Annotated in this window: 95 protein-coding genes, 1 tRNA gene, 1 other RNA gene, 3 pseudogenes and 1 riboswitch (1 of these 101 only partly in view); of the genes and pseudogenes, 43 read left to right on the top strand and 57 right to left on the bottom strand. The window is 68.2% G+C overall.

Annotation, left to right across the window (positions count from 1 at the left end; all coding sequences use genetic code 11):
• Positions 1-205 precede the first annotated feature (205 nt).
• The 6 genes from AC3WRN_RS00860 to AC3WRN_RS00885 are packed head-to-tail and all read left to right on the top strand — an operon-like array spanning position 206 to position 7,137.
• Positions 206-2,587, top strand: a complete 2,382-nt coding sequence (locus tag AC3WRN_RS00860; RefSeq protein WP_492621501.1) for an LPS-assembly protein LptD — start codon at positions 206-208, stop codon at positions 2,585-2,587.
• A gap of 34 nt (positions 2,588-2,621) precedes the next feature.
• Complete coding sequence (locus AC3WRN_RS00865; RefSeq protein ID WP_068090241.1) at positions 2,622-3,965, top strand: peptidylprolyl isomerase; 1,344 nt, start codon at positions 2,622-2,624, stop codon at positions 3,963-3,965.
• Positions 3,966-3,978: 13 nt separating this feature from the next.
• Positions 3,979-4,974 carry a 4-hydroxythreonine-4-phosphate dehydrogenase PdxA gene (gene pdxA, locus AC3WRN_RS00870; RefSeq protein ID WP_492621502.1) on the top strand — a complete coding sequence of 332 codons (996 nt, stop codon included), beginning with the start codon at positions 3,979-3,981 and terminating at the stop codon, positions 4,972-4,974.
• 58 nt (positions 4,975-5,032) lie between these two features.
• Positions 5,033-5,827, top strand: coding sequence for a 16S rRNA (adenine(1518)-N(6)/adenine(1519)-N(6))-dimethyltransferase RsmA (rsmA, locus tag AC3WRN_RS00875; RefSeq protein ID WP_492621503.1), 795 nt, complete (start codon positions 5,033-5,035; stop codon positions 5,825-5,827).
• A 59-nt stretch (positions 5,828-5,886) separates the two neighbouring features.
• Positions 5,887-6,270: a Co2+/Mg2+ efflux protein ApaG gene (gene apaG, locus AC3WRN_RS00880; protein ID WP_068090235.1), complete on the top strand. Its 384-nt coding sequence runs from the start codon at positions 5,887-5,889 to the stop codon at positions 6,268-6,270.
• 15 nt (positions 6,271-6,285) lie between these two features.
• Entirely contained in the window at positions 6,286-7,137 is an 852-nt protein-coding gene (locus AC3WRN_RS00885) for a symmetrical bis(5'-nucleosyl)-tetraphosphatase (RefSeq protein WP_068090233.1), read from the top strand.
• A gap of 88 nt (positions 7,138-7,225) precedes the next feature.
• On the opposite strand, the gene secA is transcribed toward AC3WRN_RS00885, so the two are convergent.
• Both secA and AC3WRN_RS00895 read right to left on the bottom strand, forming a co-directional pair.
• Positions 7,226-9,964 (bottom strand): preprotein translocase subunit SecA, encoded by a 2,739-nt coding sequence (secA, locus tag AC3WRN_RS00890; protein WP_492621504.1) that lies wholly within the window; start codon positions 9,962-9,964, stop codon positions 7,226-7,228.
• A gap of 180 nt (positions 9,965-10,144) precedes the next feature.
• Entirely contained in the window at positions 10,145-11,074 is a 930-nt protein-coding gene (locus AC3WRN_RS00895) for a M23 family metallopeptidase (protein ID WP_492621505.1), read from the bottom strand.
• A 27-nt stretch (positions 11,075-11,101) separates the two neighbouring features.
• Between AC3WRN_RS00895 and AC3WRN_RS00900 the strand changes: the two genes are divergently transcribed.
• Complete coding sequence (locus tag AC3WRN_RS00900; RefSeq protein WP_068090227.1) at positions 11,102-11,584, top strand: DciA family protein; 483 nt, start codon at positions 11,102-11,104, stop codon at positions 11,582-11,584.
• Positions 11,585-11,766: 182 nt separating this feature from the next.
• Here the strand turns inward: AC3WRN_RS00900 and lpxC are convergent, their stop codons facing one another.
• From lpxC to rsmI, 17 genes are all read right to left on the bottom strand, one after another.
• On the bottom strand, positions 11,767-12,681 hold the full coding sequence (lpxC, locus tag AC3WRN_RS00905) for a UDP-3-O-acyl-N-acetylglucosamine deacetylase (RefSeq protein WP_068090225.1): 915 nt from the start codon (positions 12,679-12,681) through the stop codon (positions 11,767-11,769).
• 473 nt (positions 12,682-13,154) lie between these two features.
• On the bottom strand, positions 13,155-14,342 hold the full coding sequence (gene ftsZ / locus AC3WRN_RS00910) for a cell division protein FtsZ (RefSeq protein ID WP_068090223.1): 1,188 nt from the start codon (positions 14,340-14,342) through the stop codon (positions 13,155-13,157).
• 123 nt (positions 14,343-14,465) lie between these two features.
• On the bottom strand, positions 14,466-15,698 hold the full coding sequence (gene ftsA / locus AC3WRN_RS00915) for a cell division protein FtsA (RefSeq protein ID WP_068090221.1): 1,233 nt from the start codon (positions 15,696-15,698) through the stop codon (positions 14,466-14,468).
• Positions 15,695-16,429 (bottom strand): cell division protein FtsQ/DivIB, encoded by a 735-nt coding sequence (locus tag AC3WRN_RS00920; RefSeq protein ID WP_492621506.1) that lies wholly within the window; start codon positions 16,427-16,429, stop codon positions 15,695-15,697. The genes ftsA and AC3WRN_RS00920 overlap by 4 nt, the downstream gene beginning before the upstream one ends.
• Entirely contained in the window at positions 16,426-17,367 is a 942-nt protein-coding gene (locus AC3WRN_RS00925; RefSeq protein ID WP_492621507.1) for a D-alanine--D-alanine ligase, read from the bottom strand. The genes AC3WRN_RS00920 and AC3WRN_RS00925 overlap by 4 nt, the downstream gene beginning before the upstream one ends.
• Positions 17,364-18,803 (bottom strand): UDP-N-acetylmuramate--L-alanine ligase, encoded by a 1,440-nt coding sequence (murC, locus tag AC3WRN_RS00930; protein WP_492621508.1) that lies wholly within the window; start codon positions 18,801-18,803, stop codon positions 17,364-17,366. The genes AC3WRN_RS00925 and murC overlap by 4 nt, the downstream gene beginning before the upstream one ends.
• Complete coding sequence (gene murG, locus AC3WRN_RS00935) at positions 18,800-19,873, bottom strand: undecaprenyldiphospho-muramoylpentapeptide beta-N-acetylglucosaminyltransferase (RefSeq protein WP_492621509.1); 1,074 nt, start codon at positions 19,871-19,873, stop codon at positions 18,800-18,802. The genes murC and murG overlap by 4 nt, the downstream gene beginning before the upstream one ends.
• Positions 19,870-21,111, bottom strand: coding sequence for a putative lipid II flippase FtsW (ftsW, locus tag AC3WRN_RS00940; RefSeq protein ID WP_492621510.1), 1,242 nt, complete (start codon positions 21,109-21,111; stop codon positions 19,870-19,872). Before ftsW ends, murG begins: the two co-directional genes overlap by 4 nt.
• The gene (gene mraY / locus AC3WRN_RS00945; RefSeq protein ID WP_492621511.1) at positions 21,111-22,214 is read right to left on the bottom strand and encodes a phospho-N-acetylmuramoyl-pentapeptide-transferase; all 1,104 of its coding nucleotides are present in this window, start codon (positions 22,212-22,214) and stop codon (positions 21,111-21,113) included. Before mraY ends, ftsW begins: the two co-directional genes overlap by 1 nt.
• Complete coding sequence (locus AC3WRN_RS00950; RefSeq protein WP_492621512.1) at positions 22,204-23,577, bottom strand: UDP-N-acetylmuramoyl-tripeptide--D-alanyl-D-alanine ligase; 1,374 nt, start codon at positions 23,575-23,577, stop codon at positions 22,204-22,206. Before AC3WRN_RS00950 ends, mraY begins: the two co-directional genes overlap by 11 nt.
• Complete coding sequence (locus AC3WRN_RS00955; RefSeq protein WP_492621513.1) at positions 23,574-25,082, bottom strand: UDP-N-acetylmuramoyl-L-alanyl-D-glutamate--2,6-diaminopimelate ligase; 1,509 nt, start codon at positions 25,080-25,082, stop codon at positions 23,574-23,576. The genes AC3WRN_RS00950 and AC3WRN_RS00955 overlap by 4 nt, the downstream gene beginning before the upstream one ends.
• Entirely contained in the window at positions 25,079-26,893 is a 1,815-nt protein-coding gene (locus AC3WRN_RS00960; protein WP_492621514.1) for a peptidoglycan D,D-transpeptidase FtsI family protein, read from the bottom strand. Before AC3WRN_RS00960 ends, AC3WRN_RS00955 begins: the two co-directional genes overlap by 4 nt.
• Positions 26,893-27,153: a cell division protein FtsL gene (ftsL, locus tag AC3WRN_RS00965; RefSeq protein ID WP_201028701.1), complete on the bottom strand. Its 261-nt coding sequence runs from the start codon at positions 27,151-27,153 to the stop codon at positions 26,893-26,895. Before ftsL ends, AC3WRN_RS00960 begins: the two co-directional genes overlap by 1 nt.
• Positions 27,154-27,158: 5 nt before the next feature.
• Positions 27,159-28,100: a 16S rRNA (cytosine(1402)-N(4))-methyltransferase RsmH gene (rsmH, locus tag AC3WRN_RS00970; RefSeq protein WP_492621515.1), complete on the bottom strand. Its 942-nt coding sequence runs from the start codon at positions 28,098-28,100 to the stop codon at positions 27,159-27,161.
• A gap of 42 nt (positions 28,101-28,142) precedes the next feature.
• Positions 28,143-28,589 carry a division/cell wall cluster transcriptional repressor MraZ gene (gene mraZ / locus AC3WRN_RS00975; protein WP_068090196.1) on the bottom strand — a complete coding sequence of 149 codons (447 nt, stop codon included), beginning with the start codon at positions 28,587-28,589 and terminating at the stop codon, positions 28,143-28,145.
• Between the two features lie 324 nt (positions 28,590-28,913).
• Positions 28,914-29,280: RNase P RNA component class A (gene rnpB / locus AC3WRN_RS00980), an RNA gene on the bottom strand.
• A gap of 83 nt (positions 29,281-29,363) precedes the next feature.
• Positions 29,364-30,197, bottom strand: coding sequence for a 16S rRNA (cytidine(1402)-2'-O)-methyltransferase (gene rsmI / locus AC3WRN_RS00985; protein WP_492621516.1), 834 nt, complete (start codon positions 30,195-30,197; stop codon positions 29,364-29,366).
• A gap of 81 nt (positions 30,198-30,278) precedes the next feature.
• Between rsmI and AC3WRN_RS00990 the strand changes: the two genes are divergently transcribed.
• From AC3WRN_RS00990 to metK, 9 genes are all read left to right on the top strand, one after another.
• Positions 30,279-32,201 (top strand): penicillin-binding protein activator, encoded by a 1,923-nt coding sequence (locus AC3WRN_RS00990; protein WP_492621517.1) that lies wholly within the window; start codon positions 30,279-30,281, stop codon positions 32,199-32,201.
• The gene (locus tag AC3WRN_RS00995) at positions 32,201-32,557 is read left to right on the top strand and encodes a YraN family protein (protein WP_492621518.1); all 357 of its coding nucleotides are present in this window, start codon (positions 32,201-32,203) and stop codon (positions 32,555-32,557) included. The genes AC3WRN_RS00990 and AC3WRN_RS00995 overlap by 1 nt, the downstream gene beginning before the upstream one ends.
• A gap of 27 nt (positions 32,558-32,584) precedes the next feature.
• The gene (locus AC3WRN_RS01000; protein WP_492621519.1) at positions 32,585-33,958 is read left to right on the top strand and encodes an FAD-binding oxidoreductase; all 1,374 of its coding nucleotides are present in this window, start codon (positions 32,585-32,587) and stop codon (positions 33,956-33,958) included.
• 41 nt (positions 33,959-33,999) lie between these two features.
• Positions 34,000-34,608: a uracil-DNA glycosylase family protein gene (locus tag AC3WRN_RS01005; protein ID WP_492621520.1), complete on the top strand. Its 609-nt coding sequence runs from the start codon at positions 34,000-34,002 to the stop codon at positions 34,606-34,608.
• A 119-nt stretch (positions 34,609-34,727) separates the two neighbouring features.
• A complete protein-coding gene (locus AC3WRN_RS01010; protein ID WP_492621521.1) occupies positions 34,728-35,987 on the top strand; it encodes a nucleoside permease in 1,260 nt (419 codons plus the stop codon).
• Positions 35,988-36,393: 406 nt separating this feature from the next.
• On the top strand, positions 36,394-38,937 hold the full coding sequence (locus tag AC3WRN_RS01015; RefSeq protein ID WP_492621522.1) for a TonB-dependent receptor: 2,544 nt from the start codon (positions 36,394-36,396) through the stop codon (positions 38,935-38,937).
• Between the two features lie 56 nt (positions 38,938-38,993).
• Positions 38,994-39,980, top strand: a complete 987-nt coding sequence (gene dusB, locus AC3WRN_RS01020; protein ID WP_492621523.1) for a tRNA dihydrouridine synthase DusB — start codon at positions 38,994-38,996, stop codon at positions 39,978-39,980.
• 100 nt (positions 39,981-40,080) lie between these two features.
• Positions 40,081-40,911, top strand: coding sequence for a class I SAM-dependent methyltransferase (locus AC3WRN_RS01025; protein ID WP_492621524.1), 831 nt, complete (start codon positions 40,081-40,083; stop codon positions 40,909-40,911).
• Positions 40,912-41,109: 198 nt separating this feature from the next.
• Positions 41,110-42,309, top strand: a complete 1,200-nt coding sequence (gene metK, locus AC3WRN_RS01030; RefSeq protein ID WP_068090178.1) for a methionine adenosyltransferase — start codon at positions 41,110-41,112, stop codon at positions 42,307-42,309.
• A gap of 50 nt (positions 42,310-42,359) precedes the next feature.
• Here metK and AC3WRN_RS01035 read toward each other — a convergent pair whose 3' ends face one another.
• Positions 42,360-43,424 (bottom strand): GSU2403 family nucleotidyltransferase fold protein, encoded by a 1,065-nt coding sequence (locus tag AC3WRN_RS01035; protein ID WP_068090176.1) that lies wholly within the window; start codon positions 43,422-43,424, stop codon positions 42,360-42,362.
• A gap of 91 nt (positions 43,425-43,515) precedes the next feature.
• On the opposite strand from AC3WRN_RS01035, the gene AC3WRN_RS01040 reads away from it, so the two are divergent.
• From AC3WRN_RS01040 to AC3WRN_RS01065, 6 genes are all read left to right on the top strand, one after another.
• Positions 43,516-45,759, top strand: a complete 2,244-nt coding sequence (locus tag AC3WRN_RS01040; protein ID WP_492621525.1) for a type I restriction-modification system subunit M — start codon at positions 43,516-43,518, stop codon at positions 45,757-45,759.
• A complete protein-coding gene (locus AC3WRN_RS01045) occupies positions 45,756-47,213 on the top strand; it encodes a restriction endonuclease subunit S domain-containing protein (RefSeq protein ID WP_492621526.1) in 1,458 nt (485 codons plus the stop codon). Before AC3WRN_RS01040 ends, AC3WRN_RS01045 begins: the two co-directional genes overlap by 4 nt.
• A complete protein-coding gene (locus AC3WRN_RS01050) occupies positions 47,210-47,758 on the top strand; it encodes a DUF6933 domain-containing protein (protein ID WP_492621527.1) in 549 nt (182 codons plus the stop codon). The genes AC3WRN_RS01045 and AC3WRN_RS01050 overlap by 4 nt, the downstream gene beginning before the upstream one ends.
• An 80-nt stretch (positions 47,759-47,838) precedes the next feature.
• Positions 47,839-49,701 carry an ATP-binding cassette domain-containing protein gene (locus tag AC3WRN_RS01055; protein ID WP_492621528.1) on the top strand — a complete coding sequence of 621 codons (1,863 nt, stop codon included), beginning with the start codon at positions 47,839-47,841 and terminating at the stop codon, positions 49,699-49,701.
• A 188-nt stretch (positions 49,702-49,889) separates the two neighbouring features.
• Positions 49,890-50,519, top strand: coding sequence for a glutathione S-transferase family protein (locus AC3WRN_RS01060; RefSeq protein WP_492621529.1), 630 nt, complete (start codon positions 49,890-49,892; stop codon positions 50,517-50,519).
• Positions 50,520-50,523: 4 nt separating this feature from the next.
• Positions 50,524-50,793, top strand: a complete 270-nt coding sequence (locus AC3WRN_RS01065) for a GIY-YIG nuclease family protein (protein ID WP_492621530.1) — start codon at positions 50,524-50,526, stop codon at positions 50,791-50,793.
• Positions 50,794-50,943: 150 nt separating this feature from the next.
• Here the strand turns inward: AC3WRN_RS01065 and ppc are convergent, their stop codons facing one another.
• Positions 50,944-53,649 (bottom strand): phosphoenolpyruvate carboxylase, encoded by a 2,706-nt coding sequence (gene ppc, locus AC3WRN_RS01070; RefSeq protein WP_492621531.1) that lies wholly within the window; start codon positions 53,647-53,649, stop codon positions 50,944-50,946.
• A 95-nt stretch (positions 53,650-53,744) separates the two neighbouring features.
• A riboswitch (S-adenosyl-L-homocysteine riboswitch) is annotated at positions 53,745-53,838 on the top strand.
• Between the two features lie 80 nt (positions 53,839-53,918).
• Here ppc and ahcY point away from each other — a divergent pair.
• The 4 genes from ahcY to AC3WRN_RS01090 all read left to right on the top strand — a co-directional run bounded on the left by ahcY (position 53,919) and on the right by AC3WRN_RS01090 (position 58,012).
• The gene (ahcY, locus tag AC3WRN_RS01075) at positions 53,919-55,355 is read left to right on the top strand and encodes an adenosylhomocysteinase (protein WP_492621532.1); all 1,437 of its coding nucleotides are present in this window, start codon (positions 53,919-53,921) and stop codon (positions 55,353-55,355) included.
• Positions 55,356-55,612: 257 nt separating this feature from the next.
• Positions 55,613-56,437 carry a methylenetetrahydrofolate reductase [NAD(P)H] gene (gene metF, locus AC3WRN_RS01080; protein ID WP_068090162.1) on the top strand — a complete coding sequence of 275 codons (825 nt, stop codon included), beginning with the start codon at positions 55,613-55,615 and terminating at the stop codon, positions 56,435-56,437.
• 25 nt (positions 56,438-56,462) lie between these two features.
• On the top strand, positions 56,463-57,041 hold the full coding sequence (locus tag AC3WRN_RS01085; protein WP_492621533.1) for a DUF4124 domain-containing protein: 579 nt from the start codon (positions 56,463-56,465) through the stop codon (positions 57,039-57,041).
• A 53-nt stretch (positions 57,042-57,094) separates the two neighbouring features.
• Positions 57,095-58,012: a branched-chain amino acid transaminase gene (locus tag AC3WRN_RS01090; protein WP_068090157.1), complete on the top strand. Its 918-nt coding sequence runs from the start codon at positions 57,095-57,097 to the stop codon at positions 58,010-58,012.
• A gap of 275 nt (positions 58,013-58,287) precedes the next feature.
• On the opposite strand, the gene AC3WRN_RS01095 is transcribed toward AC3WRN_RS01090, so the two are convergent.
• The 8 genes from AC3WRN_RS01095 to AC3WRN_RS01130 all read right to left on the bottom strand — a co-directional run bounded on the left by AC3WRN_RS01095 (position 58,288) and on the right by AC3WRN_RS01130 (position 64,830).
• Complete coding sequence (locus tag AC3WRN_RS01095; protein WP_068090155.1) at positions 58,288-59,571, bottom strand: sensor histidine kinase; 1,284 nt, start codon at positions 59,569-59,571, stop codon at positions 58,288-58,290.
• Complete coding sequence (locus tag AC3WRN_RS01100) at positions 59,555-60,241, bottom strand: response regulator transcription factor (protein ID WP_492621534.1); 687 nt, start codon at positions 60,239-60,241, stop codon at positions 59,555-59,557. Before AC3WRN_RS01100 ends, AC3WRN_RS01095 begins: the two co-directional genes overlap by 17 nt.
• Before the next feature lie 381 nt (positions 60,242-60,622).
• On the bottom strand, positions 60,623-62,293 hold the full coding sequence (locus AC3WRN_RS01105; RefSeq protein ID WP_492621535.1) for a TonB family protein: 1,671 nt from the start codon (positions 62,291-62,293) through the stop codon (positions 60,623-60,625).
• On the bottom strand, positions 62,293-62,694 hold the full coding sequence (locus AC3WRN_RS01110; RefSeq protein WP_492621536.1) for a BlaI/MecI/CopY family transcriptional regulator: 402 nt from the start codon (positions 62,692-62,694) through the stop codon (positions 62,293-62,295). Before AC3WRN_RS01110 ends, AC3WRN_RS01105 begins: the two co-directional genes overlap by 1 nt.
• Before the next feature lie 62 nt (positions 62,695-62,756).
• Complete coding sequence (locus AC3WRN_RS01115; protein WP_492621537.1) at positions 62,757-63,242, bottom strand: hypothetical protein; 486 nt, start codon at positions 63,240-63,242, stop codon at positions 62,757-62,759.
• A 106-nt stretch (positions 63,243-63,348) separates the two neighbouring features.
• Positions 63,349-64,272 carry a 30S ribosomal protein S6--L-glutamate ligase gene (rimK, locus tag AC3WRN_RS01120; protein WP_492621538.1) on the bottom strand — a complete coding sequence of 308 codons (924 nt, stop codon included), beginning with the start codon at positions 64,270-64,272 and terminating at the stop codon, positions 63,349-63,351.
• A complete protein-coding gene (locus AC3WRN_RS01125; RefSeq protein ID WP_068090143.1) occupies positions 64,269-64,724 on the bottom strand; it encodes an ATP-dependent zinc protease family protein in 456 nt (151 codons plus the stop codon). The genes rimK and AC3WRN_RS01125 overlap by 4 nt, the downstream gene beginning before the upstream one ends.
• A gap of 32 nt (positions 64,725-64,756) precedes the next feature.
• A tRNA-Gly gene (locus AC3WRN_RS01130) sits at positions 64,757-64,830 on the bottom strand.
• Positions 64,831-65,037: 207 nt separating this feature from the next.
• Between AC3WRN_RS01130 and AC3WRN_RS01135 the strand changes: the two genes are divergently transcribed.
• From AC3WRN_RS01135 to trmB, 4 genes are all read left to right on the top strand, one after another.
• The gene (locus AC3WRN_RS01135) at positions 65,038-67,317 is read left to right on the top strand and encodes a DUF6600 domain-containing protein (RefSeq protein WP_492621539.1); all 2,280 of its coding nucleotides are present in this window, start codon (positions 65,038-65,040) and stop codon (positions 67,315-67,317) included.
• Positions 67,318-67,453: 136 nt separating this feature from the next.
• Entirely contained in the window at positions 67,454-67,654 is a 201-nt protein-coding gene (thiS, locus tag AC3WRN_RS01140) for a sulfur carrier protein ThiS (RefSeq protein ID WP_068090271.1), read from the top strand.
• Between the two features lie 33 nt (positions 67,655-67,687).
• Entirely contained in the window at positions 67,688-68,488 is an 801-nt protein-coding gene (locus tag AC3WRN_RS01145; RefSeq protein WP_068090139.1) for a thiazole synthase, read from the top strand.
• Between the two features lie 53 nt (positions 68,489-68,541).
• Positions 68,542-69,246: a tRNA (guanosine(46)-N7)-methyltransferase TrmB gene (gene trmB / locus AC3WRN_RS01150; protein ID WP_492621540.1), complete on the top strand. Its 705-nt coding sequence runs from the start codon at positions 68,542-68,544 to the stop codon at positions 69,244-69,246.
• 138 nt (positions 69,247-69,384) lie between these two features.
• Here the strand turns inward: trmB and AC3WRN_RS01155 are convergent, their stop codons facing one another.
• Positions 69,385-69,732, bottom strand: a complete 348-nt coding sequence (locus AC3WRN_RS01155; RefSeq protein WP_492621541.1) for an endonuclease domain-containing protein — start codon at positions 69,730-69,732, stop codon at positions 69,385-69,387.
• Positions 69,733-70,050: 318 nt separating this feature from the next.
• Between AC3WRN_RS01155 and AC3WRN_RS01160 the strand changes: the two genes are divergently transcribed.
• Positions 70,051-71,868, top strand: a complete 1,818-nt coding sequence (locus tag AC3WRN_RS01160; RefSeq protein WP_068098601.1) for an SLC13 family permease — start codon at positions 70,051-70,053, stop codon at positions 71,866-71,868.
• A 101-nt stretch (positions 71,869-71,969) separates the two neighbouring features.
• On the top strand, positions 71,970-73,238 hold the full coding sequence (locus AC3WRN_RS01165) for a nucleotide sugar dehydrogenase (protein ID WP_492621542.1): 1,269 nt from the start codon (positions 71,970-71,972) through the stop codon (positions 73,236-73,238).
• 40 nt (positions 73,239-73,278) lie between these two features.
• On the opposite strand, the gene AC3WRN_RS01170 is transcribed toward AC3WRN_RS01165, so the two are convergent.
• Positions 73,279-73,647 (bottom strand): Rieske (2Fe-2S) protein, encoded by a 369-nt coding sequence (locus AC3WRN_RS01170; RefSeq protein ID WP_068094980.1) that lies wholly within the window; start codon positions 73,645-73,647, stop codon positions 73,279-73,281.
• Between the two features lie 78 nt (positions 73,648-73,725).
• Between AC3WRN_RS01170 and AC3WRN_RS01175 the strand changes: the two genes are divergently transcribed.
• From AC3WRN_RS01175 to AC3WRN_RS01185, 3 genes are all read left to right on the top strand, one after another.
• The gene (locus AC3WRN_RS01175; RefSeq protein ID WP_492621543.1) at positions 73,726-74,001 is read left to right on the top strand and encodes a hypothetical protein; all 276 of its coding nucleotides are present in this window, start codon (positions 73,726-73,728) and stop codon (positions 73,999-74,001) included.
• A 78-nt stretch (positions 74,002-74,079) separates the two neighbouring features.
• Entirely contained in the window at positions 74,080-74,991 is a 912-nt protein-coding gene (yedA, locus tag AC3WRN_RS01180) for a drug/metabolite exporter YedA (protein WP_492621544.1), read from the top strand.
• A gap of 350 nt (positions 74,992-75,341) precedes the next feature.
• Positions 75,342-76,730: a short-chain fatty acid transporter gene (locus AC3WRN_RS01185; protein WP_492621744.1), complete on the top strand. Its 1,389-nt coding sequence runs from the start codon at positions 75,342-75,344 to the stop codon at positions 76,728-76,730.
• Positions 76,731-76,807: 77 nt separating this feature from the next.
• Here the strand turns inward: AC3WRN_RS01185 and AC3WRN_RS01190 are convergent, their stop codons facing one another.
• The 4 genes from AC3WRN_RS01190 to AC3WRN_RS01205 form a co-directional block, all read right to left on the bottom strand.
• Positions 76,808-78,133 (bottom strand): ABC transporter permease, encoded by a 1,326-nt coding sequence (locus AC3WRN_RS01190; protein WP_492621545.1) that lies wholly within the window; start codon positions 78,131-78,133, stop codon positions 76,808-76,810.
• Between the two features lie 12 nt (positions 78,134-78,145).
• Positions 78,146-79,312, bottom strand: a complete 1,167-nt coding sequence (locus AC3WRN_RS01195; protein WP_492621546.1) for an ABC transporter permease — start codon at positions 79,310-79,312, stop codon at positions 78,146-78,148.
• Positions 79,313-79,526: 214 nt separating this feature from the next.
• Positions 79,527-80,213 carry an ABC transporter ATP-binding protein gene (locus AC3WRN_RS01200; RefSeq protein WP_492621547.1) on the bottom strand — a complete coding sequence of 229 codons (687 nt, stop codon included), beginning with the start codon at positions 80,211-80,213 and terminating at the stop codon, positions 79,527-79,529.
• A gap of 139 nt (positions 80,214-80,352) precedes the next feature.
• On the bottom strand, positions 80,353-81,591 hold the full coding sequence (locus tag AC3WRN_RS01205; protein WP_492621548.1) for an efflux RND transporter periplasmic adaptor subunit: 1,239 nt from the start codon (positions 81,589-81,591) through the stop codon (positions 80,353-80,355).
• Between the two features lie 226 nt (positions 81,592-81,817).
• On the opposite strand from AC3WRN_RS01205, the gene AC3WRN_RS01210 reads away from it, so the two are divergent.
• The 3 genes from AC3WRN_RS01210 to AC3WRN_RS01220 all read left to right on the top strand — a co-directional run bounded on the left by AC3WRN_RS01210 (position 81,818) and on the right by AC3WRN_RS01220 (position 84,605).
• A complete protein-coding gene (locus AC3WRN_RS01210; RefSeq protein WP_492621549.1) occupies positions 81,818-82,504 on the top strand; it encodes a fumarylacetoacetate hydrolase family protein in 687 nt (228 codons plus the stop codon).
• A 90-nt stretch (positions 82,505-82,594) separates the two neighbouring features.
• Positions 82,595-83,005, top strand: a complete 411-nt coding sequence (gene mscL, locus AC3WRN_RS01215; RefSeq protein WP_492621550.1) for a large-conductance mechanosensitive channel protein MscL — start codon at positions 82,595-82,597, stop codon at positions 83,003-83,005.
• A gap of 166 nt (positions 83,006-83,171) precedes the next feature.
• The gene (locus AC3WRN_RS01220) at positions 83,172-84,605 is read left to right on the top strand and encodes a M20/M25/M40 family metallo-hydrolase (protein ID WP_492621551.1); all 1,434 of its coding nucleotides are present in this window, start codon (positions 83,172-83,174) and stop codon (positions 84,603-84,605) included.
• A 145-nt stretch (positions 84,606-84,750) separates the two neighbouring features.
• Here AC3WRN_RS01220 and AC3WRN_RS01225 read toward each other — a convergent pair whose 3' ends face one another.
• The 4 genes and pseudogenes from AC3WRN_RS01225 to AC3WRN_RS01240 all read right to left on the bottom strand — a co-directional run bounded on the left by AC3WRN_RS01225 (position 84,751) and on the right by AC3WRN_RS01240 (position 90,107).
• The gene (locus AC3WRN_RS01225) at positions 84,751-85,143 is read right to left on the bottom strand and encodes a hypothetical protein (RefSeq protein ID WP_492621552.1); all 393 of its coding nucleotides are present in this window, start codon (positions 85,141-85,143) and stop codon (positions 84,751-84,753) included.
• Between the two features lie 58 nt (positions 85,144-85,201).
• A pseudogene (locus AC3WRN_RS01230) lies at positions 85,202-88,309 on the bottom strand (efflux RND transporter permease subunit).
• Positions 88,306-89,427 carry an efflux RND transporter periplasmic adaptor subunit gene (locus AC3WRN_RS01235; protein WP_492621553.1) on the bottom strand — a complete coding sequence of 374 codons (1,122 nt, stop codon included), beginning with the start codon at positions 89,425-89,427 and terminating at the stop codon, positions 88,306-88,308. Before AC3WRN_RS01235 ends, AC3WRN_RS01230 begins: the two are co-directional and overlap by 4 nt.
• A gap of 224 nt (positions 89,428-89,651) precedes the next feature.
• The gene (locus tag AC3WRN_RS01240; RefSeq protein ID WP_492621554.1) at positions 89,652-90,107 is read right to left on the bottom strand and encodes a MarR family winged helix-turn-helix transcriptional regulator; all 456 of its coding nucleotides are present in this window, start codon (positions 90,105-90,107) and stop codon (positions 89,652-89,654) included.
• A gap of 72 nt (positions 90,108-90,179) precedes the next feature.
• Here AC3WRN_RS01240 and AC3WRN_RS01245 point away from each other — a divergent pair, with 72 nt between their 5' ends.
• Positions 90,180-90,698 (top strand): O-acetyl-ADP-ribose deacetylase, encoded by a 519-nt coding sequence (locus tag AC3WRN_RS01245; protein ID WP_492621555.1) that lies wholly within the window; start codon positions 90,180-90,182, stop codon positions 90,696-90,698.
• 76 nt (positions 90,699-90,774) lie between these two features.
• On the opposite strand, the gene AC3WRN_RS01250 is transcribed toward AC3WRN_RS01245, so the two are convergent.
• From AC3WRN_RS01250 to AC3WRN_RS01300, 11 genes are all read right to left on the bottom strand, one after another.
• Positions 90,775-92,478, bottom strand: a complete 1,704-nt coding sequence (locus AC3WRN_RS01250; protein WP_492621556.1) for a BatD family protein — start codon at positions 92,476-92,478, stop codon at positions 90,775-90,777.
• Positions 92,475-94,361, bottom strand: coding sequence for a VWA domain-containing protein (locus AC3WRN_RS01255; RefSeq protein WP_492621557.1), 1,887 nt, complete (start codon positions 94,359-94,361; stop codon positions 92,475-92,477). Before AC3WRN_RS01255 ends, AC3WRN_RS01250 begins: the two co-directional genes overlap by 4 nt.
• Complete coding sequence (locus tag AC3WRN_RS01260; RefSeq protein WP_492621558.1) at positions 94,358-95,344, bottom strand: VWA domain-containing protein; 987 nt, start codon at positions 95,342-95,344, stop codon at positions 94,358-94,360. The genes AC3WRN_RS01255 and AC3WRN_RS01260 overlap by 4 nt, the downstream gene beginning before the upstream one ends.
• A complete protein-coding gene (locus AC3WRN_RS01265) occupies positions 95,337-95,855 on the bottom strand; it encodes a DUF4381 family protein (RefSeq protein WP_492621559.1) in 519 nt (172 codons plus the stop codon). Before AC3WRN_RS01265 ends, AC3WRN_RS01260 begins: the two co-directional genes overlap by 8 nt.
• Entirely contained in the window at positions 95,852-96,787 is a 936-nt protein-coding gene (locus AC3WRN_RS01270; protein WP_068092644.1) for a DUF58 domain-containing protein, read from the bottom strand. The genes AC3WRN_RS01265 and AC3WRN_RS01270 overlap by 4 nt, the downstream gene beginning before the upstream one ends.
• Positions 96,784-97,779 (bottom strand): AAA family ATPase, encoded by a 996-nt coding sequence (locus tag AC3WRN_RS01275; RefSeq protein ID WP_492621560.1) that lies wholly within the window; start codon positions 97,777-97,779, stop codon positions 96,784-96,786. Before AC3WRN_RS01275 ends, AC3WRN_RS01270 begins: the two co-directional genes overlap by 4 nt.
• Positions 97,780-97,964: 185 nt before the next feature.
• A complete protein-coding gene (locus AC3WRN_RS01280; protein ID WP_492621561.1) occupies positions 97,965-100,112 on the bottom strand; it encodes a type IV pilus secretin PilQ in 2,148 nt (715 codons plus the stop codon).
• A 56-nt stretch (positions 100,113-100,168) separates the two neighbouring features.
• Positions 100,169-100,714 carry a pilus assembly protein PilP gene (locus AC3WRN_RS01285; protein WP_492621562.1) on the bottom strand — a complete coding sequence of 182 codons (546 nt, stop codon included), beginning with the start codon at positions 100,712-100,714 and terminating at the stop codon, positions 100,169-100,171.
• The gene (locus tag AC3WRN_RS01290) at positions 100,714-101,367 is read right to left on the bottom strand and encodes a type IV pilus inner membrane component PilO (protein WP_068092630.1); all 654 of its coding nucleotides are present in this window, start codon (positions 101,365-101,367) and stop codon (positions 100,714-100,716) included. The genes AC3WRN_RS01285 and AC3WRN_RS01290 overlap by 1 nt, the downstream gene beginning before the upstream one ends.
• Positions 101,364-102,104 carry a PilN domain-containing protein gene (locus AC3WRN_RS01295; RefSeq protein ID WP_492621563.1) on the bottom strand — a complete coding sequence of 247 codons (741 nt, stop codon included), beginning with the start codon at positions 102,102-102,104 and terminating at the stop codon, positions 101,364-101,366. Before AC3WRN_RS01295 ends, AC3WRN_RS01290 begins: the two co-directional genes overlap by 4 nt.
• The gene (locus tag AC3WRN_RS01300) at positions 102,104-103,129 is read right to left on the bottom strand and encodes a pilus assembly protein PilM (RefSeq protein WP_492621564.1); all 1,026 of its coding nucleotides are present in this window, start codon (positions 103,127-103,129) and stop codon (positions 102,104-102,106) included. Before AC3WRN_RS01300 ends, AC3WRN_RS01295 begins: the two co-directional genes overlap by 1 nt.
• Before the next feature lie 289 nt (positions 103,130-103,418).
• On the opposite strand from AC3WRN_RS01300, the gene AC3WRN_RS01305 reads away from it, so the two are divergent.
• Both AC3WRN_RS01305 and AC3WRN_RS01310 read left to right on the top strand, forming a co-directional pair.
• On the top strand, positions 103,419-105,947 hold the full coding sequence (locus AC3WRN_RS01305) for a penicillin-binding protein 1A (protein ID WP_492621565.1): 2,529 nt from the start codon (positions 103,419-103,421) through the stop codon (positions 105,945-105,947).
• A 59-nt stretch (positions 105,948-106,006) separates the two neighbouring features.
• Positions 106,007-106,678: a hypothetical protein gene (locus tag AC3WRN_RS01310; RefSeq protein ID WP_068092618.1), complete on the top strand. Its 672-nt coding sequence runs from the start codon at positions 106,007-106,009 to the stop codon at positions 106,676-106,678.
• Positions 106,679-106,756: 78 nt separating this feature from the next.
• Here the strand turns inward: AC3WRN_RS01310 and AC3WRN_RS01315 are convergent, their stop codons facing one another.
• The 7 genes and pseudogenes from AC3WRN_RS01315 to AC3WRN_RS01345 form a co-directional block, all read right to left on the bottom strand.
• Positions 106,757-108,052, bottom strand: coding sequence for a citrate synthase (locus AC3WRN_RS01315; RefSeq protein ID WP_492621566.1), 1,296 nt, complete (start codon positions 108,050-108,052; stop codon positions 106,757-106,759).
• A 273-nt stretch (positions 108,053-108,325) separates the two neighbouring features.
• A complete protein-coding gene (locus AC3WRN_RS01320; RefSeq protein WP_068092612.1) occupies positions 108,326-108,580 on the bottom strand; it encodes a type B 50S ribosomal protein L31 in 255 nt (84 codons plus the stop codon).
• Between the two features lie 80 nt (positions 108,581-108,660).
• Positions 108,661-109,596: a nucleoside hydrolase gene (locus tag AC3WRN_RS01325; RefSeq protein WP_492621567.1), complete on the bottom strand. Its 936-nt coding sequence runs from the start codon at positions 109,594-109,596 to the stop codon at positions 108,661-108,663.
• Positions 109,597-109,893: 297 nt separating this feature from the next.
• Positions 109,894-111,168: pseudogene (locus AC3WRN_RS01330) on the bottom strand (ATP-dependent DNA helicase RecG); the annotation flags it as partial.
• Positions 111,140-111,537: pseudogene (locus AC3WRN_RS01335) on the bottom strand (DDE-type integrase/transposase/recombinase); the annotation flags it as partial. The pseudogenes AC3WRN_RS01335 and AC3WRN_RS01330, both read right to left, overlap by 29 nt.
• 23 nt (positions 111,538-111,560) lie before the next feature.
• Positions 111,561-112,322, bottom strand: coding sequence for an SseB family protein (locus AC3WRN_RS01340; RefSeq protein ID WP_492621568.1), 762 nt, complete (start codon positions 112,320-112,322; stop codon positions 111,561-111,563).
• A gap of 178 nt (positions 112,323-112,500) precedes the next feature.
• Positions 112,501-113,364, bottom strand: coding sequence for a hypothetical protein (locus AC3WRN_RS01345; protein WP_492621569.1), 864 nt, complete (start codon positions 113,362-113,364; stop codon positions 112,501-112,503).
• 78 nt (positions 113,365-113,442) lie between these two features.
• On the opposite strand from AC3WRN_RS01345, the gene AC3WRN_RS01350 reads away from it, so the two are divergent.
• The gene (locus AC3WRN_RS01350) at positions 113,443-113,730 is read left to right on the top strand and encodes a helix-turn-helix domain-containing protein (protein ID WP_492621570.1); all 288 of its coding nucleotides are present in this window, start codon (positions 113,443-113,445) and stop codon (positions 113,728-113,730) included.
• 305 nt (positions 113,731-114,035) lie between these two features.
• A protein-coding gene (locus AC3WRN_RS01355; RefSeq protein WP_492621571.1) for an FTR1 family protein crosses the window boundary here: on the top strand, positions 114,036-115,343 show its 5' portion. The gene runs 636 nt beyond the window's last position; the window shows 1,308 of its 1,944 coding nt (coding positions 1-1,308); the start codon lies at positions 114,036-114,038; its stop codon lies beyond the right edge, outside the window.

Raw genomic sequence — 115,343 nt, forward strand, 5'->3', positions numbered from 1 at the left:
GTTCACTGCCTCGTGTCGCCCGCGTGAAGAACGGCGCCGGAACGTGATCTCCCACGCCCTCGACCCGCACGCCAACCGGCACCGAACCCGCCCGCGGCCCACCCTCCAGGCTGAATCCCGCCCCTGCCCGGACCAAGGTTTACCTGCCGCCGACGGGGTCTTTCTGCTAGCTTAACGAGCCTTCGAAGCCGGCAGATTTCCCGCGATGCCCAAGCTACCCCCACGCCGCCTGCTCGCGGTCGCCGCCGCGCTTGCCCTGATCGGCGGCCAGGCCGACGCCCACCCAGCCCGGACCCCGGCCGCCAACGGCACGGACCAGGCCGCCGACCAGGCTTGCCCACTGGGCTCGTTCCATTGCGCACGGCGCCCGCTCAATTACGCGATGTGCCGGCCCAATGCGCTGCTCGAGTTCTACGACCCCGCCCTGAGCACGGACAGCAGCCTGCGCGAGACCAGCCCGACCCAGGTGCAGGCGCAGCACGTGGACAGCTCGGACCAGTCGGTCTACCACCTCTCCGGCGAGGTACGGCTGCAGCGCGCCGACCAGCTGCTGCAGGCCGACCGCGTCGACTACAACGACACCAGCACCGACTACGACGCCCGCGGCAACGTGCGCTACCAGGAAGCCAGCCAGCTGCTGGCGGCCTCGCACCTGCGCGGCAACACGGACGCCAGCCGCGGCATCGCCGACGACGTGCGCTACCAGTTGCTCGAGGCGCGCGGCAACGGCTCGGCCAAGCAGGGCCACATGCTGGACGCGTTGCACACCCGCTACACGATGGCCACGTATTCCACCTGCGACGTGGGCCACCACCTGTGGGAATTCCGCGCCAAGTCCATCACCATCAACAAGGACACCGGCGTCGGCGTGGCGCGCAACGCCACCATGCGGCTCGGCAACGTGCCGTTCCTGTACCTGCCGTATTTCAGCTTCCCGGTCGATGACCGGCGCAAGAGCGGTTTCCTGTACCCGACCATCGGCCACAGCAGCCGCTCGGGCTACGAGATCAGCACCCCGTACTACCTGAACCTGGCGCCGAACTACGACGCCACCTTGGACCCACGCTACTACAGCGACCGCGGCGCGATGCTGGCCGGCGAGTTCCGCTACCTGCTGCCCGGCACCAACGGCCAGCTCAACGTGGAATACGTGCCCAGGGACCACGGCAAGAACGACGGCCTCGCCAACACCCAGGGCGACTCCCGCTACCTGGTCCGGTTCTCCGACCGCACGCAACTGTGGAGCGGATGGCAGTTCGTCGGCTCGTACAACCATGCTTCGGACAGCAGCTACCTGTACGACTTCGGCAACAACCTGTCGCACACGGCGGTCTACATGCTGGATTCCGGCGCCGCAATCATGGGCGGCGGCAAGTGGTGGAGTGCCTCCTTCGGCGGCACGATCTACCAGAACCTGAACCCGTTCGTGACCGACAGCGTGCTGCCCTACAAGCAGCTGCCCTACGCGCGATTCAGCATGGACGTGCCGTTGTCGCGCTGGCTGGAAATCGGCATGGACAGCTCGGCGGCAGCGTTCCGCAAGAACGGCTTCATCGGTGGCCAGCGCGAGGACCTCTATCCCTACCTCGCCGCCAGCTTCGGCACCTCGGCCTGGTTCGTGCGGCCGCGGCTGGCCTATCGCTATACCGCCTACCAGCTGGACGGCGACTATCGCGACTACGGCTTCGGCGGGCGGCTCGGCGGCGGCGCAACCTCGCCGTTCGACCAGAAGTCGCCCAGCCGCGCGCTACCGATCGTCAGCCTCGACAGCGGACTGGTGTTCGACCGCAGCACCACCCTGTTCGGCAGCAGCTACACGCAGACGCTGGAGCCGCGGCTGTACTACCTGTACGTGCCCTACCGCAACCAGAACAACCTGCCGCTGTTCGACACCAACGTGATGTCGTTCGACTACTGGCAGCTGTTCTCGACCAACCAGTTCTCCGGCGCCGACCGCCAGATGGACGCCAACAACCTCACGGCGGCGCTCAGCACCCGCCTGCTCGACGACGGCGGCGTCGAGCGGGTGTCGGCCAGCATCGGCCAGATCCACTACTTCAGCCCGCAGAAGGTACTGGGTACCGACTGGGTCCACTCGGCTTACGTGGCCCAGCTCGACGTGCAGCTCAACGACCGCTGGCGCCTGAACACCGCCTACCAGTGGAACCCGAACACCCGCCTCACCGACATGGCGGCGGTCGAACTGCAGCGGCGCGTGCGCACCGACGGCATCTTCAACTTCTCCTACCGCTACCGCCGCGGCCTGCTGGAACAATACAGCGCTTCGCTGGTCTATCCGGTATCCGAACGCTGGCGGCTGGTGGGCGCATGGACTTACTCGGTGAAGGATCACGAGAGCGTCGACGCGCTGGCGGGCGTGGAATACGACAGCTGCTGCGTGTCGCTGCGGCTGGTCGGTCGCAGCTACGTCAACCAGTACTACTACGGCTTCGGCCCGGCGCCCACCGGCAACAACCTCAACCATCGCGACAATGCCGTGATGTTCGAGGTGGTTTTCAAGGGGCTGGGCTCCACCGGCGGCCAGATCGATCCGCTACTGCGCCGTGATATTCTCGGCTATCAATAAACGCATTCGCCCCGGCGATCCAGGCTGTCCACCGATGAAGCAACCCATTGCATCCCTGCTGCTCGCGCTCGCGATCGTGCTCCCCGCCCATGCCCAGTTGCTGACGCCCGCCGCGCCGGCCGGCCAGTCGCTGGATCGCATCGTGGCCGTGGTCAACGACGACGTGATCCTGCAGAGCGAGCTGAACGACGCGGTGGCCTCGGTGCGGCAGCAGTACGCCGGCCACGCCGAACAGCTGCCCCCGGTGAACGTGCTGCAGCAGCAGGTGCTCAACCGGCTGGTGCTGATGCGGCTGCAGGTGCAGAAGGCGCGGGACCAGGGCATCCACGTCTCCAGCGCCGACATCGACCAGGCCGTCCAGGGCGTGGCGCAGCAGAACCGGCTCACCCCCGAGCAGTTGCGCGCGGAAGTGGAGCGCAGCGGCGCCAGCTACGCCGCATTCCGCGACCAGATCAGCGACCAGATCACCGTGCAGCGGCTGCACCAGAGCGTGGTGCAGGATTCGGTCTCGGTCACCGACAGCGAGATCGACAACCTGTTGCACAGCCCGACCTACAAGTCCGGCGAGGTGCACCTGGCGCACATCCAGATCAGCATTCCGGGCGGCGCCGATGCCGCCGCGATCCAGGCCAGCCAGGCCAAGGCCGAGCAGACGCTGGCCGCGATCAAGGGCGGCATGGATTTCAACGCCGCCGCGATCCGCTACTCCGACGCGCAGGACGCGCTGGAAGGCGGCGACCTCGGCTGGCGCCGGATGGACGAGATCCCGCCGGCCTTCGCCGACACCATCGCCACGATGAAGCCCGGTGACGTCAGCCCGGCACTGCGCGGCCCCACCGGCTTCCACATCCTCAAGCTGATCGACCAGCGCCAGAACAGCCGCAAGATGGTCACCGAACTGCACGCGCGACAGATCCTGATCAAGCCAAGCGAGCTGGTGTCGCCGGCGCAGGCCGAACAGAAGGCGCAGGATCTGTACCACCGCATCGTCGACAAGCACGAGGATTTCGCCGCCTTGGCGAAGGAAAACTCCAAGGACGACACCACCGCCAACCTCGGCGGCGACATGGGCTGGTTCCCGCCGCAGTCGTGGGGCGAGGCGATCGCCACCCAGCTGGCCCAGCTGAAGGACAACGAGGTGTCGAAGCCGTTCCAGAGCTCCGCCGGCTGGCACATCGTGCAGCGGCTCGGCGAACGCCAGAGCGACCAGACCGCGCAGATCGCACGCGACCAGGCACGCCAGGCGATCGGCACCCGCAAGTCCGACCAGGTCTACGACGACTTCCTGCGCGACCTGCGCTCCGGCGCCTACGTCAACATCCTGGTACCCGAGCTGCGCGCCGCGGACACCCGGGCTGGCGCCGCCGGCGCACCGTAAGCGGTTGGACGACATGCCTCTGCCGCGGCTCGCACTCACCGCGGGTGAACCGGCAGGGATCGGCCCGGAGCTGCTGGTCAGGCTGGCCGCCACGCCGCTGGCGGCCAGCCTCGTCGCCGTCACCGACCGCACCCTGCTGCAACGCGCCGCATCGCGCTGCGGCATGGCGATCGAACTGGTCGACGACGACGGCAGCGCGCAGTCCGTACGCCACCCCGGCACGTTGCGCCTGCGGCACATCCCGCTGGCCGTCGACGAGGTTCCCGGGCGGCCCGACCCGCGCAACGCCGGCCACGTGCTCGCCGCGCTGGCCGAGGCCGCCGACGGCTGCATGGCCGGCCGCTACGATGCGGTGGTCACCGCGCCGCTGCAGAAGGCCTCGATCAACGACGCCGGCATCCGCTTCAGCGGACACACCGAGTTCTTCGCCGACCGCGCGCGCGCCGACGTGGTGATGATGCTGGCCAGCCCGGAATTGCGGGTGGCGCTGGCCACCACCCACCTGCCGCTGGCGGCGGTACCGGCGGCGATCACGCGCGCATCGCTGACCCGCACGCTGCGCATCGTGCACGCCGAGCTGCGCGCGAAATTCGGCCTGGCCGAGCCGCGCATCGCGGTGCTCGGCCTGAACCCGCACGCCGGCGAAGGCGGCCACCTCGGCCACGAGGAGATCGACACGCTGATCCCGGCGCTCGACGCCTTGCGCCGCGAGGGGATGCACCTGCTCGGCCCGCTGCCCGCCGACACCGCCTTCGTGCCGGCCCAGCGCGCGCGCTACGACGCCGTGCTGGCGATGTACCACGACCAGGCGCTGCCGGTACTGAAGAGCGAGGCGTTCGACCGCACCGTGAACCTCACCCTCGGCCTGCCGTTCATCCGCACCTCGGTCGACCACGGCACCGCACTGGACCTGGCCGGCAGCGGCAGCGCCGATCCGGCCAGCCTGATTGCCGCGGCGAACCTGGCGCTGGCGCTGGTGCACCGGCGAGAAGGGAGTAACAGGGAGTGAGCAAAAGCCGCCCGACGCCACTCTCATGCCTCTCTCCTCCTCACTCACTCCTGCCCTCATGAACGCGCGCCCCAAGAAAAGCTTCGGCCAGCACTTCCTGCACGACCGGCGCTATATCGACCGCATCGTCGCCGCGATGGCGCCGCGGCCGGACGATTTCGTGGTCGAGATCGGCCCCGGCGAGGGCGCGCTGACCTTGCCGTTGCTGGCGGCGGCGGGCTCGCTCACCGCGATCGAACTGGACACCGACCTGATCCCCGGCCTGCAGGCGCGCGCCGCCGGCGCGGGCGAACTGCGCATCATCCACGCCGACGTGCTGAAGGTGGATCTCGGCGCGCTGGCGCACAGCCATGGCGTACCGCGGCTGCGGCTTGCCGGCAACCTGCCGTACTACATATCCAGCCCGATCCTGTTCCACTGCGTCGAGCACGCCGCGGCGATCCAGGACATGCACTTCATGCTGCAGAAGGAGGTGGTCGAACGCATGGCCGCCGAGCCGGGCAGCAAGGTATACGGCCGGCTGTCGGTAATGCTGCAGCTGGCGTGCCGGGTCGAGCCGCTGTTCGACGTGCCGCCGGAGGCGTTCCGGCCGCCGCCGAAGGTGGACTCCGCCGTGGTGCGGCTCGTGCCGCTGCCGGCGCACGAGCTGCACGACGCATCGCCCGAGCACGTCCACGCCGTGGTCAAGGCCGCGTTCGGGCAACGCCGCAAGACATTGGCCAACGCGCTCAGGCAACTGCTCGACGCCGACGCGATCCGCCGTGCCGACGTCGATCCGAAGGCGCGCGCCGAAACCCTCGCCCCGGCCGACTTCGTTCGGCTGGCCAAGGCTTGCCACGGCCTCCCGCCGTGAGAGCACATGCCGTTGGTCGCTACCGCCCCAATCGCGGCGGCAGGCCTTACAATCCGGGCATGACTGAAAAATCCTCCTACACGATCGACGTGCAGGTCGAAACCCGCTTCGTCCCCGACCAATCGAAGCCCGGCGACAATCGCTACGTTTTCGCCTACACCGTTACCCTGCGCAACGCCGGCAAGATGCCCGCGCGCCTGCTCGGCCGCCACTGGATGATCACCGACGCCAACGGCAAGGTGGAGGAAGTGACCGGCGACGGCGTGGTCGGCGAACAGCCGTGGATGCGCCCCGGCGACGACTTCGAATACACCTCCGGCGCGGTGCTGGAGACGCCGGTGGGCACCATGGGTGGCAGCTATCGCATGCTGGCCGACGACGGCACGGAGTTCGAGGCGCCCATCCCGACCTTCACCCTGTCCATTCCGCGTACGCTGCATTGACGGTCCTGCGCTGACATGGCTACGTACGCGATCGGCGACGTGCAGGGTTGCTACCCCGAACTGCAACGCCTGCTCGACAAGCTGCGCTTCGACCCGGCGCGGGACCGGCTGTGGTTCTGCGGCGACCTGGTCAACCGCGGCGGCCAGTCGCTGGACACGCTGCGGCTGATCCACGGCCTGCGCGAACACAGCGTGGTCACCCTGGGCAACCACGACCTCAGCCTGCTGGCGATCGCCCAGCGCCGGCCCGATGCGCAGGCACGGGTGAATCCCGAGCTGCGCGAGGTGCTGTTCGCCGACGACGCGCCGGTGCTGTTCGAATGGCTGCGTTCGCAGAAGCTGCTGCACCACGACGAACAGCTGAACTGGACCATGGTGCATGCCGGCCTGGCGCCGATGTGGACGCTGCGGCAAGCGCAGCGCGCCGCGCAGGACGTCGAGCGCGAGCTGGCCAGCCCGCGCCATCCGCGGCTGCTGCGCAACCTGTTCGGCAACCGGCCGGCGCTGTGGACGAGCCGCCTGCAGGGACTCGACCGCCAGCGCGCCACCATCAACACGATGACCCGGATGCGCTACTGCGACGTCAACGGCCGCATCGACTTCGAGGCCAAGGGCATGCCCGGCACGCAGAAGCCCGGGTTGTATCCGTGGTTCGAGGTGCCCGGCATGCGCCGCCGCGACACCCGCACCGTCTGCGGCCACTGGTCCACGCTGGGCCGTTTCGCCGGTTGCGGCGTGTACGCGATCGACACCGGCTGCGTATGGGGCGGGCAGCTCACCGCCCTGCAACTGGACGCGGAGGAACCGCGGTACTTCACCGTCGATGCCGAGCCGCACCGCAAGCGGCCGCCGGGCGGCGAGGACTGAACAGCGGGGGTGAGCCAAGAGGGGTGAGCAGTGAGGGAAAGCTGCACATCCTTCCCTCTTCCCTCACTCCTCTTCTCTCACTTCTCGCTCAGGCCAGTTGGCCGTGGCAGTGCTTGTACTTCTTGCCGGAACCGCACGGGCACGGATCGTTGCGGCCGATCTTGGGACCGTCGTGCTGTGCCGGCTGCTGCGCCAGGCGCATGCCGGCGCCGACTGCCGCCTCCGCCTCGCCGCCGAACGCGCCGGCCGGCGGGGCGCCGCCGCCGGTCGCCTGCATCTGCTTCTGCAGCCGGTCGGCCAGGCGCCGCTGCTCGGCCTCCATCGCGGCGACTTCCTCCTCGCTGCGGATGCGGATGCGCGCCAGCATCTGGGTCACTTCGGCCTTGATCCGGTCCAGCATCGCCGAGAACAGCTTGAACGACTCGCGCTTGAACGCCTGCTTCGGATCCTGCTGCGCATAGCCGACCAGGTAGATGCCCTGGCGCAGGTAGTCCATGCTGGCCAGGTGATCCTTCCAGGCGTTGTCGACCACGGTCAGCATGATGTGCTTTTCCAGCTGGCGCATGGTCTCGGCGCCGATCTGCGCCTCCTTCGCCTGGAACAGCTCGTTCACCGCGCCGCGCACGTGCTCGAGGATCATCCCGGCGTCGATCTCGTGCTGCTGCTCGATCCAGTGCTTGAGGTCGAGCGACAGGCCCAGCTCGCTTTCCAGCTCGCGGTCGAGGCCGGCCAGGTCCCACTGCTCGTCGATGCTGTCTTCCGGCACGTAGGCGCGCACCATCGACTGCACCACGTCGTCGCGGATGTCGGCCACGGTGGCCGAGACGTCGTCGCCGTCGAGCAGTTCGTCGCGCTGGCGGTAGATCACCTTGCGCTGGTCGTTGGCGACGTCGTCGAACTCCAGCAGGTGCTTGCGGATGTCGAAGTTGTGCTGCTCGACCTTGCGCTGCGCCTTCTCGATCTGGCGGCTGATCATGCGGTCTTCCAGCGCGTCGTCGTCCTTCATGCCGAAGCGCTTCATCCAGCGCACCAGGCCTTCGCCGCCGAAGATGCGCAGCAGGTTGTCCTCCAGCGACAGGTAGAAGCGCGAGGAGCCCGGATCGCCCTGGCGGCCGGAACGGCCGCGCAGCTGGTTGTCGATGCGCCGCGACTCGTGCCGCTCGGTGCCGATGATGTGCAGGCCGCCGGCGACGAGCACCTGTTCGTGCAGCTTGTTCCACTCCGACTTGACCCGGGCGCGGTCGATCTCGCTGGCGTCCGCCGGCAACGCCGCCAGCGCCGCCTCCAGGCTCCCGCCGAGCACGATGTCGGTGCCGCGGCCGGCCATGTTGGTGGCGATGGTGACCTGGCCGGGGGCGCCGGCCTGGGCCACGATGTGCGCCTCGCGCTCGTGCTGCTTGGCGTTCAGCACCTCGTGCACCACGCCGGCCTTCTTCAGCATCCCGGACAGCAGTTCGGACACCTCGATCGAGGTGGTGCCGACCAGCACCGGCTGGCCACGCTTGTGGCAGTCCTTGATGTCCTCGATCACGGAGCGGTACTTCGGCTCCTGCGAGAGGAAGATCATGTCCGAGTTGTCCTTGCGGATCATCGGCTTGTGGGTGGGGATCACCACCACCTCCAGGCCGTAGATGCTCTGGAACTCGAACGCCTCGGTGTCGGCCGTACCGGTCATGCCGGCCAGCTTCTTGTACATGCGGAACAGGTTCTGGAACGTCACCGTGGCCAGCGTCTGGTTCTCGCGCTGGATCGGCACGCCCTCCTTCGCCTCGACCGCCTGGTGCAGGCCATCGGACCAGCGCCGGCCCGGCAGGGTGCGGCCGGTGAATTCATCGACGATGATCACCTCGCCGTCGCGCACGATGTAGTCCACGTCGCGCTGGTAGATGCCGTTGGCGCGCAGCGCGGCGTTGAGGTGGTGCACCACCGCCAGGTTCTTGGAGTCGTACAGGCCACTGTCCTGCTCGATCACGCCGGCCGCGCGCAGCAGTTCGTCGGCGTGCTGCATGCCCTCCTCGGACAGGTGCACCTGCTTCTGCTTCTCGTCGACCCAGTAGTCGCCGGCGCCGTCTTCCTCGGTCTGGCGGATCATGTGGGGCACGATCCTGTTCACCGCGATGTACAGCTGCGGGGAATCCTCGGCCGGGCCGGAGATGATCAGCGGCGTGCGCGCCTCGTCGATCAGGATCGAGTCCACCTCGTCGACGATCGCGTAGTGCAGGCCGCGCTGGTAGCGCTGTTCCTTGCTCAGCGCCATGTTGTCGCGCAGGTAGTCGAAGCCGAATTCGTTGTTGGTGCCGTAGGTGATGTCGGCGGCGTAGGCGGCGTGCTTGTCGGCATGGTCCATGCCCGGGTACACCACGCCCACGCTCAGCCCGAGGAAGCCGTACAGCTTGCCCATCTGGGCCGAGTCGCGCCGCGCCAGGTAATCGTTCACGGTCACCACGTGCACGCCCTTGCCGGCCAGTGCATTGAGGTAGACCGGCAGCGTGCCGACCAGGGTCTTGCCCTCGCCGGTGCGCATCTCGGCGATCTTGCCCTGGTGCAGCACCATGCCGCCGATCATCTGCACGTCGTAGTGGCGCATGCCAAGGGTGCGCTTGGCCGCCTCGCGCACCACCGCGAATGCCTCGGGGAGCAGCTTGTCCAGCGACTCGCCGGCGGCGACGCGCTGCTTGAATTCGTCGGTCTTGCCGCGCAGCGCGGCATCGTCCAGCTTCTCGAACTCGGCCTCCAGCGCATTGATGCGGTTGACGCTTCTGGAAAGCTGGCGCAAAACGCGCTCGTTGCGGCTACCAAACAGGCTCGTCAGGGCACGATTGAACATCGATTTTCCGGATTGGGGAACAAGGCGCCCGCCATGAGCACGGGCCAATCGGGCATGTTACTACATGCCATCAGGACGCCGCCCGCGAAGGGACCTTGCGGGAACGGGGAACATGCCGACCCGCCCTGCATGGTGCCGGCCTGGGCCGGATTCAAGGGATATCGCGGCTGGGGAACGACCTCAGCGGCGGTTGCGCACGAACGCCAGCGGATTGACCACGCGGCCGTCGTACCAGACCTCGAAATGCACGTGCGAGCCGGTGGAGCGACCAGTGGACCCGGCCTTGGCGATCACGTCGCCCACCTGCACGTGCTGGCCCGGGCGCACATCCAGCGCGCTGTTGTGCGCATAGCGGGTCATGTAGCCGTTGCCGTGGTCGATCTCGACCACGTCGCCATAGCCGCTGCGCTGGCCCGCGAACGTCACCATGCCCTCGGCCACGGCGTGCACCGGCGTGCCGAACGGGGTGGCGATGTCGATGCCGGTATGTCGCGCCGACCGGCCATCGAACGGATCCGGACGCACCCCGAAATAGGAGGAGATGTAGCCCGGCACCGGCATCCCGGTCGGCTTCAGGTTCGATTCGATCCTGGCGTCCAGCAACAGGCTCTGCAGCGCCGACAGCTGCGCCTGCTGGGTGTCGAACTGGCCCGCCAGCTGGTTGATGCTGCTTTCCAGGGTCGGCGGCAGCGCGTAGGCGACACCGGCGGTGTCCTCCACGCCGCCGACCGCCGGTTGCTGGTCGAAGTTGAACTCGCCGTCGTCGAGCTTGCCGACCTCGGCCAGCCTCTCGCCCAGCGCATTCAGCCGGGTCGACTGGGCCTGCAGCTGCCCGAGCTTCATGGCTAGCGCGTCGAGGTCGCGATGGGCATCCTGGCGCACGCCGGCCAGCTGGGTGTTCTGCTGCCGGATCTGTCTTTGCATGTCGCGAATGTCCGCCAGTGCGCGGTCACGCGGACTGGCCACCAGCAATGCCAGCGCCACCCCGGTACCCATGCAGCCGAGCACGGCCGCCGCTACCGTCGCCAGCAGCTTCCAGCGCAGGCGCCGATCGGCCAGGTCGAGGGTTTTCGGCAGTTTTCCGGCGCGTGAGACGAGTATGATTTGCATGACTTTCCAAGATCGAATTCCGGCACCATGCAACGCGCCACCCCGGCCACTTCCCGCCGCGCCGGCAACGGGCCGAAGCCCCTCGCCGAATGCGGCTCCTTCGCGACGCTGGCCCGAAAGGCCGGCGCGCTGGAAGCGCTGGACCGCGCACTGCGCCAGACGTTGCCCTCGCCGTTGCGCGAGCAGGCCAGATTCGCCGACCTGCACAACGACCGCCTCGTCTTCCTGGTGTCTTCACCGGGCTGGGCATCACGCCTGCGCTTGATGCAGACGCAGATCCTTGCCGCCGCGCATGCCATCGGCATACGCGCCAGTTCAGTCACCGTGAAAGTGGCCCCCCAACCACCGGTCGCAACACCGCCGGATCGGTCGAAACCGCTTTCGCCCGCCGCGGCCACCCACCTCAAGGCAGCCGCCGCGTCATTCACAGACCCCGAATTGCGGGCCCTGTTCCTCGAACTGGCGTCCTTCGCCGAAACCGCTGATTCCCCCTCGCCCGGCACGGACTGACTCGCCCCGTCCGGGTGCCGGCGACGGGTTTTATAGCACGGGGTTTGTTAAGACATAACCCGCCTCGTCATGAAGGCGTGAAGCCGAACGCGGGGAAAATGTGATTTGCATCACGAAAACGGCCGTGTCATCCGACACGGCCGTCTTCATGGAGCCCTTGCCCAGCGAAGCGCTGGCCCGGCTCAGGTCGCCTGGGCGGGGTGCGCGTAGGAGATCGGCGAGGTGGCCGGATCGTCCTGGTAGCTGACCTCTTCCCACGCCGTGGCGTCGGCCATCAGCGTGCGCAGCAGCTTGTTGTTGAGCTCGTGGCCGGACTTGTGCGCGTGGTAGGCGCCGATCAGGCTGTGGCCGAGCAGGTACAGGTCGCCGATCGCATCGAGGATCTTGTGCTTGACGAACTCGTCCTCGTAGCGCAGGCCGTCCTCGTTCAACACGCGGTAGTCGTCCAGCACCACGGCGTTGTCCATCGAGCCGCCCAGCGCCAGGTTGTGTTCGCGCAGCATCTCGATGTCGCGCATGAAGCCGAAGGTGCGCGCGCGGCTCACTTCCTTGACGAAGGAGGTGGTGGAGAAGTCGATCTCGGCACGCGAGGTGCGCTGGCTGATGATCGGGTGGTTGAAATCGATCGAGAAGCCGACCTTGAAGCCCTCGAACGGCTCGAAGGCGGCCCATTTGTCGCCTTCCTGCACCTTCACCGGCTTCTTGATGCGGATGAAGCGCTTGGCCACGTTCTGCTCTTCGATGCCGGCGGACTGCAGCAGGAACACGAACGGACCGGCGCTGCCGTCCATGATCGGCACTTCCGGCGCGGACAGGTCCACATAGGCGTTGTCGATGCCCAGGCCGGCCATCGCCGAGAGCAGGTGCTCGACCGTGGAGACGCGCACGTCGCCGTTGACCAGCGTGGTCGACAGCCGGGTATCGCCGACATTGTCCTCGCGGGCGCGGAGGTCCACCGGCGGATCGAGGTCGGTGCGGCGGAACACGATGCCCGTATTCGGCGCCGCGGGACGCAAGGTCATGTACACCTTGTCGCCCGTATGCAGACCCACACCGGTCGCGCGGATGATGTTTTTGAGCGTACGCTGCTTGATCATTGTTGTTGGTACCTGTGTAGGCAGCAGCCAATCAGGGGCGGATGCTAACACAGTTTTAACCTGTGGTGAAAGCAAACCGTACCGTACAGTCTGATTAAGCCTTCATGTTTCTTTCATCCTTGAAAGCTTCGTGCGTCCACCGTCGTCTGGTCCGATGAAACCGCTGAATCGACACGACGCCCCGTGCCTGGGACGGGAATCCGGCACGGGACATCGGGCTGCCGGCGCGGACGGAGCCGCGGCAGGCGGCCGTGCGTCATCCCGACGCACAGTCTTGCTGCTGTACCACGATGAACCCCGGCCCGCCCGCGGCCACTCCCTGCATCTCAAGCCTGCCGAGATTTACCGACGATGCCGCCCCGGCTGCAGGCAGCCAACCCGACACGCTGGAAAGAGTGACCAGCCCAACGAGCATTTGTTCAATATTTTCGCATCTCCTTAACCGGTGCAAGTTGTTTGGAAGCCAGCCTCCGTCAGTCGGCCTGGCGACGCAGGAACGCCGGGATGTCCAGGTAGTCGAAGCCCGGCTCGGCGTGCTTCGCCGGCGCCGCGGGTTCCGCACGGCCCTGGCTGACTGCCATGTCGGGCTGGGCGTAGTCGACCACCTCGTTGCCGGTGCCGGTGCGCAGCACCACCGGGCGCGGCCGCATCTGCACCTGCTGGGTCTCGACCATGCGGATCGGCGGATGCTGGCGCGAGGCCATCGCCCGGTTGAGGCCGGTGGCGACCACGGTGACGCGCACGTCGTCCTTCATCTCCGGATCGAGCGAGGTGCCCATCACCACGGTGGCGTCCTCGCTGGCGAAGTCGTGGATGATCCGGCCGATCTCGTCGAACTCGCGCATGGTGAGGTTCGGGCCGGCGGTGACGTTGACCAGGATGCCGCAGGCGCCGTTGAGGTTCACGTCCTCCAGCAGCGGGTTCTTGATCGCCGCCTCCGCGGCGGCCTGGGCGCGGTCGTCGCCGCGGGCGGTGCCCGAGCCCATCATCGCCAGGCCCATCTCCGACATCACGGTACGCACGTCGGCGAAGTCGACGTTGATCAGGCCCGGGGCGGTGATCAGGTCGGCGATGCCCTGCACGGCGCCCTGCAGCACGTCGTTGGCGGCCTTGAACGCGTTGAGCAAGGTGACCTCGCGGCCGAGCACGCTGAGCAGCTTCTCGTTCGGCACGGTGATCAGCGAGTCGACGTGCTGCGACAGGTCCTCGATGCCCTTCAGGGCGACCTGCATGCGCCGACGGCCCTCGAACGGGAACGGCTTGGTCACCACCGCCACGGTGAGGATGCCCTTCTCCTTGGCCAGCTGCGCCACCACCGGCGCCGCGCCGGTACCGGTGCCGCCGCCCATGCCGGCGGTGATGAACACCATGTCGGCGCCCTCGAGCATCGCCTCGATCCGCTCGCGATCCTCCAGCGCGGCCTGCCGGCCGACCTCGGGGTTCGCGCCGGCGCCGAGACCCTTGGTCACGTTGCCGCCGAGTTGCAGGTGGGTGCGCGAGCCGCAGCTGTTCATCGCCTGCGCGTCGGTGTTGGCGACGACGAATTCCACGCCCTCGATGTTGGCATTGAGCATGTGCGCCACGGCATTGCCGCCGCCGCCGCCCACGCCGATCACCTTGATGACTGCATTGGGTGCGAGTTTATCGATCAGTTCAAACATTTCCCGTCCTCCGTAGAGTTGTTGTCGTTGTAACCATGGGGGCGACTCCTGTCGGTCCATGGTGGTGGGCGGATGTCCCTCCACCCGGGGCGGCGCCTCCTGCGCCGCCCTGAAACGCGTCACTCAGAAATTCCTGGTGAGCCAGTTGCGCAACTTGCCGACCACGCCGCCGACGCTGCCGCCGATCGGCCCGCCCGCCCGCGTGCCGCCGGCCCGCGCGCCGTGCAGCAGCAGGCCCACGCCGGTGGCGTGCAGCGGACTGGAAACCACTTCGCCGAGGCCGTCGATCTGCTGCGGCACGCCGATGCGCACCATCTTGTGGAAGATTTCCTCGGCCAGCTCCAGCGCGCCTTCCATCTTCGAGGCGCCACCGGTGAGCACCACGCCGGCGGCCACCAGGCTCTCGTAGCCGGAGCGGCGCAGCTGGTCCTGCACCATCTCGAAGATCTCCTCGTAGCGCGCCTGCACGCTCTGCGCCAGCGACTGCCGCGCCAGCCGGCGCGGCGGGCGGTCGCCCACGCTGGGCACCTGGATGGTTTCCTCGGCGTGCGCCAGCCCGGTCTGCGCGCAGGCGTACTTGATCTTGATTTCCTCCGCGTGCGCGGTCGGCGTGTGCACGCCGTAGGCGATGTCGCTGGTGACCTGGTCGCCGCCGACCGGCAGCGAGGCGGTGTAGCGGATCGAGCCCTGGGTATAGATCGCGATGTCGGTGGTGCCCGCGCCGATGTCGACCAGGCACACGCCCAGCTCGCGCTCGTCGTCGGTCAGCACCGCCTTCGCGCTGGCCACCGCCGACGGCACCAGCTCGTCCACGGTGAGGCCGCAACGCTGGATGCACTTGGTGACGTTCTGCACCGCCGCCGCCGCGCCGGTGACCAGGTGCACGTTCGCCTCCAGCCGCACGCCGCTCATGCCGATCGGCGCGCGGATCCCGTCCTGGCCGTCGATGCGGTATTCCTGCGACTCCTTGTAGAGCACCTTGCGGTCGGCCGGGATCGCCACCGCGCTGGCTGCTTCCAGCACCTGTTCCAGGTCGCTGGCGGTTACCTCGCGGTCGCGGATCGCCGCGTTGCCGTGCGAGTTGCGGGTTTCCAGGTGGCTGCCGGAGATCGAGGCGTAGACCGAGCGGATGTCGCAGCCGGCCATCAGCTCGGCTTCCTCCACCGCGCGCTGGATCGAGTGCACGGTCGATTCGATGTCGACCACCGAGCCGCGCTTCATGCCGCGCGAGACGTGGGTGCCGATGCCGATCACGGTGATCGGCTCGCCCGGCTCGTACTCGCCGACGATCGCCACCACCTTCGAGGTGCCGATGTCGAGCCCGACCACCAATTGCTTGTCATTGCGCGGCTTCATGAGCGGGGCGAACCTCCAGCGTTGACGGCGGCCGTCTGCGGCCAGCGCACGGCGAATCCATTGGTGTAGCGAAGATCGGCGTAGGCGAAACCGTCGGTATGGCCGGCGATCAGCTGCGGGTAGACGTCGAGGAAGCGGCGCAGCCGGCGCCCGGCCTGCTCGCGGTCGCCGATCACGATCTGCGCGCCATCCGCGGTGCCGACGCTCCAGCTGCCGCGTTCGGTCAGCGCCACGCCGGTGATCTGCAGGTGGGTGCCGGCGAACGCCTTGCGGGTTTCCGCATAGAAGCTGACCACCTCGGCCAGCCGCGCATCCGGGCCATGCAGGCTCGGCAGCGCGCCGACGCCATCCATGCCCGGCGCATCGAACACCAGCCCCTGCCGGCTGATCAGCTGCTTGTCGTTCCAGCGCGCGAACGGCTGGCGCTCGTAGATGCGCAACTGCAAGGTGTCCGGCCAGCGCTTGCGCGCCTCGACCGACTCCACCCACGGCAACGCGGCGACGGCCTTCTGCACCGCGTCCAGATCCAGCGCGAAAAAGCCCTTGCCCAGTCGCGGCCGCACGGCGGCGCGGATGTCGTCCGCACTGACGTGCCTGAATTCGGCCTGCACCGTCAGCTGGGTCACCGGCCAGCGCCCGGCCGCGAACCATCCGCGCAGCACGCCGACGATCGGCAGCGCGACCAGCGCGATGGCGAGGCACCAGGCGACGAGGCGGATGGCTCCTTTCACATGCCCTCCCGGAAACTGGTTTCCAGCACGCGCCAGCACAGCTCCTGGTAGTCGATACCGGCAGCCTTGGCCGCCTTCGGCACCAGCGAGTGCGAGGTCATGCCCGGCGCGGTGTTCACTTCCAGCAGCCAGTTGCGGCCGGCGCGGTCGCGCATCACGTCGACCCGGCCCCAACCGGTGCAGCCCAGCGCATCGAACGCCTGTAGCGACAGCGCGCGCAGCTCCGCTTCGGCGTCGCCTTCCAGGCCGGGGCACAGGTACAGCGTGTCCTCGGCGATGTACTTCGCGTTGTAGTCGTAGAACGCGCCCTTCGGCACGATATGGATGCTGGGCAGTACCTGACGGCCGAGGATGCCGACGGTCAGCTCGTCACCCTCGATCAGGCTTTCCATCAGCAGGTCGCCCGGATACTTCGCGGCCAGCTCGACCGCCTGGTCGAGCTGCGATTCCTCGAACACGCGGGTGACGCCCACGCTGGAACCTTCGCAGGCCGGCTTCACGATCAGCGGGAAACCGACCTCTTTCGCCGCCGCGTGCACATCGGCGCCGCGCGGCAAGGCCACGAACTTCGGCGTCGGCAGGCCCAGCGACTGCCACACGCGCTTGGCGCGGGTCTTGTCCATCGACAACGCCGAACCGAGCACGCCCGAACCGGTGTACGGCACGCCGAGCGCCTCCAGCGCGCCCTGCAGCACGCCGTCCTCGCCGCCGCCATGCTGGCCGTGCAGGATGTTGAACACGCGCGCGAAACGGCCGGTACGCAGCGTGTCGAGCAGCGCGGGAATGCCGTCGACCGCGTGGGCGTCGATGCCGCGCGCCTCGAGCGCCTCCAGCACGTTGCGGCCGGAATCCAGCGACACCTCGCGCTCGGCCGAGCTGCCGCCCATCGCCACGGCGACCCGGCCGAACTGCGCGGGATTTGTCACCTTCGTGCTCACTTGTTCGTCCTCAGGTTGCCGAGCTGGGCCAGCTCGACCGCCGCCGCGCCGATGTCGCCGGCGCCCAGCAGCAGCAGCAGGTCGCCGTCGCGCAACAGCGCCGGCAGGGTTTCCTTCAGTTCGCGCGGGTGCTCGACCAGCACCGGATCGACCTTGCCGCGCGCGCGCACCGCGCGCGCCAACGCGCGGCCGTCGGCACCGGCGATCGGTGCCTCGCCGGCCGGGTAGACGTCGGTGAGCACCAGCACGTCGACCTCGGCCAGCACGTTCGCGAAATCGTCCAGCAGGTCGCGCGTGCGGCTGTAGCGGTGCGGCTGGAAACCGACCACCAGGCGGCGCCCGGGCCAGCCGCCACGGGCGGCGGCGAACACGGCCGCCAACTCGCGCGGATGGTGGCCGTAGTCGTCGACCAGCAGCACGCTGCCCTGGTCCAGCGCGATCTCGCCGCGCCGGTGGAAGCGCCGGCCGACGCCCTGGAAGTTGGCCAGCGCACGCGCCAGCGCATCCGCCTCCACGCCCAGCTGCCAGCCGATCGCCGCGGCGGCCAGCGCGTTCAGCACGTTGTGCCGGCCCGGCAGGTTGAGCTTCACCGGCAGCGCTTCGGGCCGCCCCGGCAGCAGCAGCTCGAAGTGCATCTCGAAGCCGTGCTGGCTCACGTTGCGCGCGCGCACGTCGGCGTCGGCGGCGTCGATGCCGTAGGTCATCACGCGGCGCGTGGTGGACTTCGCCAGCGCGGCCACTTCGGGGTCGTCCACGCACAGCACGGCCAGGCCGTAGAACGGCAGCCGGTGCAGGAAATCGGCGAACGCCTTCTTCACCTCGGCGAAATCGCCGTGGTAGTTCTCCAGGTGGTCGGCGTCGATGTTGGTGACCGCGGCGATCACCGGCGACAGCAGCAGGAACGAGCCGTCGGATTCGTCGGCTTCCGCGACCAGATACTGGCCGGTGCCCAGCCGCGCGTTCGCGCCGGCCGCGTTGAGCTGGCCGCCGATCACGAAGGTAGGGTCGTAGCCGGCCTCGGCCAGCACGCTGGCGGTGAGGCTGGTGGTGGTGGTCTTGCCGTGGGTGCCGGCAATCGCCACGCCGCGACGGAAACGCATCAGCTCGCCCAGCATCTCCGCGCGCGGGATCACCGGGATGCGGGCCTCGCGGGCGGCGAGCAGTTCCGGGTTGTCCTGCCTGATCGCGCTGGAAGTCACCACCACGTCGGCGTCGCCGATGTTTTCCACGGCATGGCCGACGTGCACGTCGATGCCCAGCTGCCGCAGCCGCTGCGCGGTGGGCGAGTTCGCGCGGTCGGAACCGGACACCGCATAGCCGAGGTTGTGCAACACCTCGGCTATGCCGCTCATGCCGACACCGCCGATGCCGATGAAGTGCACCCGGCGGAACGTGCTCATCGGGTCTTCGTGTGCGTGCAGGCGACGCGGCGTCATGCGGCCACCTCCAGGCAAGCGCGCGCGATGACCTGCGCCGCGTCGGGCTTGGCCAGCGTGCGCGCGGCTTCGGCCATCGCCAGCAGGCGGTTGCGGTCACCCAGCAGCGACTCCAGCCGCTGCGCCAGTATCTGTACGTCCAGCTCGTTCTCCTGCATCAGTTCGGCGGCTCCGGCCGCCATCAGTACTTCGGCGTTGCGCGTCTGGTGGTCGTCCACCGCGTACGGGAACGGCACCAGTACGGCGCCCAACCCGGCCGCGGCCAGCTCGGCCAGGGTCAGCGCACCGGCGCGGCAGACCGCCAGGTCGGCCCAGCCGTAAGTGCCGGCCATGTCGTCGATGAACGCCGCCACCTGCGCCTCGACGCCGGCCTTCGCATACGCCTCGCGCGCTTCGTCGAGACCGCGGCTGCCGCACTGGTGCAGCACCTCGGGACGCTGCGCCGGGGTCAGTTGGGCCAGCGCCGGCGGCAGCGCCAAGTTCAGCGCGCGCGCGCCCAGGCTGCCGCCCAGCACCAGCAGGCGCGGCCTGCCGTCGCGCCCGGCCATGCGCTCGGCCGGCGGCGGCAGCGCGGCGATCGCCTCGCGCACCGGGTTGCCGACCCACTCGGCCCGTGGCAAGGCATCGGCGAAACCGGCCAGCACGCGCTTCGCCAGCCCGGCCAGCTTGCGGTTGGTGAAGCCGGCCACCCGATTCTGTTCGTGCACCAGCAACGGCCGCCGCAGCAGCCACGCGGCGAGTCCGCCGGGGCCGGCCACGTAGCCGCCCATCGACAGCACGCTGCGCGGCTGCACCTTGCGCAGCACGGCCAGCGAGGCGAACAGCGCACGCAGCAGCATCAGCGGCGCCAGCAGCCGGGTCTTGATGCCCTTGCCGCGCAAGCCGCCGACCGCCACCGTGTGCAGCTCGATCCGTTGCGCCGGCACCACCTTCGTTTCCATCCCGCCGACCGCGCCCAGCCACACCACCGGCACGCCCTGCGCGCGCAGGCACTCGGCCACGGCCAGGCCGGGGAAGATGTGCCCGCCGGTGCCGCCGGCCATGATCAGCACGGGCGCTTGCGTGCTCATGCAGCCACCGCCTCGCGCGGCTTCGCCGTGACGTTCGCATCGGCCACGGCCACCGCCGCCGGCATCCGCGTGGCCATCTGCCGCGCGTCCAGCGCGCGATTGATCTCGTAAGTGGCACGCAGCAGCACGCCGGCCATCGCGCAGGTCAGCACCATCGACGAGCCGCCGTAGCTGATCAGCGGCAGGGTCAGCCCCTTGGTCGGCAACGCGCCGAGGTTCACGCCGACCGACACGAACGCCTGCATCGCCAGCATCAGCGAGATGCCGAACGCGACGTAGCCGGCGAAACGCTGGCCCACCTCGACGCCCTTCAGGCCCAGGTACAGGCCGCGCCCGACCGCCAGACCGAACAGGCCGATCACCAGCACCACGCCGGCCAGGCCCAGCTCCTCGCCGATCACCGCGAAGATGAAATCGGTGTGCGCCTCCGGCAGGTAGGACAGTTTCAGCACGCTGGAACCCAGGCCCACCCCGGTCCACTCGCCGCGGCCGATCGCCATCAGCGACTGGGTCAGCTGGAAGCCGTCGTTGAACGGATCCTTCCACGGGTCCATGAACGAGGTCAGCCGCTTCATGCGGTAGCTCTCGCCGGTCGCCGCCACGTACAGCAGCGGCATCAGCGGCAGGCCCATCAGGAACAGGAAGATCGGTCGCGCGCCGCCCAGCCAGACCATCGCGATGGTCACCGCGATCACCAGCGTGGCCGAGCCGAAGTCCGGCTGCGCCAGCAGCAGCAGCACGATCACGCCGGCCACCAGCAGCGGCTTGAACAGGCCGAGGAACCGGGTCTCCACGCTTTCGCGATGGCGCACCAGGTAGCTGGCCACGTAGATCACCAGAATGAGTTTTACCGCCTCGACCGGCTGGAACGTGGTGACCAGCAGGTTCAGCCAGCGCCGCGCGCCGTTGATGCGCATGCCCAGGTGCGGCACGAACACCGCCAGCAGCATCAGGAACGCCAGCGCCAGCAGCGGGAACGCGAACTTCTCCAGCAGCTTCAGTTCGGTGCGCATGGCCAAACCGGCCGCGAACAGGCCCAGGCCGAGGAACAGCAGGTGCTTCTTCAGGAAGTAGAACGCGCCGATGTGCTGGCTGTCGGCCACCGCGATCGAGCTGGACGTCACCATCACCACGCCCACGCTGGCCAGCCCGACCAGCCCGACCAGCAGCCACAGGTCGAAGCTGCCGCGTGGTCCGCTACGGCGTTTGGCCTGGGTGGTGGCGTCGAAGATCGGCATCAGCGCACCTTCAACGTGGCAAGACCGATCAGCACCAGCACCACGCTGATGATCCAGAAGCGCACGATCACCCGCGGCTCCGGCCAGCCCTTCAGTTCGAAGTGGTGGTGGATCGGCGCCATGCGGAACACCCGCTTGCCGGTGAGCTTGAAGCTGGCCACCTGGATCATCACCGAGGCGGTTTCCATCACGAACACGCCGCCCATCACCAGCAGCACGACCTCCTGGCGCACGATCACCGCCACGCAGCCCAGCGCCGCGCCCATCGCCAGCGCGCCGACGTCGCCCATGAACACCTGCGCCGGATACGTGTTGAACCACAGGAAGCCCAGCCCCGCCCCGGCCAGCGCACCGGTGAAGATCGCCAGTTCGCCGGCGCCGGGAATCGAGGGGATGCCCAGGTACTCGGAGAACACCTTGTTGCCGGCCAGGTAGGCGAACACGCCCAGCGCGCCGGAGACCAGCACGGTGGGCATGATCGCCAGGCCATCCAGGCCGTCGGTGAGGTTCACCGCGTTGGAGAAGCCCACGATCATGAAATAGGTGACCACCACGAAGAACAGCCCCAGCGGCAGCACCACGTGCTTGAACAGCGGCACGTACAGCGCGGTCTCTGCCACCGGCAGGCCGGCGACGCCCGCGTGCGGCGCGCTGTAGTACAGGAACAGCGCCGCGCCGAGGCCGAACACCGACTGCCAGAAATACTTCCAGCGGCTGGCCAGGCCGCGGCTGTCCTTCAGCACCAGCTTGCGGTAGTCGTCGTAGAAGCCGATCGCTCCGAAGCTCAGCAGCACCGCCAGCACCACCCACACGTAGCGGTTGTGCAGGTCGGCCCACAGCAAGGTGGCGACGGTCACCGAGAGCAGGATCATCACGCCGCCCATGGTCGGCGTGCCGGCCTTGACCAGGTGCGTCTGCGGGCCGTCGCTGCGCACCACCTGGCCAGCCTTCAGCGCGGCCAGCCGGTTGATCAGCCACGGCCCGCACAGCAGCGACATCGCCAGCGCGGTGAGCGCGGCCATGATGGTGCGGAAGGTGATGTACTGGAAAAGATGCAGCGCAGTGAAATGCCGTGCCATCCAGTCAGCCAGTTCAAGCAGCATCGGATGCACCCCCCTCGTTCTTGCCGGTATGACCACCGAGCGCCTCCACCACCTGCTCCATGCCGGCCGAGCGCGAGCCCTTCACCAGGCAGGTGACGCCCGCGTGCAGTTGCGCCCGCAACGAGGCGATCAGCGCGGCCTTGTCGTCGAAATGCTCGCCGCCCGCGCCGAACGCCTCGACCGTGGCCGTGCCGAGCGGACCCACCGCGAACAGCCGGTCGACACCGCGCTCACGCGCACGGGCGCCGATGCCGGCATGCAACGCGCGCGCGTCCGCGCCCAGCTCGGCCATGTCGCCCAGCACCAGCCAGCGTTCGCCGCCGGCCAGCAGCAGGGTGTCGATCGCCGCCGCCATCGAGCTGGGATTCGCGTTGTAGCTGTCGTCGATCACGGTCCAACCGCCGGCCGTCGCCTCGCGGCGCAGCCGGCCGGCCACGCCGGGCACCTGCTCCAGCCCGGCCACGATGGTGTCCAGCGGCACCGCCAGCGCCAGCGCCACCGCCGTCGCGGCCAGCGCGTTGGCGATGTTGTGGCGGCCGGGCAGCGGCAGCACCACCTCGGCATCGCCTTGCGGCGTGCTCAGCACGAAGCGCGAGCCGTCCACGCGCTGCTCGACGATGTCGGCACCGACGTCGGCAGGCCGGTCGAGGCCGAAGCGCAGCACCTTGCGCGCGCCGGCCAGGCCGGTGAAGAAGCTGGCGAACGCGTCGTCGGCGTTGATGATCGCGATGCCGTCGGCCGGCAAGGCCTGGTACAGCGCGCCCTTGGTCTCGGCCACGCCCTCGATGCTGCCCATGCGCGCAAGATGCGCCGGCGCGATGAGCGTGACGAGGCCGATATCTGGCCGTGCGATGGCAGCCAGGTAGGCGATGTCGCCCGGCTTGCCGGCACCCATCTCGAACACCGCGTATTCGGTGTCCTGCGGCATCGCGAGCAGGCTCAGCGGCAGGCCCAGCTCGTTGTTGAAGTTGCCCGCGCTGACATGGGTGCGGCCGTGCCGCACCAGGATCGAGGCAACCAGCGTCTTCACCGTGGTCTTGCCGTTGGAACCGGTGATGCCGACCACGCGCACGTTGCGCTGCGCGCGCACCGCGCTGGCCAGGTCGCCCAGCGCCAGCTCGGTGTTGTCCACCAGCACCTGCGGCAGCACGCTGTCGACCTTGCGCGTGACCAGCGCAGCGACCGCGCCGCGCGCCGCCGCCTCGGCCAGGTAGTCGTGGCCGTCGACGCGCTCGCCCCTGATCGCCACGAACAGGTCGCCCGGCTGCAGCTTGCGCGTGTCGATGGCGACACCGGTCACCTCGACGTCGCTGCCGAGCAGGCGGCCGTGGGTCCACAGCGCGATGGCGGCGAGCTGCATCATGGGCGCGCCTCCCCGCCGATCCGTTCCAGCACGGCACGCGCCACCGCCAGATCGTCGAACGGATGCTTGCCGGTGGCACCCTCCTGGTAGGTTTCGTGGCCCTTGCCGGCGATCAGCACCACGTCGCCGGAACGCGCCAGCTGCAGCGCATCGGCGATCGCCGTCGCGCGGTCGCGCTCGACCGCCATCGCGCGCGCCGCGGCCATGCCGGCGACGATCTGCGCCACGATCGCGTCGCCGTCCTCGCCGCGCGGGTTGTCGTCGGTAACGATCGCCACGTCGGCTAGCCGCGCCGCAATCTCGCCCATCAGCGGACGCTTGCCCGCGTCGCGCTCGCCGCCGCAGCCGAACACGCAGATCAGCTTGCCGGCGCAATGCGCGCGCACCGCGGCCAGCGCCTGCTCCAGCGCATCCGGCGTGTGCGCGTAGTCGACCACCACCAGCGGCTGGCCATGCAGGCCGCCAAGCCGGCTCATGCGGCCGTTCACCGGCTGCAGTTGCCCAACCGCCTCGACGATGCGCGCGAACGGCTCGCCCAGCGCGCCGAGGCAGGCCGCCACGGCCAGCAGGTTGGCCACGTTGAAGCGGCCGATCAGGTGGCTGCGCACCGCCCGCGTGCCCCACGGCGTGCGCAGCGTGAACGACAGCCCTTCGGCCGAGGTGGCGATCGCGCCGGCGGCGACTTCCGCCTCGCCGTCGCCGGCCATGCTGAAGCGCAGCCGCTGCACGCCGGGCGGCAGTTGCCCGGCCAGTTCGCGGCCGAACGCATCGTCGATGTTGACCACTGCGCTGCGCAGACCAGGCCAGGCGAACAGCTTCGCCTTTGCCGCGCCGTAAGCCTCCATGCTGCCGTGGTAGTCCAGGTGGTCGCGGGTGAGGTTGGTGAACGCTGCCACCTCGAAATCCACCGCCGCCACGCGGCCCTGCTCCAGCGCGTGCGAGGACACCTCCATCGCCACGTGGCTGGCGCCGGCGTCGCGGAACTCCGCCAGCAGCGCCTGCACACTGATCGCGTCCGGCGTGGTGCGTTCGCCTTCGCGCAACTGGCCATGCACGCCGGCGCCGAGCGTGCCGATCGAGGCCGCACGATGGCCGAGCAGGGTCAGCGCCTGCGCCAGCAGCTGCACGCACGAAGTCTTGCCGTTGGTGCCGGTGACGCCGACCATCCGCATCGACTCGCTGGGACGCTCGTAAAAACGCGCGGCGATCTCGCCGACCTGGCCGTGCAGGCCATCGATCCACAGCACCGGCACTTCCAGCGCGGCGACGTCGCCGGCCACCGGCGCCTCGGCCAGCACCACCCGCGCGCCGCGCCGCACCGCGCCCGGGGCGAACGTGATGCCATGGTCCCGGGCGCCGCGCAGGGCGAAGAACGCATCGCCGCGCTGCACCCGGCGCGAATCCAGCGCCAACCCGGAAACCACGATGCGGCCGGCGCCCGGCACGGCGGCGACCTGCGCGTCGGCGATGCCGAGCAGCAGCTGGTCGAGGTGACCGGTGCTCATGGCGTACCCCCGTCGAGCGGCGCGTCGTCGAGCGGCGCATCCGCCGGCGGCTTGCTGCCGACCAGTCCGTCGACGTTCTGCAGCGGGCCGCCCACGTACCAGCGGCCGATATTGTCCGGCGGCACGTCGAGCAGGCGCAGCGCGCCCTCCATCACCTTGGAGAACACCGGCCCGGACACCGTGCCGCCGTAGTAGCTGCCCTTCTGCGGGTCGTCGATCACCACCACGCCGACCAGGCGCGGATTCGACGCCGGCACGATGCCGGCGAAGGCCGAGGTGTAATTGCTCTTGGCGTAGCCGCCGACGCTGGCCTTGTGCGCCGTGCCGGTCTTGCCGGCCACGCTGTAGTTGGCGATGCGCGCCAGCGTGCCCGTGCTGCCGGGGCCGGTCACCGTCTCCATCATGCGGATCAGCTGGTTCGCCACTTCCGCCGAGATGATCTGCCTGGCCTCGCTCTCGCCGCCCTTGATGAAGGTGGGGCTGTGCATCACGCCGCCGTCGGCGATGGTGGCGTAGGCGTTGGCCAGCTGCAGCACGGTCACGTTGAGGCCGTAGCCGTAGCCGAGGATGGCCTTCTCCAGCGGCCGCCAGTCGCGGCCGATCCGCAGGTGGCCGGACGCCTCGCCGGGAAAGCCGCTCTCGGTGCTGTTGCCCAGGCCGAACGCGCGATAGGTGTCGTACATCAGCGAGGTGTCGAGCTGCATGGCGATGCGCGCGGCGCCCACGTTGCTGGACTTGGTGATCACCCCGGTCGGCGTCAGCAGGCCGTAGTTGTGCGTGTCGTGGATGTCGTGGCCCTGGAAGTACCAGTGGCCGCCGGTGGTGTCGATGATCGGGCTGGTCGGCGTGAACCTGCCGCTGGACAGCGCCGCCGCCATCAGGATGGGCTTCACCGTGGAGCCCGGCTCGAGCACGTCGGTCATCGCCCGGTTGCGGCGCTGGTCCGGCCGGCTGCCGCCGATCGCGTTCGGGTTGTAGGTCGGCAGGTTGGCCATCGCCAGCACTTCGCCGGTCCTGACGTCGAGCACCACCATCGAGCCGGAGCTGGCCTGCGATTTTTCCAGCGCGTTCTTCAGCTCGCTGTAGGCCAGGAACTGGATGCGGCGGTCGATGCTGAGCGTGAGGTTCTGCCCCGGCTTCGGCGCGCGCACCTGCTCGATGTCCTCGACCACGTGGCCCATGCGGTCGCGGATCACCCGCTTCGCGCCCGGCTTGCCGGCCAGCCAGTCGTCGTAGGCCAATTCCAGGCCTTCCTGGCCGCGGTCGTCGATGTTGGTGAAGCCAAGCACGTGCGCGGTCACTTCGCCGGACGGGTAGTAGCGCTTGAACTCGCGCTGGCCGTTGATGCCGGGAATGCCCAGGTCCAGCACGGCCTGCGCCGCGGCCGGCGCCATCTGCCGGCGCAGGTAGACGAACTCGCGGTCGGAGCGCTGCGCCAGCTGCGCCTTCAGGCCGTCCGCGTCCACGCCCAGCGCCTGCGCCAGCGCCGGGATGTGCTCGTCGCTGTCCAGCACCTCGGCCGGGTTGGCCCAGATCGACATCATCGGGGTCGATACCGCCAGCGGCTCGCCGTTGCGGTCGAAGATGGTGCCACGCGACACCGGGATCGGCACCTCGCGCAGGAAGCGGGCGTCGCCCTGCTTCTGGTAGAACTGCTTGCGCACCACCTGCAGGTCGAACGCCCGCGCAATCAGCGCGACCGAGACCAGGCCGAGCAGGCCGACCACCACCACCATGCGCCGGCGCGCGCTGGGGCCGGCGCCGCGGCGGCGGCCGGGCTGGGCGGGTGCGATGCGGTTGCGCCAGCTCATCAGCGCAGCAACCGGATGTCTTGCGGACGCGGATCGATCATGCCCAGCTTCTGCCGGGCCTCGTCGTCGATGCGCCGCGGTTCGGCGTAGGTGGCCTGCTCCAGTTCGAGCTTGCCGTATTCGATGTTCAGCTCGTCGCGCTGGTTCTGCAGCGCGGTCAGGTTGACGAACAGCACGCGGCTCTCGTGGCGCGTCCACACCACGCCGAGCGCGCTGGCCAGCACCGCGACCAGCAGCAGCATCAGGCAGAGGGCGCCGATCGCCTTCATGCGCGCGCTCCCTCGGCAAGCTTCTCCGCCACGCGCAGCACGGCCGAACGCGAACGCGGGTTCGCCGCCTGCTCGGCCGCGGACGGGAACTGCGCCTTGCCGACCGCCGCCAGCCGCGCCGGCGCGGCCGGCACCGGCGGCCCGCGGCGGCTGTTCTGCACGCGGCCGGAGTGGTCGCGGATGAACAGCTTCACCGCGCGGTCTTCCAGCGAATGGAAGCTGATCACCGCCAGCCGGCCGCCGGGCTTGAGCCGTTCCAGCGCCGCGTCCAGCCCCTGCTGCAGGGCATCCAGCTCGCCGTTCACGCGAATGCGCAGCGCCTGGAAGCTGCGCGTGGCCGGGTGCTTGCCCGGCTCGCGCCGGCCCGCCACGCGCTCGATCAGCGCGGCCAGCTGGCCGGTGCGGGTGAATGGCGTGGCGTCGCGGTCGGCCACGATGGCGCGGGCGATGCGCCGGCTGTGGCGCTCCTCGCCGTAGTGCCACAGCACGTCGGCGATCTCGCGCTCGCCGGCCCGGGCGAGGAAATCCGCGGCGCTCTCGCCCTGGCTGGGGTCCATGCGCATGTCCAGCGGCGCATCGGCCATGAAGCTGAAGCCGCGCGCGGCCTCGTCCAGTTGCGGCGAGGACACGCCCAGGTCGAGCAGCACGCCGTCGAGGCCGGCCGCGGTCTCGTCCCACTCGGCCAGGCTGGAGAAATTCGCATGGCGGATCGCCACGCGCGGATCGCCGGCGAACTCGGCCCGCGCTGCGGCGATCGCCGCCGGATCGCGGTCCATCAGCAGCAGGCGGCCGCCGGGGCCGAGGCGCGACAGCACCGCGCGGGCGTGACCGCCGCGACCGAAGGTTCCATCGAGATAGCGCCCGCCAGCCTGCACGGCGAGTCCCTCCACTGCTTCACCCAGCATCACCGGGATGTGCCGCAAAACTTGCTCGGCCATGCCGCACTCCCGCTCCCGTCCCGCCCACATGCCGATCGCGCCTTACAGGCGCAATTCCGCCATTGCCTGTGTGATCTCGCTTTCGCCGATGGTCTGGCGGATCTTCTTGAGGTGCTCCTGTTCGCTCCACAGCTCGAACTTGTCGCCCATGCCCAGCAGCACCGCCCTCTTCTCGATGCCGGTGGTGGCGCGCTGGCTGGCCGGCAGCAGGATGCGTGCCGCGCTGTCGGGCTCGACCACGGCGGCCGCACCGACCAGCTTCATCTGCATGTCGCGATGCGCCTTGACCACCTTGGAAAGCGCGTTGACCTGATCGCGCACCAGCTCCCACGCCGCATGCGGGAACAGCCACAGGCAGCCCGGCTCGAACGGGTTGTAGGTGATCACCAGGCGATTGGCGCACTCGCCCGCCACCTGCTCCCGATAGGCGGTCGGGATGGTCAGGCGGCCCTTGTCGTCGATGGTGATGGCGGTTTCGCCCTGGAACACGGTCAGCAGACTCCACTAAAACCCACAATTTCACACTGGAGCCCACGATAATCTCGCCCCATGAGACTGTCAAGGGAAATCGCTTGTGAATCAAGGAGTAAAGGCGGAATGCTGGCCACACGTGCAGCATTTTCTGAGAAACGCCGGCAAGGTGTTTGAAAGCAGGGAATTTTTTATAAATACAAACACGCCGACTTGGCCCCGAACCGGGGGAAATCCCACCGGATCGGCGCCACGATGCCACGCCGGCATGAACCGCCGTTCACGCAGGCGCCTTCATCGCCACCGCGACGACGGATCGCGGTGGTGATGAAGGCGAAGAAGAGGTGGAGTCGGCCTGTAAGCCGGGTTCTGTACGCCTTGCGGCGCGACAGTCATTCCTCTCGGCCAGGCGTCGCCGCCTGGCTCCAGCAACCTACCCGGGAACAACGCGGGCCGCGTTATCGTTCCCCTATTTGGTCTTGCTCCGAGTGGGGTTTACCGTGCCGTACGGCGTTGGCCCCGTACGCGGTGCGCTCTTGCCGCACCCTTTCACCCTTGCCACGCGCATCCGAAGATGCCGTTCGGCGGTCTGCTCTCTGTTGCACTGGCCGTCAGCTCACGCTGCCCAGGAGTTACCTGGCACTCTGCCCTGCGGAGCCCGGACTTTCCTCGATGCGCTTGCGCGCGACGCGACTGTCCGGCCGACTCCACGTACAAGTGTAGTAGGAGCGCACCCTGTGCGCGACGCTTTTTACCGATGCCGCCGAAAGGCATCGCGCACAGGGTGCGCTCCTACCCCCCATACAGGAGTTTGCGCGGCGCGCCGCTGATCGCCGCCGCCAGTTTCGCCGCCTTCGCCGGCGGCAGTTCCTCGCGCAGGATCGCGAACACGCGCCGGCCCTCGGCCAGCTTGGCGTCGGCCTCCTCGCCGCGGCCGGCGACCAGGACCACGCATTCGCCGCGCTGCTGGTCGGGATCGGCGGCGACCCGTGCCGCCAGCAACCCCAGCGGTTCGCCCAGCACGGTCTCGAACAGCTTGGTCAACTCACGCGCCAGCACCGCCTCGCGGTCGGCGCCGAATACGTCGCGCATGTCGCCCAGGCTCTCGGCGACGCGGTGCGACGACTCATAGAAGATGACGGTGCGCGCGTCGCCCGCCAGCTCCTGCAGCCGGCTGCGCCGCGCCGCCGCCTTCGGCGGCAGGAAGCCCTCGAACACGAAACGGTCGCTGGGCAGGCCGGCCACCGACAGCGCTGCGATCGCCGCGCAGGCGCCCGGCACCGGAATGCAGCGGATGCCCGCCGCGCGCGCGGCGCGCACCAGCCGGAAACCCGGATCGCTGATCAGCGGCGTGCCCGCATCGGAGATCAGCGCCACCGCGTCGCCGCCCTGCATCCGGCGCACGATCGCCTCCACCGCATCGCGCTCGTTGTGCTCGTGCAACGCAACCAGCGGCGTGTCGATGTTGTGATGCACCAGCAGCGGCCGGCTGTGGCGGGTGTCCTCGGCGGCAATCACGGCCACCGCGCGCAGGGTCTCGATCGCGCGGGCGGACAGGTCGTCGCGATGGCCGATGGGCGTGGCCACCACCCACAAGGAACCGGGCTGAACGGACCCTGATGACATCTGAGAACTCCTGCGCCGTAAGCCGGCAAATCGATCCGCTATGATCGCGCATTGACGACCATGACGAACAAGGGATTTCCCATGCGCTTCATGCGCCACTCGCGCGCCGTCGCGACCGGACTGCTGTTTTCGCTGGTACTGGCCGCCTGCGTGCCGGCAAACGCGCCGCGCTCGCCGGCCGAGATGGCCGCCGCGCAGGGTGCCGAGGCGCTGGCCCGGCAGGGACAGTACGACCAGGCCGCACAGGCCTACCTCAACCTGGCCACGCAATCGGGCGGGCACGCCGACAGCTACCGCCTGCTGGCCGCCGAGGCATGGCGCGAGGAAGGCCAGCTTGCCCGCGCCGCCCCGATACTGGACGGCATCAAGCGCCAGCGCCTGAGCGGCGATGAACCGTTGCGGCTGGACCTGCTGCGCGCCGAGCTGGCGCTCGACCGGCACGACGCGGCCACCGCACTGCGCCTCACCACCCAGCCGAACGTGGCGGTGCCCGCCCCGCTGCAGCTGCGCCTGCTGGAGTGGCGCGCCCGCGCGATGGCGGCCAGCGGCGACCCCTGGGGCGCCGCCCGCACCCGCGTGCAGATGGATGACCAGCTGAGCGGCTTCGACCACGCGCAGAACCGCCAGCAGATTCTCGCACTGCTCGGCCAGGTCGGCGTCGACCCGCTCAAGCAGCGCGCCGCCGCCATGCATCGCGGCGACCGCATGCTGCCGTGGGTCAACGAGGCGCTGAGCCGGCTCGGCGTCGCCGTGGCCCAGCCGCCGCCGGAACTGCAGCAGCCGGTCGGCACCCTGCTGCCCGGCGCCGACGCGAACGTGCGCGAAGGCTATAAGGTGCCCGCCCAGATCGCCCTGCTGCTGCCCAACGACGGCAGCTATGCGGCCGCCAGCACGGCGATCCGCGAAGGTTTCTTCGCGGCCTACATCGACGCCGGGCGCAACCGTGCGCCGCGCCCGTCGGTGCGCGTCTACGACAGCCAGGGCACCGCCGACGGCGCGGTCAGGGCCTACCGCCAGGCGGCCAGCGACGGCGCCAGGCTGGTGGTCGGCCCGCTGACCCGCGGCGAGGTCGCGGCCATCTTCAGCCAGCCGACCCTGCCGGTGCCGCTGCTCGCGCTGAACCACCCCGACGACAAGCAGCTGCCCAGCGGCGAGGCCAGCGAGTTCGGCCTGCTGCCGGAAAGCGAGGGCGCCCAGGCCGCCGACCACATGGTCGAGCGCGGCCTGCGCCGGGTCTACGCGGTGATTTCCACCGACGATTTCGCGCAGCGTGCGGCCAGCGCCTTCAAGGCCGAGCTGGCCGCCCGCGGCGGTGAACTCGCCGGCACGATCACCCTGCCGCCGGGCGCCACCAACTACGCCAGCCTCATCGCCGACCTGCACCTTCCCGCCGGCGCACCCGCCACGGCCGCTCCCGCCGAGCCTGCGGCGGCCGGCGCCCCGGCCACGGGCGGCGCAACGGGCGACAGCGGCATCTTCATCAGCATGCGCCCGGCCCAGGCGCGCCTGCTGCTGCCGCAGTTGCGCATCGCGCGGGTCGAGCTGCCGGTGATCGCCACCTCGCACGTCTACGAAGGCAGCGACGACGCTTCGTCCAACCGCGACCTGGACGGCGTGGAATTCTGCGACGCGCCGTGGCTGTTCAACGCCCAGCCGGGCCTGCCGAACCGCGACGAGATCGCCGCCCGCCTGCCCGCCGCCCGCGGCGGCGCCGCGCGGCTGTTCGCGTTCGGCATGGACGCCTGGAACCTGGTGCCGTACCTGGAATGGCTGCGCGCCCACCCGGGCAGTTACGTGCCCGGCGCCAGCGGCCAGCTCACCGCCGACCAGTTCGGCCGGGTACGCCGCGTGCTGATCTGGGCCCAGTTCCAGAACGGCCTGGCCCGTCCGCTGGGCGGCAGCCTGCAACTGGACGACGTGCCGTCGAACGCGCCGCCCGCCGCCTCGCCCGCGCCGGCCAGCCCGTCATCCAGCGGCGGCAGCTTCCAGTCCGTCCCGGGCTGATGCGCGCCGCCGGCGACGATTTCGAGCAGCGCGCCTGCGCCGAACTGGAACGCGCCGGCCTGACGCCGCTGGCGCGCAACTACACCACCCGCCACGGCGAGCTGGATCTGGTGATGCGCGACGGCGATGCCGTGGTATTCGTCGAAGTGCGCTACCGCAAGAGTCCCAGCCACGGCGACGCCGCCAGCTCGGTCACCCCGGCCAAGCAGGCGAAACTGATCCTTGCCGCGCAACACTGGCTCGCCGCGCACCCGCAGCACGCGCGGCGAACCTGCCGCTTCGACGTGGTCAGCTACGACGGCCCGGCCGCCGAGGTACGCATGCAGTGGCTGCGTGGCGCATTCGAGGCGTGCTGAACACCCGCCGGTGCGATAATCCCCGGCATGACCCTGCCCGCCACCTTGCTCGACCGCCTGCGCGCGATCTTTCCCGGCGGCGAACTCTCCACCTCTGACGCCGTGCGTAACGAGTGCGCGCACGACAACTCGCGCTACCGCGCCCTGCCCGAGCTCGTAGTATTCCCCACCGGGCACGACCAGGTGGAAGCCCTGGTGCGCGCCTGCCGCGAACACCGCGTGCCGCTCACCGCGCGCGGCGGCGGCACCAGCTCCACCGGTGCCTCGGTGCCGATGGCGGGCGGCGTGGTGGCGAACTTCATGCGCATGAACCGCATCCTGCGCATCGACCCCGACAACCGCCTCGCGGTGGTCGAGCCGGGCGTGAGCAACGAGGCGCTGCAACAGGCGCTGGCGCCATACGGTTTCTTCTGGGCGCCCGACCCGGGTTCGGCGCCGTGGTGCACGGTGGGCGGCAACCTCGCCTGCAACGCCTCCGGGCCGCACGCGGTGAAATACGGCTCGACGCGCGACAACGTGCTGGGCCTCGCCGCCGTGGCCGGCAGCGGCAAGAGCTTCCGCTGCGGCACGCACACCACCAAGAGCGCGATCGGCTACGACCTCACCCGCCTCGTGGTCGGCTCGGAAGGCACGCTGGCCGTGATCACCGAAGCCACGTTGAAACTCACTCCCAGACCCGCCGCCGTGCGCACCTTGCGCGCCACCTACCGCGACGTGGCCAGCGCCGCGCGGGCGGTGACGCGCATCATGGCGCAGCCGGCCACGCCCTGCGCGCTGGAGTTCATGGATGCGCTGGCGCTGAAGCTGGCCCGCGACCACCAGCCCGAGGCCGGCGTGCCGGCGGCCGAGGCGCTGCTGATGATTGAGCTGGATGGCGCGCCGGATACCCTGGACGGTGCCACCGCCGCCATCGAGGCCGCCGCCCGCATGGACGGGCTGGTGCAGCTGGAAGTGGCGCGCGACGAGGCGCAGACCCGTGCGTTGTGGGCCGCGCGCAAGGCGCTGTCGCTGGCCCAGCGCAGCGTCACGCAGCACAAGATCAACGAGGACGTGGTGGTGCCGGTGAGCCGCCTGCCCGAACTGGTGGACGGCGTGCGTGCACTTTCCGAAAAGCACGCCGTGCCCATCGTGAGCTTCGGCCATGCCGGCAACGGCAACCTGCACGTGAACCTGCTGCCGCGCGACGTGGACGAGATCGAGCGTGCCTACGCGGCGCTGCCCGAACTGTTCGCGCTGGTGCTCGCGCTGGATGGCACCATCTCGGGCGAGCACGGCATCGGCGTGGTCAAGCGCGAGTTCATGCCGCTGGCGCTGGAACCGGCCACGCTGGAGCTGATGCGCAACATCAAGGCCGCGTTCGACCCGGATGGCATCCTCAATCCGGGGAAGCTGCTGCCTTGAATGGGAATCGGGATTCGGGAACGGGGAATCGGAAAAGCCCGGTGACCGCGCGACAAGTGCATACGCTGGACGCCCTGCTGGCGGACATCCGCTCCTGCCGGACCTGCGCGCTCCAGCAACCGCCGGGGTTGCGCCCGGTGCTGCAGGCGTCCACGCGCTCGCGATTGCTGATCGTCAGCCAGGCACCGGGGCGCAAGGTGGAGGAGACCGGCATCCCGTTCAACGACGTCAGCGGCGAGCGGCTGCGCGACTGGCTGCGCATCGACCGCGCCGCGTTCTACGACGCCGACAAGGTGGCGATCGTGCCGATGGACTTTTGCTATCCCGGCAAGGGCAAAAGCGGTGATCTGCCACCCCGGCCGGCGTGTGCCGCGATCTGGCATCCGCGGCTGCTCCCGCTGCTCACCCAGGTGCGGCTGACCCTCGCCATCGGCCAGTACGCGCAGGCTGGCCTGCTGGGCGATGTGCGTGGGGCCACGCTCACCGATACCGTGCGCGACTGGCGCACGCATCTCGAGCGCGGCGTGCTGCCGCTGCCGCACCCCAGCCCGCGCAACCGGCTGTGGCTCACGCGCAACCGGTGGTTCGAGGCGGAACTGCTGCCGGTGCTGCGCGAACGCGTGGCCGCGGCGCTGCGCGGCGACGACTGAATCACGCCGCGGCGTGCCTTGCCGCCCGCCCGCGGATTCATCTAACCTGCCCGGGCTTCATGGCCACGGGGCTTTCCCTCGGCCTCGTCTGGGGAAACCAATATGCTGGATAACGGCCGATGAGCATCAAGCTCCGCCTCGTGGTGATGAATTTTCTGCAGTTTTTCGTGTGGGGGGCGTGGCTGATCACCATCGGCGCGTACTGGTTCCAGTACCGGCACTGGTCCGGCGCGCAGTTCGGCGCGATCTTCTCGACCATGGGCATCGCCTCGCTGTTCATGCCCTCGCTGATGGGCGTGATCGCGGACAAGTGGCTCAACGCGGAGAAGCTCTACGGCCTGCTGCACATCGGCGGCGCGATCGTGCTGTTCATCGTGCCGATGATCGACAACCCGGCCACCCTGTTCTGGGTGATGCTGCTCAACATGATGTGCTACATGCCGACGATCTCGCTGGCGATCGCGGTGGCCTACAACGCGCTGAAGAGCGACGGCGCGGACGTGGTGCTGGTATTCCCGCCGATCCGCGTATGGGGCACGGTGGGCTTCATCGCGGCGATGTGGACGGTGAGCCTGCTGCACCTGGAAACCTCGGGCGGCCAGTTCTACGTGGCCGCCGCCGCGGCGCTGCTGCTGGGCCTGTACGCGTTCACCCTGCCGCCGTGCCCGCCGCGACTGCGCGGCCAGACGCACAAATCATGGCTGGATACGCTGGGGCTGACCTCCTTCGCGCTGTTCCGGCACGCCAAGATGGCGATCTTCTTCCTGTTCGCGATGATGCTGGGCGCGGCGCTGCAGCTCACCAACGCCTACGGCGACACCTTCCTGCACGACTTCGCCAAGGTCGACGCGTACCAGGGCCTGCTCGCGGTGCGCTACCCGGCGATCATCATGTCGATCTCGCAGGTTTCCGAAACGCTGTTCATCCTGGCTATCCCGTTCTTCTTCAAGCGCTTCGGCATCAAGACGGTGATGCTGATCAGCATGGTCGCCTGGGTGCTGCGCTTCGGCCTGTTCGCCTACGGCGACCCGGGCCCGGGCCTGTGGATGATCGTGCTGTCGTGCATCGTCTACGGCATGGCGTTCGACTTCTTCAACATCTCCGGCTCGCTCTTCGTCGAAGAGCAGAGCGACCCGGCGATCCGTGCCAGTGCGCAGGGCCTGTTCATGCTGATGACCAACGGCATCGGCGCGATCCTGGGCAGCTCGATCAGCGGCGTGATCATCGACCTCTGGTTCACCCACGCCGACGGCAGCAAGGACTGGCATGGCATCTGGACCACGTTCGCGCTGTACTCGCTGGTGGTGACGGTGCTGTTCGCGATCTTCTTCAAGCACAAGCACGTGTCGGGCTCGGTCGCCGTGCCGCTGCACGTCTGAGCCGGGCAGGGGCAGATCCGCCCGCCCGACAAGGGTGGCGCAGATGCGTTCGTTCCAGAGGGGCCTCCTTGATCGGAGGCCCCTCTCGTTTGAGCCGGCAGGAACGCAGCCGTCCACCCTCCCCCCGGGCATGCTCCGCACCGATTCCAGCGCGTTTCCCGAGCTTGCCGCAAAGCACAAAAAACCCGGAAATTCATGACGTTGCTTTAGCCAAAAGCACTGTATAGGATGGCTTTGTCGCAAGAATTTGCGATTTGACGCACATGACATCCACCGCGCCATCAAGCCGCCAGCGAGGCCGCTGTGCGCCCGGTCGATATCCAAGGTCAAGCAGCGCGAGCACGGCAAGGCGCCGCCGGGGGGCGGCACTACCGTGCACCAGGATCCATCACGGGGGGAGGAACCTATGCACAAATTCCATCAGCGTCGCCAATGTCTGGCTTTTTCGATCATCGCCGCACTCGCCGCCATGCAGCTGCCGCTGGCCCACGCACAGGACGCCACTGCGCCCGCCGGCGATGAGCAGGAAACCGCCAAGGCGGTCACGCTCAGCCAGATCACGGTACGCGCACAGAAACGCGAGGAGCTGTTGCAGGACGTACCGATCACCATGGCGACGTTGCCCGAGCAGTTGCTGCAGGACACCGGCGTGCACGACATCAAGGATCTGCAGACCCTGGTGCCCACCTTGTTCGTCACCAGCACCACCTCGGAGACGCAGACCACCGCACGCATCCGCGGCGTCGGCACGGTCGGCGACAACCCCGGCCTGGAATCCTCGGTCGGCATCGTGATCGACGGCGTGCCGCGCGCGCGCAACGGCGTGGCATTCGGCGACCTCGGCGAGCTCGAGCAGGTCGAGGTGCTGAAGGGTCCGCAGGGCACCGTGTTCGGCAAGAACACCTCGGCCGGCCTGATCAACGTGATCACCAAGCGGCCCAGCTTCAAGGAAGAAGGCAACCTCGAGCTCACCGTGGGCAACTACGGCGCCGCGGGCGTGGCCGGCTCGTACAACAACAAGCTGAGCGACTACGCCGCATTCCGCGTCTATGCCGTCGACCGCAAGCGCGACGGCTTCAATCACGTGAACACCGGCGTGGGGCCGCGCACGCTCACCCGCGACGGCGACCAGGACTTCCACTCCGTGCGCGCGCAGTTGCTGATCAGGCCGAGCGGCAATCTCGACATCAACATCATCGGCGACTACACCCAACGCAACGAGAACTGCTGCGTCGGCGTCACCGTGGTGCGCGGTCCCACCGCGGCGATCGTCAACGCACTGGCCGGCGGCAACGGTGTGATCCCGGCCGTGGATATCGACAAGCGGCTTGCCTACAACAACCGCGACACCACCCAGAAAATCACCGACAAGGGGCTGTCGGCCGAGGTCAACTGGATCACGTCGTGGTTCGGCAATGCCACGCTCACCTCGATCACCGCGCTGCGCAACTGGGACGCCATCGGCGGCGCCGACCTCGACTTCAGCGGCGCCGACATCTGGTACCGCCCGTACGGTGCGGACGACAACTCGGTGCGTTTCAAGACCTTCAGCCAGGAACTGCGCCTGGCCGGCAGCGCCGACCGCCTCGACTGGATGGCCGGCCTGTACTACGACAACGAGAAGCTGCAGCGTCACGATGCGGTAACCCTTGGGCCGGCGTATGAGCCCTACCTTTCCACGGCGTTGCTGAACGACATCGCCGCGTCGTTCCCTCCCGGTCTGGTCAATACCACCAATGCCGCGACCTTCCTCTCGCAGGCCACCGGCAGGCCGTACGGAACCTCGTTCACCGGCGGGGCATCGCACGACCGCTGGAAGCAGGATGCGAAGAGCACGGCGGCCTTCGGCAATGCCACGTTCCACGCCACCGACAAGCTGGCGTTGACCCTGGGCCTGCGTTACACCCACGAGAGCAAATCGGTCGATTCGTTCTACAGCAACCCGAACGGTGGCCTGGGCTGCGCGGCCGCGCTGACCAATCCGAACCGGGTCGGTGGGGCGCTCGCCGCCCGCGGCGTGCCGGCGCCGTACATCGCCGCGATCGTGCCGACGGTGATCGGCTACATGTGCCTGCCGTGGGCGAACACCCAGTTCAACGGCCGCAGCACCACGCAGGACTTCACCGCCAACGAATGGTCGGGCACATTCAAGGCCGCCTATCGCTGGACCGATAGCGTCATGACCTACGCCTCGGCTGCGCGTGGCTACAAGGCCGGCGGCTTCAACCTGGATCGCGTGCAGTCGGGCAACGGCCTCAGCAACGGGCCGGCCGGCATCACCCCGGTCACCGATACTTCGTTCCCTGGCGAATTTGTGAACAGCTACGAGCTGGGTACCAAGACCAGCTGGCAAGACGGCAACCTGTTGCTCAACGCGGCGCTGTTCCACTCGAAGTACACCGACTTCCAGCTCAACAGCTTCCTGGGCACCAGCTACGTCGTGCGCTCGGTTCCCGAGCTGATCACCAAGGGCATCGACGCGGACCTGCTGTGGCAGACCAGGGTCCCGGGGCTGTCGCTGCAGGCCGGCGCGACCTACACCGACGCGAAATACGGCAACGATCCGCTGCCCGACGCCGCGCTGGCGCTGATCCCGGGCAATACCGCCGGCTTCGCGCCGAAGTGGGCACTCACCGGCGGCGTGACCTATCAGTGGAACTTCACCGACTATCTGATGGGACGCTTCAATGTCGGCGCCAAGCACATGACCGAGTACAACACCGGCTCGGACCTGAACCCGTACAAGATGCAGCCCGCGTACACCCTGCTCAACGCGCGCCTCGTCGTCGGTGCGATCAGCAAGCGCTGGCAGGTGGAGTTGTGGGGCAACAACCTCACCAACCGCACCTACAAGCAGGTGGGCTACGACGCACCGATCCAGCCGGGCTCGATCAATGCCTTCCTGGGCGCTCCCCGCACGTTCGGCCTGACCGTGCGCGGCGCGCTGTAACCACGCTCCCGGGAACCGCCGGCACGGCGGTTCCCGGGATTCACTACAATGCCCCGATGCAAATCGGCCCCTACCGTATCGAACCGCCGGTGGTGCTCGCCCCCATGGCGGGCGTCACCGACAAGCCGTTCCGCCTGCTGTGCAAACGGCTCGGCGCAGGCCTGGCCGTGTCCGAGATGACCACCGCCGATCCCACCCTGTGGCAGACGCGCAAGTCGCTGCGCCGGATGGACCACGCCGGAGAGCCCGAGCCGGTCAGCGTGCAGATCGCCGGCTACGACCCGGCGATGCTGGCCGAGGCGGCGCGCTTCAACGTCGCCAACGGTGCGCAGATCATCGACATCAACATGGGTTGCCCGGCGAAGAAGGTGTGCAACGTGTGGTCGGGCTCCGCCCTGCTGCAGGACGAGCCGCTGGTGGCGCGCATCGTCAAGGCGGTGGTCGATGCGGTCGAGGTGCCGGTGACCTTGAAGATCCGCACCGGCTGGAACCGCGACAACCGCAACGCGCTGAACATCGCCCGCATCGCCGAGGATGCCGGCATCGCCGCGCTGGCCGTGCACGGACGCACCCGCGCCGACAAGTACGAAGGCGAGGCCGAATACGACACCATCACTGCGGTGAAGGCTGCCGTGCGCATCCCGGTGCTGGCCAACGGCGACGTCTGCACTCCGCAGCAGGCGAAGCACGTGCTTGCCGTCACCGGTGCCGACGCGGTGATGATCGGCCGCGGCGCACAGGGGCGGCCATGGATCTTCCGCGAGATCGCCCACTACCTCGCCACCGGCGAATTGCTGCCCGAGCCGGAACCGGCCGAGGTCGCCGCGATCCTGCTCGGCCATCTCGAGCACCTGCACGCGTTCTACGGTGAACCGGCCGGCGTGCGCATCGCGCGCAAGCACCTGGGTTGGTACGCGAAGGACCGCCCCGAGAATGCCGCCTTCCGCCAGGTGGTCAACCGCGCCGAGAGTGCCAGCGAGCAGTTGCGCCTGACCCGCGACTACTTCGCTGCGCTGCAGGACGAGGCGCGCCTGGCGGCCTGAGCGAACGCTCCGCAGAAAAGCACCGATCGCACTCCCCGGCACCATGACGGAGGAGTACCGTGGCAAGCAGGGCGGCTCCTTCGGCCCCCCGGTCACGACGATGAACAGCACGGCCACAGGCGAATTCCCCTATATCCACGGATTTTCCGCGGAGGAGCAGTCGCGGCTGGTGCGGCAGGCCCGCATGTTCGAAACCAGCCTGTTCAACCACATCGACTACAGCGACGCGACCCGCCTGCTGGAAGTCGGCTGCGGGGTCGGCGCACAGACCGAGATCCTGCTGCGACGGTTTCCGCAATTGCATGTCACCGGCATCGACCGCTCCGCTGCGCAACTGGCTGCCGCCGAACACAACCTGGCCGAAACCACCTGGTGCGCGACGCGCTATACCCTGCGCCAGGCCGACGCCACGGACCTTCCCTTCGCCGAACGCAGTTTCGATGCAGCCTACCTGTGCTGGGTGCTGGAACACATGCCCAGCCCGGCGCGCGTACTCAGCGAGGTACGCCGCGTGCTCAGCCCCGGCGCCGCCGTCTACGTCACCGAGGTGCTCAACTCCTCCTTCTTCCTCGACCCCTATTCGCCGAACCTGCTGCGCTACTGGATGGCGTTCAACGACTACCAGTACGACACCGGCGGCGACCCGTTCATTGGCGCCAAGCTGGGCAACCTGCTGCTGGCCGGCGGCTACCGCGACGTGCAGACGGAAGTGAAGAGCATCCACCTGGACAACCGTCAGCCGGCGCGACGCAAGCGCATGATCGAATTCTGGGAAGAACTGCTGGTGTCGGCGGCCGAGCAGCTGGTGCTGGCCGGAAAGGTCGATGCCGCCACGGTCGAAGGCATGCGCATGGAGCTGCAGGCGGTCCGCAACGACCCCGATGCGGTGTTCTTCTTTGCGTTCGTGCAGGCCCGCGCCACCCCCTACTGAGCCATGGGCGGATCGTCCCCGCCCCCAGGCCACGCCCGACCGAGCCCGCCGTCGCAGGCCGTAAAGCCGTCCAAACGGCTGAACATCCGCCTAACCCACCGGCCCCCAGAATCCCGGCGGGCTGCAAAACCGGGGGCGGCGATGTATCATGCCGGACTTCTTTTATCTTTCTATCCGCACGAAGGGATATAAACCGCGATGTCCAACTACCTGTTCACCTCCGAATCGGTCTCCGAAGGCCATCCGGACAAAGTCGCCGACCAGATCTCCGACGCCGTGCTCGACGCGATCATCGCGCAGGATCCGCGCGCCCGCGTGGCCTGCGAAACCATGGTCAAGACCGGCGTGGCGATCGTCGCCGGCGAAATCACCACCAGCGCGTGGATCGACCTCGAAGCGATCACCCGCAAGGTGATCGTCGACATCGGCTACGACTCCAGCAACGTCGGCTTCGACGGCGCCACCTGCGGCGTGATCAACCTGATCGGCAAGCAGTCGCCGGACATCAACCAGGGCGTGGACCGCAAGAACCCGGAAGACCAGGGCGCCGGCGACCAGGGCCTGATGTTCGGCTACGCGACGAACGAGACGAAGGACATGATGCCGGCGGCGATCTACTACTCGCACCGCCTGGTCGAGCAGCAGGCGAAGGTGCGCAAGAAGAAGAACTCGCCGCTGCCGTGGCTGCGCCCGGACGCCAAGAGCCAGGTCACCCTGCGCTACGAGCATGGCGTGGCCACCGCGATCGACGCCGTGGTGCTGTCGACCCAGCACGACCCGGGCGTGAAGCAGAAGGACCTGATCGAGGCCGTGCGCGAGCACATCCTGAAGCCGGTGCTGCCTGCCAAGCTGCTGCACAAGGGCACCAAGTTCCACATCAACCCGACCGGCAAGTTCGAGATCGGCGGCCCGGTGGGCGACTGCGGCCTGACCGGCCGCAAGATCATCGTGGACACCTACGGCGGCTGGGCCCGTCACGGCGGCGGCGCGTTCTCGGGCAAGGACCCGTCCAAGGTCGACCGCTCGGCCGCCTACGCCGCGCGCTACGTGGCCAAGAACATCGTGGCCGCCGGCATCGCCGACCGCTGCGAAGTGCAGGTGAGCTACGCGATCGGCGTGGCCCACCCCACCTCGATCTCGGTCACCACCTTCGGCACCGGCAAGATCAGCGACGAGAAGATCGAGAAGCTGATCCGCAAGCACTTCGACCTGCGCCCGTACGGCATCCTGCAGATGCTCGACCTGATCCACCCGATGTACCAGCAGACCGCCAGCTACGGCCACTTCGGCCGCACCCCGCACCAGATGAAGGGTCCGGACGGCAAGGCCTTCACCGCGTTCTCGTGGGAAAAGACCGACCGCGCCGAGGCGCTGCGCAAGGATGCCAAGCTGAAGTAAGGCCGGCGCTGCACATTGGAACGAACGGGCCGCCTTCGTGCGGCCCGTTTCTATTTCAGTTTCAGACCAACAGCCTTTCCGAAGCGCAACACCAGTTCATGTTGTACCGCAGGTGCGGCCTGCAACGACTGCCGTGCGCGCCTGACCCAGCCCGCACCCCGAGCGGCCAGGTCGTCCCACGCTTCCACCAGCACACTGGGCGCACGCTGCAGATGCCAGTCGATCAGGCTCAAAGCCTGGAAAATATCCTTGGCGTATTTCGCATGCCGCGGTCCACGCTCGGCGGCCACCAGCAGTTTGTGCAAGCCGTAGCGCGCTGGGTCGGGCAAATTCACCAGGCAAGCGTCGGCCCGGTCCAGCAGCACGGCCTGCCCAGGCCGCTCCAACAAATAATCCAGAAACTTCAGCGGCGTCAGCGCCACGCCGATATCCGGCATCGACACATCCTTGCCGCCACGGCGCATCACGGTCAGAAAGTCGATACGCAAATCGGGTTCCTTCTCGCTGACATAGTTGCTGGCGAAGCCGCGACTGCCGCCAAGTGCCGGCAGGAATCCCATCTCCAGCGACTTCAGCGCATCGTCCACATCCGCATGCATATTGGCCGGCAACGCCACCTCCACGTTGCCGCCTGCTCCCGCATGCGCAAAATCAAGATCGAGAGTGCGCGCGCCCTCGCTCCACACCACTCCCAGCTGGTTGCCCATGGCGAGGAACGCCTGCGTGCCCACCAGCAATCCGCCGGCACGAAAGAACTGGTAATCGGCGAATCGCTTGACGATGCGAAAGTGCTTTGCCGGCGTAAGCGCATTGCCCTGGGCGAATGCCGCACTGGCCTGTCGCGCCACCGCTTCGAATGCCGGTACCGGTTTGTCGCGTGCATTTTCGATCGCCTCGATCGGCGGTCCCTCCGGCCCCAGGTAATACTCGCGCTTGCGTCCGTCGATCTCCTTGAACTGCCAATACGCGTAGCGGCGTCCCTTGATTGTCTTCCAGCCCACCGTCCCGGTCAGCGACGCCGGCGAACGCATGGTCTCAGCCACTTGAACCAGCTCCTGCAGTTCGGCGTAGGCGGTCTGGGCGGCAACGGGAAGTTCGCGGTACAAGGCCATCATCAGGGCTCCGGCGGATACCGTGGTTATACCACTCACAAAGAATGAGTGGTATAACCACGGTATCTTTTTCATTCGCACGAACGGCCGCCCCATGCACCTTGACCAGTTGCTCAACGACATCGACCGAGATTCCCTGACCGAGCTCTTCGGCGGGGCCGCGCTCGCAGCGGTCGAAGCCAGCCTGACGGAAAAGAATGGCAAGGCCTACGTGCATTGTCTGGTGCGCGACAAACCTGTGCAGGCCAAGCGCGAGGAACTGGTGCGGCAACTGTGGCTGCAACGACTGACGCTGTACTACGGGTACCCGGCATCGCGACTTGGCGTGGAATATCCGGTCACCTTCGGCCGCGATACCTCCAAGCGCGCCGACATCGTGGTGATGGATGCCGACCGCCCCACCGTGCCCTACCTCATCGTCGAAGTGAAGCAAGGCAAGCTCAAGGACGGCAAGGAACAACTTCGCTCGTACACCCACGCCACCGGCGCGCCGCTGGCAATGTGGTGCAACGGCATGGAATCGGTCGCGTGGCACCGCAAGAATCCCAACTACTTCGTCGAGATTCCCGACGTTCCCAACGTCGGCCAGACCATCGATGACATCGCCGGCCAGCCGTGGACGATGCAGACGCTGATCGAGGTTGAGCAGCGCCGCGAAATCGAGGGCAAGCGCACGCGCAGCCTCAAGCAGTTGATCGAGGAAATGGAGAACGAAGTCCTTGCCAATGCCGGTGTGGACGTGTTCGAGGAAGTGTTCAAGCTGATCTTCAGCAAGCTCTACGACGAGATGTACTGCTATCGCGGCCGCCACAAGTATCTGCGCTTCCGCAACAGCAACACCGCCGCGCGGCTCAAGGTCAGCATCCAGTCCTTGTTCGACGACGCCAAGAAGGAATGGCCCGGGGTGTTCGCCGAGGATGACAAGATCAAGCTCGGTCCGGAGCACCTGCAAGTCTGTGTCGGTTCGCTGGAGGAATGGAAGCTGTTCAACTCCAACCTCGACGTGGTGGACGACGCCTTCGAATACCTGGTCGGCAAGTCGTCCAAGGGCGAGAAGGGCCAGTACTTCACGCCGCGCTGGGTGATCGACATGTGCGTGCGCATGATGAATCCGCACGAATCGGAAACCGTGATCGACACCGCCGCTGGTAGCGCCGGATTCACCGTGCATTCGATCTTCCATGTATGGAGGCAGATCCTGGCTGACGAAGGCCTGCCGGTATCGCACCTGTTCACCATGGAAGACAAGCCGCAGCGCTGCCGCGACTACGTGCGCAACAAGGTATTTGCCATCGACTTCGACGAGAAGTCCGTGCGCGTGGCACGCTGCCTCAACCTGATTGCCGGCGACGGTCAGACCAACGTGTTGCACATGAACACGCTGGACTGGACCAAATGGGACGAGCGCATCCGGCAGGACGAAGACTGGCAGGAAACCTACGGCCCCGGCTGGGCCAAGCTCAAGAAGCTCCGACATCCGAAGAACCAGAACCGCACGTTCGGCTTCGACGTATTGATGGCCAATCCACCGTTCGCCGGCGACATCAAGCAGAGCGATATGCTCTCTCCCTACGAGCTGGGCCACAAGGCCAACGGCAAACTGGAAGGCAAGGTCGGCCGCGACCTGTTGTTCATCGAGCGCAACCTGGACTTCCTGCGCCCCGGCGGGCGTATGGCCGTGGTGCTGTCGCAAGGCCGCTTCAACAACGCCAGCGACCAGCGCGTACGTGAGTTCATCGCCGAACGCTGCCGCATCCTCGCCGTGGTCGGCCTGCACCCCAACACCTTCAAGCCGCACACCGGCACCAAGACCAGCGTGCTGTTCGTGCAGAAGTGGAACGACGACGCCAGCGATCCGCGCTACCACTGCCCGCGCACCGACGACTACCCGATCTTCTTCGCCACCCAGCAACTGGCCAGCAAGGACAACAGCGGCGAGAAAATCATTGCCTTATCGCAGCCACGCCATCGTCTGTTCGACTGGACAAAGAGCGACAAGCCAACGCTGGAAGACCTCTCAGAAGGTGAGTTGAAACAGCGCTTCGCGGTGGCGGAAGCCGCCAGCCTGTATCGAGTCACTTATCCGGATGGCAAGCAAGGGGTCGAATCGGGACTGGCCCTGATCCAGCAACACGGCAGCCTGGAGGCGATTCGCAAGGAGGATGGCTATCAGTTGCAGCGCCTGCGCGAGGTCGAGACCTACCGCAAACCTTTGCGCGACAGCCACGAGCACTGGGTGATCCAGCACGACCTGTTCAACCACGACGGCCTGACCCAGGACGGTATCGCCGAGGCCTTTGCCGAGTTCGCCGCGAAGGAGAAACTCGGTTTTTTTTGAATCGCCCCTTTGACGCGGCCCGCTATGTGGGCTTGTTGGAGGGGCTGGAAATTTCAGTCGTCCAAAAACGTAACCTCAACGATGAACTGCGTTATGAAGCCGAGTACTTCCGAAAGCGATTCTTGCAGGAAGATCGTGCCCTTTCCCGGTTGCCACAGAAAGCACTGGGCGAGTTCGCACATGTAACCGATGGACCACATGGCTATCACGTGGTGGATGAAGCTTCACCAATCGTGATGCTCACAGCAAAAAATGCGAAAGACTGGTTCACCGAGCGCGCAGGCGCAGATCCGATTGCAACGTGGGTAGATGATGCAAACAAACGATCGTCACTCGTAGTGGATGACATCATCCTCTCCACACGCGGAACAGTCGGCCTCTGTGCGTTGGTGACTGAAGAAGCCTTACCTGCGAATATCGATCAAGATGTCGCCCGTATAAGCTGGGAAGACAAAAATTCGTTTCCTCCTGGCTTCATCGTTGCCTACCTGAACTCATCTTACGGTCAAGATCATTTCGCGCGGTACTCGTCAGGGATGGTGCAACAAGGGATGTCGTTATCGAAGGTGCGCGAGATACCTATTCCTTCGCTGTCGCAGGAGGTATCTGTAGCTATTGCCGACATGGTGAACTCTGCACTTGATCTACGCCGCAGCGCGGTAACTGGCAATCTCAAAGCCGAGCAAATGCTGCTTCGCGCCCTTGGTCTGGAAAACTGGCAGCCACCGGAACCGCTGAGCTACGTCCGAAGCAGCCGCGACGCGTTTGCCGCCCAACGGCTGGATGCGGCGCATTTCGCCCCAACGGCCTCGCTACTGGAAGACAAGATCAAGCAAACCGGAAGCTGGGCACTGCTCGGCGATCTTCTAGCGCTCAACCTTCGCGGTTCGCAACCGATCTATGCAGACGCCGGCGTAGCGGTCGTCAACTCGAAGCATGTCGTCAACGGCGAGGTACGCATCAACGACGACAATCGATACGGTATATGCAGCGATGACCAGGCCACCGTCATTCGACCGGGCGACGTGCTGATCAACGGAACCGGCGTCGGGACGATCGGGCGGGCAGCACCTTATCTACATGACCACAACGCTCTACCGGATAACCACGTAACCATCCTGCGAACGAAGCCGAATGCTATCGACCCCGTTTACTTGGCAGTCTTCTTGAACAGCCTTGCAGGCCAACTGCAGGTCAGTAAATGGCTGCATGGGTCGTCCGGACAGATCGAGCTCTACCCCAGCGACATTGCGCAGTTCGTCGTCTGGCTGGCTCCCGGGGCAATCCAGCAATCGATCCGGAAGGCAGTCGAAGCCGCTACGACCAATAAGCGCTGCGCGGCAAACCTGCTCGACGCCGCCAAGCGCGCCGTCGAAATCGCGATCGAGGATTCCGAAGCAGCTGCTCTGGAGCACCTCGCTTCGTTCAAGCTGTCTACGAGTACCGCGCCGTGACCGTCGTCCACTGTTCGCAAAAGCTGCTCAAACGCCTGCGCCTGCCGTGCACGCCAGCGAAGCCGATGCCGCAGAACAACCCGCTGGGCGAATGGTGCGCTGACATCGACTTCATCGACCGCCAGCCGTTCGTGCTGCTTATGAACGCCGCCACGGGGACGGTGCTGGTCGTGCCTGGCCGCGCCGTCGATTTGAAACGCCTGCACGAGATGGCGGCAGAGCAGCTGCGGTTCCTGTTGGCCGCCTGCGGGATCGGTGGTGCGCTGGCCGAAGGCGAATTGGATGCCTGGCGATTGCCGCCGACGTTCGCACGCAACGGCAATCGCAGCCTGGTTTCATCGATGAACCAGCGCAAGTACGAGGCGTGGTCGCAATTCGCCCATGGTCGCCTCACGGCGTTCGAGGTGGCGCTGCGCATGCTGGAGACGCCGTTCTCACGCAAGGATCTGGGTCGCGACTTCCACTTCGCGGCTGATCTGCTGCGCGCCAGACTGATGCCCTCGGCGAAGATCATCCCGCTTCATCCCACCCGCGACCTGCACTGAGTCAGCGCTGCGAACTGACCAGCGACCGATTCCAGAGCCGCCGACACGCCAGCGATCGCGCGTCCACGTACAATGGGCGGATGTCTCTTATCCAATTGCAATGCGTCGACTTCAGCATCGGCGGCCCGCTCCTGCTCGAGCACGTCGATCTGTCGATCGAGGCGAACGAGCGTGTGTGCATCGTCGGCCGCAACGGCGAAGGCAAGTCCACCCTCATGAAGCTGATCGCCGGCGAGCTGCAGGCCGACGACGGCGAAGTGCGCATCCAGAACGGCATCGTGGTGGCGCGGATGGCGCAGGAGGTGCCGCAGGGCACCGCCGGCAGCGTGTTCGACGTGGTCGCCGAAGGACTGGGCGACCTCGGCCGCCTGCTCGCCCGCTACCACCACTTGCTCAATGAGGGCGACTTCGACGCGCTGGGCGACGTGCAGCACCAGATCGAGGCGCAGCACGGCTGGGACCTGGACCGCCGCGTGAGCGACGTGCTGAGCCAGCTGGAACTGCCCGGCGACACCGACTTCGCCGCGCTGTCCGGCGGCATGAAGCGCCGCGTGCTGCTGGCCCAGGCGCTGGTGCGCAAGCCCGACGTGCTGCTGCTGGACGAACCGACCAACCATCTCGACATCGAGGCGATCGGCTGGCTGGAAACCTTCCTCAAGCAGTTCGCCGGCAGCATCCTGTTCGTCACCCATGACCGCAGCTTCCTGCGTGCGCTGGCCACGCGCATCGTGGAGATCGACCGCGGCGCGCTCACCGATTGGCCCGGCGACTACGACAACTACCTGCGCCGGCGCGAGGAACGCCTGCACGCCGAGGCGCAGGCGAACGCGCTGTTCGACAAGAAGCTGGCGCAGGAGGAAGTGTGGATCCGCCAGGGCATCAAGGCCCGGCGCACCCGCAACGAGGGTCGCGTGCGTGCGCTGAAGGCGCTGCGCGTGGAGCGCGCGCAGCGCCGGGAACTCGGCGGCAACGTGAAGATGACCGCGGCCAACGCGCAGGCCTCGGGCAAGAAGGTGATCGACCTCGGGCACGTGCACCAGGCCTACGGCGGCCGCGTGCTGATCGACGACCTTTCCACCACGGTGATGCGCGGCGACCGCATCGGCATCATCGGCCCGAATGGCGCCGGCAAGAGCACCCTGCTGAAGATCATGCTGGGCGAGCTGCAGCCGCAGCGCGGCACCGCGGAGCTGGGCACCGGCATCCAGATCGCCTACTTCGACCAGCACCGGCTGCAGCTCAACGACCAGCTCAACGCGCTGGACAACGTGGCCGAGGGCCGCGAGTACATCGAGCTCAACGGCCAGCGCAAGCACATCATCGGCTACCTGCAGGATTTCCTGTTCTCGCCCGAGCGCGCGCGCGCGCCGATCACCCGCCTGTCCGGCGGCGAGCGCAACCGCCTGCTGCTGGCCAAGCTGTTCGCGCAGCCGTCCAACCTGCTGGTGATGGACGAGCCCACCAACGACCTCGACGTCGAAACGCTCGAACTGCTGGAAGAGCTGCTCACCGACTACCAGGGCACCCTGCTGCTGGTCTCGCACGACCGCGCCTTCCTCGACAACGTGGTATCCAGCACCCTGGTGCTGGAAGGCGAGGGCCGGGTCGGCGAATACGTGGGCGGCTATACGGACTGGCTGCGCCAGCGGCCCGCCGCGCGCAGCACGCCCGCCACCGGCAAATCCACCACGCCGGCGCCGACGCCTGCGGCCCCCGTCGCGGCAAAGCGCAAGCGCAGCTTCAAGGAGCAGCACGAGCTGGACCAGTTGCCGAAACGCATCGAGCAACTGGAGGGCGACATCGCCGCGCGCACCGCCGCGATGGCCGAACCGGCCTTCTTCCAGCAGGACAGCGCCGCCATCGTCAAGGCGAACGAGGCCCTGGTGGCATTGCAGGCCGAGCTCGACGCGGCCTACGCGCGCTGGACGGAACTGGACGGCTGATTCCAGGAGTGAGTGGAGAGGAGTGATGGGTGAGAGAAAGCAGTGTGCGCCACGCTCGAGGCCTTTTCTCACTCCTCACTCCTCACTCCTCACTCCTCACTCCTCGTTCCTCGCCTTTCCCGCGACGCGCCGCAGGCGGCACTCCGGTCCGGCGTATCATTCGCGGATTGCCCCTGCGGATGATCGCCATGTACACGCTCTACTACGCCCCCGGCTCGGCCAACCTGCTGGTGCACCAGGCCCTGCTCGAGATCGGTGCGCCACATACGCTGGAACGCATCGACCTGGATGCCGGCCAGCAACGCAGCGCGGCCTACCTCGCGCTGAATCCGAACGGCGTGGTGCCGACCCTGGTGATCGACGGCGTGCCGCACGGCGAGGCCGCGGCGCTCGCCATGCTGCTGGCCGAGCGGCACCCCGAGGCCGCGCTGACGCCCGCCACCGGCAGCGCGCAGCGTGCCGACTACCTGCAATGGATGCTGTACTTGGCCAACACCCTGCAGCCGCTATTCCGCCAGTGGTTCTACCCAGCCGACCACCTGCCCGCCGGCGCCGACACGGTCAAGGAAGCCGCCCGTGCCGGCATCGAGAAGAGCTGGTCGCACATCGACGCCCACCTCGACGCCCACGGCCCGTACATGCTCGGCGACCGCTTCAGCCTGGTCGACCTTTACGTGCTGATGCTGATGCGCTGGTCACGCAACATGCCGCGTCCGGCGACGGCATGGCCACAGCTGGCCGCGCTGGCCGCACGACTGAAGGCACGGCCATCGTGGAAGCAGGTGTGCGAGGCCGAAGGCCTGGTCGAGTGGGCCTGAACGCATGAACGACGGCGCCGACACCTGGGCCGTCTACCTGCTGGAATGCGCCGACGGCCGCGTCTACACCGGCATCGCGCGCGATCCCGAGCAGCGCTACGCGAAACACTTGGCCGGCAAGGGCGCCCGCTTCACCCGCGCCAATCCGCCGAAACGGTTACTGGGCTGGGTGTGGGTTTCCAGCCATGGCGAAGCGTTGCGGCTGGAGATCGCCTGGAAGCGCTTGCCGCGCGACCAGCGCATCGCCGCGCTGCAGGCAAGCCTCAAACCGTAGGAGCGCACCCTGTGCGCGATGCTCTTCGTCGCGTCACGCAAAAGCATTCGCGCACAGGGTGCGCTCCTACGGGTCCCCGCCGCGGTCAGCTTTTCGCGGCATATCCCAACCGAGAGCGGCGGGCCGTGCCCGCCCTACGAAGGGCCGTGGTCAGCCGGTGTTCTGCAGGCCTTGCGAGACACCGTTGACGCAGGCGACCAGCGCCTGCAGCACGGTGTCGTCCTGGCGGTCGCTGGCGCGCCAGCGCTGCAGCAGGTCGACCTGCAGCAGGCTCATCGGGTCGACGTAGGGATTGCGCAGGCGGATCGAGGCGGCCAGGCGCGGCTCGCCGCGCAGCAGCACCTCGCTGCCCTTCAGCCGCAGCAGCCAGTGGCGGGTGCGCGCGAATTCGTCGCGGATCAGCCCGAAGAATTCGTCGTGCAGCGGGCCGGACAGTTTCGAGAACGCCTCGGCGATGTGCAGGTCGCACTTCGCCAGCACCATCTCGACGTCGTCCAGCAGGTTGCAGAAGAACGGCCAGTCGCTCGCCATCTCCGCCAGCGCCGCTTCACCGAACTGCTGTACGCCCTGCTCCAGCGCGCTGCCCAGGCCGTACCAGCCGGGCAGGATCGTGCGGCACTGGGTCCAGGCGAACACCCACGGGATCGCCCGCAGGTCCTGCACGCCGCGCATGCTGCGGCGGCTGGCCGGACGCGAGCCCAGGGTCATCCGCTCGATCACGTCGACCGGCGTGGCGCTGCGAAAATAGTCCACGAAGCGTTCGCGTTCGATGAAGGCACGATAGTGCCGCCGACTGGTCGCCGACAGCGCGTCCATCAAGGTGCACCAGCGCTCCACGCGCGGCTCGCCCCCGGGCGGGCGCAGCGAGGCGCGCAGCACCGCGCCCACGGTCTGCTCCAGGTTGCGCAGCGCCAGCGCGCGGATGCCGTACTTGCGATGGATCACCTCGCCCTGCTCGGTCACCCGCAGCACGCCGGCCACCGCGCCGCGCGGCGCGGACATCAGCGCCGGCGTGATGCGCGCGCCGCCGCGGCTGGCCGAGCCGCCGCGGCCATGGAAGAACGCCAGCTGGATGCCAGCGGCGTGCGCCACTTCCAGCAGTGCCGCCTGGGCGCGCTGCAGGCCCCAGCGCGAGGCCAGCGTGCCGCCGTCCTTGCCGCTGTCGGAGTAGCCCAGCATCACCCACTGCTGGTCGCCGCGCGCGGCGAGGTGACGGCGGTAGACCGGGTCGTCGAGCAGGGCACGCAAGGTCGCCGGCGCGTTCTTCAGGTCGTCCACGGTCTCGAACAGCGGCGCGATGTTGAGCGGCACGTCGTTCGCCTGGTCGACCAGTCCACCACGCCGCGCCAGCGCCAGCACCGCCAGCACATCGGCGGCCGAACGCGCCATGCTGATGATGTACAGGCCGGTGGCGTCCTCGCCGTGGCTGGCGCGGCTGTCGCGCAGTGTGGCGAACACCGCCTGCAGCGATGCGGCATTCGCGTCGCTGCTGTGCGGGAACGCCGCCTCGCCGCAGGCATACGGGCGCAGTCGATCGGCACGCGCGGCGCCATCGCGCATGGCCCAGTCCGGATCGGCGAGCAGCGCTGCCAGCGCGTCGTCGTGCACGCGTGAATCCTGCCGCACGTCGAGCCGCGCCAGGTGGAAGCCGAAGCTGCGCACGCGGCACAGCAGCCGCTCCACGGCGTAGGCGCCGGCGTGCACGCCGTGATGCTGGAACAGGCTGTCGGCGATCAGTTGCAGATCGTCCAGCAATCCACTGCTGGACGCATAGCCGTCCGGGCCATCGTCCCGGGTCAGCGCCAGCCGCGCGTCGACCAGCTGCAGCAGGCAGCGGTACGGCATGTCGGCGTGGCGCGGCCGGATCAGTGCTGCGGCCGCGGGAAAGCGCTCACGGTAGTCCGCCAGCCGCGCGCGCAGCGCCGCGGACACGGCGACCCGTCCCTCGGTCTGGCTGAGCAGCCGCGCCAGCGCGGCCACGTCCTCGCGGTAGCGTTCCAGCACCAGCGCGCGCTGCGAGTCGAGGCAGGCGGCGATGGTGTCGGCGCCCACGTTAGGGTTGCCGTCCATGTCGCCGCCGACCCAGCTGGCGAAACGCAGCAGCCGCGGCAGCCGGATCGCCACGCCATAGGTGCGCTGCAGCGCCTGCGCCAACGATTCGTACAGCGCCGGCACGATCCGGTACAGCGGGTTGGCCAGGTAGAAATCCACGTGCTCGCGCTCGTCCTGCACGCTGGGCCGCACCGGCGAAGCCTCGGCGGTCTGCCAGCCGGCGGACAGCGCCATGTAGATGCGGTCGTCGTCCTCCCGGCGCTCCTGCGGCGTGCGCTGCTGGTCGAAGCCGTCGATCAGCGAAGCGACGATCGCCTGCTCCTTCTCCAGCAGCGAGCGACGCACCGCCTCGGTCGGGTGTGCGGTGAACACCGGCTCGATCCACAGCCGTTCGAGCCAGCCGACCAGTTCGTCGGCGCCCACGCCTTCGGCCTTCAGCCGGCCCAGCACGTCGAGCAGCGATTCCGGCTGCGGCGTGCTGCCCTCGCGCTGGTAGTCGCGGCGGCGGCGGATGCGGTGCACCCGCTCGGCCGTGTTCACCGCCTGGAAATAGGTGGCGAACGCACGCGCCAGCGCTTCGGCGTCGTGGGCGTCGAGACCGGCCAGCGAAGCGGCCAGTTCCTCCACCGAGGCGCCCTCGCGGCGGCGGCGGATCGCCGCGGTGCGCACCTGTTCGACCCGCTCGAAGAACGCGTCGCCGCCCTGTTCGGCCAGCATCCGCCCGACCATCGCGCCGAGCCGGCTGACGTCCTCGCGCAGCGGGCCGTCGGGCGGCAGGAACTCGGGTTCGCGGCTGGATTCCATGCGGGGCTCCGGACTGGGTGAACGGCCAGCCTAAACGAATTGGCCCGGTAGAAGCATCTGCCCGCTTCTGCCGCTAGAATAGGGAGCTTGTACTGCCCGTCGAGGGGCGCTGCGACCGTTCCCGTGCACGAGCTTCACGGGAGCCGGCCAGGCTCGGCGCGGCACGTTCCACAACGGCGCCCGGTTGCTTTACGCGAGTCCCTTCGCGATAGACCGGCCTTCCTTGGCCGGACTCTTCACGAGAGCCTTGCGCTAACCGGAGATCCCCGATGAACGCCGCACTCAAAGAAAACACCCACGACTACAAGATCCGCGACCTCTCGCTGGCCGATTTCGGCCGCAAGGAACTGGACATCGCCGAGCACGAGATGCCGGGCCTGATGTCGATCCGCCGCAAGTACGCGCCGCAGCAGCCGCTGAAGGGCGTGCGCGTGACCGGCTCGCTGCACATGACGATCCAGACCGCGGTGCTGATCGAGACGCTGAAGGACATCGGCGCCGACGTGCGCTGGGCCTCGTGCAACATCTTCTCGACCCAGGACCACGCTGCCGCCGCGATCGCCGCCAGCGGCACGCCGGTGTTCGCCTGGAAGGGCGAGACGCTGGAGGAATACTGGGACTGCACGCTGGACGCGCTCTCCTTCCCCGACGGCAAGGGCGGCTTCCTCGGCCCGCAGCTGGTGGTGGACGACGGCGGCGACGTCACCCTGCTGATCCACAAGGGCTACGAGCTGGAGAACGGCTCGAACTGGGTCGACGAGAAGGCCTCCTCGCACGAGGAGCAGGTGATCAAGAACCTGCTCAAGCGCGTGCACGCCGAGCGTCCCGGCTACTGGCACACCGTGGTCAAGGACTGGAGGGGCGTCTCCGAGGAGACCACCACCGGCGTGCACCGGCTGTACCAGCTGGCCGAGGCGAAGTCGCTGCTGGTGCCGGCGATCAACGTCAACGACTCGGTCACCAAGAGCAAGTTCGACAACCTGTACGGCTGCCGCGAGTCGCTGGCCGACGGCCTGAAGCGCGCGATGGACGTGATGCTGGCCGGCAAGGTGGCCGTGGTCTGCGGCTACGGCGACGTCGGCAAGGGCTGCGCGCACTCGCTGCGTGCCTACGGCGCGCGCGTGGTGGTCACCGAGATCGACCCGATCAACGCGCTGCAGGCGGCGATGGAAGGCTTCGAGGTCAACACGGTCGAATCCACCCTGGGCCGCGGCGACATCTACGTCACCACCACCGGCAACAAGGACGTGCTGACGCTGGCCCACATGCAGGGCATGAAGGACCAGGCGATCGTCTGCAACATCGGCCACTTCGACAACGAGATCCAGGTCGACGCGCTGAACGCCTCCGGCGCCACCCGCCTCAACATCAAGCCGCAGGTCGACAAGTACACGTTCGCCAACGGCAACGCGATCTTCCTGCTCGCCGAAGGCCGCCTGGTCAACCTCGGTTGCGCCACCGGCCACCCCAGCTTCGTGATGAGCAACAGCTTCTCGAACCAGACCCTGGCGCAGATCGACCTGTGGGCGCACAAGGACAGCTACACGGCCAAGGTGTACATCCTGCCGAAGAAGCTCGACGAGGAAGTCGCCCGCCTGCACCTGGAGAAGATCGGCGTGAAGCTCACCACGCTTACCGCCGAGCAGGCCGCCTACCTTGGCGTGCCGGTGGAAGGCCCGTACAAGCCGGAGCATTACCGCTACTGATTGTTGCCGGGAATCGGGAATGGGAATCGGGAATCAGGGCCCGGTTCCCCCGCATGACGGGGCGCAGCGATGCGCCCCGTTTTTTTATGCGCCCGGCACACGATGCTTGCTCCCTCCCCTGCACGCAGGGGAGGGTCGGGGTGGGGTCGCTCTTCGCTCTCAACCATTCCCGGCTTCGATTCTTGATTCCGCCATCTATCGCTCCATCGCGACACAAAGATATATACTCGCCGGTACCGCGACCAGGAACCCGTGCGATGCCTTCGATCAGCTTCGAATTCTTCCCGCCCAAGACCGAAGAACAGCGCACACAGCTGGACCGGGCGGCGCAGGTGCTGAAGGCGCACCAGCCGGAATACGCCTCGGTCACCTTCGGCGCCGGCGGCTCCACGCTCAGCTACACCGGCGATACGGTGGCGCGGCTGTATCACGAGCACGGCCTGGAGGTGGCGCCGCACCTGTCGTGCATGGGCGGCACCCGGGCCGAGATCGGCGCGCTGCTGGACAGCTATCGCGCCGCGGGCTACCGGCGCCTCGTGGCGCTGCGCGGCGACATGCCCTCGGGCATGGCCAGTGCGGGCGACTTCCGTTATGCCGCCGAACTGGTGGGCTTCATCCGCGAGCACTGCGGCAACCACTTCCACATCGAGGTGGCGGCGTATCCGGAAACCCATCCGCAGGCCGACGACGCGCTGCGCGACCTGCAGCATTTCAAGGCGAAGATCGATGCCGGCGCAAACGGCGCGATCACCCAGTACTTCTTCAACCCCGACGCGTATTTCCGCTTCGTGGACGACGTGCACCGGCTCGGCGTCAGCGTGCCGATCGTGCCGGGGATCATGCCGATCGCGAACTACAGCCAGCTGAAGCGCTTCTCCGACCTGTGCGGCGCCGAGATCCCGCGCTGGATCGCCAAGCGCATGCAGGCCCACGGCGACGACGCCGAATCGGTACGCGCGCTCGGCGCCGAGGTGGTGGCGCAGCTGTGCCGGCGCCTGCTCGACGGCGGCGCGCCGGGGCTGCACTTCTACACGCTGAACCGGGCCCGCGCCACGCAAGCGGTACTGCAGCAACTTTCATGATCCGCGAGGCCGGTATGCTGGCGCGATGCACCGGTTGGCCACCCTGCTCCGCCTGATCCTGCTGGCCTGCGCCGCGCCTGCCGCGGCGCAGGCGCCGATCCATCGTTGCATCGGCGCGAACGGCGGCGCGGTGTTCACCGACCAGCCCTGCGCGGCGCTGCAGGCCACTCCGGTCGCCCCCGCCGCCAGACCCGGCAACGCCGCAGCGCCGGCCGCCGCACCGCCGCCGATCCTGTGCGCGGCCAGCCGCCACGAACTGCGCCAGAGCGTGATCGACGCGTTCGCCAGCCGCGATGCGAACCGCCTGGCTGGCCTGATGCTGTGGAACGGCTATGGCCGCGGCACGGCGATCGCGGACATCCACTCGCTGGCCGGGTTGATGAAGCAGCCGCTGCTGGACGTGGACATTCCTGATGGCGCCGTGCCGGCCGCAGCCGCCAGTACCGACACCCCGCTCACCGCCGACAACCCGCGCGCGCCGCCGCCGGCCGACGACCGGCTGCTGCTGCACACCGCCGGCAACGACGGCAGCGGCGGCCCGCGCGAACTGCGCTTCGACATCGTGCGCCAGGCCGGCTGCCTGTGGCTGCGCAACGCGGATTGACGCCGGCCCGACGCCCAGCAGTTATCATGGGCGGTCACCTTTGGAGAACCGACATGGCGCAGCAATACCCCGAATGGATCTGGCAGAACGGCAGCATCAAGCCCTGGGCCGAGGCGACCACCCACGTGATGTCGCATGCGCTGCACTACGGCTCGTCGGTGTTCGAGGGCATCCGCAGCTACGCCACGCCCGATGGCGCAGCGATCTTCCGCCTCACCGACCACCTGAACCGGCTGTATCAGTCGGCCAGGATCTATGACATGGCGCTGCCGTACACCGCCGACGAGCTGGCCGCGGCCTGCCGCGAGGTGATCCGCCGGAACGGCCTCGGCGCCGCCTACCTGCGCCCGGTCGCCTGGCGCGGCCTGGGCGGTTTCGGCCTCTCCGCCGAAACGCCGATCGACATGGCGGTGGCCGCGTGGCCGATGGGCCCGTACCTCGGCGCCGAGGCGCTGCAGAACGGCATCGATGCCTGCGTGTCGAGCTGGCAGCGCTTCGCGCCGAACACCATCCCGGCCGGCGCCAAGGCCGGCGGCAACTACCTCTCGGGCCAGCTGATCGCGCGCGAGGCGCGCCGCCTGGGCTTCGGCGAAGGCATCGCGCTGGCTTCCACCGGCCTGCTCAGCGAAGGCGCCGGCGAGAACCTGTTCCTGGTCTTCGACGGCGTGCTGCACACCCCGCCGGCCAGCGCCTCGCTGCTCACCGGCATCACCCGCAACACGCTGATGACGCTGGCCCGCGAGGACGGCATCGAGGTGGTCGAGCGCGACATCCCGCGCGAATACCTGTACCTCGCCGAGGAAGTGCTGATGTGCGGCACCGCCGCCGAGATCACCCCGATCCGCTCGGTCGACGGCAAGCAGATCGGGGCCGGCAAGGCTGGCCGCGTCACCCTGCGCCTGCAGGAGCTGTTCTTCGGCCTGTTCGACGGCCGCACCCACGACAAGTGGGGCTGGCTGGAGCAGGTGTGAGGGCTGGGGAAGCGGGTCAAGTGCGAGCAGCGGGAAACGAGAGGGCCTCGACCTGATCGCCCACCAAAAACGCCCCGCGATGCGGGGCGTTTTCGTTTCCTCTCTGCTTTGCTCCCTCCCCTGCTGCGCAGGGGAGGGTTGGGGTGGGGTTAGCTCTTGATCTCCTCCGCAAGCCCAAACGACCCCTCACCTGAAGGACTCCCTGCGGTCGCTAACCTCCTCCCTGCGACCGCAGGAAGTCCCTTTGGAGCAAGCAGGGGGAGGAACCAAAGGCGTCAGGCGAACCTGATGCTCGCGATCGCGCCGTTCGCGTCGCTGCGCGGGCGCATCGAGACGTCCCAGCCGTAGAGCTCGCACAGCCGGCGCACGATCGCCAGGCCGAGGCCGGCGCCGCTGCCGCCGGCACCTTCGCCGCGCACGCCGCGCTGGAACAGGCGTTCGGCATCCTCGGGCTTGATCCCGGGGCCGGTGTCGATCACCTCGATGGAGCCGTTCTCCACGACCACCCGCACGCTGCCTTCGAGCGTGTACTTGATCGCGTTGCCGACCAGGTTGGTCAGCGCTACCGACAACACCGAGGCCGGCGCGTTGACGTTGACCGGTTCGTTGACGGCAAGGTCGATGGTCAGCGGCTTGCCGCGCATCTGCGGGCGCTGGCTCTCGATCACGTCGGCGGCAACCTTGCCCACCTCGGTGGTCTCGCCGCGGGTGGGGCCGCGCCGCTCGGCGCGCGACAGCAGCAGCAGCGCCTCGATCAGCTCGGTGGCCTGGCGCGAGGCACGCTCGATGCGCTTGAGTCGCTCGCTCAGCTTCTCGGTGAGGTCGGGCGAACCCTGCAGAAGTTCGGTGGTGGAGGCGATCACCGCCAGCGGCGTGCGCAGCTCGTGGCTCACGTCGGAATTGAACTCGCGGTCGCGCTCGACCATCGCGGTGAGCCGCGCCGAGTACTCGTCCAGCGCGTGCGCCAGCTCGCCCACCTCGTCGTCGGCGAAATGCGGCGCCAGCGGCTCGGCCTTGCCGGCCTTGCGGAAATCGCGCAGGCGGTTGGCCAGTTCGCTGACCGGCTTGAGCACCTTGCGCGACAGCCACAGGCCCAGCACCAGCGACAGCAGGCCGAACAGGAACACCGCGCCGATCACGCTGATCAGCAGCTGCCGCTTGCCGAGGTCGTCGCGGCTGACGTCGTACTTGACGAAGGCGATCAGGCCGTACTTGCGGCTTACCGCCAGCTTGTAGTGCCGCTGGCGGCCGTCCGTGTCGGTCTCGTAGATGTCGTGCACGCCGCTGGGCAACGGCTGCCATGCCAGCGGCGCCTTGTAGAGGGTGCGGTCGCTCCAGCCCCAGCCGGTCATCAGCTTGGAATAGAACGGCTGCCCCGGCGACTCGTGCATCTGCTGCACGTAGCTGTCGGCATCCTGCTGCAGCGCCGAGGCCACCAGTTGCTCCTCCACCTTGGCGCGAACGTACAGCGCGGCCACGGCGAACAGCGCGCTGAGGCCGAAGCCGAACAGCGCGAACGAGACGATGAGGCGGAACCGCAGCTTACGCCTGGACTGCATCCGGCTCGACCATCCGATAGCCAATGCCGTGCCGCGTGTGGATCAACGGCTTGTCGAACGGTTTGTCGATCGCCGCGCGCAGGCCATGGATGTGCACGCGCAGGGAGTCGCTGTCCGGCAGCTCTTCGCCCCACACGCGCTGCTCCAGATCCTGCCGGGTGACCACCGACGGGCTCGCTTCCATCAGCGCCTGCAGCAGCTTCAGGCCGATCGGGTTCAACTGGATCGACTTGCCCTCGCGGTTCACCGTGAGCGTGTCGAGGTTGAAGGTGAGGTCGGCCACCTTCAGCACGCGGCTCTGCGGCCCCTTGCCGCGACGTGCCAGCACTTCCAGCCGCGCGGCCAGTTCCTGCAGCGCGAACGGCTTGGTCATGTAGTCGTCGGCGCCGGACTCGAAGCCGGTCAGCTTCTGCTCCAGCGCATCGCGCGCGGTAAGCATCAGGATCGGCGTCTGCTTGTGCGCCTCGTGGCGCAGCTTGCGGGCGACCTCCAGGCCGTCCATCCCGGGCAGGGTGAGATCGAGCACGAGCACGTCGAAGTCGTGCACCACCGCCAGGTGCAGGCCGGTCACGCCATCGCCCGCGAAATCCACCACATGGCCACGATCTTCCAGATAGTCGCCGATGTTGGTTGCGATATCGCTGTTGTCTTCGATCACCAGAACACGCATGTGTCGCTCCTGCACAGCCGGCGAACGGACCCGCTGGAGTAGCAAGCTTAACAAGCTTGCGTGAACGTGGCGCACCCGGCGCGCCGCGAAACTGAACGGGTGACGCGCAGGCAAGAAAAAAGCCCAGACGCGCGACTCGCCGTCGCCACGCCTGGGCCCGAACTACTGCCCCGATACCATCGTCTGCCGCGACCAGATCACGTGCCGAGCAAAAAACAGTGCAAGCTTTATAGGGGGTGGATGGTTACAGTGCAGTTAACCCGTTCTCACCTGGCCGTTAAACGCGTCGCGGCATCGCAAACTTGCCGTTGCACCTGCAGAACCGGCATCCTGGATGGCACCGACCATCCTGCCGGGGTCCGGTTTGCGTCAACCATCCTGTCACGATCCACGACAGATATGCGTTCCGGTTGAAATGCGGCAACCCGCTTTTGCGTCGACATCGCCATTTGCCTGCCGCCCGGAAGTCGCATCTCCCGCAGCCAGCTTGAATGCCACGGTTTGGCGATATCTCCGCAAGCCTGCACCAACCTCGGGCACAACGTACCTCCATGTGCGAATGGCTTCAACCGCGGCCTTATCGAATACGCCTGCCGGTTCGGCGCTGACCACCCGTGGCTCCAGTACGCCGCCATCGGCAGACAATCCGAACTCGATCGTTACCCGTCCCTCGACACCACGCAAGAGCGCCGCGTGGGGATAGACCGGCTGGTTGATGTGCACCGGCACCGGTGCCGGACCTGGAGATGGCTCGGCCGAAACTCCAGGTGCAACAATGGGCGCGACCGGCTCGTCATGCAGCATCGACACTAGATCGTCAACCTGCAGCGGTGTCACGTGTAGCAAGGTCGATGCAGTCTGCGAAACAGGTAATACGTCACCCGGACCCGCTTCATTCAGCACCCCGACCGCGCGCTCGACAGGCCGCAGCGCCTCGGCATGCTTCAACGCCAGATCCGCAGCGACATGTCGCGCCAACGGCGGCCACCGCGGCACCCAGACCGACTGCAATCGCAGGATTGCACCCTTTAGGTCCTGCTGCACATGGCTCTGCTGCCACTTGATCTGCAGTGTCAGCATCAGTAGCAAAACCCCCAGCAGTACCGCGGCGAAACGGGCCGGCGTGCGTGCATGCACTCCCTCGCTCACCACCGGCACGATCATGTGCTGCACGCGATCCAGCAGGACGCCACCGTTGGCCGCCAGTAGCAGCGAGGCGTGCCGCTCGCGCAATTCGCCCAGCTCCGCCAGCGCCGCCACGAACTCACGCCTGCTGCCACCATTGACTGCCAGCGCCAGCTCGTCGCAGCAGATCTCGCGTTCATTGCGTACGTCGCGCGACACCCAGTGCACGACCGGATGGTAGAAATACAGCGTCTCGAGAACGATCTGGAACAGGTTTACCAGAGGATCCCGGCGCCGCAGATGCGCCAGCTCATGGGCAAGGATCAATTCGACCTGCGCTGCTGGAAAATTGCACGCCACGGCCATCGGCAACAGAATCACCGGCCGGATCCAGCCAACCACGGCCGGTGTAGCAATGACCTTGCTGCACAGCACGGCGACGTGTCGATGCAGGCCGAAACGTGCGCTTATCGCGGCGATACGATGCTGCCATTCCGGCATCGGCTCGGCCGCCCGGGCCAGTGCTTTCAGCCCATGCCATTGTAGCCACGCCCGCAGTGACCGCAGCAGCACACCGAGCGACCATGCCAGCACCAACCATGGCAGCAAGGTACCCAGGCTGGCATCCCAAGCCCGGGGAGCCGCATCCGCTACAGCGCCGAGGCCGCTCGATGCAGCCGGCACCATGTCGACGACCGCCTGCGCGATCGGCGACGCCGCTTCCAACAGCCGCCAGATGGTCAGCAGCGGGCACAGGGCAAGTGCCGCCAGAATTGCCATGCCGAAACGGTAACGTACCCCGCCTCTTGGCATTACCTTGCGCACCAGCGCATACAGCAGCCCCAGCAACGCACCCTGCCAGACGAAATGCAGCAGAGCCCAGCCAATCACGCGCACACCGGCAAGCACTACCGGCAACATGTCCATCACGACGCGTCGTCCTTGTCGAGTTTGTCTAGCAGGCTGCGGATCTGACGCAGTTCCTCGCGGCTGGCATGCTGGCTGCCAAGTGCGTGCAATACCAGCTGCGAGGAGGAGCCGTCGAATACCCGCTGTACGAGATCGAGCAGGAACCGCTTCTGGGTGCGTTCCTTGCTGTACGTCGCGCGATAGACATGTGCACGCTGCGAATCGTCGCGAGCCACCAGCCCCTTGGCGTGCATCACCTGCAAAAGCTTCAATGTCGTAGTGTAGCCTGTGCCGACACTGGGGTAGAGCACATCATGCACTTCGCGAACCGTGCATGCGCCACCCGCCCACAGGACGTGCAATATTTCCAGCTCCGCTTCGGTAGGCCGTGGCGCTTCGGTTGGCGATCTCTTCATCATGGTCTGGCCATCGGTTCCGGAAATCGGCTGGCTACTGGCTTGCCTCAAACATCCAGACTCGCTCAGTTGCCGCCCTTGGGAGTTTGTACGCGTTTCATGCCATCCAGTGCCTGCTGGGTATTGCGACGATCCTGCTCGATCGCGCCGTAGGTTCGACACGTCGTGCGGGCAATGTGCGATCCGACGGGGGCGGTGTTTTCGCATACCAGGCGATTGTTGTCGCGGCGGGTCAGAATCGCGTTGACGGCTTCCTGATGGTTGAACAGGTCGACCTTGGTGTTCTGATCCATCTGATCCACGCTGTTGTACTTGTCGAACAACGATTGCATGTAAGCCAAACCGGTATTGACGTCCTCATGCTCCTTCTTGTCGATGTAACCGTAACGGCCACCTGGGTTCATCTGCTTTTGTACGGCGATAACCACGGCAGCAAAGTCGGCCTTGTTTTCCGCCTTCACGATGACTTCCATCTTGGCAGCGTGAACCATCCCCGCCTGCAGCAGAGCCACGCCCATGATCACGCCGACCAGCCATGCCTTCGATTTCATCTCCGCTCCCCCGATCGCGCCGCCCCACGGCGGGTGCCTGACGCACGATCTGACTGGCCTCGATCTTAGGTCGGCCACGGAAACGTTGTCAACGAAGATTGACGTACTAAATCTTTCGTAGATCACCCCTGCGCAAACGCCCCTCGGGGCGCGGACCGGTGGTGGTCGCCTGTAGCAGATCCACGATGGCACCGGCCACATCGACGCCAGTGGCGGCCTCGATGCCTTCCAGACCGGGCGAGGCGTTCACTTCCAGCAGCAGCGGACCCCGCCTGGAGCGCAGCAGGTCGACGCCGGCGATACCCAGCCCGAGCGCGCCGGCCGCGCGCACCGCGATGCGTTTTTCCTCCGCGCTCAGCGTGGCGGCGGTCGCGCTGCCGCCGCGGTGCAGGTTCGCGCGGAAATCGCCGGGGCTGGAGTCGCGCTGCATCGCCGCCACCACCTTCTTGCCGACCACGAAGCAGCGCAGGTCACTGCCCTGCGCCTCGGCGATGAACTCCTGCACCAGGAAATTCGCGTACAGGCCGCGGAACGCCTCGATCACGCTCTGCGACGCGGCATGCTTCTCGGCCAGCACCACGCCGGTGCCCTGGCTGCCCTCGTTGAGCTTGATCACGTGCGGCGGATCGCCGAGCAGGGCGAGCACGTCGTCGGCATCGTCCGGGTTGTCGCCGAACACGGTCACCGGCATGTCGATGCCCTGCGCCGCCAGGATCTGCAGGCATCGCAGCTTGTCGCGCGCACGCAGCACCGCATCGGACGGGTTCGGCGTGTACACGCCCATCATCTCCAGCTGGCGCAGCACGGCAGTGCCGTAGAACGTGCTGGTCGTGCCGATGCGCGGGATCACCGCATCGATGTCGCGCACCTCCCGGCCCTTGTAGCGGATCGATGACGCGCCCGGCGCGATGCGCACGTAGCAGCGCAGCGGATCGAGCACGCGCACCACATGGCCGCGCACGCGGGCGGCCTCGACCAGCCGCTTGGTCGAATAGAGGCGGGTATTGCGCGACAGGATCGCAATCTTCATGCAGAAAGATCCGTGGCCACCCGGGGCGGCCGTGACTGGGTGTAGGAACGCGCCGGGTCCACCGCAAAACGCCCGCTCAGCGCGCTGCGGCCCAGCAGCATCGGAAACAGCATATGCCGGCGATCGGTCAGGTTGATGTCGACGTCGAACCGCTGCCCGGCCAGTTGCACTTCGCTGCGGATGAACCAGCGCTCGGTGCGCCGCCCGCCGGTGTCGGTCACCGCGCGGCGATCCAGCGCCGGCGCCTCGCAGCGGATCTCCAGCGGTTGGCGGCGACCGGCATGGATGGTGAAGCACAGCCAGGTCGCGCCGTCGCGCAGGAAGGTTTCCAGGGTGTCCACATGCAGCGAACTGCTGCGCGCCCCGGTATCGAGCTTCGCCTTGAGCACGCCGATGCCCAGCTGCGGCAACGCCAGCCGCTCCCGCCAGCCGAGTGTGATCAGATCCGCCATGTGGGTTCGGGAGTCGTTCGGGGATCGGGGAGTGGAGCGGGTGAAGGGAATCGAACCCTCGTCAGTAGCTTGGGAAGCTACAGCTCTACCATTGAGCTACACCCGCCTTGGCCGGCGGATGGTAACCCGGGATTCGCACGGTTGGAAAGCGCGCGCGCCCCTCCTTGCCGGCGCCTGCCGGGCCAACGCGTGCTGAACGGCGGCGGGAGGGGATCTCCCACGCGGTCATCACCTGTACTCCAATGCACGTTGAGGCGGGTGTGTCGGACGGAACCCCGTGCCGCACCCGCCTTCGCTCGCGAGGAGAGCATCCATGCCCAGGTTTGCCGAGTTGTCCGCCCCGTGGCGCCGTCACTGGCGAGCGCTGGCGATCGTGCTGCTGTGCGCGGCGGCGGGACTGGTCCAGGCGCAATCCCGCCCGGACGGCATCGATCCGCCGAGCCGGGTGGCGCGGCTGTCGTACATCGCCGGCGACCTCGGGTTCCTGCCGGCCGGCGCGAAGGGCTGGAGCGACGCCAACCTCAACCGTCCGCTGACCACCGGCGACAAGCTGTCCACCGCACGGAACGCGCGCGCGGAACTGGAATTCGGCGGCGGCACGCTGCGCATGGACGACCGGACGGACGTCGGCCTGCTCGACCTCAATGACAAGCTGGCCCAGCTCGAACTGACCCGCGGCACGCTCAGCCTCACCGTGCGCCGGCTGGGCAACGGCCAGAGCTACGAGATCGACACGCCGACGGTGGCGCTGGTGGTCGACCGGCCCGGCACCTTCCGCGTCGACATCGACGACCGCAACGGCGGCACCCGGGTCACCGCATTCGACGGCGACGCCACCGTGTTCGGCGAGAACAACGCGCAGCGCACGATCAACCCCGGCCGCAGCTACCGCTTCACCGACGCCAGCCTGGCGACGGTGACGATCACCGACATCGACGACGGCGATACGTTCGACGACTGGGTCAACGGGCGCGACCGGCGCTACGTGCGGTCGGAAAGCCGCCGCTACGTATCGGAAGACGTGGTGGGCTACCAGGATCTCGACCAGTACGGCAGCTGGCGGGACACCGGCGAATACGGCGCGGTGTGGTTCCCGAGCCATGTCGACCCCGACTGGGCGCCGTACCGCACCGGCCATTGGGCCTGGATCGCGCCGTGGGGCTGGACCTGGGTGGACGACGCGCCGTGGGGCTTCGCACCCTACCACTACGGGCGCTGGGCCTACGTGCGTGGCGGCTGGGGCTGGATCCCCGGCCCGGTCAGCGTGCGCCCGATCTACGCGCCGGCGCTGGTTGCGTTCGTCGGCGGCGGCAGCTGGTCGATCGGCATCGGCAGCGCGCCGGTGGGCTGGTTCCCGCTCGGCCCGGGCGAGGTCTACAACCCGTGGTACCACTGCGACCGCAACTACTACACGCGGGTCAACGTCACCAACATCTACGTGCACAACACCATCAACCGCACCACGGTCATCAACAACATCGACAACCAGTACAACTACTACCGCGCGGGCCGCCCGTTCCGCGAGGCCGGCTACGCCAACCGCATGGCGCCGCGCGGCTTCACCGCCATGCCGGGCAATGCCTTCGCCGACGGCAGCCGCGTACAGCGCGACCGGATCCGTGTCGACCCGCGCAAGCTGGCCGATGCCCCGGTGCTGGTGCGCGGCGCCCACCGGCCGCCCCCGGTGGTCGCCGGCAGCGCGATGCCGCCGCGCAGCGCGCACGTGCGCGACCTGCCGGCCGGCGGCTTCGAGCGGGAGGTGGTGGCGCGCCATGCCCCGCCCGGCATGACGCCGGAAGCTGTCGCCCGCGGCCGGGCCGCCCAGGTGGCCGACGGGGAGCATGACGACGCCTTCCGCCCGAACGTGCGCATGCTGAACGCGCACGGCAATGCCGATCGCGCGTCGCGCCCGGCCGCGTCGCGCCCGGAGTTCGCGGGAAGCGACGGCAACGGGTTCCGGCAGCCGACGGCTCCCGCCGCGACGCTCCCCGAGGTCAACCGGATCAGTCCGGCCGCGGCGCAGGACAACCCGCCCGCGCCGCGCGAGGGTGCCGAACTGCGCTCTGCGCGCTTCGCCCACCCGCGTGGCGGTGATATCGCCGATCATCCGCGGCCGGGCGTCAGCTACATCGCCCCTGCGGACCGGGCCGGCCCGGCGACCACCGGCGGCCCCGCGCTGCCGCCGATGCCGCAGATCCGGCGCGCGCCCCTGGCCGACCGGGAGATGGTGCCGGCGACCACCGAACGCACCCCTCGCTACGAGCCGCCGGCAGACCGCACGATGCAACGCGACCCCATGCGTGCGCGCGCTGCCGAGGAGCCCCGCTTCCAGCGCTCCGAACCGGCGCCGCGCTTCCAACGCCAGGAGCCGACGCCCCGCGGCTATGTCCGCGAGGAAGCACTGCCGGCTGCGGCCGCGCCACCGCGCGAAATGATGCAGCCGCCGCGGCCGCCGCCGTCCTACCAGCCCCCACCGCCGCGCTTCGACCCGCCGCCACGCGTCCAGGAAGCGCCGCAGCCGCCACGCGGTGAGCCGCGGCAACCGCCGCGCAAATCCGCGCCACGCGAGAGCGAGGACCGGCAGCAGAACTGACATCGTCCCGCTCGTGCGGGGCGCAGGAGTCCCGCCCGCGATGGCCGTCGTCCCGGTGGCGGCCGGGATGCGGCATCGGGCGCGGCTTTCGAGGCCGCCGCCGGTAAAGCGCGACGCCAGCCGCTACAATGTCCGCATGCAGATCATCCTCAATGGCCAGCCGCGCGACTGCGACTCCGCCACCAGCGTCGCCCGGCTGCTGGAACAGGCCGGCTACGCCGGTCGCCGCGTGGCCGTGGAACTGAACCAGGAAATCGTGCCGCGCAGCCGGCATGACAGCCAGTTGCTGGCCGACGGCGACCGGCTGGAAATCGTCCACGCCATCGGCGGCGGCTGAATCCGCCCCGTTTTGCGCACCCCAGAGTCCCGCATGAACCTCAAGACCACCGCTCCGACCGACCCGCTGATCATCGCCGGGAAAAGCTACGGCTCGCGCCTGCTCACCGGCACCGGCAAATACCGGGACTTCGACGAGACGCGCGCCGCCTCGCTGGCTGCCGGCGCGGAAATCGTCACGGTGGCGATCCGCCGCGTGAACATCGGCCAGGACCCCTCCGCGCCCAGCCTGATCGATGCGTTGCCGCCGGGCGAATTCACCCTGCTGCCGAACACCGCCGGCTGCTACAACGCGGCCGATGCGGTGCGCACGTGCAAGCTGGCGCGCGAGCTGCTGGACGGCCACCGGCTGGTGAAGCTGGAAGTGCTCGGCGACCAGAAGACGCTGTTCCCCGACGTGGTGGAGACGCTGAAGGCCGCCGAGGAACTGGTCGCCGACGGTTTCGAGGTGATGGTCTACACCAGCGACGACCCGATCCTCGCCAAGCGGCTGGAGCAGATCGGCTGCGTCGCGGTGATGCCGCTGGCCGCGCCGATCGGTTCGGGCCTGGGCATCCAGAACCGCTACAACCTGCTGGAGATCATCGAGAACGCGAAGGTGCCGATCATCGTCGACGCCGGCGTGGGCACCGCCTCCGACGCGGCGATCGCGATGGAGCTGGGCTGCGACGGCGTGCTGATGAACACCGCGATCGCCGGCGCGCGCGACCCGGTGCTGATGGCGCATGCGATGAAGCTGGCGATCCAGGCCGGCCGCGCCGCGTTCAGGGCCGGGCGCATCCCGCGCAAGCGCTACGCCTCCGCCTCCAGCCCGATCGACGGCACCATCGGCTGAGCCCAGGCTCCTCTGCACGGGAGGTGCTGGAAGCCGCCCTCCCCGGACCCCGCATGACCGACACGCCCCGCCACGAGGCTCCCGAACACCTGCGCCGCATCCGCAGTTTCGTGCTGCGCGAGGGGCGCATGACGCCGGCGCAACAACGCGCGTTCGACACGCTGTGGTCGCGCTACGGTATCGACTACCGCGGCGCGGCGCACGATTTCGCCGCCAGTTTCGGCCGGCGGGCACCGCTGGTGCTGGAGATCGGTTTCGGCAACGGCGAGGCGCTGGCCTGGGCCAGCGAGCACGACCTGTCGCGCGACTTCATCGGCGTCGAGGTGCACGGCCCCGGCGTGGGCCGGCTGATGAATGCGCTGGCCGCGCGCGGCGCCGCCAACGTGCGGCTGTACAAGCACGACGCGGTCGAGGTGCTGGAACACGAGATCGCCGCCGACAGCCTGGCCGAGGCGCGCATCTGGTTCCCCGACCCATGGCACAAGAAGCGCCACAACAAGCGCCGCATCATCCAGCCGGCCTTCGTCGCCCTGCTCGCCTCGCGCATGGCCCCCGGCGGCCTGCTGCACCTGGCCACCGACTGGCAGCCCTACGCCGAGCACATGCTCGAGGTGATGGAAGCCGCCCCGGGCTGGCGCAACGCCACCGGCCCGGGCCAGTACGCCGAAAAGCCGGAATGGCGCATCGAAACCCACTTCGAGCGGCGCGGACTGAAGCTGGGGCATGGGGTGTGGGATTTGTTGTACCGGAAGGTTTGAGCGAAGAGCGACCCCACCCCGGCCCTCCCCTACTGCGCAGGGGAGGGAGCAATGCCAGCTGTTCTCCCTGCAAGCTGGGGAGGAAGCGATGCCAGCTGTTCTCCCTCCCCTACGCAGTAGGGGAGGGTTGGGGTGGGGTCAAGCTTTTGACCTTTCCTCCAGCACCCGAAAAATCTCCGCCACCACATCCTCCGTGCGCAGCAGCACGTCGTCGTTCCAGAAGCGCAGCACGCGATAACCTTCGCGCTGCAAGGCCGCGGTGCGTCGCTGGTCGTACGCCAGCGCATCGAGATGCTGCCCGCCATCCAGCTCGACCACCAGCCTCGCCGACACGCAGACGAAGTCCGCGACGTAGCCAGCCAGCGGATACTGGCGGCGGAACTTGTGCCCGCCCAGCTGCTGTCGGCGCAGGAAGTACCACAGGCGACGCTCGGCATCGGTGCTGTCGTTGCGCAGGCGGCGGGCATTGATCCATATGCGCTGCATGGCGAGTCCTTCGCTGGGATTGAATGCGGAAAAGCCTAACCCCCTCCCAACCTCCCCCTGCAAGCAGGGGGAGGAGCAAAAATCAGTACTCTCACGCCACTGTGTTGTGCTCCCTCCCCTGCAAGGCAGGGGAGGGTCGGGGAGGGGTTCGCTCTTGGCCTTGGGTTCACCAGCTGGCGCACCACCCCGCTTATACTCACGGCCATCCGCCCAGGGACGAATCGACAGCAGCGTGAAGCTTCCACTGCCCCGCCGTATCCGCCGTAGCCCGCTGCCCTTCCGGGACGTCGGCTAGTGGCACTCTCGCTCACCCCCGAAATGGTCCTGGTACTCGGGCTGGTGGGCTTCACCATGCTGATGCTGGTACTGGAGTGGATCCGCGCCGACATGGTGGCGCTGCTGGTGGTGGTGGTGATCGGGCTGACCGGGTTGATCCCGTCCGACCGCGTTTTCAACGGCTTCGCCGGCAACGCGGTGATCGCGATCATCGCGATCATGATCATGGGCGAGGGGCTCGACCGCGCCGGCGTGCTCAGCCTCACCGCGAACTTCGTGATGCGCATGGCGCGTGGCGTGGAATCGCGCCTCGGCATGGTGATCAACCTGGTTGCCAGCCTGTTCAGCGCGGTGATCCCCAGCCAGGCGCTGGCGGCGCTGATGATCCCGGTCAGCAGCCGGCTGGCGGCGCGCACCGGCGTGCCGTTGTCGCGGCTGCTGCTGCCGATGGCGTTCTGCATCCTCACCGCCACCAACACCACGCTGATCGCGAATTCGCCGCTGATCGTGCTGAACGACCTGATCGCCAGCGCCAACGTGAACCTGCCGCCGGGCGCGCACACCATCCCGAAGTTCGGCCTGTTCAGCGTCACCCCGATCGGCCTGGCGCTGGCGCTGCTGGGCGTGGGTTATTTCTACTTCTTCGGCCACAGGCTGCTGCCCGGGCACGAGGACGAGCGGCTGAAGGTGACGCCCGGGCGCACCGAGAGCTACTTCGCCGAGACCTACGGCATCGTTGGCGAAACCGCCGAGCTCACCGTCACCGCGGAAAGCCCGCTGGTCGGCATGAGCATCGGCGAGGTGGAGCAACTGCACGGCGCCCCGCTGATCCTGGCGATCAAGAGCGGCAACGAGGCGCGCATGGCGCCGCCGGCCGACCTTGTGATCTGGGTCGGCTCGGTGCTCGGCGTGCTCGGCCCGCGCGAGCAGCTGAACCAGTTCGCCAACAACCAGCTGTGCCGGCTGTCCACCCGCATGCGCCAGCTCGGCGAGTTGTTCAACCCGACCCGCGCCGGCATTTCCGAAGTGGTGATTCCGCCGGTATCGCGCTTCATCAGGCACACCGTGGGCGAGCTGCGCCTGCGCAAGCGCTTCGGCATCTCGGTGCTGGCGGTGAACCGCGGCGACCAGGTACTGCGCGACGACGTGCGCTCGGTCAGCCTGCGCGCCGGCGACACCGTGGTGCTGCACAGCAACTGGCGCGACCTGTCGCTGGCCGCGGAAGACCGCGACCTGGTCGTCGTCACCGACATCCCCAAGGAGCAGCAGCGCCCCGGCAAGATCTGGCAGGCGGTGGGCTTCTTCGTGCTGGCGAAGTGCCTGGCGCTGTTCACCAACCTCGACCTGTCGGTGGCGATGATGACCGGCGCGATCGGCATGCTGCTCACCGGCGTGCTGAACATGGACGAGGCGTACAAGGCGATCAACTGGAAGACGATCTTCGTCACCGCCTGCCTGATCCCGCTGGGCTGGTCGATGGACGCCACCGGCACCGCCGCGTGGATCGCCCAGGTGGTGCTGGAGCATCTGGGCAGCGCGTCGCCGTGGCTGCTGCAGCTGTGCCTGGCCGTGCTAACCCTGCTGTTCTCGCAGGTGATGTCCAACGTCGGCGCCACCGTGATGATGGTGCCGATCGCGATCAGCGTGGCCGTCGCCACCGGCGGCAACCCCTCGGCCTACGCGCTGATCGTGGCGGTGTCCTCCTCCAACACCTTCCTGCTCAGCTCCGGCCATCCCGCGCTGATGATGGTCACCGGCCCCGGCGGCTACAAGGGCAAGGATTTCCTGCGCGTGGGCCTGCCGCTGACCTTCCTGGTCCTCGTCGTCACCCTGCTCGCGATCAACCTGCTGTTCCGCTGAAATACGCGCCGGGCAAGCGACAGCGGCCCGCATCGCTGGTATTTTCGCCGCCAGACCGCGCGCCGCATGATGCGTCGCCTTCCGCAAACAGGGGAAATCGCGTGAACGAACCCAGGATTGCCCTCGTCGGGCTCGGCTACGTCGGGCTGCCGCTTGCAGTGGAGTTCGGCCGCCAGTTGGACACCGTCGGCTTCGACACCAGTGCCAGCCGGGTCGACGAACTGCGCCAAGGCCGCGACCACACGCTCGAGACCTCGGCCGAAGAGCTCGCCGCGGCCGGCCGGCTCAGCTTCACCACCGACGTGCGGGACATCGCGGGGTGCAACGTGTTCATCGTCACCGTGCCCACCCCGGTCGACGAGGCGAACCGGCCGGACATGCGCCCGCTGGAAAGCGCCAGCGCCAGCATCGGCAGCGTGCTCAAGCGCGGCGACATCGTGATTTACGAGTCCACCGTCTACCCCGGCACCACCGAGGAGATCTGCGTGCCGGTGCTGGAGCGGGTCTCGGGACTGCGTTTCAACCACGACTTCACCTGCGGCTACAGCCCCGAGCGGATCAACCCCGGCGACAAGCTGCACCGGCTGCCCACGATCACCAAGATCACCTCCGGCTCCACCGCGGAGACGGCCGACTTCGTCGACGCGCTGTACCGGCGCATCATCACCGCCGGCACGCACAAGGCGTCCAGCATCAAGGTGGCCGAGGCGGCCAAGGTCATCGAGAACACCCAGCGCGACGTCAACATCGCACTGGTCAACGAGCTGGCGATGATCTTCAACACCATGGGCATCGACACCCAGGACGTGCTCGACGCCGCCGGCACCAAGTGGAATTTCCTGCCGTTCAAGCCCGGCCTGGTCGGCGGCCACTGCATCGGCGTGGACCCGTACTACCTCACCCACAAGGCCACCATCCTCGGCTACAACGCCGAGCTGATCCTCACCGCCCGCCGCATCAACAGCCGCATGGGCCTGCACGTGGCGCACCGGGTGATGCGCCTGATGGCGAACAAGCGCATCCACGTGGTCGACTCGCGCATCCTGGTGCTGGGCCTGACCTTCAAGGAGAACTGCCCGGACCTGCGCAATACCCGTGTGGTGGAAATCGTGCGCGAATTCGAAACTGCGCATGCCCGGGTGGACGTGTACGACCCCTGGGCCGATCCCGCCGAGGCCAAGGAGAAACTCGGCATCCACCTGGTCGATGCCCCCACTGCCGGCAGTTACGATGCCATCGTGCTGGCCGTGGCGCACCAGACCTTCCTCGACCTGGGCAGCGAGGGCATCCGCCGCTTCGGCCGCGAGCACTGCGCCCTGTTCGATATCAAGAGCCTGCTTCCGGCCGCCATGGTCGACGGCCGGCTGTAGTCTCTGTCCGCATCGGCGGCCGGCCGCCGGTCGTGCCTGATCAGGCGGTGTCTTGCGCCAGCCTCACCTCGCCCGCCTCCACCCTTACCGCCACCACGCGCAGGTGCTCGCCGCGGCACGGGCCGGCGATGCACAGGCCGTCGGCCCGGTCGAAGGTGGCGCCATGCACGGCGCAGATCAGGGTGTCGTTCTTCAGCAGGAACTTGCCGGGGGCGTAATCGAGGCGGCGGCCGGCGTGGGGGCAGATGTTGAGGTAACCGCGCACTTCGGCGCCGCGGCGCAGCAGGATCAGGTTTTCCTCGCCATCGGCCAGCACGGCATCGACCGCGGTGGCGCCGCCGTCGGGGATCTCGTCCAGCCGGCACAGCAGCGGGCGGCTGGACGATTCGACGGGAAAGGATGTATCCATCGGCACTTGCCTCGCGGGCCGGATGGCCCCATGGTTGCACGCGTAAGTCGTTGATTTTACCACACGGATTTTTAACACATGTACTTCGCCATGCCTTCCCTGCGTCGCTCCCGCCACCCGCTGGCCCGTGCCCTGTCGCTGCTGCTGGGCGTGGTGGTGCTTGGCGTGCTGCTGGTGTTCGGGCTGGTGGTGGCCGGTGTGCTGCTGGTCGGCGGCCTGGTGCTGCTGGCCGTGCGCCAGTGGAGGCAGGGCCGCGCCCCGGCAAAGCTGGCGGCATCCAACGCGCACGCGCAGCCGGCCGTGCTGGAAGGCGAGTTTGTGGTGATTCGCCAGGGGCGGCCGGTCGCGCACTGATCGCGTTTTTCAACAACCTGCTGCGGACAGCCGGCACGGACGCGCGGATAATGCGCCGTCCCCACACGATCCGCCCCCATGTCCGACACGCCTGCCTCCGTCGCGGTGGAAACGCCGCGCAGCCCGACTGATCCCCGCGTCCTGATTCCGCTGGCGTTGCTGGCGCTCTACGTGATCTGGGGTTCGACCTACCTGGGCATCCGCTTCGCGCTGGAAAGCTGGCCGCCGTTCCTGCTCGCCGGCGTGCGCTTCCTGTGCGCGGGCGTGCTGCTGTACGGCTTCCTGCGCTGGCGCGGGATGGCGCCGCCGACACGCGAGCAATGGCGCAACGCGGCGATCACCGGCCTGCTGCTGCTCGGCATGGGCAACGGGCTGGTGTGTTTCGCCGAGGAAAGGGTGAGCTCGGGCATCGCCGCCGTGGCGGTGGCCAGCATGCCGCTGTTCGCGGCGCTGTTTTCCGGCATGTACGGCGAGTGGCCGCACCGGCGCGAGACGATCGGCCTGGCGATCGGCTTCGCCGGCGTGATCGTGCTGAACCTGGGCAGCAGCCTGGCCGGCTCGACGCTGGGCGCGGCCGCCCTGCTGACGGCGGCCGCAGCCTGGGCGTTCGGCGCGGTGTGGAGCCGGCGCCGGGTGATGCCACCGGGCCCGATGAACACCGCCGCGCAGATGCTGTGCGCCAGCGTCGCCCTGCTGGCCGTGGGCTTCGCCAGCGGCGAACACCTGCCCGCGCACCCGACCATGCGCGCCACCCTGGCGCTGGCCTATCTGGCGGTGTTCGGTTCGATCATCGCGTTCAGCGCGTTCCTGTATGTGCTGAAACACACCCGCCCGGCACTGGCCACCAGCTATGCCTACGTGAACCCGCCGGTGGCGGTGCTGTTCGGCGTGTTGCTGGCCGGCGAGCACGTAGGCACGTTCGACCTGGCCGGCATGGCGATCATCCTGGCTGGCGTGGCGGTGATCACGCTGGCGAAGCAGAAGCGGTAGGTCAGAAGCCTTGCCTCCCGAAAGCAGGGAAAGGAGCAGAGCGGCGCAGCTTTTACTCCCTCCCCTGCTTGCCCCAAAGGGACTTCCTTCGGTCGCAGGGGAGGGTCGGGGCGGGGTTGCTCTTCGCCGTAAAGTCAAAAGCTTTACCCCCTCACCTGAAGGACTCCCTGCGGTCGCCAACCTCCCCCCGCTTTGCGGGGAGAGGGGCAAACGTGGCGCCGCCTGGCGGCGGCGCTGGTTTCGCTTCATTGAAGCTAGACCATGGTCGGCTTGCCCGCCCCGCCGCCGCGGCGCGACGATGTCGTGATTCACCGGCGGAGAGCAGCATGAACGCGAGACAGGACGGCTGGATGGCGCGAGTGGCATTGCGCAGCGCGGCATGGTCGGAGCGCTGGTTTCCGGATGCCTGGGTGTTCGCCGCGCTGGGCGTGGTGGTGGTGGCACTGGCCGCCCTCGGTTTCGGCGCCACACCGGCGGCGACGGTCAATGCATTCGGCGACGGCTTCTGGAGCCTGATCCCGTTCACCATGCAGATGGCGTTCGTGGTGATCGGTGGCTACGTGCTGGCCACCGCGCCGGTGGTGGCGCGCTTCATCGACGTCCTGGCGCGGGCGCCGCGCACGGGTCGCGGCGCGATCGTGTACATCGCGCTGGTCAGCATGCTGGCCTCGCTGCTGAGCTGGGGCTTCTCGCTGGTGTTCGGCGGCCTGCTGGTGCGTGCGCTGGCGCGGCGCGAGGATCTGCGCATGGATTACCGCGCCGCCGGTGCGGCGGCCTACCTCGGCCTGGGCGCGATCTGGGCGATGGGCCTGTCCTCGTCGGCGGCGCAGTTGCAGGCGAACCCGGCCAGCATGCCGCCGGGCCTGCTGGCGATCACCGGCGTATTGCCGTTCAGCCAGACGATCTTCCTGTGGCAGTCGATCGTGCTGACCGCGGTGCTGATCGTGGTGTCGCTGCTGATCTGCTGGTACACCGCGCCGTCGGACGCGAATGCGCGCACTGCGCAGGATTTCGACGTGGTGGAAAGCTCGACGCCGGCGCTGCCGCCGCGCACGCGGCCGGGCGAGTGGCTGGAGTACAGCCCGCTGCTGGCGCTGGCGATCGGCCTGCTGGGGCTGGGCTGGCTGGGCCACGAGTTCGCCAGCAAGCCGGCGGTCACCGCGATCGCCAACCTCAACACCTACAATTTCCTGTTCCTCACCCTCGGCATCCTGCTGCACTGGCGCCCGCGCAGCTTCCTCGATGCGGTGGGCCGCGCGGTGCCGAGCACGTCCGGCGTGCTGATCCAGTTCCCGCTGTACGGCGGCATCGCCGCGCTGCTCACCCACGTGCCCGGCGCCGACGGCGCCACCCTGGCGCACCGGCTGTCGAACCTGTTCGTGCACGTCGCCGGCACCGAGAGCTTCCCCGCGGTAATGGGCGCGTACTCGGCCATCCTCGGCTTCTTCGTGCCCTCCGGCGGCGGCAAGTGGCTGGTGGAGGCGCCGTACGTGATGCAGGCGGCGAACGACCTGCACGTGCACCTGGGCTGGGCGGTGCAGGTGTACAACGCGGCCGAGGCGCTGCCGAACCTGATCAACCCGTTCTGGATGCTGCCGCTGCTCGGCGTGCTGGGGTTGAAGGCGCGCGATGTGGTGGGCTACACCTTCGTGCAGCTGGTGGTGCACGTGCCGCTGGTGCTGGGCATGCTGTGGCTGCTGGGGCTGACGCTGAGCTACGTGCCGCCGGTGATGCCCTGAGACACCCGTAGGAGCGCACCCTGTGCGCGATGCTCTCCGTCACGTCACGCAAAAGCATTCGCGCACAGGGTGCGCTCCTACAGTTCGCGCAACGCGGTGGTCACCGGCAGCCGCGCCGCACGCACGGCGGGGAACAGGCCGCCGATGAAGCCGATCGCCAGCGCCCACTTGAGTCCGGTCCAGAACAGCGCCGGCGTTACCGCGAGCTTGAAGCTGAGCGTGCCGACCGTGCCCTGGGCCAGGGTCGATGCGCTGTAGCCGTTGAACACCAGCCATGCCAGCAGGCCGCCGATGACGCCGCCGAGCAGCGCCAGCAGCATGGTCTCCAGCATCACCGCCACCACCACCGGCAGGCCGCGGAAGCCGATGGCGCGCAGCGTGGCGATCTCGCGCGCTCGCGCGGCGACGGTCGCGAACATGGTATTGAGTGCGCCGAATACCGCGCCGATGCCCATGATCACGCCGACCACGATGCCGATGATGGTGATCGCCTTGGTGACGCCCTCGGATTGCTTGCGGAAGTAGTCCAGCGTGGTGCTGGTATCCGCCTGCAGGCGCGGGTCGCCGGCGAGCGCCGCCTTGAACGCGTCGAAGGCGGCGGGGCTGGTCAGGCGCACGAACACCGAAGTGCGGCTGCTGCCGCGGCGGTAGGTATCGGCGACCACGTTGGCGTCGCCCCACAATTCCGAGTCCATCGCGTTGCCCGACTCGAACACGCCGGCCACGGTCCAGGCCTGGCTGCCCAGCTTGACTTCACGGCCCGGCGTCAGCCCGGCAAACTGGTGCTGCGCACCCTTGCCCACCACCAGTTCGCGCAGACCCGGCGTGAACTTGCGCCCGGCGATGATCTTCACCTCCGGGCGCAGCGTCCAGGCTTCGTCGCCGATGCCGCGCACCTGCACGCTGCCCTCGTCGCCGCTGCCGTCGTTGAGCGGCAGGTTCGCTGCCACCACCAGCTCCGGCGAGGCGATCGGCTTGCCGGCGGCATCGCGGGCGATGCCCGGTGCCTGTTCGATCACCGTGGCGCTCGCATGATCGAGAACCGAGGACACCTCCGAGGCCGAGCCCCCGCGCAGGACGATGGCGGTGTCGGCGCTGCCGCTCCTGTCCAACGTCTCGCGGTAGCCCACGCCCATCGCCAGCAGCGACACCAGCACGGCGACCACGCCGGCGATGCCGATGACCACGACCGACGAGGTGCCGATGCGCTGCGGCAGGGTGCTGACGCCGACGCGGGTGACCGAGCCGGCCTGCCGGCCGGTGCGCGCCAGCAGCATCCACAGCGCAAACAGCACGGCCAGCGCCAGCAGCGCCGGCCACGGCAGCACGGTCCATGCGGTGATGCCGACGACGACGATCAGGCACAGGCCGAGGCCGCGCAGAAACGATTTCAACTTGCCCATGACGGATTCTCCTCAGCGGCCGGCCAGCGCATCGACGATGTTCAGGCGCATCGCCCGCAGCGCGGGCAGCGCTCCCACCAGCAGGCCGATGGCGACCATCAGGCCCACACCCAGCAGCCAGCTGCCCGCGTGCACCGGCGGCATGTTGATCACGCCGCCGCTGCCGGCGCTGACGACCGGCCCCAGCACCGCGGCCAGGCCGAGCCCCAGCACGCCGCCGAGCAGTACCAGCAGCACCGATTCGGCCAGCACGATCATCAGCACGCTGGTACTGGAGAAGCCGATGGTCTTCATCACCCCCAGCTCCGAGGTGCGTTCGCGCACTGCCTGCGCCATCGTGTTGCCGGTCAGGAACACCAGCGTGAAGAACACCGCGCCCATGATCGAGAACACGATCAGGCCGATGTTCGCCATCTGCTTGATCCACGATGCCATCGCGGCCTGCTCGGTCTGCGTCTTGGTCTCGTGGTCGGAATTGGCCGACAGCGCATCGATGGCCCGGGCCACCTGGTCGGCCTGGGCGGGGTCGGCGACGCGGCTGACGTACCAGCCCACCTGCCCCTGGTTGTAGGGGTTGGACTCGTCGAAGTACTTCCAGTGCATCAGGATGCCGCCCTGCAGGAACTCGCCGTGATCCGGATCCCTGGCGTGCATGATGCCGGCAATGTCGAAGGTCCAGTTCTTGCTGCCGTCGCGATTGGGGAAAATGTTCGACATCAGCGGAATCTTGTCGCCGACCTTCCAGTGGTACTTCTTCGCCAGCACGTCGCCGACCAGCACGCCGGTGCGGGTGCTTTCGAAAGCCTTGCGCTCGGCCGGCGTGATGGTGATCTCCGGGTACATGTCGATGTAGTTCGGGCTGACCGCGAAGGTGAAGATCTGGTTGTGCGAGTCCTGGTAGGCGCCGCCGAACCAGTTGGCGGAGGCCACGTCCTTCACGCCGGGCACGTTCGCGATCTTCGCCTGCAACGCCGACGGCAAGGGCTGGATGAACGACAGCTTCGAACCGGTCTGCAGGCGTTCGGCGCCGGCCGCGCTCTTGCCGGCGTTGGCGAAGCTGGTGCGCACGCCATCGAGCATGCCGAACAGCAGGAACGCGGCGGCGATCGACACCAGGGTGAGGATGGTGCGGGTCTTGCGCCGGAACAGCGCGGCCCAGATCAGGTGGAGGTATTTCATGACGGAATCCTCTGGGGATCACGAGGCCCGCTCCGCTGCACGATGGCGCAGAAGCCGGGGATGTACTCCCTCCCCTGCACGCCCCTAAAGGGACTTCCTTCGGTCGCAGGGAGGGCCGGGGTGGGGTCGCTCTTTGCCGCAAGGTCAAAAGCCTTGCCCCCTCCCAACCTCCCTCTGCACGCAGGGGGAGGAGCCAGGAAGCCGAGCGTCTCCATCACGCCAGCGCCTGTTCGACGAGGGTGCCCTTGTCCAGATGCAGCGTGTGGCTGGCGTACTCGGCGGCCTTCGGATCGTGGGTGACCATCACGATGGTCTTGCCGTGCTCGCGGTTGAGTTGCTGCAGCAGGCCGAGTACGTCTTCGGCGGACTGGCGATCGAGGTCGCCGGTGGGTTCGTCGCAGACCAGCAGCTCCGGGTCGGAGACGATCGCGCGGGCGATCGCCACGCGCTGCTGCTGGCCGCCGGACAGTTCGCCCGGCTTGTGGCTGCCGCGATCGGCCAGGCCGACCAGTTGCAGCGCGATGGCCGCATTTTTCCTGCGCTGCGCCGCCGACAGCTTGGTCAGCAGCAGCGGCAGTTCCACGTTGCGCTGCGCCGACAGCATCGGCATCAGGTTGTAGAACTGGAACACGAAGCCCACGTTCGACGCGCGCCACTTCGCCAGCGCGCCGCCGCCCAACTGGTCGATGCGCTGGCCGCCCACGCTGATGCTGCCGGCGCTGGGCGCGTCCAGCCCGCCGATCAGGTTGAGCAAGGTGGTCTTGCCGGAGCCGGACGGCCCCATCAGCGCCAGGAAATCGCCTTCGGCAATGTCCAGGTTGACGTGGTGCAGCACTTCGACTTTCTGCCTGCCGCGCTCGTAGGTCTTGGCAAGGTCCTTGATCTCGATCAGCGTACCCATGGCAGTTCTCCGATGAACATGGATTTTCCGTAGGAGCCCGCTTGCGGGCGATGCTCTTGCCTTGATCTTCCATCCAAGGGCATCCAGAGCAGGAGCATCGCCCGCGAGCGGGCTCCTACGCGTGACGGGGTGGAGCGAATTACGGTTTCTTCATCTGGACGTCCGAACCATCTTTCAGTTCGGCCGGCGGCGACACCACCACGCTGTCGCCCGGCTTCACCGCGACCGGCAGCAGGCGCAAATCGCCATGGGCCTGCGCCGCGGGATTCACCGCGCGCTGGCGCACCCGGTTGCCGTCGAGCACGAACACCACGCTGCGGCCGTCGCGCTGCACGATGGCCGTGGCCGGCACCAGCACACCTTGCGGCACGCTGGCGGCGGCTTTCGGTTTTTCTTCCAGGAACGACACCCGCGCGCCCATGTCGGGCACCACACGGGCGTCTTTCTTTTCCAGCGCCACGCGCACCTTGATGGTGGCCTTGCCGCGGTCGGCGGTGGGCACGATGGCGACCACGTGGGCGGGGATCTTCCAGTCCGGGTAGGCGTCGAGGACCGCCTCGGCCGGCATGCCGGGCTTGATCCGGCCGATATAGGCCTCGTTGACGTCGACGTCGATCTCCAGCGAATCCATGTCGACGATGGTGCCCACGCCGGTGCGGGTGAAGCCGCCGCCGGCGGACAGCGGCGAGATGATCTCGCCGACCTGGGCGTCCTTGGTGGTGACCACGCCGCTGAACGGCGCGCGCACCACGCAGTAGTCGAAGTTGACCTGCGCCACCGCCGCCTGGGCGACGGCGGCCCTGGCCTGTTGCTGCTGCGCATTGAGCTGCGCGCGCAGGCTGTCGACCTGGGTGCGCGCCTGCTCGGCAGCCTGCTTCGACACCAGCCCGCGGGCGGCCAGCGATTCCAGCCGCGCGGCGTCGTGGATGCCCTGTGCCAGTTGCGACTGGACCTGTGCCACCTGCGCCTGCGCCGAATCGGCCTGCGCCTTCGCCGCAGCCAGGCCGGCCTTGAAACCGCTGTCGTCCAGCCGCGCCAGCACCTGGCCCTGGGTGACGTGGTCGCCCTCCTCGATCAGCACCGCGGTGAGCGTGCCGGTGATCTGCGCCGACACCGTGGCCCGGCGCCGCGCGGTGACGTAACCGGTCGCCTGCAACACCGCGCCCGCCTCGCTGCCGGCACTGGGCGCCACCGCGATGGCCGTCTGCACGGTCACCACGCGATGGCCGACGAACAGCCATGCGGCACCGCCGAGCACCAACAGCACCACCACGGCGACGGCGATCCACGGCCAGCGGCCCGGATGGCGCCCGTGGTCCTCGCGCTGGTGGCGCTCGATGCGCAGTTCCTTCAACAGTTCGGCGTTGCCCACATCCACTCCTGCTCAAACGGCCATGTTCAAGGTGACGGGGTGCATCATGGACGCCCGGCCGGCGCGCTGCCAGAGCATGGCATCAACCACCGGCGGTGACAGCTGTCATCCGCATCCCGTCGTCACCCCATGGATGACGAACGGGAACGCGCGGGATCGACACGTCGCGGCACGCCGCCGTTCGGCGTCTTGTTCCGGCCACGCCCGGCCAGGCTTTGCTACGCTTGCGGACATGAACTACGCCATCGCCCCGCCCGCCATCCCCAGCCTGCCGGTCTCCGGCTCCGACCGGCGCTTCCCGGTCCGCCGGGTGTTCTGCATCGGCCGCAACTACGCCGAGCACGCGCGCGAGATGGGCGCCACGGTGGACAGCTCCGCGCCGATGTTCTTCTGCAAGCCGGCCGACGCGGTGGTCGCCGACGGCGCCGACGTGCCGTACCCGCAGGCCACCGCCGACCTGCATCACGAGGTGGAGATGGTGGTGGCGCTGGGCACCGGCGGCCGTGATCTCGCCCCGGACGAAGCCGCCGCCCTGGTCTGGGGCTATGGCGTGGGGCTGGACCTGACTCGTCGCGACCTGCAGGCGCAGGCCAAGGCGAAAGGCCACCCGTGGGACGTGGCCAAAGGCTTCGACCACTCCGCCCCGGTCTCCGCGCTGCGCCCGGCCGGCGAAGTCGCCGTGGATGCGCAGACCGTGCTGCGGCTCAGCGTGAACGGCGAGCTGCGCCAGCAGAGCACGCTGGGCGAGATGGTGCACGACGTGCCGCACATCCTCGCGGCGCTGTCCACGCTGTTCGAGCTGAAGGCCGGCGACCTGGTCTTCACCGGCACACCGGCCGGCGTTGCTGCGTTGCAGCGCGGCGACCGCTTCCACGCCCAACTGGTGGGCGTGGCCGAACTGGACGGGCGCATCGTCTGACGCTTCCACGCCGTCTTCATCTGTGCGCACCTACGTTGTCGCGCTAAAGTCGTCCCGCCATCCGGCCCAACCAGAGGGAGTACCAGCAGCATGAGCATGCTCAGCGAGTTCAAGGCCTTCGCCATGCGCGGCAATGTCATCGACCTGGCGGTCGGTGTAGTCATTGGCGGCGCGTTCGGCAAGATCGTCACCTCCCTGGTCGACCAGATCATCATGCCGCCGATCGGCTGGCTCACCGGCGGCATCGACTTCTCCGCCATGAAGTGGGTGCTCAAGCCCGGCGACGACAGCGATCCGAAGCACAAGATCGCCGAAGTGGCGGTCCAGTATGGCGCCTTCATCAACACGCTGATCCAGTTCATCATCATCGCGTTCGCGATCTTCATGGTGGTCAAGGCGATCAACAAGCTCAGCCGCAAGGAAGAGGCGGCACCCGCCGCGCCCCCCGCCGACGTGGCCCTGCTCACCGAAATCCGCGATTTGCTGAAGAACAAGCCATAGTTCGTGTAGGAGCGCACCCTGTGCGCGATGCCCTTGGCTCACATCGACATCAGAGCATCGCGCACAGGGTGCGCTCCTACAGATACATGCGGCCATCCATGACTTCTGGCCTAAGCGGCAACGGGCAACAACGCCATAATCGGGGTTTCCTCCGCGGAGTCCCCCGATGCGCCGTCTTTCCCTCACTCTGCTTGCTGCCGGCCTGCTGGCCAGCGGCATCGCCAGCGCCGCCAACACCACGATTCCCGCCACGGCCGTAAAGACGGCCGAACAGCTGCGCGACAAGGCGCTGCACGACGACACTGCGTACAAGGTCACCGCCTCGCTGACCACCGAGGTCGGCGCCCGCCTGGCCGGCAGCCCGAACGACCAGCGCGCGCGCGACTGGGCCGTGGCGAAGTTCAAGGAGCTCGGCTACGACAAGGTCTACACCGAAGCGGTGACCTACCCGCTGTGGGAACGCCGCAGCGAGCACGCCGCGATCGTGGCGCCGTTCCCGCAGCCGTTGACGCTGACCGCGCTGGGCTATTCGGCCGGCACGCCGAAGGGCGGGCTGACCGCCGAGGTGGTGAAGTTCGACACGCTGGACGCGCTGAAGGCGGCCGACCCGGCCGGCATCAAGGGCAAGATCGTCTACGTCGGCTACCGCATGGAACGCGCGAAGGACGGCCACGGCTACGGCATGGGCTCGGCCGTGCGCACGATGGGCGCCGTGATCGCCCAGGCCAAGGGCGCCGCCGGCTACCTGCTGCGCTCGGCCGGTACCGACGCGCACCAGCGCGCCGCGCATACCGGCGTCACCGGCTTCCGCGACCCGGCCAAGGCGATCCCCGCCGCCGCGCTGACCAATCCCGATGCCGACCAGCTCGAACGCGTGCTGGCCTACGGCAAGCCAGTCACCTTGAAACTCGACCTCGACTGCGGCGTGACCGGCGAATACACCGGCGCCAACGTGATCGGCGAGATCACCGGCCGCAGGCATCCCGACCAGGTGGTGGCGATCGGCGGCCACCTCGACTCGTGGGACCCGGGCACCGGTGCAATCGACGACGGCGCCGGCGTGGCGATCGCGATGGCGGCCGGCAAGCTGATCCGCGACCTGCCGCAGCGGCCGGACCGCACGATCCGGGTGATCGCGTTCGCCAACGAGGAGATGGGCCTGTGGGGCGGCCGCGCCTACGCCGACAAGCATGGCGCCGAGGTGGCGAAGTTCCAGCTCGGCACCGAGTCCGACTTCGGCGCCGGCAAGATCTGGCGCATGAGCGCCAGCGTGAAGCCCGCGGCGCGCGATGCGATCGGCCAGATCGCCAGGGTGCTGGAGCCGGTCGGCGTGGCCTACGACGCCACCCGTCCCGGCGGCGGCGGTTCGGACCTGTCGCAGATGCACGCCAAGGGCATGGCCGCGCTGTCGCTGACCCAGGACGGCACGAAATACTTCGACTGGCACCACACCCCGAACGACACGCTGGACAAGATCGACCCCGCCGAGCTGGCGCAAAACGTGGCGGTGTACGCGGCGTTCTCGTACATGGCCGCGCAGGCGAATGGCGACTTCGGCTCCGCGCCGGGTGCGTTCGCGAAGGATGGCGCCGGCGAGTAATCCCGCCTTGCTCCCTCCCCTGCGAATGCAGGGGAGGGTTGTGACCGAAGGGAATCCCTTGCGGAGAGTGGGGTCGCTCTTCGCTGCAAGATCAAGAGCGAACCCCCTCCTACCTCCCCCTGCAAGCAGGGGGAGGAACCAAGCGCTACTTCGCGTAATACGACCCCGACGCCACCAGCGGCTCGGGGATGCAGAACGTCTTCGGCATCACGGCGATCGCGACCGGCACCAGCACTTCCTTCTCCACGCCGCCCACGCTGGCGCAGGAAGCGTCCGGCGGCAGCCGGTAGTGGATGATGCGCACGGTGTACTGCGGGCAGACGTCGGCGCAGGGGAATTCGGCGACCACCGGCACGCCGCGGTAGCGGCCCGCGTCCACCGTGCTATTCATCAGCGCGGCCTTGTCCCATGGCCTGCCGGCCCAGGCCTGCAGCGCCGCGGCATCCATTTGCGCTGGCATGCCGGCGCAGGCAGCGGCGCCGATGGCCATCCCGGCGACGGCGACGAATACGCTGACGACCGATACCAGGCTGCGCATGTCCGCTCCCTCGACGACGGAGCGGCCAGCCTAGCCGCCGTCGGGCGGACGCGGCAAGCTACTGCACCGGCAGCACCCTGCCCGACCGCTGGAAGCGCCGCTGCAGCCGGTCCATGGCGAGGTAGATCACCGGCGTCAGGTACAGCGTGAGCACCTGCGAGAACACCAGGCCGCCGACCACGGCCAGGCCCAGCGAACGGCGCACCTCGGCGCCGGCGCCGATGCCCAGCGCGATCGGCAGGGTGCCGGCGAAGGCGGCCATGGTGGTCATCATGATCGGGCGGAAGCGCACGCGGCAGGCATCGGCGATCGCCTGCGCCGGCGACATGCCTTCCTCGCGCTACCGCTCCAGCGCGAAGTCGATCAGCATGATCGCGTTCTTCTTGACGATGCCGATCAGCATCACGATGCCGACGAAGGCGAACAGGTCCAGCGAGGCGTGGAAGATCGCCAGGGTCAACAGCGCGCCCACCGCCGCCGCCGGCAGGCCGGACAGGATCGTCAGCGGGTGGATGAAGCTCTCGTACAGGATGCCCAGCACCAGGTAGATCACGAACACCGCCAGCAGCAACAGCATGCCCATGCCCTGCATGGACTGCTGGAACGCCTGCGCGGTGCCCTGCACGCTGCCGCTGATGGTCGCCGGCAGGCCCAGCTTGCCCATCACGCCGGTGATGCTGGTCACCGCGTCGCTGAGCGGCACGCCGGGCGCCAGGTTGAACGACACCGTCACCGCCGGCAGCTGGCCCTGGTGGTTCACCGTCAGCGCCTGCGGCTCGCGGGCGAAACTGGCCACCGCGCTGAGCGGCACCAGGCTGCCGCTGTTCGAGGTGACGTACAGCTGCGACAGCACCGCGGGGTCGTCCTGCAGCTTGCGCTCGACCTGCAGGATCACCCAGTACTGCGTGGCCGAACCGTAGATGGTGGAAATCTGGTTCTGGCCGAAGCCGATGCCCAGCGCGGCCTGCACCTGCGCCATGGTGAGGCCGAGCGGAGCCAGCCTGGCGCGGTCCACCTTGACCATGATCGAGGGGCTGTTGAGGTCGAGGTCGCTGGTGACGTCCTCGAAGCCCGGCAGCGCGGCGAACGCCCGGGTCACCTTGCCGCTCCATTCGTACAGCTGATCGAGGTTCACCGACTGCAGCGTGTACTGGTACTGCGCCTTGGACTGGCGCCCGCCGATCTGGATCGCCGGCGCGTTCTGGATGTAGCTGCGGATGCCCGCCACCGTGGCCAGCTTCGGCCGCAGCTCCTGGATGATGCCGTCCGGACCGAGCTTGCGTTCATGTGCCGGCTTCAGCAGCAGCAGGATCGAGCCATTGTTGATCGTGCTGCGCGCACCGCCGGCGCCCACGGTGGACATGTAGCCGGCGATGTTCGGATCCTTCGCCACGATGTCGACCAGCTGCTGCTGGCGCGCCAGCATGCCGTCGAACGACACGTCCTCCGGTCCTTCGGTATTGATCCGCAGCTGGCCGTTGTCGCCGGCCGGGATGAAATCCTTCGGCGCCACGTAAAACAGCAGCGCGGTGGCCAGCAGGCTCAGGCCGAAACCGGCCAGCACCAGGCGCGGGCGCTCCATGCACCAGCGAAGGCTGTCGGCGTAACCACGCTGCACGGCGCCGAAGCCGCGGTCGAAGCCGGCGATCAGCCAGTTCTTCCTGCTCTGGTCAGGGCCGTCGTGGTCGTGCGCCTTGACGAAGCGGCTGCAGAGCATCGGCGTCAGCGTGATCGCGACGATGCCGGAGATCAGGATCGCCACGCTGATCACCACCGCGAACTCGTGGAACAGCCGGCCCACGATGCCGCCCATGAACATCACCGGGATGAACACCGCGATCAGCGACAAGGTCATCGAGAAGATGGTGAAGCCGACCTCGCCGGCGCCCTGCAGCGCCGCCTCGTACGGCGGCACGCCCGCTTCCATGTGGCGCACGATGTTCTCCAGCATCACGATCGCGTCATCCACCACGAAGCCGACGGCCAGGGTCAGCGCCAGCAGCGAGAGGTTGTCCAGGCTGTAGCCCAGCGCGTACATCACGCCGAACGTGCCCAGCACCGAGATCGGCAGCGCCACCGCCGGGATCAGCGTGGCGGACAGGTTGCCGAGGAACAGGTAGATCACGAACACCACCAGCGCGCCGGCCAGCAGCAGGGTGAACTGCACGTCGTCGACCGAGTCGCGGATCGACTGCGAGCGGTCGTACAGCGTGTCCAGCGTGATCGACGGCGGCAGCCCGGCGCGGAAGCTGGGCAGCACCGCCTTGATCCGGTCCACCGTGGCCACCGTGTTCGCACCCGGCTGGCGCTGGATCGCCAGCACGATCGCCTGCTTGCCGTTGTACGAGCTGACGCGCTGGTCGTCCTGCACGCTGTCGCGCGCCCGGCCGATGTCGCCCACGTGCACCGGCGCGCCATTGCGGTACGCGACCACCACGTCGTTGTAGGCGGCCGCGCGCAGCAGCTGGCCGTCGCTGCGGATCGGCAGCTGCTGGCGCTTGCCGTAGAGCGAGCCGGTGGAGTGGTTGACGTTGGCGTCGGCGATGGCGTTCTGTACCTGGTCGATGCCGATGCCGGCAGCGGCCAGCCGATCCGGGTCCACGCTGATCCGCACCGCGTATTTCTGCGAGCCGTACACGTTCACCTGGGCCACGCCGTCGATCATCGACAGCTGCTGCGCCAGCTCGGTCTCGGCGTACTCGTCGACCTGGGTCAGCGGCAGCGTCGACGAGCTCATCGCCAGGTACAGGATCGCCGCGTCGGCCGGGTTGACCTTGCGGAACGTGGGTGGCGTGGTCATCTCCTTCGGCAGCTGGCGCAGCGCCGAGGAGATCGCCGACTGCACGTCCTGCGCCGCCGCGTCGATGTTGCGGTCCAGCGCGAAGCTCAGCGTGATCGAGGTGGAGCCCAGCGCGCTGGTCGAGCTCATCGAGCTGATCCCGGCGATCGTCGACAGCCGGCCCTCCAGCGGCGTGGCCACCGCCGAGGCCATCGTCTCCGGCGAGGCGCCCGGGAGATTCGCGCTGATGCTGATGGTGGGAAAGTCGACGTTCGGCAGCTCGTTCACCGGCAGCTGCGGATAGGCGATGAGGCCGAACACCAGCAGCGCCGTCATCAGCAGCGTGGTCATCACCGGGCGGCGGATGCAGAGCTCGGGGATGTTCATCGGCGCGGAGCCTGCCTGACGGTGACGGTGCTGCCGTCGACCAGCAGCATCTGGCCTTCGGTGACCACCTGCTCGCCGGCCTGCAGGCCCTTGTCGATGACGGTGCGCCCGGCGCTGGTCGGGCCGGGAGTGACGTAGCGCTGCTGCACCTTGCCGTCGGCACCGAGCACGAACACGAAACTGCCGCTGCTGGAACTCTGCAGCGCATGCACCGGCACGCTGACCGCGTCGGCGAGGCGCGTGGTGGGCAGCACCACCTGCACGAACTGGCCCGGGGTGAGCCGGTGCCCGGCGTTGTCGAAGCGCGCCTTCAGCACGATGGTGCCGGTGGTGGCGTCGACCGCGTTGTCGATGAACTCCAGCGTGCCGGTGAGTGGTGCCGCGCGGTCACCGGAAACCGCCACCTGCACGGCGAGCGCGCCCTGCCGCTGCGCGGCGCGCACGGCGGGCAGGCTGTCCTCGGGGATGTTGAACGCCACGCGCACCGGCTCGACCTGGTTGAGCACCACGATGTCGGTGCTGTCGGCGCTGATCTGCGCGCCCGGCCATGCCAGCGGCGCGCCGGCGATGCCGTCGAACGGGGCGACGATGCGCGCGTAGTCGAGCTGGGTCTGCGCCAGCTCCTGCGCCGCCCGGTCGCTCTGCAGGGTGGCGCGGGCCACCGCCAGGTTGGCCTGGTACAGGTCGTAGTCCGCCTTCGAGACGAAGCCCCTGGCCAGCATGTCGGCGTAGCGCCGCTGGTCGGCCTGCGCCTTCTGCAGCAGCGCCTGGTCGCGCGCCACGCTGCCGCGCGCCTGGTCCAGCTGCGCTTGCAGCAACCGCGGGTCGATCTGCGCCAGCACGCTGCCCTTGCGCACCAGTGCGCCGGGCGTGAACGACAGCGACTGGAGCTGGCCGGAGACCCGCGCACGCAGGCTCACCGTCGACCACGCCTCGACCCGGCCGACCAGCTTCAGCGAAAGCTCGACGTCGCCCCGGGTGGCGCTGGCCACCTCGACCGGCACCGCCGCTGGCGCCCTGGCGGCCTTGCCGCTGTCGCCGGTGCCGCGGCCGAAGTGCAGGGCCAGGGCGACCGCCAGCAGGACGGCCAGCACCAGGACGATTTTTTTCCGGGACATGCGCGGGGGTTGCTCGATCTTCGCGCCACGCACGGTGGCAATGGCGGGGTTCTGGTGCGGCAAGAGGCGCCACGGGCGCCGACGACGATGCATCAGTTTTGTTACAACGCGTGCGGCGGCCGCGGGTTGACCCGCCGCAGGCCACGCCGGCCCCCTACTATGCTGCGGATCGTGCCGCGGATGACCCCGACCAATGGCACTGGCCGGCACGCCACGGGCACGGATCAGGGACTGCCGCTGTCGCCCTGCTCCAGCGCCTGCAGGTTGTCCTTGATCCGGCCGATCACCGCCAGCGCCTGCTGCAGTTCGTCGTGGCCGATGCCGCGGGTGGCGTCCTTGCGCAGCTCGCGCGCGATGAGCTCCATGTCGCCCACGATCACCCGCGCCTGCTCGGTGACGTACAGCCGCCAGGCGCGGCGGTCCTTCGGGTCGGGCCGGCGCTCGACGAAGCCGGCCGTCTGCAGCCGGTCGATCACCCGGCCCACCGCGATCGGCTCCATTTCCAGGAACTCGGCCAGCTCGGTTTGCCGCAGGCCCTCGCGGTGGTACAACACCTTGGTCGCGCGCCATTGCGCGCGGGTCAGCCCGAATTTCACCGCGCGCCGGTCGAAGTGCTTGCGGAACAGCAAGGTCACGTCGCTGAGCAGGTAGCCGAAGGAGATGTCTTCCGTTTTCGCCATGGTCCGTTGCCACTCCGCCGCGCCCGAATGCCCGCCCGAAGCATAAGCCAAGCCGTCAGCTCCCGCGAAGCCATGCCTATCCGGATCATCCACGCCGACATCACCCGCCTGCCCGTGGACGCCATCGTCAATGCGGCCAATCCCGGCTTGCTCGGCGGCGGCGGCGTGGACGGCGCGATCCACCGCGCGGCCGGGCCGGCCCTGCTGCAGGCCTGCCGGGCGTTGCCCGAATCCGCCCCCGGCGTGCGCTGCCTCACCGGCGAGGCGCGCATCACGCCCGGCTTCGCGCTGCCCGCACGCTGGGTGATCCACACGGTGGGGCCGGTCTGGCGCGGCGGCGACAAAGGCGAGGCCGAACTGCTGGCGCGCTGCCATCGCAACGCGCTGCGCCTGCTGCGCGAACGCCGGCTGGGCAGCATCGCGTTCCCGGCGATCAGCTGCGGCGTCTACGGCTACCCCGCCGAGCAGGCCGCCGCCGTGGCCACAGCCACCCTGCGCGACGAGCTGGCCCGCGAGGACAGCATCGAGGTGACGCTGTGCTGCTTCAGCGATGCCATGCGCGCGGTGTTCCAGCGCGCGCTGGCGCCGTAGGGCGGGTACAGCCCGCCGGCTTCCCACCGAGCGGGCGCAGAGCGGCGGGCAGTGCCCGCCCTACGGCGCGAGCCGTTCAATGCAGCTTGAACGGATACAGCGGCGGTAGGCCAGTGTCCTCGCCGGTCGCCTCCGCGGCACGCCAGGCGAAGCCGCGCTTGAAGGCCTGCGCCAGGTTCGTCCCGGTATTCGCCCCACTGTCCGGCGACGGCGTTCCGGCGTAGTGGCGTTGCTGCAGGGCGGCGATCGCACCGCGCTGCGCCGCGTCGTCGAGTGCTGCCGACAGCTCACCCAGATGCTGGATCATCGGCCGCTCCGCACGCGCCCAGGCCAGCAGGGTGCGTACCTGCGCGGCAGGGTCGTTGCCGCGCGCCACGGCGAGGAAGGCCAGCCGGCCGCTGCGTGCCGAAGGGCGCGCCGCTACCGGCGCCGGCATCGGCGATGCGCGCCGGCGACGCCACCACCACCAGGCCAGCACACTGAGCAGCCACAGGCCGAAACTGGCCAGCGCGATCCGACGCCATGGCGTGGCCGGCATCGCGGCCGTCGCGGTCAACGCCGGAACCTCGCCGTGTGCGGCCGGGGCCGTCGCGGCGGGCGATGCGGCGGCGGTACCGACCGCCGGCAGCACGGTGACGGTGTGCGCGGGGATCTGCGCCACCTCCATCCGGTCGGTCAGCACGTTCCACCACTTCAGCGTGGTGGCGGGGATGGTCAGCGTGCCGGCGCGCTCGGGCACGACCGCGAACGCCTGCTGGCGCCGGCCGGTGATCCACTGGCCGTCCTGGCGGTTGCCGGTGACCGGCTTGTCCGGGTACACGGTGGCGCCATCCAGCGGCGGCAGGCTCAGCGCCGGCAGCGCCTCGTACGACAGGCCGGTGGCCTGCAGGTCCATGGTGAGGTTGAGCGGCTGGCCGACCCGCGGCGGCGCATCCTGCGCGGTGGGCCAGCCGTCCAGGCCCAGGCTCAGCTGGCGCGCCGGCAGCCACGCGCTGGCGCCCCAGCCGGCCGGCGCCGGTTTCACCTCGATCGTCTGCGCCGGCGCGCTGGCGCTGACCGGAACGGTGGCGCCGAAGAAGCTGCTCGGGTCACGCGGATCGGCCGCCTCGCCCTGGAAATCCATTGCAGGGATCTCGATCCTGCCGGCATGCTGGGGGATCAGCGCGTAGCGCAGCTCCAGCACGTGATAGCTGCGGCCGCCGCGCACGGTGTCGTAGTTGAGGCCCTTGCCGAGCGGGCTGACCTCCACGCCATCGATCTGCGGCATGTCCGGCGCGTCGCCGCCGATGCGGCCGGCGTAGTACAGCCGCACCGCATACGTCAGCTGCTGGCCGACGTAGCCTTGCGCCGGCTCGACCTGCGACTCCATGAAGACGTCCTGGTGCGTCGCCGCGGCCGCAGCCGGATCCGGCGCGGCCACCTCGAGCTGCAGCGGCGCAGTGCGGCCACCGGCCACGCTCAGCGCGGGGATCTGCAGCGTACCGGTGTGGCGCGGGCGCAGCGCCACGCCGAAGACCAGCGCGGAGCTGGCCCTGCCGTTGATCACGCTGAGGCTGCTGTTCTGCGAGGTGCTCAGCACCTGGAAATCCGGCGCCAGGGCGCGCAGGTCGGGCGTGGCGACGTCGCCGGTGTCGCCGTCCACGCGCACGTTCAGCGTCACCGTCTCGCCCAGCTGCACGTGGTCGCGATCCAGCGTGGCGGTCACCTCGGCGGCGCCGGCCAGCGCGGGAATCCAGGCCAGCATCAGCAGACAGCTGCACACGACACGTCGGAGCTTCACGGCTGTTGATCCTCGCTCGGTGCGCCACCGTGGCGCTGCTGGTATTCCAGTTCGAACTTGCGCCGCAGCAGGGCGCCGGGATCGTCCGGCACGCGCTGCAGGGCGTGGCGCAGGTCGGCCGGCAGCTTCGCCTGCGGATCGTCCTCGGCCGGCGCGCCGAGCTGGTGCTCCGACGGGCGCTCGCCCGGCCTGGCCAGCGCCGCGTCCATCTGCCGCTTCAGCGCCTGCCGGGCCTGCTCCGCCTGCGCCCGCTGCTCGGCCTGCTGCTGCGCGGTCTGCGGCGCGGGCTGGTCGGCGCCGCCCGACTCCGACTTGCCCTGCCGCGATTCATCCTTGCCGGAGGGATCCTGCGATTGCGACTTGCCGTCCTGGCCCGACTGGCCGGACGGCTCGGCGTTCTCCGCTGCGGATGACGGGTTCTTCGCATCCTGCTTGCCGGTCTTGCCCTGCTCGCCCGGCGACGATGCGTTCTTCTGGCCGTCGTGGCCCTCGTGCTGCTTCTGGTCCGACGGCTGCGGGTGCTGCCGGCGCAGCCAGTCCTCGACCGCCTGGCGGTTCGCCCTGGCGTCGGCATTGGCCGGGTCGAGTTGCAAGGCGTGGCCGTAGGCGGCGATCGCCTGCGGGTACGCGCCCTGTTTCGCCAGCGTGTTGCCCAGGTTGTACGCCGCATCGCTGCCGGGCGCCTGCGGCAGTGCCTGCGCCGCCGCGGCGTAGTCGCCGGCGCGATACGCGGCGGCGCCGCGCCAGGCGGGATCGCGCGCAAGCTGCTGCGCGCGCTTCGCGTTGCCATGGCGCAATGCCTGCGCGGCCTGCTGGTCGGGTCGTTGCCACAGGTCCTGCCAAGTGGTGGCCGACGCCGTGCCCGGCAACAAAGGCAGCAGCACCCATGGCAGCAACAGCAGCCAGCCGCGGCGGAACGCCAGCGCCACCAGCGGCAGCAGCGGCAGCAGCAGCCAGGCGCCGCGATCCTGCCACTGGTCGCCATGCTGGCCGTCCGCCAGGGTCGCCTTCGCGCTGCGCAGTTGCGCGTGCAGCGCGTCGATATCGCCCCGGTCCGTCGTCATCGCCACGTAGCGACCGCCGCCGGCCGCCGCCAGCGCCGCCAGCGCCGCGTCGTCGCGGCGGGCCAGCAGCATGCCGCCCTGCGCATCGCGCAGGAAGCCGCCGTCGGGCATGGGTACCGGCCCGCCCTGCGGCGTGCCCACGCCGAGCACGGAGACCTGCACGCCGGCCGCACGTGCCTTGCGCGCGGCCGCGTCGGCGGCCGCATCGGCCTGGTCGGTGATCAGCACCAGCGAACCGCCGCCGGCCTTGCCGTCACGGACCAGCGCCGCACCGCGCTCGATCGCCGCCGCCGCGTTGTCGCCATCCACCGGCATGGTGTCCGGCGCCATCGCGTCGAGCAGGTCATCGAGGCTGTTCGCATCGGCAGTCAGTGGCGCCACCACGAACGCTTCGCCGGCGTAGCCGACCAGGGCGTTGAGGCCGTCCTGGTTGGCGTGCAGCAGGTCGCGCGCCTTGTAGCGCGCACGATCGAGCCGGCTCGGCGCCACGTCGCGCGCCAGCATGTGCTGCGACAGCGAGATCGCCACCACCTGCGCGGCACGACTGGCGTACAGCGGCTGCTCGACGCGGCTCCAGGCCGGCCCGGCCAGGGCCAGCGCGCACAGCGTCCAGCCCAGCGCGAACAGCCAGAGCGGCAGGCTGCGCCTGCCCTCCCGGCCGCTCAGCAGGTGCGGCAGCAGCTCGGCGTCGACCAGCCGCGATAATTCGAGCTGCGCCGTGCTGCGCCGCGTGCCCAGCCAGCCGAGCAGCGGCAGCGCGAGCAAGGCGGCCAGCCACCACGGCCGCAGGAAATGGAACTGCTGCAGCAACTCGCTCATGCCGGCAGCCCCCGCGCGCGCGCGAAGCGGCGCGGCACGATCGCCAGCAGCAGCAGCGCGATCGCCGCGAGCAGCGGCCAGCGGAACAGCTCGTGGCGCGGGCGCAGGCTGGGGCCGCGCTGCGGCATCGGTTCCAGCGCGTCGATCGCGCGGTAGGCCTCGGCCAGCTCGCCGCTGTCGGTGGCGCGGAAGAAGCGCCCGCCGGTCTGCGTGGCGATGTCGGTGAGCATGCCGGCATCGAGGTCGGCAGAAGGATTGACCAGCTGGCTGCCGAAGAAACCGGGGATGCGCATGCGCGTGGCGCCGATGCCGATGGTGTAGATGCGCACGCCGGCGGCCTTCGCCGCACGCGCCGCATCGCGCGGCGAGATGCTGCCGGCATTGTTGACGCCATCGGTGAGCAGCACCAGCACGCGCGCCTGCTCGGGCAGCGTGGCCAGCCGCTTCACCGCCACCGCAATGGCGTCGCCGATCGCCGTCTCGGTGCCGGCCAGCCCCACCGCCGCGCCCTGCAGTTGCGCGCGCACGGCGCCGAGGTCGTAGGTCAGCGGCGTCACCAGGAAGGCCTGGCTGCCGAACAGGACCAGGCCCATCTCGTCGCCGCCGCGGCGATCGATGAAGTCGCCGGCGATCGCCTCCACCGCACCGAAGCGGCTGACCGGTTGCCCGGCCAGCTGCATGTCCTCGGTGCGCATGCTGCCGGACAGGTCCACCGCCAGCATCAGCCCGCGCCCGCTGCGCTGCTGCGTCTGCGGCGGCCCGATCCACTGCGGTCGCGCCGCCGCGGCCAGCAGGCACAGCCAGGCCAGCGCCAGCAGCCACGGCGTGGCGCCATGCGCGCGGTTGCCGGCGACGACGGCCAGCCGCACGCCAGGCTGCGGCAGGCGCAGCGCCTGCCCCGGCGCGGCCGGGCGCAGCCAGCGCCGCAGCAGCCACGGCAGCGGCAGCAGCACGATCACCCACGGCCAGGCGAACTCAGGCATCGGCATGCTCCGTCGCGGACGGTTTCCAGCTCGCTGGTTTCAACGCCAGCCGCAGCCACGTCCGCACGGCCGCCACGCTGGCTGCATGGTCGAACGATGCGGGGAGTCGATAGATCCGCTGGTCCAGCGCCAGCAGTTGCTGCAGCGTGGCGGCGTCGACCGGCACCCGCGCCAGCGTCTGCCGCCAGGCGTCGCCGCGTTGCCGCGCAGCCTGCGCGTCATGCTGGCGCGCCACGCGACGCAGCAACTGGTGCAAATCGCTCGCCAACGCGAGCCCATCGCCATCGCGCCGGTGCTGCCCGGCGATCCGCTCGAGTTCGTCCAGCACCTGCCGGTGCCGGTGCAACACACGGCGCCGCCGGCGCCACCACCCGATGCCGAGCAACGACAATGCCAGCAGCAGCACCGCCAGCATCCACCAGCCCGGTGCCGGCGGCCACCAGGACGGCGCGGGCGGCAGGTGGATCTCGCGCAGCTGCGGGCCGGGCGATGGCACGGGCGGCGGCATCATCGCGCTGTTCTCCGCGCACCGAGCAGGCTGCTGACCGCATCGAACGCATCGGCAGCGGTGTCGATGCTGTTCCAGCGCAGGCCCAGCGATTGCGCCAGCTCGCCCAGCCGCGCCGGGCCGGCGCCCAGCGCCTGCCGGAAGTCGCTGCGTTGGCGTTCGGACTGCAGCAGTACTTCGCAGCGCTCGCCGGCGTGTTCGAACGGGTAGCGCCCCGGCGGCGCCGGCGCCAGTTCGAGCGGATCGGCCACCACCAGCACGCTGACGCCGGCGTGTCGGCCCAGGTCGAGCAGGCGCTGCCGGGCCAGCGCGTCGCCGCTGAAGCCGTCGCTGACCAGCAGCACGCGGCTGGCGCCGTGCAGCACGCGGCTGGCGCGGGCCAGGGCGTCGGACAACGGCTCGACCCGGTCGGACACCGGCTGCGCATCCCATTCGGCCAGCGCGCCGCACACCGCCAGCGCGCCGCGCGGCCCGGCCTGCGGCCGCAGCAGTGGGTCGCCGTGGCCGAACGCCATCACCCCGACCCGCTCGCCGGCGCGCACCGCGTACCACGCGGCGGCGGCGGCGGCGCGCGCCGCCTGCACCGACTTGAAGCGCACGCGGGTACCGAAGCGCATGCTGGCGTGGGTGTCGAGCAGGATCAGCAGGCAGCCTTCGCGGTCCTCCTGGAACAGCTTGGTGTGCAGCTTGCCGCTGCGCGCGGTGAGCCGCCAGTCGAGCCGGCGCACGTCGTCGCCGGCCTGGTACACGCGCGACTCGGCGTAGTCCATGCCGCGGCCGTACAGACGGCTGGACTGCTGGCCGCTGCGCGCGGCGCGGCTGAGCAGCGGCGCCATGCGCGCGCGACCGACCCGCGCGCGCAGCGCCAGCAGCTCGGACAAGGCGACCCGGCTGCGGCCATCGCCCTCCGCACGGTGTGACGCGGCAACGTTCACGGCAGCGGCACGAGATCCAGCAGGCGGGCTATCACCTGGTCCGGACGCACGCCCTCGGCTTCCGCCTCGTAGCTGAGCAGCACGCGATGGCGCAGCACCTCGTGGGCGATCGCGTGCACGTCCTCGGGCAATACGTAGTCGCGCCCCGCCAGCCACGCCTGCGCGCGCGAGCAGCGGTCCAGCGCGATGGTGGCGCGCGGGCTGCCGCCCCAGGCGATCCAGCGCTTCAGCTCGGGCCCGTAGCGGCCGGCATCGCGGGTGGCCAGCACCAGCTGGGTCAGGTATTCCTCCAGCGCCGGCGCCATGTGCACCGCCATCGCCGCATCGCGCGCGGCGAACACGTCGGCCTGGCTCAACAAGGCCGGCGGTGCGGCGACTGGATGGGCGCGACGGCTGGCCTGCTCGCGCGCCAGCTTGAGGATCGCCAGTTCGGCGGCGGCATCCGGATAGCCGATCGTCACGTGCATCAGGAAACGATCGAGCTGGGCTTCCGGCAGGGTGAACGTGCCCTCCTGCTCGATCGGGTTCTGCGTGGCCATCACCATGAACAGTTCGGGCAGCGGCCAGGTGCGGCGGCCAACGGTGATCTGTTGCTCGGCCATCGCCTCCAGCAGCGCCGACTGCACCTTGGCCGGCGCACGGTTGATCTCGTCGGCGAGGATGATGTTGTGGAACAGCGGGCCGCGCTCGAACTCGAAGCTGCCCGACTGCGGACGGAACACGTCGGTGCCGGTGAGGTCGGCCGGCAGCAGGTCGGGGGTGAACTGCACGCGGTGGAAATCCGCCTCGATCCGCGCCGCCAGCGCCTTCACCGCGGTGGTCTTGGCCAGGCCGGGGGCGCCCTCGACCAGCAGGTGGCCGTCGGCCAGCAAGGCCACCAGCAGGCAGTCGATCAGGTGCGGCTGGCCGATGATGCATTGCTGCAGGTCGCCGCGCAGCTGCACGAACGACTGCTGCAGGCGGGTCGGCGGGTGGGTTTCGGGCATGTCCATGTAGGGTTCCGTGCTTGGCGTGACAACGGCATGGCCTCGCGTGCATAGCAGGTAGTTGCGGGGCCGGGCGGCGTGCTACAGACCATCGCCGGCGCCGGAAGTTTAGTCCGCCCGGCACCGCCCCGTCGGACGACGCAAAAAAAGAGGCGGCCGAAGCCGCCTCTTTCGATGCATGCGCGCCGGGCCTATTGCAACGAGGCGCTGAGGATGCGCGGCGTCACGAAGATCAACAGCTCGGCCTTGGTGTTCGTCCGCGAGGTCTTGCGGAACAGCACGCCGACGCCGGGGATGTCGCCCAGGCCGGGCACCTTGGTCATCGTGTTGGCCTTGTTGATCTCGTAGATGCCGCCCAGCACTACCGTCTGCCCGTTGTCGACCAGCACCGAGGTGTTGATCTCGCGGGTGTCGATGGTCGGGATCTTGCCGCTGCCCGGTGCGTCGACGTAGCCGGCGAGCGCATCCTTCTTGACGTTGATCATCAGGTAGACGCGGTTGTCGGCGGTGATCGTCGGGGTCACCTTCAGTTCCAGCACGGCGTCCTTGAACTGCACCGTGGCGGTGCCGCTGCCGGCGCCGCTGCCCGCGCTGTTCTGGAACGTGACGTAGCCGATTTCCTGGCCCTGGCGGATCACGGCTTCCTGCTGGTTCGCGGTGATCACCCGCGGGCTGGAGATCACCTCGCCGCGACCCTCGGTCTGCGCGGCGGAGAGCTCCAGGTCGATCGCGTAGTTGGCGCCGAGGATGGCCAGGCCGAAGGTTCCGGCCGCCGGGCTGACCGGCAGGTTCACGTTGAGGCCGCCGCTGGTCACGTTGCCGCCGCCGAGGCCCGCGGTCAGGGCCGGCGTCGCCGCGGCGGCGTTCTGGAACTGGGTGTTGTTCACCCGGCCGGTGACGCCGAACTTCGTGCCCAGCTCGCGGGTGAAGTCGTCGGAGGCGACCACGATGCGCGACTCGATCAGCACCTGCTGCACCGGCTTGTCCAGCACGGCGATCAGTTCACGCAGCTGCTTGATCTTCTCCGGCGTGTCGTTGAGCAGCAGCGTATTGGTGCGCGTGTCGAACGACACGCTGCCGCGCGGCGACAGGAAGCCGCGTTGGGTGCTGGCGCCGCCGCCGGCGCCGCCGCCGCCCTGCATGCTGCCGCTGGTCAGCAGCTTGGCGATGTCCGCCGCCTTGCCGTAGCTGATCGGCACGTAGTCGGTGACCAGTTCGGCGGTGTCCTGCGCCTTCAGCTTGGCGTCGGCCACGTCCTGCTCGTACTTGGCCAGCTCGGCCTGCGGCGCGACCCACACCACGTTGCCGTTGCGGCGCTTGTCCAGGCTCTTGGCGCGCAGGATCACGTCCAGCGCCTGATCCCACGGCACGTTGACCAGGCGCAGCGTGACGCTGCCGCCGACGCTGTCGGAAGCGACCAGGTTGAGGCCGGAGATGTCGGCGATCAGCTGCAGCGCCGAGCGCACCGGGATGTCCTGGAAGTTGAAGGTGACGCGCTTGCCGTTGTAGTTCGGCTCCTGGGTGAGCCGAGCCAGGCGATCGGCCGGCTTGTCCTCGGCCCTCTTCGGCGCCACTTCCACCACGTACTGGTTGGCGGTCTGGTAGGCGGAGGTCTCGACGTTGCCCTTGACCGCGATTTCCATGCGTGCGCCGCCGCCGGCGCCGGCGTGGGTGACGATGGACTGCACCGGCGTGGCGAAGTCCATCGTATCCAGGCGCTGGGCCAGGTTGGCCGGCAGGCTCGCATGGTCGATGGTGACCAGCACCTTGTCGCCCTTGCGGGTCATGTCGGCGTTCGCGCCGCTGCCGCTGAAGTCGATCAGCACGCGGCCTTCGCCGTTCGGACCGCGACGGAAGTCGATGTTGGAGATGGCCGGGCCGTTCGAGGCCGAAGGCAGCGCCTTGGTCGGATCGATCGTGGACGCAGTGGTGACGGCCTGGTTCGCGCTGCCGTTGTCGACCGTCAGCACCAGGCTGTTGCCATCGACCCGCGAGCGGTAGCTCGACTCGCGCATCAGCTCGACCACCACGCGGGTGCGGCCGCCGGCCGACACCGCGGACACGCCGGAGGTCGAGCCCTTGCCGATGTCCAGGTGCCGCGGCGCCGCGTTGTCGGTGTCGGAGAAATCGACCGCGATGCGCGGTGGGTTGTTCGTGGTGAAGATCTTCGGCTGCGGCACCGGGCCGCCGCCGAAGTCCATGCGCAACTCGACGCCGCCGCCGGGCAGCGCGTCGTAGCTGATGTTCTTCAGCGTGGTGGTGGCGGCCACCGCGACGCTGGCCCAGGCGGCGCCGACGATCAGCAGGCACATCGACAAGTAACGGCACGCATGGCGCATGACACGGCCCCGGACGGATTGGATATGGTTGGTCATTGCATCAGCCCCTGTGTTTCCTATTTCGCGTCGAGCGCGATGCTGGCGGGACGTTCCATCCAGCCACCATTACCGTTGGACACCAGCTCGACCAGGTCGATGTGGTCTTCGCTGATTGCCGTGATGTGCCCGTAGTTCTGGCCCATGTACTCGTTGACATGGACACGGTGGATCACGCCACCCGGATCCTTGACCAGCACTTCCATGCCCACACCGGTACCGACGGTGCCGACCATCTTCAGGCTGTCCAGCGCGAACAGTTCCAGCGGCTGCTTGGCCCGGTTGGCATCCGGACGCGGGCCGCTGGCGGCGTTGCTGTTGTTGTCCAGTTCGGCCGTGCTCGGGCTGAACGGATCACGCCGGTCCTGGTCGTTGTAGGTGAAGGTCTCGAAGGTCTTGATCACCGGCAGCGGCTGGATCGGCGCGCCCTTCTTGGCCTTTTCCTGCGCCACCCAGGCGCGCAGGTCGGACATGCCGCGGGTGCAGCCGGCCAGCACCAGCGCGGCACCCAGCAGCAGCGCCAGTCGCAGGATCCGGGCGGGTTTGATGGCAGCAGACTTCTTCATCACTTCGCCCCCCCGGCCTTCTTGCCCTTGCTCGCGGCGGCGCTCTCTTCGTCATCCAGGTAGCGGTAGGTCTTCACGGTGCCCTGCAGTACCAGCTGGCCGCTCGCGGTACCGTCCTTGCCCGGCGACTTCGGTGTCAGCGAGACATCGTGCAGGGTCAGGATCACCACCCGCGGCAGCGACGCCACGCCGCTGATGAACGTGCCGAACTGGTGGTAGGTGCCGGTGAAGCGCAACGCGATCGGCTTCTCCGCGTAGAAGTCCTTCGGCGTCTCCGGACCGGGCTGGAACAGGTCGCTCTCCAGGCCAGCCGCCTGCGCGGTCTGCGAGATGTCGATCAGCAGCTCGGGCATCTCGGTCTTGCTGGGCAGCTGGCGCAGCAGTTGGCGCAGCATGTCCTGCATCTCGTCGAGCTGCTGCTGCAGCGCTTCGAGGTTGACCGACTTCGCCTGCTTGGTGGAGAACTCCTGCTTGAGCTGGTCTTCCTTGCCGGCCAGGGCCTTCAGGCTGTCCTGCTGGCCGCTGACGAAGAAATACCAGCCGACCAGCAGCACGGCGCCGAGCAGCAGCGCGGTGAAGAAGATCTTGACCGATTGCGGCCAGCCACCGACGTTGTTGCGGTCGAGGTTCCGGATATCGTGGAGGAAACTCATGATCCGGCACCTCCCTTGGCGGCGGCCGCACTCACCGGCTTGGCTTCCGTCGCGGGCGCCGCCGTCGTGGCCGGCTTCGCCGGCGCGACGACGGCCTTCGCCGCTGCGGCGACCGAGGCCGGCACCGCGGGAGCCGCGCCGGAACTGCTGCCGGCCGGCAGCACCGGGGCCTTGCCGGCGTCGTTCTCGTCGGCCTTCGGCTTGTTCAGCAATACGTTCAGGCCGAACACGTACGGCATGCGGCTGCCGTTATGGGTGTTTTCGGTCTTGCGCAGGTCGGCATGCCCCATCCACGGCGAGCCCTCGATGTTGCGCATGTATTCGGCGACGCTGGCGTTGGACTGGGCCACGCCGTCGAGCGACATCGACTGGCCGTTCTGCTTCAGTCCGCTCAGCCGGGCGCTGGCCGGGATCGTCTTCACCAGCTCGTCGAACAGGTGCACCATCTGCGAGCGGTCGGCCTGCAGCTGCTCGATGATCTGCTTGCGCGCCAGCAGGTGCTCGCGCACCTTTTCCAGATCCTTGATCTTCGCGATGCGCACGTCGAGCTGCTTGATCTCGGTCTGCAGGTACGTGTTGCGCTCGTTCTGGTTGTCGATGCGCTGGTCCATCCAGAAGATCCACAGCAGCAGCACGCCAAGGCCCACCACGAAGGCGGCGGCGAGCTGCATGTAGAACTCGCGCTCGCGCTGCTTGCGGCGCTCGGCGCGCCACGGAAGTAGATTGACGTGTGCCATCAGTCGAAGCTCCTCAAGGCGAGGCCGACCGCAATCATCAATGCGGGGGCGTCCTGCGCCAGCGACTGTGCCTGTACCCGTGGCGACAGCGACATGCGGGCCAGCGGATTGGCGACGATGCAGGACACGCCGAGCTGCTCCTCCAGCATCGGGCCGAGCCCCTCGATCGAGGCGCAACCACCGGCCAGTACCACCTGGTCAACCTTGCTGAATTCGCTGCCGGCGAAGAAGAACTGCAGCAGGCGGCTGATCTGCTGGATCAGCGATTCCTTGAACGGCTCCAGCGCCTCGGTCTCGTAGGACTCAGGCAGGCCGCCCTTGCGCTTGGCGCGGCCGGCCTCCTCGTAGGAGAGCCCGAAGCGGCGCATGATCTCGTCGGTGAGCTGCTTGCCGCCGAAGACCTGCTCGCGCAAGTAGATCGTGCGCTGGTTGCGCAGCACCGACAGCGTGGTCATGGTGGCGCCGATGTCGACCACCGCCACCAGCGCGTCGCGGCCCACGTTGAGCTGGTCGGCGATCATCGCGAAGGCGTTCTCCATCGCGAACGCCTCGACGTCGACCACCGAGGCGGCGAGTCCGCCCAGGTCCAGCGCGGCCACGCGCATGTCGACGTTCTCGGTGCGCGAGGCGGCCAGCAGCACGTTGTTCATGTCGGGGCTGTCGCGTACCGGGCCGAGCACCTCGAAATCGAGGCTGATCTCGTCGATCGGGTACGGGATGTACTGGTTCGCCTCGACCTGGATCTGGCCTTCCAGGTCGTCCTCGGAAAGATCGGCGCTCATCGGGATGACGCGGGTGATCACGGCCGACCCGGCCACCGCTGCCGCCGCATGCTTGAGCTTGGATCCCGAGCGCGCCAGCGCGCGGCGGATCGCGTCACCGACCGCCTCGACCTCGACGATGTTCTTCTCGACCACGGCATTGGGCGGCAGCGGTTCGACCGCGTAATGCTCCACGCGATAACGGCCGCCCGCCTGACTGAGCTGCAGCAGCTTGACGGCAGTCGAACTAATGTCGACACCCATCAACGCCGGCTTCTTCGGTGTAAAGAGCCCCACGGTGTTTCCCCCTTGCCGCTGACGCCCATGGCCAGGATCCTGGCGGGGTGCGCAATGGCATTAAATCTAAAAATTGACGCAATGGCAACGGCCTACAGGAACTTTCTCAAGTAATTGGCGTGATGTCGGCCACATTTGCGCCATCGGCCCTGCGCTGGCCCGACCCTTGCTTTGGCGGATCACGCCTCAGTGCGGCAAATACTGCTACATCTATACTCCGCCATGTTTTGACTCAGGTCTCGCTATCCCCCACACCATGCAAATTTTCCGACGTTTGTTGCGCTGGGTCCTGATCCTGGCGTTTTCCGGCTTGCTCCTGGCAGTTCTTGCGGTCGGTGTGGCGTACTGGCTGATTGCCCCCCGGCTCCCCTCGGTAGCCGAGTTGAAGAACTATCCGATGCAGGTGCCGCTGCGGGTGCTCAGCGCCGACGGCAAGCTGATCGCCACCTTCGGCGAGACCCGGCGCATCCCGGTGGGCATCGAGCACGTACCGGACCGGCTCAAGCACGCCGTGCTGTCGGCCGAGGATGCGGACTTCTACCACCACCCGGGCGTGGACTGGCACGGCATCGCGCGCGCCGGCTGGCACGTCGTCGTCACCGGCGGCGACAAGGGTCCCGGCGGCTCCACCATCACCCAGCAGGTCGCTCGCAACTTCTTCCTCAGTCCGGAGAAGCTCTACTCGCGCAAGCTCACCGAGATCTTCATCGCGCTGCGCATCGAGCATGAGCTGAGCAAGGACCAGATCCTCGAGCTGTATCTCAACAAGATGTTCCTCGGCCACCGCTCCTACGGCGTGGCCGCGGCGGCCGAGTACTACTATGGCAAGACGCTGGACCAGCTGAGCGTGGCCGAATGCGCGATGATCGCCTCGACCTTCCAGCTGCCCTCGGCGGTCAACCCGATCAACAGCCCGAAGCGCGCACTCGCGCGGCGCAACTGGGTGCTGGGCGAGATGCTGCGGCACGACTACGTCACCAAGGCGGTCTACGAGCAGGCGATCGCCGAGCCGAACCGCGCCTATCCGCACGAGCAGCCGATCGAGGTGGACGCGCCCTACCTCGCGGAAATGGTGCGGCGGCAGGTGCTCGACCGCTTCGGCAACGATGCGCTCACCGAGGGCTACGTGGTCTGGACCACCGTGCCGAGCGGGCGCCAGCAGGCTGCCCTGGAAGCCGTGCGCAACGGGCTGGTCGCCTACGACCGCCGGCACGGCTGGCGTGGGCCGGAGGCCCATCAGGACCTGCCCGCCGACGCGGGCGAGGCGGATTTCGACCGCGTCCTGTCCGGCTACGGCAGCGTCTCCGGCATGCAGCCGGGCCTGGTCACCGCCAGCAACGCGAAGCAGGCCACGGTCTACCTGTCCAGCCGCGAGAGCGTGATCCTCGACCTGCCCGCGATGCAGTGGGCGCGGCCGCACATCAACGAGGATCGCGTGGGCGCCGCGCCGACCAAGGTCGACGCGGTGCTCAAGCGCGGCGACATCATCCGGCTGTCGCGCGACGGCAAGGGCGAATGGCAGCTGGCGCAGGTCCCCGCGGCGCAGGCGGCGCTGACCTCGATCAATCCGGAGGACGGCTCGATCCAGGCGCTGGTCGGCGGCTTCAACTTCGTGCGCAGCAAGTTCAACCGGGCCGTGATGGCGGCGCGCCAGCCCGGCTCCAGCTTCAAGCCGTACCTGTATTCGGGCGCGTTCGAGCGCGGCTTCACGCCGGCCTCGATCATCAACGACGCGCCGCTCGCCCTGCCCGACCCCTCGCGCCCGAACGGCATCTGGACACCGTCCAACGACGACGACAAGTTCGCCGGGCCGATGCGCCTGCGCGAGGCGCTGGTGCAGTCGAAGAACCTGGTCTCGGTACGCCTGCTCGACGCCGTCGGCGTGCGCTACATGCGCGAATACGCCACCCGCTTCGGCTTCTCGCAGGACGCGATCCCGGCCAACCTGTCGATGGCGCTGGGCACCGCCTCGGTGTCGCCGATGAGCATGGCGCGCGGCTACGCCGTATTCGCCAACGGCGGCTACCTGGTCACGCCGTACTTCATCCACCAGATCGACGACCGCAGCGGCAAGGCGGTATACGTGGCCAACCCCGCGCGCGCCTGCCGCAACTGCCAGGAGCGCCTGCTCGACACGCGTCCGCCCGGGCCGCCGCCGGCGGACATGACGCCCACCCCTGCCAACAACCTGGCCCATGCCGGCAGCGCCGGCGAGCCCGCCGAATCCAGCAGCGTCGACGGCGTCGGCGAGGCGGTGCTGCCGGCCGACGTGCACGGCGGAAACGCGCCGCCGGTGCTCGCGCCGCGAGTAATCGACACGCGCAACGACTACCTGGTCACCTCGCTGATGAAGGACGTGATCCTGCGCGGCACCGGCTCGGCCGCGCGCGCGCTGGGCCGCGACGACCTGGCCGGCAAGACCGGCTCCACCAACGACCATCGCGACGCCTGGTTCGTCGGCTTCAACGGCGACCTGTCGACCGCGGTCTGGGTGGGCTTCGACGATTACGGTTCGCTCGGGCGCGGCGAGTTCGGCGCCAAGGCGGCGCTGCCGATCTGGATGGAGTACACCGGCGCGGTGCTGAAGGGCCTGCCGTCGAGCACGTTGCCGATGCCGCCGGGAATCAGTACGGTACTGATCAACCGCAACAGCGGCCTGCCCACCGCGGCGGGCGATCCGGACGGCATCAACGAGATGTTCAAGGTGGAAGACGTCGACCGGCTGCGCAGCCAGGCGGCCCAGCAGAAGGAGCAGGATCAGCAGCACGCCTACGACATCTTCTGATGCCCCTCCGGGGCGAGATCCGCCCCGGCCGTCGCTCACCCATCGTTGAGGAGTGCGCTATGTCCCGAGGCGACCACCACCGCATCCACGCGCATGACCGCGCGCAGCGCAACCGCCTGCGCGTGGCCCAGGAAGCCGCACGGCTGATGAGCGAGCACGGCATCCGGGATTTCCATCACGCCAAGCTGAAGGCCGCCGAGCGGCTGGGCATCCTCGATGCGCAGGCGCTGCCGCGCAACCTGGAGATCGAGCAGGCGTTGCGCGAGCACCAGCGGCTGTTCCTCGCCGACAGCCAGCCGCAGCTGCTGCGCCAGCGGCGCGAGGCGGCGGTCGAGGCGATGCGCTTCCTCGCCCCGTTCGAGCCGCGGCTGGTCGGCGCGGTGCTGGACGGCACCGCCGATGCGCATTCGGCGGTCTGCCTGCACGTGTACAGCGACGATCCGGAGGCGGTCGTGCTGTACCTGCGCGAGCGCGGCGTGCCGATCGAGACCCAGGTGCGCCGGCTGCGCTACGGCCGCGACGAGCAGCCCGAATACCCGGTGCTGCTGTTCGCCGCCGACGAGCTGCCGTTCGACCTGACCGTGCTGCCGCGCGACGCGCTGCGCCGGGCCCCGCTGGACCGCGCCGACGACAGGCCGATGCGCCGCGCCTCGCTGTCGCAGGTGGAAGCCCTGCTGGACGAGGAATCCGCCACCGACTTCGAGCGGCGGCTGAGTGCTGCGCTGCGCTGAGCCCGCTTCGATCCGCCCCACGAAAAAACGCCCCGGCCGAAGCCGGGGCGTTTTTTTCGCCTCAGGGCAGGCCGGCGCTCAGCGCCTGGCCGTCGGCACGTAATCGCGCACGTTGGCGCCGGTGTAGACCTGGCGCGGGCGGCCGATGCGCGACCCGGGGGTTTCGTGCTGCTCGATCCAGTGCGCGATCCAGCCGGCGGTACGCGCGATGGCGAACATCACGGTGAACATCTCGGTGGGGATGCCCAGCGCCTTGTAGATGATGCCGGAGTAGAAGTCCACGTTCGGGTACAGCTTGCGCTCGACGAAGTACTCGTCCTTCAGCGCCGCCTCCTCCAGCTTCATCGCCACGTCCAGCAGCGGGTCGTTGACGCCCAGCTCGGCCAGCACCTTGTGGCACATCTCGCGGATGATCTTCGCGCGCGGGTCGAAGTTCTTGTATACGCGGTGGCCGAAGCCCATCAGGCGGAAGCTGTCGTTCTTGTCCTTCGCGCGCAGCACCGCGGTCTCGACCTTGTCCGGCGAACCGATCTCCTGCAGCTGCTTGAGTACCGCCTCGTTGGCGCCGCCGTGCGCGGGGCCCCACAGCGCGGTGATGCCGGCGGCGATCGACGCGTACGGGTTCGCCCCGGTGGAGCCGACCAGGCGCACGGTGGAGGTGGAGGCGTTCTGCTCGTGGTCGGCATGCAGGATGAACAGCAGGTCCAGCGCCTTGGCGGCGACCGGGGTCATCTGCAGCGGCTCGCTCGGCACCTCGAACATCATGTGCAGGAAGCGGTCGACGTATTCCAGGTTGTTGCGCGGATAACGGAACGGCCAGCCGATCGAGTAGCGGTAGCAGGCGGCGGCGATCGTCGGCATCTTCGCGATCAGGCGGATCGCGGCCATCTTGCGGTCGGCCGGATCCTCGACGTTGAGGTCGTCGTGGTAGAACGCCGACAGCGAGGCCACCGCGGCAGCCAGCATCGCCATCGGGTGGGCGTCGTGGTGAAAGCCCTGGAAGAAGTTCTTCAGCGACTCGTGCATCATCGTGTGATGCGAGACGTCGTGTTCGAACGCGGCGAACTCGGCCGGCTTCGGCAGCTCGCCGTTGAGCAGCAGGTAGGCCACCTCGAGGAAGCTGGACTTCTCGGCCAGCTGCTCGATCGGATAACCACGGTACAGCAGCACGCCCTGGTCGCCGTCGATGTAGGTGATCGCGCTCTTGGTGCTGGCGGTCGAGCCGTAGCCAGGGTCGTAGGTGAAGTGGCCGGTATCCTTGTACAGCGTGCCGATGTCGATGCATGCCGGCCCCAGCGTGCCGCTGACCAGCGGCAGCTCGCTGCTGCGCTTGCTCGACTCATCCACCAGTTTGACGATCTTGGGGTCGGACACGGAAACCTCCTTACATGTGGGTCGCCATCGGCGGCGACCACAGGGTCGGTGCCGTCCGACGGGGGAATGCCTGGTGCCGCATGCCGGGGAAAGCGTGCGACGCAACGGACGCCTTGGCGCCGGTTCGCCGGCCATTATCGCACAAGGCCGCCGACACATTCGATGGCGAATGGTCGTAGGCCGGGCACGAAAAAACACGGGGCAAGCCTGCGCTCGCCCCGTGTCTGGAATCGGATCCGGCCGGCCATCGCAGGCCAGGGCCGCCGACGTCGATTATTCCTTGGCGGAACCCGCGTAGCGGCGGCGGAACTTGTCGACGCGACCGCCGACGTCCAGCGTCTTCTGCTTGCCGGTATAGAACGGGTGCGAATGGCTGGAGATATCCACCTTGATCAGCGGGTACTCGTTGCCGTCCTCCCACTTGATGGTTTCCTTGCTGGACATGGTCGACTTGGTCAGGAACGCGAAGTCGGACGACAGGTCCTGGAACACCACCGGGACGTACTTCGGATGGATGTCAGGCTTCATGGCTGGCTCTAAAGCGATGGTGAAAAGAGCGGCATTGTAACGGGCAAGCGGTCATGGCCGCAAGTCGATGGCCCACACGCTCAACCCGCCGCGCCCAGCGCGCGCCGCACCATCGCGGCGAAGCGGGCCTGGTCCACCTCCAGCACGATGTTCGCCCGGGCCGGCCGGCCCAGCCGGCCCTTCCAGTCGACCACGGTGGCGCCGCGGGTCAGCCGGCCGTCCAACTCCACCGCCACGGCGCGGGTCTCGCGGCGGGTGACGATCGCGGGATCCAGCGCCACCGCCATCGCCAGCGCATCGGCGGCGACCAGCCCGTGGCGGCCGTGCTTCGCGTTGTAGCGGCGGGCCGTGGCCACGATCCGCCCGAAGAAGTCCGCGCGCCGGTCGCCGGCCGCCAGCCAGCCGTCGAATTCGGCATCGTCGAACGCGTGCCGCAGGGTGGCCTCCCAGTCGACCAGGTCGAACGTGGGGAAGGCCTCGAACACCACGTGCGCCGCCTCCGGATCGAAGCCGACGTTGAACTCCGCCGGCACCCTGCCGGTGTTGCCGTGGCCGGTCACGGCACCGCCCATCACCACCAGCCGCGCCACCCGTTCGGGCAAGGCCGGATCGAGCCGCAACGCGAGTGCCAGGTTGGTCAGCGGCCCCAGTGCCACCAGGGTCAGTTCGCCCGGCCGCTCGCGGGTCAGCCGCAGCAGGGCCAGCGCGGCCGGTTCGTCGGCCAGCGCAGCCGCGGGCGCGGGGAAGCCGACGTCGCCGAAACCGTCCTGGCCATGCACGAAGGCGGCGTCCTCGTCCGACGCGCGCACCAGCGGCGTGGCGCAGCCGGCGAACACCGGGGTGGCCGCGCCGACCAGGTCGACCAGGGTGCGCGCATTGCGCACGGTATGGCCGAGGCCCACGTTGCCGGCGGCGATGCTGAGGCCGGCGATGTCGGCGTGCGCGTAGGCCATCAGGATCGCCAGTGCGTCGTCCACGCCGGGGTCGGTGTCGATCAGGAGCTGCGGCTTGTTCATGGATGGATAATTTCAAGAGTTGAAAAGTGCGGCCAAGGATGGCCACCCGTTTGATCTTGCCACCACCATCCTTGGCGGCCGCCCTTCGGGCCATCGCTGACGCGATGTCAAAAATCGCTCCGGGCGATTTTTTCGCAATCAGGGATGATCGCAAAAACATTGAAAAGTGCGGCCAAGGTTGACCACCCGTTTGATCTTGCGACCACCATCCTTGGCGGCCGCCCTTCGGGCCATCGCTGGCGCGATGTCAAAAATCGCTCCGGGCGATTTTTTCGCAATCAGGGATGATCGCAAAAATCACGCATGTGCGTAGCGTGCTGCGCCGCCGATCCAGCGCTCGATCAATTGTGTGGTCTGCCGCGGGTGCTCCGCCAGCATGTGCTCGCCGACCTGCTGCACCGCCGGCAACAGGTGGGCGTCGCGGGCGAGATCGGCGATGCGGAAGCTGAGCTGGCCGGTCTGGCGAGTGCCCAGCACCTCGCCCGGGCCGCGCAGTTCAAGGTCCTTCTCGGCGATGCGGAAGCCGTCGTTGGTGTCGCGCATCACCTGCAGCCGCTCGCGCGCCAGCTGGCCCAGCGGCGGCTGGTACAGCAGCACGCAATTGGAGGCCACCGCGCCGCGACCGACCCGGCCGCGCAACTGGTGCAGCTGGGCCAGGCCCAGCCGTTCGCTGTTCTCGACCACCATCAGGCTGGCGTTCGGCACGTCCACGCCCACCTCGATCACCGTGGTGGCCACCAGCACGGCCAGTTCGCCGGCCTCGAACGCATCCATCACCGCCTGCTTTTCCTTCGGCTTCATGCGGCCGTGGATCAGGCCGACCCGATAACCGGCCAGCGCGGCGGACAATTCCGCATGCGCCACCTCGGCCGCCTGCGCGCGCAACTGCTCGGACTCCTCGATCAGCGTGCACACCCAGTACACCTGGCGGCCCTCGCCGCAGGCGGCGTGGATGCGCTCGATCACCTCGGCGCGCCGCGCGTTCGAGATCGCGATGGTCTGCACCGGCGTGCGTCCGGGCGGCAGTTCGTCGACCGACGAGACGTCCAGGTCGGCGTATGCGCTCATCGCCAGCGTGCGCGGGATCGGCGTGGCGGTCAGCACCAGCTGGTGCGAAACGAGCTGCCCATCCTTGCCCTTGTCGCGCAGGGCCAATCGCTGCTGCACGCCGAAACGGTGCTGCTCGTCGACGATCACCAGGCCGAGCCGCGCGAACGCCACGCCCTCCTGCATCAGCGCGTGCGTGCCGACCACCACCGGCGCGCCTGCGGCCACCCGCGCCAGCGCCTGCTTGCGCGCCTTGCCGGTGACCTTGCCGGCCAGCCACTCCACCTCGATGCCCAGCGGCTGCAGCCAGTGGCGGAAGTTGCGCAGATGCTGCTCGGCCAGCAGCTCGGTCGGTGCCATCAGCGCGACCTGGTACCCGGATTCCACCGCCGCCAGCGCCGCCAGCGCGGCCACCACGGTCTTGCCGCTGCTTATGTTAGCAAGGGCTCTTAGGGGGCCTTTGTTCAGGGAAGGAAGGCGCCGAGAGAGGATCTTGTCTTGGCTTGAACGATTCGATGTAGGCATTCTGATTGGGCTTACCCGGTTCGATCAAGCGCAAGGTGACACCGAGCTCGTGCACTCAGGTCAACATCGCGCGACCGCAGAACTCCTTGCCGTTGTCGGTGCGGATCACCTGCGGCAGCCCGCGCGTCACGCGAAGCTGATCCAGGATGTGGGTGAGCTGGTACCCCCCGATGACCCGCTTCGGCACGATCGCCACCGACTCGAACGTCGCGTCATCGACGATGGCCAGACATTTGATGACACGGCCTTCGGCCATGCGGTTAAACACGAAGTCCATCGACCACGCCTCGTTCGCGGCGCGTGGTCGAACCAGCGGCTACCGCTCGGACATGGCACCTCCTTGCGCTTACGCCGCCGTACCTGCAGCTTCACCGACGGAATGGCTTGGCTTACTAGGAAAGGGTATCTGGTTTGAGCGCAAGTAGCCGCGCACCCCATGCGCGGTCATAGAAAGGCGCCATTCCTGCAGCCTTGATGGAGAGATATTCAGGCGTATCCCGGAGAAAAAGCTGGACTTTGGCGGGCCGCTCCTTTCCGTACGTCCCTTCGACCGCCTTTGAAATCGCCTCAGTAACTTGGACACTTTCAGTTACCAAGATGGCAATTTGTAGTGGCCGAGTCGGGAGCTGGTTAAGTTCGGCTTCCAGGAAATAGGCCTGCTCAACTTGGCTGATTCCGGCCAAGAAAGTCATCAGCTTGCTGGCCAACAAAGGATGACTGTTTGCAATGGCAGCGTTCTCGCGTGCACCGAGCATCAATGTCGTCGCGCCCCCAGCCTGCGCAATGCTGGACAAGGCACGTGCTAGCTCGTCAGCCGAAAACGGCACGTCGTAGGTCGACCCTGGATTGACGTGGCAGTGAGTGTTTGGATTCGCCTCAAGGAGACTCTGGACATGGATGCTAAAAGCGGTCTTCCCGGGTATGGGTGCTTTGGCCAACGCCTCCTGCGAGGTGAAAAGCGGAATAACCTGCGCACCGTCATGACGAATCCAGGCAACGGTCTGGCTGTTCCATACCGTCTGTGCCTCGTCAGCCGGATGGTGGATGAAGACAAACGCATTGCTCCGTAGGAGCTTTTTCAGGAACCGGGGCCGAGTGCCTGGTTCCAACACGGCGCGCTTTAACAATCTTTCCAGATGTTCGGTAGAAGCCACGATTTACGTCCTCCAAAACCGGGTTGGCGCAAACGAGCGCCGCCATTCGTTCGTTGATGTCAAACGCCGAATCGTGACCACGCTGAATCAGTTGACCTTGCTGTGTCGTGCCATGCCTGGCCAGACTTGATCCACCCACGCACGGCATGGATCCGTAACTTGGTTGTGGGCCATCGGCCTACTCATGGGTAGCACCCCCTGATCCGATGGGTCGGGCCCGATCTAATGCGTCCTCGGATACTGGGACATCCCAGTAGTTTTCACCGAGCCGGCTGGTCCAGATGAAAGTGCTGGCAAAGGTGCTCATGGGCACCGAGGAATGTCGGCTGAATTGCTTGACCGGACGTCCGCTGAAGTTCGCCCGATCGGCGTTCATACAGATTGAATTGATGAATTCGCGCTCTGCAGTGCCCCCAGCACCCGCACCGTTTCGCATGAACAAGGAGGCCAAGTGCTTGGCCGCCGACCACATCAATGCACAACCCTGACCGATGGATTGTTGTGCCAGAATCGCCGGAAGAGCTGCAGCAGCCGGCCGCGCCAGAGCCGGGTTCAGATTGTGCGCTGCCAGCGCGTACTCACCGAATGCCAGGCATTCCCCAATAGCAAGCGATTGCCACGTCTGCAAGATGACTTCACGTGAGCGAACCGTCGACTCGAACGTATCCATGCTGACACGGAGCTGGTACGGCAGACTGCCCTGAGTCGCCTCATTCCAGACGATAAGCCAATCGGAGTCTTCAAGGCTTGCGCCTTCACTCCATGGGGCCTCACTCACTGCATCGTCCAGCCGGCGCCGCGAAGCGATCGGTGCAAGAACGCTGGCTTCCAGCAGGGTCGACAGAATCAGATGTCGCAACGCGCGGTGCGGTGCCAGGCGCATGCCGAAACCGGGGCGGGCACGTACGTGCCTGAAACCCGCATCGGCACCGGCTTGGATCACCGCCAGCAATGCCATCCCACCGAACACGCCGAGATCTTCCACCCTGAGTTCGGGTGGTTCTATGTCTGGATGTTCCGGCATCGCGGCGGCTACAAACACGAGTAGATACCTCTAAAAGCCGATTTTGGACTATCCCAAATCGGACTCTAGCGTGCCTAGCCGACTACCGGCAAGCTTATGGCCCGCTCGACACACCATCCCAACTACCAGACGTTACTTAGGTTGCTCCGTGATCTGAGGGAGCGCGCAGGCGTCACCCAGCTTGCGTTGGCTGAAAGCCTTGGCAACACGCAAACATTTATCTCGAAGATCGAGCGCGGCGAACGCCGGATTGACGTTGTCGAGTTCATCGAGATCTGTGATGCACTCGGCGCGGACCCGATCGCCGCTTTTCGCGAGTATGTCCAGCGCCGCTCTTTACTAGGGAAGAGAGGTAGCAAGTTGACCCGCCAGACACCGAATTGAGGCACACGGCGGCCCATGGTCAGCGCGGCATCTGCAGCTAATCCCGACCGCCGACGTTCTCGCCATCTTCTTTAGTGAAGGGTTTCGCGATTGGCGGCAAGATGTCGAGCATGACTTCGAAAGGACAGCACAGCCGCGTGCCATGTGACGTGACCACAAAGGTGGCGGACGCTTCCGCAGCAGGGCTCCTGCTGCTGAACCGGTGGACGCCTAGGCTGAGGTAAGGCGCTAGCGAATTGTTTAAGGGCGAGTATCATTCGCCAATGATAACGAATCGTATTCGCAATATTTTACGCGACCTTCCCATGGCGATGCTTCTGCTGTTCGGCATGACTGCCTTTCCGGTCACGGCTCAGGACGCGATGACCTCGGTTCCGCAGACCTGGCAGATGCTCGACTACCTGGCGACCGATTACGCGGGTGCGGTGAAGGATGGCGCTGTCATCAGCACCTCCGAGTACGCCGAGATGCGGGAGTTCACGGCGACGGCGCGATCACGCATCGGCACGTTGCCACCGATCGCCGCCACACCGGCACTCTTGCAACAGGCCGATGCGTTGGTGGCCTCGGTCGATGCCAAGAGGACACCCGCTCAGGTGGCGACGCAGGCGCATGCGCTGGCCGATGCACTACTCCAGGCGTACCCAGTGCCGACCGCACCGGAACGCACTCCCGATCTGGCGCGCGGGGCAACGCTCTACCAAAACCAGTGCGCAGCCTGTCATGGCGCCACCGGACACGGTGACGGGCCCGCTGGCCTGCAGCTGTCGCCTCGACCGGTAAACTTCACCGATCAGGCGCGGGCGGATCAGCGCAGCGCGCTGTCGTTGTACGAGGTAATCAGCCAGGGGGTGGAAGGCACGCCGATGATGAGTTACGCGCAGCAACTCTCTTCCGATGATCGTTGGGCGCTGGCGTACTACGTGGGCTCGCTGGCCTATACCAAGGAAGCGGCCACCGGTGCCGATGCATGGCAACACGACACCGCTGCGCGGGCGCAGATCGCCGACTTGAAGGAATTATCGCGTGCACGTGTCGCGCAGTTGACGCCTACCCTCGGTGCGGAGCGCGCCCGGACGATCGTGGGTTATCTGCGAGCTCACCCAGACGTCATCCAGCAGCAGGCCTTGACCGGCATCCCCTTGGCACGGGCGCGACTGGCGGCGAGCCTGACGGCTTACCGTGCCGGTGCGAAGACGCAAGCCACCCAACTGGCGCTGTCCGCCTACCTTGATGGAGTGGAACCGGTCGAACCGCAACTCAATGCACGTGACGGTGCGCTGCGCGCCCAGCTCGAAACGGCCATGGGTGCCTATCGCAGCGCATTGTCGAGCAGTACTCCCGTGGCGTCGCTGGTGAAGCAGGCCGATGCTATCGACGGTCTGTTGATCCGCGCCCGGGAAGTCACCGCCGATGCGGCGGGCGATGCGGCCGCGACCTTCCTGGGGGCCTTCACCATCCTGGTCCGCGAGGGTCTGGAGGCCCTGCTGGTGGTAGTCGCCCTGCTCGCCTTCCTGCGCAAGGCCGCACGCCCCGAAGCGCTGCGCTACGTGCATGCGGGCTGGATCCTTGCACTGGTCGCCGGCGGGATCACCTGGGCGATCGCGAGCTAT

This window comes from Rhodanobacter sp. FW101-FHT13A11, assembly GCF_058790335.1.

Bases quoted from the DNA above. Each gene is read 5' to 3' on its own strand.
- AC3WRN_RS00860 (WP_492621501.1), top strand. From the start codon at position 206: ATGCCCAAGCTACCCCCACGCCGCCTGCTCGCGGTCGCCGCCGCGCTT.
- AC3WRN_RS00865 (WP_068090241.1), top strand. From the start codon at position 2,622: ATGAAGCAACCCATTGCATCCCTGCTGCTCGCGCTCGCGATCGTGCTC.
- pdxA (WP_492621502.1), top strand. From the start codon at position 3,979: ATGCCTCTGCCGCGGCTCGCACTCACCGCGGGTGAACCGGCAGGGATC.
- rsmA (WP_492621503.1), top strand. From the start codon at position 5,033: ATGAACGCGCGCCCCAAGAAAAGCTTCGGCCAGCACTTCCTGCACGAC.
- apaG (WP_068090235.1), top strand. From the start codon at position 5,887: ATGACTGAAAAATCCTCCTACACGATCGACGTGCAGGTCGAAACCCGC.
- AC3WRN_RS00885 (WP_068090233.1), top strand. From the start codon at position 6,286: ATGGCTACGTACGCGATCGGCGACGTGCAGGGTTGCTACCCCGAACTG.
- secA (WP_492621504.1), bottom strand. From the start codon at position 9,964: ATGTTCAATCGTGCCCTGACGAGCCTGTTTGGTAGCCGCAACGAGCGC.
- AC3WRN_RS00895 (WP_492621505.1), bottom strand. From the start codon at position 11,074: ATGCAAATCATACTCGTCTCACGCGCCGGAAAACTGCCGAAAACCCTC.
- AC3WRN_RS00900 (WP_068090227.1), top strand. From the start codon at position 11,102: ATGCAACGCGCCACCCCGGCCACTTCCCGCCGCGCCGGCAACGGGCCG.
- lpxC (WP_068090225.1), bottom strand. From the start codon at position 12,681: ATGATCAAGCAGCGTACGCTCAAAAACATCATCCGCGCGACCGGTGTG.
- ftsZ (WP_068090223.1), bottom strand. From the start codon at position 14,342: ATGTTTGAACTGATCGATAAACTCGCACCCAATGCAGTCATCAAGGTG.
- ftsA (WP_068090221.1), bottom strand. From the start codon at position 15,698: ATGAAGCCGCGCAATGACAAGCAATTGGTGGTCGGGCTCGACATCGGC.
- murC (WP_492621508.1), bottom strand. From the start codon at position 18,803: ATGACGCCGCGTCGCCTGCACGCACACGAAGACCCGATGAGCACGTTC.
- murG (WP_492621509.1), bottom strand. From the start codon at position 19,873: ATGAGCACGCAAGCGCCCGTGCTGATCATGGCCGGCGGCACCGGCGGG.
- ftsW (WP_492621510.1), bottom strand. From the start codon at position 21,111: ATGCCGATCTTCGACGCCACCACCCAGGCCAAACGCCGTAGCGGACCA.
- mraY (WP_492621511.1), bottom strand. From the start codon at position 22,214: ATGCTGCTTGAACTGGCTGACTGGATGGCACGGCATTTCACTGCGCTG.
- AC3WRN_RS00950 (WP_492621512.1), bottom strand. From the start codon at position 23,577: ATGATGCAGCTCGCCGCCATCGCGCTGTGGACCCACGGCCGCCTGCTC.
- AC3WRN_RS00955 (WP_492621513.1), bottom strand. From the start codon at position 25,082: ATGAGCACCGGTCACCTCGACCAGCTGCTGCTCGGCATCGCCGACGCG.
- AC3WRN_RS00960 (WP_492621514.1), bottom strand. From the start codon at position 26,893: ATGAGCTGGCGCAACCGCATCGCACCCGCCCAGCCCGGCCGCCGCCGC.
- rsmH (WP_492621515.1), bottom strand. From the start codon at position 28,100: ATGGCCGAGCAAGTTTTGCGGCACATCCCGGTGATGCTGGGTGAAGCA.
- rsmI (WP_492621516.1), bottom strand. From the start codon at position 30,197: ATGTCATCAGGGTCCGTTCAGCCCGGTTCCTTGTGGGTGGTGGCCACG.
- AC3WRN_RS00990 (WP_492621517.1), top strand. From the start codon at position 30,279: ATGCGCTTCATGCGCCACTCGCGCGCCGTCGCGACCGGACTGCTGTTT.
- AC3WRN_RS00995 (WP_492621518.1), top strand. From the start codon at position 32,201: ATGCGCGCCGCCGGCGACGATTTCGAGCAGCGCGCCTGCGCCGAACTG.
- AC3WRN_RS01000 (WP_492621519.1), top strand. From the start codon at position 32,585: ATGACCCTGCCCGCCACCTTGCTCGACCGCCTGCGCGCGATCTTTCCC.
- AC3WRN_RS01010 (WP_492621521.1), top strand. From the start codon at position 34,728: ATGAGCATCAAGCTCCGCCTCGTGGTGATGAATTTTCTGCAGTTTTTC.
- AC3WRN_RS01015 (WP_492621522.1), top strand. From the start codon at position 36,394: ATGCACAAATTCCATCAGCGTCGCCAATGTCTGGCTTTTTCGATCATC.
- dusB (WP_492621523.1), top strand. From the start codon at position 38,994: ATGCAAATCGGCCCCTACCGTATCGAACCGCCGGTGGTGCTCGCCCCC.
- AC3WRN_RS01025 (WP_492621524.1), top strand. From the start codon at position 40,081: ATGAACAGCACGGCCACAGGCGAATTCCCCTATATCCACGGATTTTCC.
- metK (WP_068090178.1), top strand. From the start codon at position 41,110: ATGTCCAACTACCTGTTCACCTCCGAATCGGTCTCCGAAGGCCATCCG.
- AC3WRN_RS01035 (WP_068090176.1), bottom strand. From the start codon at position 43,424: ATGATGGCCTTGTACCGCGAACTTCCCGTTGCCGCCCAGACCGCCTAC.
- AC3WRN_RS01040 (WP_492621525.1), top strand. From the start codon at position 43,516: ATGCACCTTGACCAGTTGCTCAACGACATCGACCGAGATTCCCTGACC.
- AC3WRN_RS01055 (WP_492621528.1), top strand. From the start codon at position 47,839: ATGTCTCTTATCCAATTGCAATGCGTCGACTTCAGCATCGGCGGCCCG.
- AC3WRN_RS01060 (WP_492621529.1), top strand. From the start codon at position 49,890: ATGTACACGCTCTACTACGCCCCCGGCTCGGCCAACCTGCTGGTGCAC.
- AC3WRN_RS01065 (WP_492621530.1), top strand. From the start codon at position 50,524: ATGAACGACGGCGCCGACACCTGGGCCGTCTACCTGCTGGAATGCGCC.
- ppc (WP_492621531.1), bottom strand. From the start codon at position 53,649: ATGGAATCCAGCCGCGAACCCGAGTTCCTGCCGCCCGACGGCCCGCTG.
- ahcY (WP_492621532.1), top strand. From the start codon at position 53,919: ATGAACGCCGCACTCAAAGAAAACACCCACGACTACAAGATCCGCGAC.
- metF (WP_068090162.1), top strand. From the start codon at position 55,613: ATGCCTTCGATCAGCTTCGAATTCTTCCCGCCCAAGACCGAAGAACAG.
- AC3WRN_RS01085 (WP_492621533.1), top strand. From the start codon at position 56,463: ATGCACCGGTTGGCCACCCTGCTCCGCCTGATCCTGCTGGCCTGCGCC.
- AC3WRN_RS01090 (WP_068090157.1), top strand. From the start codon at position 57,095: ATGGCGCAGCAATACCCCGAATGGATCTGGCAGAACGGCAGCATCAAG.
- AC3WRN_RS01095 (WP_068090155.1), bottom strand. From the start codon at position 59,571: ATGCAGTCCAGGCGTAAGCTGCGGTTCCGCCTCATCGTCTCGTTCGCG.
- AC3WRN_RS01100 (WP_492621534.1), bottom strand. From the start codon at position 60,241: ATGCGTGTTCTGGTGATCGAAGACAACAGCGATATCGCAACCAACATC.
- AC3WRN_RS01105 (WP_492621535.1), bottom strand. From the start codon at position 62,293: ATGGACATGTTGCCGGTAGTGCTTGCCGGTGTGCGCGTGATTGGCTGG.
- AC3WRN_RS01110 (WP_492621536.1), bottom strand. From the start codon at position 62,694: ATGATGAAGAGATCGCCAACCGAAGCGCCACGGCCTACCGAAGCGGAG.
- AC3WRN_RS01115 (WP_492621537.1), bottom strand. From the start codon at position 63,242: ATGAAATCGAAGGCATGGCTGGTCGGCGTGATCATGGGCGTGGCTCTG.
- rimK (WP_492621538.1), bottom strand. From the start codon at position 64,272: ATGAAGATTGCGATCCTGTCGCGCAATACCCGCCTCTATTCGACCAAG.
- AC3WRN_RS01125 (WP_068090143.1), bottom strand. From the start codon at position 64,724: ATGGCGGATCTGATCACACTCGGCTGGCGGGAGCGGCTGGCGTTGCCG.
- AC3WRN_RS01135 (WP_492621539.1), top strand. From the start codon at position 65,038: ATGCCCAGGTTTGCCGAGTTGTCCGCCCCGTGGCGCCGTCACTGGCGA.
- thiS (WP_068090271.1), top strand. From the start codon at position 67,454: ATGCAGATCATCCTCAATGGCCAGCCGCGCGACTGCGACTCCGCCACC.
- AC3WRN_RS01145 (WP_068090139.1), top strand. From the start codon at position 67,688: ATGAACCTCAAGACCACCGCTCCGACCGACCCGCTGATCATCGCCGGG.
- trmB (WP_492621540.1), top strand. From the start codon at position 68,542: ATGACCGACACGCCCCGCCACGAGGCTCCCGAACACCTGCGCCGCATC.
- AC3WRN_RS01155 (WP_492621541.1), bottom strand. From the start codon at position 69,732: ATGCAGCGCATATGGATCAATGCCCGCCGCCTGCGCAACGACAGCACC.
- AC3WRN_RS01160 (WP_068098601.1), top strand. From the start codon at position 70,051: ATGGTCCTGGTACTCGGGCTGGTGGGCTTCACCATGCTGATGCTGGTA.
- AC3WRN_RS01170 (WP_068094980.1), bottom strand. From the start codon at position 73,647: ATGGATACATCCTTTCCCGTCGAATCGTCCAGCCGCCCGCTGCTGTGC.
- AC3WRN_RS01175 (WP_492621543.1), top strand. From the start codon at position 73,726: ATGTACTTCGCCATGCCTTCCCTGCGTCGCTCCCGCCACCCGCTGGCC.
- yedA (WP_492621544.1), top strand. From the start codon at position 74,080: ATGTCCGACACGCCTGCCTCCGTCGCGGTGGAAACGCCGCGCAGCCCG.
- AC3WRN_RS01185 (WP_492621744.1), top strand. From the start codon at position 75,342: ATGGCGCGAGTGGCATTGCGCAGCGCGGCATGGTCGGAGCGCTGGTTT.
- AC3WRN_RS01190 (WP_492621545.1), bottom strand. From the start codon at position 78,133: ATGGGCAAGTTGAAATCGTTTCTGCGCGGCCTCGGCCTGTGCCTGATC.
- AC3WRN_RS01195 (WP_492621546.1), bottom strand. From the start codon at position 79,312: ATGAAATACCTCCACCTGATCTGGGCCGCGCTGTTCCGGCGCAAGACC.
- AC3WRN_RS01200 (WP_492621547.1), bottom strand. From the start codon at position 80,213: ATGGGTACGCTGATCGAGATCAAGGACCTTGCCAAGACCTACGAGCGC.
- AC3WRN_RS01210 (WP_492621549.1), top strand. From the start codon at position 81,818: ATGAACTACGCCATCGCCCCGCCCGCCATCCCCAGCCTGCCGGTCTCC.
- mscL (WP_492621550.1), top strand. From the start codon at position 82,595: ATGAGCATGCTCAGCGAGTTCAAGGCCTTCGCCATGCGCGGCAATGTC.
- AC3WRN_RS01220 (WP_492621551.1), top strand. From the start codon at position 83,172: ATGCGCCGTCTTTCCCTCACTCTGCTTGCTGCCGGCCTGCTGGCCAGC.
- AC3WRN_RS01225 (WP_492621552.1), bottom strand. From the start codon at position 85,143: ATGCGCAGCCTGGTATCGGTCGTCAGCGTATTCGTCGCCGTCGCCGGG.
- AC3WRN_RS01235 (WP_492621553.1), bottom strand. From the start codon at position 89,427: ATGTCCCGGAAAAAAATCGTCCTGGTGCTGGCCGTCCTGCTGGCGGTC.
- AC3WRN_RS01240 (WP_492621554.1), bottom strand. From the start codon at position 90,107: ATGGCGAAAACGGAAGACATCTCCTTCGGCTACCTGCTCAGCGACGTG.
- AC3WRN_RS01245 (WP_492621555.1), top strand. From the start codon at position 90,180: ATGCCTATCCGGATCATCCACGCCGACATCACCCGCCTGCCCGTGGAC.
- AC3WRN_RS01255 (WP_492621557.1), bottom strand. From the start codon at position 94,361: ATGAGCGAGTTGCTGCAGCAGTTCCATTTCCTGCGGCCGTGGTGGCTG.
- AC3WRN_RS01260 (WP_492621558.1), bottom strand. From the start codon at position 95,344: ATGCCTGAGTTCGCCTGGCCGTGGGTGATCGTGCTGCTGCCGCTGCCG.
- AC3WRN_RS01265 (WP_492621559.1), bottom strand. From the start codon at position 95,855: ATGATGCCGCCGCCCGTGCCATCGCCCGGCCCGCAGCTGCGCGAGATC.
- AC3WRN_RS01275 (WP_492621560.1), bottom strand. From the start codon at position 97,779: ATGGACATGCCCGAAACCCACCCGCCGACCCGCCTGCAGCAGTCGTTC.
- AC3WRN_RS01280 (WP_492621561.1), bottom strand. From the start codon at position 100,112: ATGCGCCATGCGTGCCGTTACTTGTCGATGTGCCTGCTGATCGTCGGC.
- AC3WRN_RS01285 (WP_492621562.1), bottom strand. From the start codon at position 100,714: ATGAAGAAGTCTGCTGCCATCAAACCCGCCCGGATCCTGCGACTGGCG.
- AC3WRN_RS01290 (WP_068092630.1), bottom strand. From the start codon at position 101,367: ATGAGTTTCCTCCACGATATCCGGAACCTCGACCGCAACAACGTCGGT.
- AC3WRN_RS01295 (WP_492621563.1), bottom strand. From the start codon at position 102,104: ATGGCACACGTCAATCTACTTCCGTGGCGCGCCGAGCGCCGCAAGCAG.
- AC3WRN_RS01300 (WP_492621564.1), bottom strand. From the start codon at position 103,129: ATGGGTGTCGACATTAGTTCGACTGCCGTCAAGCTGCTGCAGCTCAGT.
- AC3WRN_RS01305 (WP_492621565.1), top strand. From the start codon at position 103,419: ATGCAAATTTTCCGACGTTTGTTGCGCTGGGTCCTGATCCTGGCGTTT.
- AC3WRN_RS01310 (WP_068092618.1), top strand. From the start codon at position 106,007: ATGTCCCGAGGCGACCACCACCGCATCCACGCGCATGACCGCGCGCAG.
- AC3WRN_RS01320 (WP_068092612.1), bottom strand. From the start codon at position 108,580: ATGAAGCCTGACATCCATCCGAAGTACGTCCCGGTGGTGTTCCAGGAC.
- AC3WRN_RS01325 (WP_492621567.1), bottom strand. From the start codon at position 109,596: ATGAACAAGCCGCAGCTCCTGATCGACACCGACCCCGGCGTGGACGAC.
- AC3WRN_RS01350 (WP_492621570.1), top strand. From the start codon at position 113,443: ATGGCCCGCTCGACACACCATCCCAACTACCAGACGTTACTTAGGTTG.